110 protein-coding genes and 2 pseudogenes (1 of these 112 only partly in view) are annotated in these 112,290 nt (G+C 70.9%); 63 read left to right on the top strand and 49 right to left on the bottom strand.

Annotation, left to right across the window (positions count from 1 at the left end):
- The 10 genes from AB0C87_RS18470 to AB0C87_RS18425 all read left to right on the top strand — a co-directional run.
- Window positions 1-213, top strand: the 3' portion of a protein-coding gene (locus AB0C87_RS18470; protein ID WP_353834402.1) for a winged helix-turn-helix transcriptional regulator. 168 nt of this gene lie to the left of the window's left edge; only the last 213 of its 381 coding nucleotides appear in the window; its start codon lies off the left edge, out of view; the stop codon is at window positions 211-213.
- A gap of 99 nt (window positions 214-312) precedes the next feature.
- Window positions 313-1,530 carry a 1-deoxy-D-xylulose-5-phosphate reductoisomerase gene (gene dxr, locus AB0C87_RS18465; RefSeq protein ID WP_353834411.1) on the top strand — a complete coding sequence of 406 codons (1,218 nt, stop codon included), beginning with the start codon at window positions 313-315 and terminating at the stop codon, window positions 1,528-1,530.
- A 40-nt stretch (window positions 1,531-1,570) separates the two neighbouring features.
- On the top strand, window positions 1,571-2,767 hold the full coding sequence (locus tag AB0C87_RS18460; protein WP_345175101.1) for a site-2 protease family protein: 1,197 nt from the start codon (window positions 1,571-1,573) through the stop codon (window positions 2,765-2,767).
- Between the two features lie 117 nt (window positions 2,768-2,884).
- On the top strand, window positions 2,885-4,078 hold the full coding sequence (gene ispG, locus AB0C87_RS18455) for a flavodoxin-dependent (E)-4-hydroxy-3-methylbut-2-enyl-diphosphate synthase (protein WP_353834404.1): 1,194 nt from the start codon (window positions 2,885-2,887) through the stop codon (window positions 4,076-4,078).
- A gap of 282 nt (window positions 4,079-4,360) precedes the next feature.
- Window positions 4,361-6,022 carry an alpha/beta hydrolase gene (locus tag AB0C87_RS18450; protein ID WP_360578597.1) on the top strand — a complete coding sequence of 554 codons (1,662 nt, stop codon included), beginning with the start codon at window positions 4,361-4,363 and terminating at the stop codon, window positions 6,020-6,022.
- Window positions 6,023-6,202: 180 nt separating this feature from the next.
- A complete protein-coding gene (locus tag AB0C87_RS18445; RefSeq protein ID WP_345175106.1) occupies window positions 6,203-7,798 on the top strand; it encodes an alpha/beta hydrolase in 1,596 nt (531 codons plus the stop codon).
- Between the two features lie 213 nt (window positions 7,799-8,011).
- Window positions 8,012-9,604 (top strand): alpha/beta hydrolase, encoded by a 1,593-nt coding sequence (locus tag AB0C87_RS18440; RefSeq protein ID WP_345175107.1) that lies wholly within the window; start codon window positions 8,012-8,014, stop codon window positions 9,602-9,604.
- A gap of 115 nt (window positions 9,605-9,719) precedes the next feature.
- A complete protein-coding gene (locus tag AB0C87_RS18435) occupies window positions 9,720-10,562 on the top strand; it encodes a GNAT family N-acetyltransferase (RefSeq protein WP_360578758.1) in 843 nt (280 codons plus the stop codon).
- Window positions 10,563-10,628: 66 nt separating this feature from the next.
- Complete coding sequence (locus AB0C87_RS18430) at window positions 10,629-11,555, top strand: hypothetical protein (protein WP_345175108.1); 927 nt, start codon at window positions 10,629-10,631, stop codon at window positions 11,553-11,555.
- 371 nt (window positions 11,556-11,926) lie between these two features.
- Window positions 11,927-12,835, top strand: coding sequence for a hypothetical protein (locus AB0C87_RS18425; RefSeq protein WP_345175110.1), 909 nt, complete (start codon window positions 11,927-11,929; stop codon window positions 12,833-12,835).
- Window positions 12,836-12,854: 19 nt separating this feature from the next.
- Here AB0C87_RS18425 and AB0C87_RS18420 read toward each other — a convergent pair whose 3' ends face one another.
- Window positions 12,855-13,271 (bottom strand): DUF3037 domain-containing protein, encoded by a 417-nt coding sequence (locus tag AB0C87_RS18420; RefSeq protein ID WP_345175112.1) that lies wholly within the window; start codon window positions 13,269-13,271, stop codon window positions 12,855-12,857.
- Complete coding sequence (locus AB0C87_RS18415; protein WP_345175115.1) at window positions 13,268-14,095, bottom strand: HipA family kinase; 828 nt, start codon at window positions 14,093-14,095, stop codon at window positions 13,268-13,270. Before AB0C87_RS18415 ends, AB0C87_RS18420 begins: the two co-directional genes overlap by 4 nt.
- Before the next feature lie 45 nt (window positions 14,096-14,140).
- Between AB0C87_RS18415 and AB0C87_RS18410 the strand changes: the two genes are divergently transcribed.
- The 3 genes from AB0C87_RS18410 (at window position 14,141) to AB0C87_RS18400 (ending at window position 16,535) form a co-directional block, all read left to right on the top strand.
- A complete protein-coding gene (locus tag AB0C87_RS18410; protein ID WP_360578595.1) occupies window positions 14,141-14,824 on the top strand; it encodes a cyclase family protein in 684 nt (227 codons plus the stop codon).
- Between the two features lie 57 nt (window positions 14,825-14,881).
- Window positions 14,882-15,646 (top strand): hypothetical protein, encoded by a 765-nt coding sequence (locus tag AB0C87_RS18405; RefSeq protein WP_345175118.1) that lies wholly within the window; start codon window positions 14,882-14,884, stop codon window positions 15,644-15,646.
- 64 nt (window positions 15,647-15,710) lie between these two features.
- The gene (locus AB0C87_RS18400) at window positions 15,711-16,535 is read left to right on the top strand and encodes an LLM class F420-dependent oxidoreductase (RefSeq protein WP_345175119.1); all 825 of its coding nucleotides are present in this window, start codon (window positions 15,711-15,713) and stop codon (window positions 16,533-16,535) included.
- Window positions 16,536-16,554: 19 nt separating this feature from the next.
- On the opposite strand, the gene AB0C87_RS18395 is transcribed toward AB0C87_RS18400, so the two are convergent.
- The gene (locus tag AB0C87_RS18395) at window positions 16,555-17,160 is read right to left on the bottom strand and encodes a DUF4870 domain-containing protein (RefSeq protein ID WP_360578593.1); all 606 of its coding nucleotides are present in this window, start codon (window positions 17,158-17,160) and stop codon (window positions 16,555-16,557) included.
- A gap of 179 nt (window positions 17,161-17,339) precedes the next feature.
- Between AB0C87_RS18395 and AB0C87_RS18390 the strand changes: the two genes are divergently transcribed.
- Entirely contained in the window at window positions 17,340-17,972 is a 633-nt protein-coding gene (locus AB0C87_RS18390; RefSeq protein WP_345175122.1) for a PaaI family thioesterase, read from the top strand.
- Here the strand turns inward: AB0C87_RS18390 and AB0C87_RS18385 are convergent.
- Together AB0C87_RS18385 and AB0C87_RS18380 are read right to left on the bottom strand one after the other, a co-directional pair.
- Entirely contained in the window at window positions 17,956-19,287 is a 1,332-nt protein-coding gene (locus tag AB0C87_RS18385; protein ID WP_360578590.1) for an MFS transporter, read from the bottom strand. The two genes, AB0C87_RS18390 and AB0C87_RS18385, sit on opposite strands and share 17 nt — an antisense overlap.
- 122 nt (window positions 19,288-19,409) lie before the next feature.
- The gene (locus AB0C87_RS18380; protein ID WP_353832866.1) at window positions 19,410-19,934 is read right to left on the bottom strand and encodes a hypothetical protein; all 525 of its coding nucleotides are present in this window, start codon (window positions 19,932-19,934) and stop codon (window positions 19,410-19,412) included.
- Between the two features lie 27 nt (window positions 19,935-19,961).
- On the opposite strand from AB0C87_RS18380, the gene AB0C87_RS18375 reads away from it, so the two are divergent.
- Together AB0C87_RS18375 and AB0C87_RS18370 are read left to right on the top strand one after the other, a co-directional pair.
- Window positions 19,962-20,642 carry a response regulator transcription factor gene (locus tag AB0C87_RS18375; RefSeq protein WP_345175127.1) on the top strand — a complete coding sequence of 227 codons (681 nt, stop codon included), beginning with the start codon at window positions 19,962-19,964 and terminating at the stop codon, window positions 20,640-20,642.
- Window positions 20,639-21,994 (top strand): HAMP domain-containing sensor histidine kinase, encoded by a 1,356-nt coding sequence (locus AB0C87_RS18370; protein WP_345175128.1) that lies wholly within the window; start codon window positions 20,639-20,641, stop codon window positions 21,992-21,994. Before AB0C87_RS18375 ends, AB0C87_RS18370 begins: the two co-directional genes overlap by 4 nt.
- A 4-nt stretch (window positions 21,995-21,998) precedes the next feature.
- Here the strand turns inward: AB0C87_RS18370 and AB0C87_RS18365 are convergent, their stop codons facing one another.
- Both AB0C87_RS18365 and AB0C87_RS18360 read right to left on the bottom strand, forming a co-directional pair.
- Entirely contained in the window at window positions 21,999-22,502 is a 504-nt protein-coding gene (locus AB0C87_RS18365) for a DinB family protein (protein ID WP_345175129.1), read from the bottom strand.
- Window positions 22,503-22,569: 67 nt separating this feature from the next.
- Window positions 22,570-23,061 (bottom strand): SH3 domain-containing protein, encoded by a 492-nt coding sequence (locus tag AB0C87_RS18360; protein WP_345175131.1) that lies wholly within the window; start codon window positions 23,059-23,061, stop codon window positions 22,570-22,572.
- A 1,052-nt stretch (window positions 23,062-24,113) separates the two neighbouring features.
- Here AB0C87_RS18360 and AB0C87_RS18355 point away from each other — a divergent pair.
- The 4 genes and pseudogenes from AB0C87_RS18355 to AB0C87_RS18340 all read left to right on the top strand — a co-directional run.
- Entirely contained in the window at window positions 24,114-24,314 is a 201-nt protein-coding gene (locus tag AB0C87_RS18355; RefSeq protein ID WP_345175133.1) for a DUF5708 family protein, read from the top strand.
- 602 nt (window positions 24,315-24,916) lie between these two features.
- Window positions 24,917-25,531, top strand: a complete 615-nt coding sequence (locus AB0C87_RS18350) for a hypothetical protein (protein WP_360578587.1) — start codon at window positions 24,917-24,919, stop codon at window positions 25,529-25,531.
- 1 nt (window position 25,532) lies between these two features.
- On the top strand, window positions 25,533-26,831 hold the full coding sequence (locus tag AB0C87_RS18345) for a tetratricopeptide repeat protein (RefSeq protein WP_360578585.1): 1,299 nt from the start codon (window positions 25,533-25,535) through the stop codon (window positions 26,829-26,831).
- A gap of 31 nt (window positions 26,832-26,862) precedes the next feature.
- Window positions 26,863-27,021: pseudogene (locus tag AB0C87_RS18340) on the top strand (ClpX C4-type zinc finger protein); the annotation flags it as partial.
- Window positions 27,022-27,548: 527 nt separating this feature from the next.
- On the opposite strand, the gene AB0C87_RS18335 reads toward AB0C87_RS18340, so the two are convergent.
- The 6 genes and pseudogenes from AB0C87_RS18335 to AB0C87_RS18310 all read right to left on the bottom strand — a co-directional run bounded on the left by AB0C87_RS18335 (window position 27,549) and on the right by AB0C87_RS18310 (window position 31,885).
- The gene (locus AB0C87_RS18335) at window positions 27,549-28,691 is read right to left on the bottom strand and encodes a tyrosine-type recombinase/integrase (protein ID WP_360578583.1); all 1,143 of its coding nucleotides are present in this window, start codon (window positions 28,689-28,691) and stop codon (window positions 27,549-27,551) included.
- A gap of 120 nt (window positions 28,692-28,811) precedes the next feature.
- Window positions 28,812-28,979: pseudogene (locus AB0C87_RS18330) on the bottom strand (helix-turn-helix domain-containing protein); the annotation flags it as partial.
- A gap of 185 nt (window positions 28,980-29,164) precedes the next feature.
- Window positions 29,165-30,892, bottom strand: coding sequence for a cell division protein FtsK (locus AB0C87_RS18325; RefSeq protein WP_360578581.1), 1,728 nt, complete (start codon window positions 30,890-30,892; stop codon window positions 29,165-29,167).
- A 59-nt stretch (window positions 30,893-30,951) separates the two neighbouring features.
- A complete protein-coding gene (locus tag AB0C87_RS18320) occupies window positions 30,952-31,254 on the bottom strand; it encodes a hypothetical protein (RefSeq protein WP_360578579.1) in 303 nt (100 codons plus the stop codon).
- A 71-nt stretch (window positions 31,255-31,325) separates the two neighbouring features.
- The gene (locus tag AB0C87_RS18315; protein WP_185025836.1) at window positions 31,326-31,514 is read right to left on the bottom strand and encodes a hypothetical protein; all 189 of its coding nucleotides are present in this window, start codon (window positions 31,512-31,514) and stop codon (window positions 31,326-31,328) included.
- Window positions 31,515-31,675: 161 nt separating this feature from the next.
- Window positions 31,676-31,885, bottom strand: a complete 210-nt coding sequence (locus AB0C87_RS18310; RefSeq protein WP_179833436.1) for a hypothetical protein — start codon at window positions 31,883-31,885, stop codon at window positions 31,676-31,678.
- Between the two features lie 177 nt (window positions 31,886-32,062).
- On the opposite strand from AB0C87_RS18310, the gene AB0C87_RS18305 reads away from it, so the two are divergent.
- Both AB0C87_RS18305 and AB0C87_RS18300 read left to right on the top strand, forming a co-directional pair.
- The gene (locus AB0C87_RS18305; protein WP_360578577.1) at window positions 32,063-32,806 is read left to right on the top strand and encodes a helix-turn-helix transcriptional regulator; all 744 of its coding nucleotides are present in this window, start codon (window positions 32,063-32,065) and stop codon (window positions 32,804-32,806) included.
- Between the two features lies 1 nt (window position 32,807).
- A complete protein-coding gene (locus AB0C87_RS18300) occupies window positions 32,808-33,284 on the top strand; it encodes an NUDIX domain-containing protein (protein WP_360578575.1) in 477 nt (158 codons plus the stop codon).
- A 44-nt stretch (window positions 33,285-33,328) separates the two neighbouring features.
- Here AB0C87_RS18300 and AB0C87_RS18295 read toward each other — a convergent pair whose 3' ends face one another.
- The 6 genes from AB0C87_RS18295 to AB0C87_RS18270 all read right to left on the bottom strand — a co-directional run bounded on the left by AB0C87_RS18295 (window position 33,329) and on the right by AB0C87_RS18270 (window position 39,530).
- Window positions 33,329-34,576, bottom strand: coding sequence for a response regulator (locus tag AB0C87_RS18295; protein WP_360578573.1), 1,248 nt, complete (start codon window positions 34,574-34,576; stop codon window positions 33,329-33,331).
- Window positions 34,537-37,143 (bottom strand): sensor histidine kinase, encoded by a 2,607-nt coding sequence (locus tag AB0C87_RS18290; protein ID WP_360578571.1) that lies wholly within the window; start codon window positions 37,141-37,143, stop codon window positions 34,537-34,539. The genes AB0C87_RS18295 and AB0C87_RS18290 overlap by 40 nt, the downstream gene beginning before the upstream one ends.
- Before the next feature lie 553 nt (window positions 37,144-37,696).
- A complete protein-coding gene (locus AB0C87_RS18285) occupies window positions 37,697-38,302 on the bottom strand; it encodes an HD domain-containing protein (RefSeq protein WP_360578569.1) in 606 nt (201 codons plus the stop codon).
- Between the two features lie 49 nt (window positions 38,303-38,351).
- Entirely contained in the window at window positions 38,352-38,807 is a 456-nt protein-coding gene (locus AB0C87_RS18280) for a GntR family transcriptional regulator (protein WP_360578567.1), read from the bottom strand.
- Window position 38,808: 1 nt separating this feature from the next.
- Entirely contained in the window at window positions 38,809-39,252 is a 444-nt protein-coding gene (locus AB0C87_RS18275) for a hypothetical protein (protein WP_360578565.1), read from the bottom strand.
- Complete coding sequence (locus AB0C87_RS18270; protein ID WP_360578563.1) at window positions 39,252-39,530, bottom strand: hypothetical protein; 279 nt, start codon at window positions 39,528-39,530, stop codon at window positions 39,252-39,254. Before AB0C87_RS18270 ends, AB0C87_RS18275 begins: the two co-directional genes overlap by 1 nt.
- A 169-nt stretch (window positions 39,531-39,699) precedes the next feature.
- Between AB0C87_RS18270 and AB0C87_RS18265 the strand changes: the two genes are divergently transcribed.
- Window positions 39,700-40,431, top strand: coding sequence for an XRE family transcriptional regulator (locus AB0C87_RS18265; protein ID WP_360578561.1), 732 nt, complete (start codon window positions 39,700-39,702; stop codon window positions 40,429-40,431).
- Between the two features lie 377 nt (window positions 40,432-40,808).
- Here the strand turns inward: AB0C87_RS18265 and AB0C87_RS18260 are convergent, their stop codons facing one another.
- The 4 genes from AB0C87_RS18260 to AB0C87_RS18245 all read right to left on the bottom strand — a co-directional run bounded on the left by AB0C87_RS18260 (window position 40,809) and on the right by AB0C87_RS18245 (window position 44,135).
- Window positions 40,809-41,999 (bottom strand): Shedu anti-phage system protein SduA domain-containing protein, encoded by a 1,191-nt coding sequence (locus AB0C87_RS18260; protein ID WP_360578560.1) that lies wholly within the window; start codon window positions 41,997-41,999, stop codon window positions 40,809-40,811.
- Between the two features lie 353 nt (window positions 42,000-42,352).
- The gene (locus AB0C87_RS18255; RefSeq protein ID WP_360578559.1) at window positions 42,353-42,952 is read right to left on the bottom strand and encodes a DUF2637 domain-containing protein; all 600 of its coding nucleotides are present in this window, start codon (window positions 42,950-42,952) and stop codon (window positions 42,353-42,355) included.
- Window positions 42,945-43,139 carry a hypothetical protein gene (locus AB0C87_RS18250; protein WP_360578557.1) on the bottom strand — a complete coding sequence of 65 codons (195 nt, stop codon included), beginning with the start codon at window positions 43,137-43,139 and terminating at the stop codon, window positions 42,945-42,947. Before AB0C87_RS18250 ends, AB0C87_RS18255 begins: the two co-directional genes overlap by 8 nt.
- Window positions 43,140-43,574: 435 nt before the next feature.
- On the bottom strand, window positions 43,575-44,135 hold the full coding sequence (locus AB0C87_RS18245) for a TetR family transcriptional regulator (protein ID WP_353832845.1): 561 nt from the start codon (window positions 44,133-44,135) through the stop codon (window positions 43,575-43,577).
- Window positions 44,136-44,206: 71 nt separating this feature from the next.
- Between AB0C87_RS18245 and AB0C87_RS18240 the strand changes: the two genes are divergently transcribed.
- A complete protein-coding gene (locus AB0C87_RS18240) occupies window positions 44,207-45,583 on the top strand; it encodes an amidase (RefSeq protein WP_360578555.1) in 1,377 nt (458 codons plus the stop codon).
- Between the two features lie 56 nt (window positions 45,584-45,639).
- Here AB0C87_RS18240 and AB0C87_RS18235 read toward each other — a convergent pair whose 3' ends face one another.
- The 5 genes from AB0C87_RS18235 to AB0C87_RS18215 form a co-directional block, all read right to left on the bottom strand.
- On the bottom strand, window positions 45,640-46,401 hold the full coding sequence (locus tag AB0C87_RS18235; protein ID WP_345175142.1) for a glucose 1-dehydrogenase: 762 nt from the start codon (window positions 46,399-46,401) through the stop codon (window positions 45,640-45,642).
- Between the two features lie 69 nt (window positions 46,402-46,470).
- Window positions 46,471-47,040, bottom strand: coding sequence for a TetR/AcrR family transcriptional regulator (locus AB0C87_RS18230; protein ID WP_360578553.1), 570 nt, complete (start codon window positions 47,038-47,040; stop codon window positions 46,471-46,473).
- Between the two features lie 86 nt (window positions 47,041-47,126).
- Window positions 47,127-47,822, bottom strand: coding sequence for a deoxyribonuclease V (gene nfi / locus AB0C87_RS18225; protein ID WP_353832842.1), 696 nt, complete (start codon window positions 47,820-47,822; stop codon window positions 47,127-47,129).
- Window positions 47,823-47,863: 41 nt separating this feature from the next.
- A complete protein-coding gene (locus AB0C87_RS18220; RefSeq protein WP_345175147.1) occupies window positions 47,864-49,051 on the bottom strand; it encodes a serine hydrolase domain-containing protein in 1,188 nt (395 codons plus the stop codon).
- Window positions 49,052-49,119: 68 nt separating this feature from the next.
- Window positions 49,120-50,817, bottom strand: a complete 1,698-nt coding sequence (locus AB0C87_RS18215; protein WP_345175148.1) for a phosphatidylglycerol lysyltransferase domain-containing protein — start codon at window positions 50,815-50,817, stop codon at window positions 49,120-49,122.
- A 164-nt stretch (window positions 50,818-50,981) separates the two neighbouring features.
- Between AB0C87_RS18215 and AB0C87_RS18210 the strand changes: the two genes are divergently transcribed.
- Both AB0C87_RS18210 and AB0C87_RS18205 read left to right on the top strand, forming a co-directional pair.
- Window positions 50,982-51,437: an NAD(P)H-dependent oxidoreductase gene (locus AB0C87_RS18210; protein WP_360578550.1), complete on the top strand. Its 456-nt coding sequence runs from the start codon at window positions 50,982-50,984 to the stop codon at window positions 51,435-51,437.
- A gap of 29 nt (window positions 51,438-51,466) precedes the next feature.
- A complete protein-coding gene (locus AB0C87_RS18205; RefSeq protein ID WP_345175150.1) occupies window positions 51,467-51,766 on the top strand; it encodes a Dabb family protein in 300 nt (99 codons plus the stop codon).
- Window positions 51,767-52,021: 255 nt separating this feature from the next.
- Here AB0C87_RS18205 and AB0C87_RS18200 read toward each other — a convergent pair whose 3' ends face one another.
- The gene (locus AB0C87_RS18200) at window positions 52,022-52,246 is read right to left on the bottom strand and encodes a hypothetical protein (protein WP_353832839.1); all 225 of its coding nucleotides are present in this window, start codon (window positions 52,244-52,246) and stop codon (window positions 52,022-52,024) included.
- Between the two features lie 261 nt (window positions 52,247-52,507).
- Between AB0C87_RS18200 and AB0C87_RS18195 the strand changes: the two genes are divergently transcribed.
- The gene (locus AB0C87_RS18195) at window positions 52,508-54,655 is read left to right on the top strand and encodes an MMPL family transporter (RefSeq protein WP_345175155.1); all 2,148 of its coding nucleotides are present in this window, start codon (window positions 52,508-52,510) and stop codon (window positions 54,653-54,655) included.
- Here AB0C87_RS18195 and AB0C87_RS18190 read toward each other — a convergent pair.
- Window positions 54,642-55,310 carry a TetR/AcrR family transcriptional regulator gene (locus AB0C87_RS18190; RefSeq protein ID WP_345175157.1) on the bottom strand — a complete coding sequence of 223 codons (669 nt, stop codon included), beginning with the start codon at window positions 55,308-55,310 and terminating at the stop codon, window positions 54,642-54,644. The two genes, AB0C87_RS18195 and AB0C87_RS18190, sit on opposite strands and share 14 nt — an antisense overlap.
- Before the next feature lie 125 nt (window positions 55,311-55,435).
- Here AB0C87_RS18190 and AB0C87_RS18185 point away from each other — a divergent pair, with 125 nt between their 5' ends.
- Window positions 55,436-56,023, top strand: coding sequence for an HAD family phosphatase (locus tag AB0C87_RS18185; RefSeq protein ID WP_345175159.1), 588 nt, complete (start codon window positions 55,436-55,438; stop codon window positions 56,021-56,023).
- Here AB0C87_RS18185 and AB0C87_RS18180 read toward each other — a convergent pair whose 3' ends face one another.
- Entirely contained in the window at window positions 56,024-57,094 is a 1,071-nt protein-coding gene (locus AB0C87_RS18180) for a hypothetical protein (protein WP_360358470.1), read from the bottom strand.
- Window positions 57,095-57,194: 100 nt separating this feature from the next.
- Between AB0C87_RS18180 and AB0C87_RS18175 the strand changes: the two genes are divergently transcribed.
- The gene (locus AB0C87_RS18175; RefSeq protein WP_345175163.1) at window positions 57,195-57,869 is read left to right on the top strand and encodes a hypothetical protein; all 675 of its coding nucleotides are present in this window, start codon (window positions 57,195-57,197) and stop codon (window positions 57,867-57,869) included.
- Window positions 57,870-57,927: 58 nt separating this feature from the next.
- Here AB0C87_RS18175 and AB0C87_RS18170 read toward each other — a convergent pair whose 3' ends face one another.
- Window positions 57,928-60,450 carry a M14 family zinc carboxypeptidase gene (locus tag AB0C87_RS18170; protein WP_360578548.1) on the bottom strand — a complete coding sequence of 841 codons (2,523 nt, stop codon included), beginning with the start codon at window positions 60,448-60,450 and terminating at the stop codon, window positions 57,928-57,930.
- A 54-nt stretch (window positions 60,451-60,504) separates the two neighbouring features.
- Window positions 60,505-61,083, bottom strand: coding sequence for a hypothetical protein (locus AB0C87_RS18165; RefSeq protein ID WP_353832836.1), 579 nt, complete (start codon window positions 61,081-61,083; stop codon window positions 60,505-60,507).
- Window positions 61,084-61,282: 199 nt separating this feature from the next.
- Here AB0C87_RS18165 and AB0C87_RS18160 point away from each other — a divergent pair, with 199 nt between their 5' ends.
- The 6 genes from AB0C87_RS18160 (at window position 61,283) to AB0C87_RS18135 (ending at window position 67,716) form a co-directional block, all read left to right on the top strand.
- Complete coding sequence (locus AB0C87_RS18160; RefSeq protein WP_345175169.1) at window positions 61,283-61,576, top strand: hypothetical protein; 294 nt, start codon at window positions 61,283-61,285, stop codon at window positions 61,574-61,576.
- 682 nt (window positions 61,577-62,258) lie between these two features.
- A complete protein-coding gene (locus AB0C87_RS18155; RefSeq protein ID WP_345175172.1) occupies window positions 62,259-63,335 on the top strand; it encodes a substrate-binding domain-containing protein in 1,077 nt (358 codons plus the stop codon).
- A gap of 120 nt (window positions 63,336-63,455) precedes the next feature.
- Window positions 63,456-64,241 carry an ATP-binding cassette domain-containing protein gene (locus AB0C87_RS18150; RefSeq protein WP_345175174.1) on the top strand — a complete coding sequence of 262 codons (786 nt, stop codon included), beginning with the start codon at window positions 63,456-63,458 and terminating at the stop codon, window positions 64,239-64,241.
- 11 nt (window positions 64,242-64,252) lie between these two features.
- Window positions 64,253-65,536: an ABC transporter permease gene (locus AB0C87_RS18145; protein WP_360578546.1), complete on the top strand. Its 1,284-nt coding sequence runs from the start codon at window positions 64,253-64,255 to the stop codon at window positions 65,534-65,536.
- 201 nt (window positions 65,537-65,737) lie between these two features.
- Window positions 65,738-66,496 carry an ATP-binding cassette domain-containing protein gene (locus tag AB0C87_RS18140; protein ID WP_345175178.1) on the top strand — a complete coding sequence of 253 codons (759 nt, stop codon included), beginning with the start codon at window positions 65,738-65,740 and terminating at the stop codon, window positions 66,494-66,496.
- On the top strand, window positions 66,496-67,716 hold the full coding sequence (locus AB0C87_RS18135) for an ROK family transcriptional regulator (RefSeq protein ID WP_345175217.1): 1,221 nt from the start codon (window positions 66,496-66,498) through the stop codon (window positions 67,714-67,716). The genes AB0C87_RS18140 and AB0C87_RS18135 overlap by 1 nt, the downstream gene beginning before the upstream one ends.
- Here the strand turns inward: AB0C87_RS18135 and AB0C87_RS18130 are convergent.
- From AB0C87_RS18130 to AB0C87_RS18115, 4 genes are all read right to left on the bottom strand, one after another.
- On the bottom strand, window positions 67,694-68,239 hold the full coding sequence (locus tag AB0C87_RS18130; protein ID WP_360578544.1) for a flavin reductase family protein: 546 nt from the start codon (window positions 68,237-68,239) through the stop codon (window positions 67,694-67,696). The genes AB0C87_RS18135 and AB0C87_RS18130 overlap by 23 nt on opposite strands.
- Window positions 68,240-68,381: 142 nt before the next feature.
- Window positions 68,382-69,587, bottom strand: a complete 1,206-nt coding sequence (locus tag AB0C87_RS18125; protein WP_360578542.1) for a lysylphosphatidylglycerol synthase transmembrane domain-containing protein — start codon at window positions 69,585-69,587, stop codon at window positions 68,382-68,384.
- Window positions 69,588-69,937: 350 nt separating this feature from the next.
- Entirely contained in the window at window positions 69,938-70,207 is a 270-nt protein-coding gene (locus tag AB0C87_RS18120) for a hypothetical protein (RefSeq protein WP_185023171.1), read from the bottom strand.
- A 60-nt stretch (window positions 70,208-70,267) separates the two neighbouring features.
- The gene (locus AB0C87_RS18115) at window positions 70,268-71,812 is read right to left on the bottom strand and encodes a hypothetical protein (RefSeq protein ID WP_360578540.1); all 1,545 of its coding nucleotides are present in this window, start codon (window positions 71,810-71,812) and stop codon (window positions 70,268-70,270) included.
- Window positions 71,813-71,921: 109 nt separating this feature from the next.
- Between AB0C87_RS18115 and AB0C87_RS18110 the strand changes: the two genes are divergently transcribed.
- A complete protein-coding gene (locus AB0C87_RS18110; protein ID WP_345175189.1) occupies window positions 71,922-72,623 on the top strand; it encodes an HAD family hydrolase in 702 nt (233 codons plus the stop codon).
- On the opposite strand, the gene AB0C87_RS18105 is transcribed toward AB0C87_RS18110, so the two are convergent.
- The 3 genes from AB0C87_RS18105 to AB0C87_RS18095 form a co-directional block, all read right to left on the bottom strand.
- Window positions 72,615-73,679 carry an SAM-dependent methyltransferase gene (locus AB0C87_RS18105; protein WP_360578538.1) on the bottom strand — a complete coding sequence of 355 codons (1,065 nt, stop codon included), beginning with the start codon at window positions 73,677-73,679 and terminating at the stop codon, window positions 72,615-72,617. The genes AB0C87_RS18110 and AB0C87_RS18105 overlap by 9 nt on opposite strands.
- A 94-nt stretch (window positions 73,680-73,773) precedes the next feature.
- Window positions 73,774-74,136, bottom strand: coding sequence for a hypothetical protein (locus AB0C87_RS18100; RefSeq protein WP_345175193.1), 363 nt, complete (start codon window positions 74,134-74,136; stop codon window positions 73,774-73,776).
- Between the two features lie 79 nt (window positions 74,137-74,215).
- A complete protein-coding gene (locus tag AB0C87_RS18095; protein ID WP_345175195.1) occupies window positions 74,216-75,193 on the bottom strand; it encodes a ferritin-like domain-containing protein in 978 nt (325 codons plus the stop codon).
- A 267-nt stretch (window positions 75,194-75,460) separates the two neighbouring features.
- Here AB0C87_RS18095 and rimP point away from each other — a divergent pair, with 267 nt between their 5' ends.
- From rimP to AB0C87_RS18015, 16 genes are all read left to right on the top strand, one after another.
- Entirely contained in the window at window positions 75,461-76,138 is a 678-nt protein-coding gene (gene rimP, locus AB0C87_RS18090) for a ribosome maturation factor RimP (protein WP_360578536.1), read from the top strand.
- A 25-nt stretch (window positions 76,139-76,163) separates the two neighbouring features.
- The gene (gene nusA / locus AB0C87_RS18085) at window positions 76,164-77,213 is read left to right on the top strand and encodes a transcription termination factor NusA (RefSeq protein ID WP_345175199.1); all 1,050 of its coding nucleotides are present in this window, start codon (window positions 76,164-76,166) and stop codon (window positions 77,211-77,213) included.
- Window positions 77,179-77,520, top strand: coding sequence for a YlxR family protein (locus tag AB0C87_RS18080; RefSeq protein ID WP_360578534.1), 342 nt, complete (start codon window positions 77,179-77,181; stop codon window positions 77,518-77,520). The genes nusA and AB0C87_RS18080 overlap by 35 nt, the downstream gene beginning before the upstream one ends.
- A 108-nt stretch (window positions 77,521-77,628) precedes the next feature.
- On the top strand, window positions 77,629-80,715 hold the full coding sequence (gene infB, locus AB0C87_RS18075; protein ID WP_360578532.1) for a translation initiation factor IF-2: 3,087 nt from the start codon (window positions 77,629-77,631) through the stop codon (window positions 80,713-80,715).
- A 190-nt stretch (window positions 80,716-80,905) separates the two neighbouring features.
- Window positions 80,906-81,214, top strand: a complete 309-nt coding sequence (locus AB0C87_RS18070) for a DUF503 domain-containing protein (protein WP_345174204.1) — start codon at window positions 80,906-80,908, stop codon at window positions 81,212-81,214.
- 82 nt (window positions 81,215-81,296) lie between these two features.
- Window positions 81,297-81,821: a 30S ribosome-binding factor RbfA gene (gene rbfA / locus AB0C87_RS18065; RefSeq protein WP_345174206.1), complete on the top strand. Its 525-nt coding sequence runs from the start codon at window positions 81,297-81,299 to the stop codon at window positions 81,819-81,821.
- A gap of 167 nt (window positions 81,822-81,988) precedes the next feature.
- On the top strand, window positions 81,989-83,113 hold the full coding sequence (locus AB0C87_RS18060) for a bifunctional oligoribonuclease/PAP phosphatase NrnA (RefSeq protein ID WP_360578529.1): 1,125 nt from the start codon (window positions 81,989-81,991) through the stop codon (window positions 83,111-83,113).
- 100 nt (window positions 83,114-83,213) lie between these two features.
- A complete protein-coding gene (truB, locus tag AB0C87_RS18055; RefSeq protein ID WP_360578527.1) occupies window positions 83,214-84,083 on the top strand; it encodes a tRNA pseudouridine(55) synthase TruB in 870 nt (289 codons plus the stop codon).
- 110 nt (window positions 84,084-84,193) lie between these two features.
- Window positions 84,194-84,862 (top strand): hemolysin III family protein, encoded by a 669-nt coding sequence (locus AB0C87_RS18050; protein WP_345174210.1) that lies wholly within the window; start codon window positions 84,194-84,196, stop codon window positions 84,860-84,862.
- 136 nt (window positions 84,863-84,998) lie between these two features.
- Window positions 84,999-85,940, top strand: a complete 942-nt coding sequence (locus AB0C87_RS18045; protein WP_345174213.1) for a bifunctional riboflavin kinase/FAD synthetase — start codon at window positions 84,999-85,001, stop codon at window positions 85,938-85,940.
- 341 nt (window positions 85,941-86,281) lie between these two features.
- On the top strand, window positions 86,282-86,551 hold the full coding sequence (gene rpsO, locus AB0C87_RS18040; protein WP_067792110.1) for a 30S ribosomal protein S15: 270 nt from the start codon (window positions 86,282-86,284) through the stop codon (window positions 86,549-86,551).
- A 270-nt stretch (window positions 86,552-86,821) separates the two neighbouring features.
- A complete protein-coding gene (locus AB0C87_RS18035; RefSeq protein ID WP_360578756.1) occupies window positions 86,822-89,158 on the top strand; it encodes a polyribonucleotide nucleotidyltransferase in 2,337 nt (778 codons plus the stop codon).
- A 93-nt stretch (window positions 89,159-89,251) separates the two neighbouring features.
- On the top strand, window positions 89,252-90,568 hold the full coding sequence (locus AB0C87_RS18030; RefSeq protein ID WP_345174215.1) for a pitrilysin family protein: 1,317 nt from the start codon (window positions 89,252-89,254) through the stop codon (window positions 90,566-90,568).
- Between the two features lie 90 nt (window positions 90,569-90,658).
- Entirely contained in the window at window positions 90,659-91,282 is a 624-nt protein-coding gene (locus AB0C87_RS18025) for an NAD(P)H-dependent oxidoreductase (RefSeq protein ID WP_345174217.1), read from the top strand.
- A 36-nt stretch (window positions 91,283-91,318) separates the two neighbouring features.
- Window positions 91,319-92,056: a 4-hydroxy-tetrahydrodipicolinate reductase gene (gene dapB / locus AB0C87_RS18020; protein WP_353833916.1), complete on the top strand. Its 738-nt coding sequence runs from the start codon at window positions 91,319-91,321 to the stop codon at window positions 92,054-92,056.
- Window positions 92,056-92,595, top strand: a complete 540-nt coding sequence (locus tag AB0C87_RS18015; protein WP_345174219.1) for a transglutaminase family protein — start codon at window positions 92,056-92,058, stop codon at window positions 92,593-92,595. Before dapB ends, AB0C87_RS18015 begins: the two co-directional genes overlap by 1 nt.
- Here the strand turns inward: AB0C87_RS18015 and sigJ are convergent.
- Window positions 92,583-93,464 (bottom strand): RNA polymerase sigma factor SigJ, encoded by an 882-nt coding sequence (sigJ, locus tag AB0C87_RS18010; RefSeq protein WP_360578525.1) that lies wholly within the window; start codon window positions 93,462-93,464, stop codon window positions 92,583-92,585. The two genes, AB0C87_RS18015 and sigJ, sit on opposite strands and share 13 nt — an antisense overlap.
- A gap of 101 nt (window positions 93,465-93,565) precedes the next feature.
- Here sigJ and AB0C87_RS18005 point away from each other — a divergent pair, with 101 nt between their 5' ends.
- On the top strand, window positions 93,566-94,405 hold the full coding sequence (locus AB0C87_RS18005) for a hypothetical protein (RefSeq protein WP_345174223.1): 840 nt from the start codon (window positions 93,566-93,568) through the stop codon (window positions 94,403-94,405).
- A 37-nt stretch (window positions 94,406-94,442) separates the two neighbouring features.
- Here AB0C87_RS18005 and ftsH read toward each other — a convergent pair whose 3' ends face one another.
- Together ftsH and modA are read right to left on the bottom strand one after the other, a co-directional pair.
- Window positions 94,443-96,515, bottom strand: a complete 2,073-nt coding sequence (ftsH, locus tag AB0C87_RS18000; protein WP_345174225.1) for an ATP-dependent zinc metalloprotease FtsH — start codon at window positions 96,513-96,515, stop codon at window positions 94,443-94,445.
- 114 nt (window positions 96,516-96,629) lie between these two features.
- Complete coding sequence (gene modA, locus AB0C87_RS17995; RefSeq protein WP_360578523.1) at window positions 96,630-97,409, bottom strand: molybdate ABC transporter substrate-binding protein; 780 nt, start codon at window positions 97,407-97,409, stop codon at window positions 96,630-96,632.
- A gap of 112 nt (window positions 97,410-97,521) precedes the next feature.
- Here modA and AB0C87_RS17990 point away from each other — a divergent pair, with 112 nt between their 5' ends.
- Both AB0C87_RS17990 and AB0C87_RS17985 read left to right on the top strand, forming a co-directional pair.
- A complete protein-coding gene (locus tag AB0C87_RS17990) occupies window positions 97,522-98,196 on the top strand; it encodes a uracil-DNA glycosylase (RefSeq protein ID WP_345174230.1) in 675 nt (224 codons plus the stop codon).
- A gap of 207 nt (window positions 98,197-98,403) precedes the next feature.
- Entirely contained in the window at window positions 98,404-99,435 is a 1,032-nt protein-coding gene (locus tag AB0C87_RS17985; RefSeq protein WP_360578521.1) for a hypothetical protein, read from the top strand.
- Here the strand turns inward: AB0C87_RS17985 and AB0C87_RS17980 are convergent.
- Genes AB0C87_RS17980 through AB0C87_RS17965 form a run of 4 tightly spaced genes read right to left on the bottom strand, consistent with a single transcriptional unit; the run spans window position 99,399 to window position 103,235 of the window.
- Complete coding sequence (locus AB0C87_RS17980) at window positions 99,399-100,265, bottom strand: 1,4-dihydroxy-2-naphthoate polyprenyltransferase (protein WP_345174744.1); 867 nt, start codon at window positions 100,263-100,265, stop codon at window positions 99,399-99,401. The two genes, AB0C87_RS17985 and AB0C87_RS17980, sit on opposite strands and share 37 nt — an antisense overlap.
- Window positions 100,266-100,300: 35 nt before the next feature.
- On the bottom strand, window positions 100,301-101,950 hold the full coding sequence (locus tag AB0C87_RS17975) for an MFS transporter (protein WP_360578519.1): 1,650 nt from the start codon (window positions 101,948-101,950) through the stop codon (window positions 100,301-100,303).
- 48 nt (window positions 101,951-101,998) lie between these two features.
- On the bottom strand, window positions 101,999-102,589 hold the full coding sequence (locus AB0C87_RS17970) for a GNAT family N-acetyltransferase (protein WP_345174237.1): 591 nt from the start codon (window positions 102,587-102,589) through the stop codon (window positions 101,999-102,001).
- A 52-nt stretch (window positions 102,590-102,641) separates the two neighbouring features.
- On the bottom strand, window positions 102,642-103,235 hold the full coding sequence (locus tag AB0C87_RS17965; RefSeq protein ID WP_360578517.1) for a CGNR zinc finger domain-containing protein: 594 nt from the start codon (window positions 103,233-103,235) through the stop codon (window positions 102,642-102,644).
- Between the two features lie 105 nt (window positions 103,236-103,340).
- Between AB0C87_RS17965 and AB0C87_RS17960 the strand changes: the two genes are divergently transcribed.
- Window positions 103,341-103,595, top strand: a complete 255-nt coding sequence (locus tag AB0C87_RS17960) for a hypothetical protein (protein WP_345174240.1) — start codon at window positions 103,341-103,343, stop codon at window positions 103,593-103,595.
- Complete coding sequence (locus AB0C87_RS17955; protein ID WP_360578515.1) at window positions 103,592-103,945, top strand: VOC family protein; 354 nt, start codon at window positions 103,592-103,594, stop codon at window positions 103,943-103,945. Before AB0C87_RS17960 ends, AB0C87_RS17955 begins: the two co-directional genes overlap by 4 nt.
- 13 nt (window positions 103,946-103,958) lie before the next feature.
- Here the strand turns inward: AB0C87_RS17955 and AB0C87_RS17950 are convergent, their stop codons facing one another.
- On the bottom strand, window positions 103,959-105,350 hold the full coding sequence (locus AB0C87_RS17950; protein ID WP_353833910.1) for an aminotransferase class I/II-fold pyridoxal phosphate-dependent enzyme: 1,392 nt from the start codon (window positions 105,348-105,350) through the stop codon (window positions 103,959-103,961).
- Here AB0C87_RS17950 and AB0C87_RS17945 point away from each other — a divergent pair.
- Window positions 105,349-106,338 carry a DMT family transporter gene (locus AB0C87_RS17945; RefSeq protein ID WP_360578513.1) on the top strand — a complete coding sequence of 330 codons (990 nt, stop codon included), beginning with the start codon at window positions 105,349-105,351 and terminating at the stop codon, window positions 106,336-106,338. The genes AB0C87_RS17950 and AB0C87_RS17945 overlap by 2 nt on opposite strands.
- On the opposite strand, the gene AB0C87_RS17940 is transcribed toward AB0C87_RS17945, so the two are convergent.
- Window positions 106,328-106,504 carry a hypothetical protein gene (locus AB0C87_RS17940; RefSeq protein ID WP_345174248.1) on the bottom strand — a complete coding sequence of 59 codons (177 nt, stop codon included), beginning with the start codon at window positions 106,502-106,504 and terminating at the stop codon, window positions 106,328-106,330. The two genes, AB0C87_RS17945 and AB0C87_RS17940, sit on opposite strands and share 11 nt — an antisense overlap.
- A 239-nt stretch (window positions 106,505-106,743) precedes the next feature.
- On the opposite strand from AB0C87_RS17940, the gene AB0C87_RS17935 reads away from it, so the two are divergent.
- The 5 genes from AB0C87_RS17935 to AB0C87_RS17915 all read left to right on the top strand — a co-directional run.
- Complete coding sequence (locus AB0C87_RS17935) at window positions 106,744-107,778, top strand: hypothetical protein (protein ID WP_360578511.1); 1,035 nt, start codon at window positions 106,744-106,746, stop codon at window positions 107,776-107,778.
- 140 nt (window positions 107,779-107,918) lie between these two features.
- Entirely contained in the window at window positions 107,919-108,140 is a 222-nt protein-coding gene (locus tag AB0C87_RS17930; protein WP_185023197.1) for a hypothetical protein, read from the top strand.
- A 155-nt stretch (window positions 108,141-108,295) separates the two neighbouring features.
- Window positions 108,296-109,234, top strand: coding sequence for a 4-hydroxy-tetrahydrodipicolinate synthase (dapA, locus tag AB0C87_RS17925; protein ID WP_345174255.1), 939 nt, complete (start codon window positions 108,296-108,298; stop codon window positions 109,232-109,234).
- Window positions 109,231-110,916, top strand: coding sequence for a ribonuclease J (locus AB0C87_RS17920; protein WP_345174257.1), 1,686 nt, complete (start codon window positions 109,231-109,233; stop codon window positions 110,914-110,916). Before dapA ends, AB0C87_RS17920 begins: the two co-directional genes overlap by 4 nt.
- A gap of 100 nt (window positions 110,917-111,016) precedes the next feature.
- Window positions 111,017-112,290, top strand: a 1,274-nt coding sequence (locus tag AB0C87_RS17915; protein ID WP_360578509.1) for a DNA translocase FtsK 4TM domain-containing protein, incomplete at its 3' end; no start/stop codon positions are given.

The following is a 112,290-nucleotide window of genomic DNA, read 5'->3' as shown; positions in this document are numbered from 1 at the left end:
CCGAAGGTGCTGACCCAGCGCCTGCGGCAGATGGAGCGCGACGGGCTCGTCGTCCGCACCTACCACCCCGAGGTGCCGCCGCGCGTCGAGTACGAGATCAGCGAGCTGGGCCGCAGCCTCGCGCCGCTGTTCGCGGCGCTCGCGGAGTGGTCCGCCGAGAACCTGGAGAAGGTCGAGCGGGCGCGGAGCGCCTACGACGGCGGCGAGGGCTGAGACGGGACCGGCGCGGCGGCGGGGCGGCGGCGGGGCGGCGGCGGGGCGAACGGCGTCCGCGCGATCCCGGGGCGGCCGATGCCCGACAATGGACGCGTGATGTCTCCTTCAAGCCCCGACACGGCCGCCCGCGAGCTGGTCGTCCTCGGCTCCACCGGCTCCATCGGCACCCAGGCCCTGGACGTGATCCGACGCAACCCCGGCCGGTTCCGGGTGACGGGGCTGGCGGCCGGCGGCGGGCGGGTGGACCTGCTGGCCGAGCAGGCGCTGGAGTTCCGGCCCGAGGTCGTCGCGGTGGCCCGGGCCTCCGCCGCGCAGGAGCTCCAGCTCGCCTTCTACGCCGAGGCCAAGCGGCGCGGCTACGCCTCCGGCGACTACCCCATCCCCAAGATCGTGGCGGGTCCCGACGCGGTCGCCGAGGTCGCCGCCTGGCCGTGCGACGTGGTCCTCAACGGGGTGACCGGCGCCCTCGGCCTCGCCTCGACGCTGGCCGCGCTGGACGCGGGGCGCACCCTCGCCCTCGCCAACAAGGAGTCGCTCATCGTCGGCGGCCCCCTCGTCAAGGAGCGGGCGCGGCCGGGGCAGATCGTCCCCGTCGACTCCGAGCACTCGGCGCTCGCCCAGTGCCTGCGCGGCGGGCGGGCCGAGGAGGTGCGGCGGCTGGTGCTCACCGCGAGCGGCGGACCCTTCCGGGGGCGGGCCCGCGACGAGCTGACCGGCGTCACCCCGGAGCAGGCGATGAACCACCCCACCTGGGACATGGGCCCGGTCATCACGATCAACTCCGCGACCCTCGTCAACAAGGGCCTGGAGGTCATCGAGGCGCACCTGCTCTTCGACGTCCCGATGGACCGCATCGAGGTGATGGTGCACCCGCAGTCGGTCATCCACTCGATGGTCGAGTTCACCGACGGCTCCACGCTGGCGCAGGCGAGCCCGCCCGACATGCGGCTGCCGATCGCGCTCGGCATCGACTGGCCCGACCGGGTGCCGGACGCCGCGCCCGGCGTCGACTGGACCAGGGCGCACACCTGGGAGCTGTTCCCCCTGGACGACGAGGCCTTCCCCGCCGTCGCGCTGGCGCGCCGCGCCGGCGAGCTGGGCGGGACGGTCCCCGCCGTCTACAACGCCGCCAACGAGGAATGCGTGGAGGCCTTCCGCGCGGAACGGCTCCCGTTCCTCGGGATAGTCGACACCGTCGCGCGGGTAGTGGAGGAGCACGGTTCGGGCACCACCGGAGGCCTGACGCTCGACGACGTCCTCGCGGCGGACACCTGGGCGCGGACCAGGGCCAGGGAACTGACCGCGACCGTCTGACCCGGGGGCCCGCCTCGGGAGGAACCTCGGAGGGGACCCGATGGCCTTCTTCCTCGGCGCGGTGGCGTTCGTGGTGGCGCTGCTGGTCTCGGTGATGCTCCACGAGGGCGGGCACCTGCTCACCGCCAAGCGGTTCGGGATGAAGGCCACGCAGTACTTCGTGGGGTTCGGCCCGACCCTATGGTCCACCCGCCGGGGCGAGACGGAGTACGGCGTGAAGGCGGTCCCGCTGGGCGGCTTCGTCAAGATCGTCGGCTACACGCCGCTGGAGGAGATCCCCGCCGCGGACCGCCCGCGCGCGTTCTACCGGCAGCCCGCCGGGAGGCGCGCGGTCGTCATCGCGGCCGGCGTGGTCGCCAACCTGGTGTTCGCGTTCCTGCTGCTCATGGCGATGGCCATGACGATCGGCGTGCGGGAGCCCGGCACGGTGACCAGCACGGTCGAGGCGGTCACGACGTGCGTGCCCGCCTCGCTGTCCAGCGGCTGCGGCGGGAACCGGCCGACGTCCCCCGCCGTGCGGGCCGGGCTGCGCGCGGGCGACCGCGTCGTCTCGTTCGACGGCACTGCGATCTCCGACTGGAGCGGGCTCACCCGGGCGATCGACGCCGCCGAGCCGGGCCGGACCGTGACGGCCGTGGTCGTGCGGCCGGGCGCGCCGAGGCCGGTGACGCTCCGGATCACGCTCGCGGACGTGGACGGGCGGCCGTTCGTCGGGATGTCGGCGAAGGTCGTGGGCGCCGGGTACGAGCGGACCGGGCCGCTCAACGCGGCCGTGTTCGCCGGGGAGGGCATCGGCCGCACCGTGGCCGGGATCGGGCGGGCCGCGGCGGACCTGCCCTCCGCCGTCCCGAAGCTGTTCTCGCCCGAGCGGGGGAGCACGCCCGGCGGCCAGGTCGGCAGCGTGGTCGGCGCGACCGAGGTGTCCGGGCAGATCTTCTCCGCCCAGAGCTCCGCCCGCGACAAGGTCGCCCTCTACCTGTCGCTCGTCGTCTCGGTGAACATCTTCCTCGGCGTGCTCAACGTGCTGCCCCTGCTCCCGCTGGACGGCGGTCACCTGGCGGTGGTCGCCTACGAGCGGGCGCGGGCCGGCGTCAACCGGATCAGGGGGCGGCCGGATCCGGGCACCGTGGACATGACGCGGCTCATGCCCTTGACATACCTGGCCGTGCTGGTGCTGGTGGGATTCGGCGTGCTGCTGATTCTCGCCGACGTGCTGAACCCCCTTCGACTGCCGTAATGACGTGAAACGTTTACCGAGTGTGCTCAAATGGTCACACTGGCTGAAGCCGGGTGCCGTCAACTCAGCCGCGCGGGGCACCTAGGCTTTGTACGGGGCCGAAAATTGAGGAGAGGGATGAGCGTTTCACTGGGTATACCGAGCGTCCGCGGCGAGGGCGACGGGCAGGGGGCGCCGGGACCGATCGCGCCCCGCCGCAGATCCCGGCAGATCATGGTCGGCGACGTCCCGGTGGGCGGCGACGCCCCCGTGTCGGTGCAGTCGATGACCACGACCCTTACCGCCGACGTGAACGCCACGCTCCAGCAGATCGCGGAGCTGACCGCGTCCGGATGCCAGATCGTCCGCGTCGCCGTGCCGTCGCAGGACGACGCCGAGGCGCTGCCGGCGATCGCGCGCAAGTCGCCGATCCCCGTCATCGCCGACATCCACTTCCAGCCCAAGTACGTGTTCGCGGCGATCGACGCCGGCTGCGCGGCCGTCCGCGTCAACCCGGGCAACATCAAGAAGTTCGACGACCGGGTCGGCGAGATCGCGCGCGCCGCCAAGGACGCGGGCGTGCCGATCCGTATCGGCGTGAACGCCGGCTCCCTGGACAAGCGCCTGCTGGAGAAGCACGGCAGGGCCACTCCGGAGGCGCTGGTCGAGTCGGCGTTGTGGGAGTGCTCGCTGTTCGAGGAGCACGACTTCCGCGACATCAAGATCTCGGTCAAGCACAACGACCCCGTCGTGATGATCGAGGCGTACCGGAAGCTGGCGGCGGCCTGCGACTACCCGCTGCACCTCGGCGTCACCGAGGCGGGCCCAGCGTTCCAGGGCACGATCAAGTCGGCCGTCGCGTTCGGCGCGCTGCTGGCGGAGGGCATCGGCGACACGATCCGGGTGTCGCTGTCCGCGCCGCCGGTGGAGGAGGTGAAGGTCGGCACGGCGATCCTGGAGTCGCTCGGGCTGCGCAAGCGCGGCCTGGAGATCGTCTCCTGCCCGTCCTGCGGTCGCGCGCAGGTGGACGTGTACTCGCTGGCCGAGCAGGTCACCGCCGGGCTGAAGGACTTCCCGGTCCCGCTGCGCGTCGCCGTGATGGGCTGCGTGGTGAACGGGCCCGGCGAGGCCCGCGAGGCCGACCTCGGCGTCGCGTCGGGCAACGGCAAGGGCCAGATCTTCGTCAAGGGGCAGGTCGTCAAGACCGTCCCCGAGGCGCAGATCGTCGAGACCCTGATCGAGGAGGCGATGCGCATCGCCGACGAGATGGGCATCGAGATCGCCGAGGACGGCACGGTCTCCGGACCGGGCGCCGAGGTGGTGGTCGGCTGACTCGCTCGTCCGGGCCGGCGCCCGCTTTCCGGGCGGCGCCGTAACGGGACTTCAGGGCCCCGGGTCTTGTGATCCGGGGCCTTTTCGTATGCCCGGAACCCGCCCCGGAGCTGGGCATCCGCGACCGGAACGTTCGGAGTTATCACAGAGTTCCGCTGATCTTGTCACGATTCCGCATCCACTCTGATGGGCCCCTGTTGGGCGGTACGCCCGAACCGCCACAATCTTCACTCATTTACCCGTATGTCTGACTCAACCGGAGTCGGCACGATAGGGGGATATGTGAAGAGGACTGTTGTCGTGGCCGCGGTGGCCGGGCTCGGTCTCACCGGTCTCGGCGCCACAAGCGCACAGGCCGCGAGCCCCTCCGCCGGAACGGCCGGAGGATTCAACCCCTCGGCGGCCCAGTGGCACGCCTGCCCCGCGGACTTCGTCCAGACGGTGCACAACCTGTACGACGGGCTGTACCCCGTCTCCAAGATCGTCCAGTGCGCCGAGCTGTCGGTGCCGATGGACTACGCCAAGCCGCAGGGTAAGAAGATCACGATCCAGCTCACCCGGACGCCGCACACCGGCTCCGGTCCGGCCAAGGGCGACATCGTGGTCAACCCCGGCGGGCCGGGCGGCGGCGGCGCCCTCTTCGGGCCGCGGGTGTTCGCGCAGAACTCCGCCCCGATGCGCGAGGCGTACAACGTCATCGGCTTCGACCCGCGCGGCGTCGGCATGAGCGTCCCGGCCCTGAGCTGCGACCCGAACTACACCAACGCCCCGCGCCCGGACTACGGCACCGGTGACCGCACGTCGGTCGCCACGTGGCTGAAGCTGTCCAAGGGCTACGCCGAGGCGTGCGGCAAGGCCGACAAGACCGGGCTGCTCGACCACATCAAGACGATCGACTCGGTCAACGACGTGGAGTCGATCCGGCGGGCGCTCGGCAACAAGAAGCTCGACTACTACGGCGCCTCCTACGGCACCTACCTCGGCTCGACCTACGCCACCGTCTACCCCAAGAACGTCGGGAAGATGGTGCTGGACGGCAACGTCGGCCCGTCCGACGCCTGGTACGACGCCAACCTGAACCAGGACGTCCAGTTCGACATCAACATCGACTACTACTTCGGCTGGATCGCCAAGTACGACTCGGTGTACCACCTCGGCACCACGCAGAAGCAGGTCCGGAGCTTCTTCTACGACCTGCGGGCGCAGCTCAAGAACAAGCCCGTCTACTACACCGACCCGGACAGCGGGCAGACGCTCGCCGTCGGGCCGGACGAGCTGACCGACGTGATCCTGAACGCCGGGTACCGGCGCAGCCAGGCCATCTGGCACGGGTACGCGTCCGCCCTGGCGGCGTACAAGTCGGGCGACACCGCCACGTTCGCGGGGACGTTCGGCGCGCCGACGACCGGCGGCTCCGACGACAACGGCTACGCCGTCTACCTCGGCGTGCAGTGCACCGACGTCCAGTGGCCGCTGAGCTGGAACAAGTGGCAGCGCGACAACGAGCGGATCGACCGGAAGCACCCGTTCGAGACCTGGGCCAACGCCTGGTACAACGCCCCGTGCCTGTACTGGCCCGCCAAGGCCGGCAAGCCGGTGAACATCGGCCACACCCGCGACCTGCCGCGCAACATCCTCATGTTCCAGTCGACCGCGGACGCGGCCACGCCGTACGCGGGCGCGCTGGAGATGCACCGCAGGCTCAAGGGCTCGCGCCTCGTCGTCCAGGACGGCGACCGCACGCACTGCATCGTGCACCGCGGCTCCGCCCAGGTGGACGCCTACTTCGACGCCTACTTCCTGCGGGGAGAGCGTCCGGAGCAGAGCACCGTCCACGTCCCGCAGCTCGGTGACCCGAAGCCGCCGTCCACGGCGACCGCCAGGACGCTGAGCGGCACGGGCTCGCTGAAGGCCGCGCAGCTCAAGGCCGACGTCATCCGCTGACGCCGGGCGCGGCCCATGCGGTCCGGACCCCGGGGAGCGGTCCCCGGGGTCCGGCACCCGCCGGCCGCGCAGGTCGCGGCGAGCAGGTCGCGACACGCAGGTAGTACGCATCAGCCACGCATCGGCGACGCCCCCCTCCGGCATGGCGCCGGCCCGGAGTCGCCGATCTGAGGGGGTCAAGTGAAAAGGATCGTTCTCGTCGCGACCGCTGCGGTCGTGGCGGCGGGCGGCGCAGGGTTCGCCGTCTCCGCGAGCGCGGACACCGGGGGCCTCGGTGCTGCGGCGGTCAAGGGCATCGACTGGGGCAAGTGCGAGGTCAGCGGCCCTAGCGACCCGATGAACAAGGCCGAGTGCGCCCAGGTCGAGGTGCCGCTCGACTACGCCCGGCCCAACGGCCGCAAGATCTCCATCGCGGTGTCGCGCTTCCGGCACACCGACGAGAAGAACTACCAGGGGACCCTGTTCGTCAACCCCGGCGGCCCGGGCGGCAGCGGCCTGCAGTACGCGCCCGCCCTCGCCCGCTGGATCGGCGGCACCGGGCACGCCGACGTCGCCGCCAAGTACGACATCATCGGCTTCGACCCGCGCGGCGTCGGCTCCAGCAAGCCCGCGCTGAGCTGCGACCCGAACTTCTCCGACCCGATCCGGCCGGACTACGTGCCCTCCTCCGCCAAGGAGGAGAAGGCCTGGATCGCCAAGTCGAGGAAGTACGCGCAGGACTGCGCGAAGAAGTTCGGCTGGCTGCTGCCGCACATGCGCACCACCGACGCCGCGCGCGACGTCGACGCGATCCGCGCCGCGCTCGGCCAGGACAAGATCAGCTGGTACGGCTTCTCGTACGGCACCTACTTCGGCGCCACCTACGCCACGCTCTTCCCCAAGCGCGTGAAGCGGATGGTGCTGGACGGCAACGTCAACCCGAAGACGGTCTGGTACGACGCCCAGCTGGAGCAGGACAAGGCGTTCGAGCACAACATGAAGGCCTGGTGGGCCTGGATCGCGAAGTACGACTCGCTCTACCACCTCGGCAAGAGCGAGAAGGCCGTCGAGGCCAAGTACTACGCCGTCCGCGCCGCCGCGAAGAAGGCGCCGATCGGCGGCCAGATGGGCCCGGACGAGCTGGACGACACCGTGCTGTCCGCCGGCTACAACACCGGCTACTACATCCCGTTCGCGCAGGCGCTCTCGGCGTGGGTCAACGACAAGGACGCCTCCGGGCTCCTCGACTGGATGAACCCCGGCGGCGACGACAACGGCTTCGCCGTGTACAACGCCGTCCAGGCCGCCGACGCCCGCTGGCCGCGCAACTGGAGCAAGTGGCACCACGACGCCGCGAAGCTCTACCGGCAGGGCTACAGGTTCAACACCTGGAGCAACGTCTGGTTCAACGCCCCGATCGCCTTCTGGCCGTTCCAGGGCGGGCCGGAGTTCAAGCTGAAGGGCGCCAAGGGCCTGGCGGGCATGCTGCTCGTGCAGTCCACCCAGGACGCGGCGACCCCGGTCGCGGGCGGCGTGGAGATGCACAAGCTCTTCCCGTCCTCGCGCCTGGTGTTCGAGGTCGGCGGCAAGACCCACGCCAACACGCTCAACGGCAACGCGTGCCTGGACGACAAGGTCGCGGCGTACCTCGACACCGGGGCGCTGCCGCAGAGCCACCGCGGCCCGGACGCCTACTGCAAGGCCGTCCCGGCGCTGAACGACCCCGACCCAACGGCCATGACCGCGAAGGCCGCACGCGCCTCCGCGGGCAAGGACCTCCCGGTCGGGCGCCCGTAACGGTAAGCAGCACTGCGGTGGGCAGCGCAGCCATCGGATAGTGCGCAGGCGTGTTCCGCGGTGCGTCCGTCCCGTCCCTCAGCGAGGGCGGGGCGGGCGCACCGCGTCGCGCTTCACCGGCGCTTGGTTTTCGCGGGTGGTCCCGTTTGGGGCTGGAATCGCGCGATCCTCGGGGTGCGCGGTTCCCGGCCGCCCCGCCGGTAGAAAGCGAACGTGCTGAACGACGCTGGAAAGAGGGCCGCCGCCGGGACGGCGGCCGCCGCGGTCACCCTCGCCGTCGCCGGGGCCGCCGCCGCACTGGGGAGGCCCGCGGACGCCGCCCCCGCCCCCCGTCCCGAGCCGAGGCCCGCCGGTCTCGCGTGGAAGTCCTGCCCCGCCAAGGATCCGGTGGAGGGCACCCGGCTCAAGGGCCTGCAGTGCGCGTCCGTCCGGGTGCCGCTCGACTACGCGGACCCGGCCGGCAGGCAGATCACCCTGGAGATCAGCCGCGCCCGGCACACCGCGCCGAGGTCCAAGGGCGTGGTGCTGCTCAACCGGGGCGGCCCCGGCGCGCACGGGCGCGACCTGGCCCGGTTCTTCGCCGACTCGCTGCCGAAGGGGGTCGCCGCGTCCTACGACTGGATCGGCTTCGACCCGCGCGGCGTCGGCGCCAGCAGGCCCGAGCTGATCTGCGACCCCGGCTACCAGAGCCCCGGCCGCGCCCGCCCCGACACGGTCCCCGCGAGCGCGGCGGAGGAGGAGGCGTGGAAGGCGCGGGCACGGCACTACGCCGGCGACTGCGCCCGCCGGTACGGCGCGATCCTTCCGCACATGGGCACCGCCGACGGGGCGCGCGACATGGACGCCGTCCGCGCCGCCCTCGGCCAGCAGAAGATCAGCTACTTCGGGTACTCCTACGGGACGTACCTCGGCGCGGTGTACGCCACGATGTACCCGCAGCGGGTCCGCCGCATGGTGCTCGACAGCGTCGTCCGGCCGAGCGGGGTCTGGTACGGCGACAACCTCGACCAGAACGTCGCCTTCGAGAAGCGCATCCACGCGTACTTCGCCTGGATCGCCCGCCACCACACGACCTACCGGCTCGGCGACTCCGGACGGAAGGTCGCCGCCGCCTACGCCAGGGTGCGCGCGGCGCTCAAGGCCAAGCCGATCGGCGGGCGGATCGGGCCCTCCGAACTCGACGAGGCGTTCCTCGCCGACGGGTACGGCGACTACAACTGGGCCGGGCACGCGAGGGCGCTGTCGGCCTACGCCGTCCGGCACGACCCGGGGCCGCTGCGCAAGGTGTGGCAGCCGCCGTCACGGCTCGACCAGAACAACTACACGGTCTACAACGCCGTCCAGTGCCGGGACGCGGCCTGGCCGCGCGACTGGGGGCGCTGGCACGCCGACAGCGAGCGCCTCTACCGCCGCGGCTACCGTTTCGAGACCTGGAGCAACACCTGGTACAACGCGCCCTGCGCCTTCTGGGGGGTTCCGGGCGGGCCGCAGCCGCGGGTCGGGGGCGGCTCCGCGCTGCCGCCGATCCTGATGGTGCAGGCCACCGAGGACGCCGCGACCCCGTATCCGGGCGCGCTGGAGATGCACCGCCGGTTCCCGACGTCCAGGCTGCTCGTCCAGGTCGGCGGGCGCAACCACGGCGTCTCGCTCTCCGGCGACAGGTGCGTCGACGGGGCCGTCGCCGCCTACCTCGGCGGCGGGGCGCTGCCCGCGAACCGGCCGGGGCCGGACCGCAAGTGCGCGGCCGGGCCCGAACCCGTCGTGGCCAAGGCGGGCAGGGCGGAGCACGCGGCCGCGCACCGGTGACCACTTCCCGGACGAGGCCGTGACGGAGGCCGTGGAGGTGTGCGGCCCCCGGACGGCATAGGCTTGTCCACGTGGAGCTTTCAGTGGTGAGGGCCGGGGGCCGGTAGCCGTGCGGATGCTGGGCTCGATGCCGGTGCGCGTGCTGGACGACAGGTACCGCGCGGAGGCCCTCGCGATCCTGGACGCCGACCCGGTGTCCAACGTCTTCGTGAGCTCCCGCGTACACGCCGCGGGACTCGATCCGCGCCGCCTCGGCGCCCAGATGTGGGGCTACCTGCGGGACGGCAGGCTCGTCTCGCTGTGCTACTCGGGCGCCAACCTCATCCCGGTCGCGGCCGGGCCGGAGGCCGTCCGGGCGTTCGCCGAGCGGGCCCAGGCGCAGGGACGGCGCTGCTCGTCCATCGTCGGACCCGTCGGCGCGGTCGGAGAGCTGTGGGAGATCCTCGCGCCGTACTGGGGGCCGCCGCGGGCCGTCCGCGCCGCCCAGCCGGTGATGGCGACCTCCTCCGTTCCCGACGTGCCCGCCGACCCCGGCGTGCGCCGGGTCCGGATGGAGGAGTTCGACATCGTCTACCCGGCCTGCGTGGCGATGTTCACCGAAGAGGTCGGGGTGTCGCCCAACGCCGGTGACGGGGGCGTGCTCTACCGGGCCCGCGTCGCCGAGCTGATCCGCGACGGCCGCGCCTTCGCCCGCATCGAGGACGGCTGCGTCATGTTCAAGGCCGAGATCGGCGCCGTCACCCCGCGCGCCTGCCAGGTGCAGGGCGTGTGGGTGCCTCCCGACCTGCGGGGGCAGGGCCGGTCGGAGACGGGGATGTCCGCGGTGGTGCGGGAGGCGCTGCACGGCGTCGCGCCGACCGTCTCGCTGTACGTCAACGACTACAACACCCGCGCGCGGGCGGCGTACCGCCGGGTCGGATTCACCGAACTGGGCTCTTTTATGTCGGTTCTCTTCTGATTGTCATTGCGTGCCTGATATGACCCGGTACCTGAATCGATCTTCCGGGCCGGGTACCATCCCGCCGTGGAGTTCGCCGGGGCGTTGCGGCAGGCGATCCAGTCGAGCGGGCTGACCCTGGAGCGGATCCGTCACCGGCTCGGCCGGCGCGGGCTCACGGTCAGCGTGGCCACCCTGAGCTACTGGCAGCGGGGCCGCAGTCGGCCGCGCTCGCGCACCGTGGTCGTCGCGCTGGAGGAGATCCTGCAGGTGCCGTCCGGCGCCCTCATCGAGCTGCTGGAGGATCCCGCGCCGAGCGCCGCGCCCGTCCGGGGCACGTCCGCGCGCGGGGGCGCCCCCGGCGGGCCGAACGGGACGGAGCGGGGCCGCGGCGTCCGCGACCTGTGGCCGGACGCCGAGCGCTACGCCTGCCTCGTCGGGCAGCTCGACCGCTCCGGCGACCATCGGCTCGAACGGCTCAGCGTCCACGACGTGTACCGGCTGGACGAGGCGCGCCGGTCCTGGACGCTGTCGGTGCGCACCGTCCTGCGGGCGGCCGGCGACGACATCGACCGCGTGGTCTGCGTCCACCAGACAGGTGACGGCGACCTTCCCGGCGTGGTGGACGGCGACGCGGCCGGGCTCCTGGACGTGCGGTACTGCCGCCCCGGCCGGATCCGCGCCGAGGGCGGGCTGGTGGCGTTCGAGCTGGTCTTCGACAGGGTGCTGGCGACGGGGGACACCGCGGTCATCGAGTACGAGCTGGGCCCGATCGGGCTCCCCGCGCCCGACAGCTACGACCGGCGCTTCTCCCACCCCGTCCATGACTATCTGGCGCTCGTCCGGTTCGACGGCGACCGGCTGCCCGCCCGCTGCTACGGCTTCACGGCCGAGAGTTCCACGTCCCCGCGCCGGCGGCTCGGCGAGTTGTGGATCGGCACCTCGGGAAGCGCGAACCTCGCGGCCGGAACCGTCCGGCGCGGGATCGTGGGCATCGAGTGGGAATGGCATTGACATCGGGAAGGCAAGGTCGCCTACGGCGACGCGTCCTACAGCGCTGTCCGCGCCTGGCTCGTCTCCAACGCCGTCAGCGGCGTGATCCGCGGCAACCGGGCCGGGACGCCGAACCGCCTGCTCGACAAGCGCGGCCTCTGACCGGCTTCCGGGCCCGTCCCGCGCCGGCTGGCCCGGACCCGCCGCGCCGGGATCCGGTGCCGCGGCATGCCCGGATTGGTACCCGATTCGGCGGAGGACGGGCCCGATGGTTGTGACACTTTGCCTGTTGGCATCGGGGCCGGGGAGCCTTACAGTGAGCGCGGAAGTGGCAATTGCGGTAGTCAAGGCCGTTTTGCGGGGGCCGGCCGGAGCCGATCCGGAGGCCGAGCATGCAGAGTGTCGCAGAGGACGATCTTCTCCAGATCCTCCAGTACGGGCCGTTCAACGTCGCCCTGCACGCCGCCATCCAGGCGCGCGGCCTGAGCCTCGACTCCCTGCGGCGCCGCCTGGAGGAGCAGGGCATCGCGGTCAGCCTGTCCACGCTGAGCTACTGGCAGCGCGGCCGGACCCGTCCCGAGCGCGCCGACTCGCTGCGCGCGGTCCGCGGCCTGGAGACCATCCTCGAACTGCCGCGGCACTCCCTGCTGACGCTGCTCAGGCCGACCACCGACCGTCCCGCCGGACCCTGGCTGCCGGTCGAGGAGCTGTGCCCCGAGCCCGGCGTCCGCGACCTCCTGGACGAGATCGGCGACCGCGGCGAGCGGCAGCTCACCGGGCTCAGCCTGCACGACCAGTACCTCATCGGGCGGCGCCGCGAGCTGCGCGAGGTCCGCGTCCGCGCGGTGTTCCAGGCCCAGCAGCGCGGCGTGGACCGCTGGATCGCCGTGTACCACCACCCGCAGGGCGTGCTGCCCTCGTCCCGCACCGTGCGCGGCTGCCGGTTCGGCCGCGTCCGGATGGACGAGACGAGCGGCCTCATCGCCGCCGAGCTGCTGTTCGACCGGGCGCTCGGGCGCGGCGAGACCTACCTGCTGGAGTACGGCTTCGGGTTCGAGGAGACCGGTCCGCCCGTGACCGAGGAGGGGCGCGGCTTCCGCACCCCGCAGCACGAGTACCTCATCGAGGTCCGCTTCCATCCGGCGGCGCTGCCCGCCCGCTGCTACCGGACGTGGCGGCCCGACGGGCACACCGCGCTGAAGGACTCCGCCGACCTGCGGTTGTCCAGCTACCAGAGCGTCCACTTCATCGAGTTCGGAATGGCCGCCGGTTTCCACGGCATCCGCTGGGAGTGGACCTGAGCCGCGGCGGACCCGGCCGCTACCGCACGAGCAGGTCGAGAAGGCGGTCGAGCTCGGCCGCCGGATCGCCGGTGAGCCCCGCGTGCACCGGACCCGGCTGCACGATCGTGCTGCGCGGCGCGGTCAGCCACCGGAACCGCGCGCCCGGGGCCTCCCCGGCGGCCTGGCCCGCGCGCTCCCCGCCGCAGCACACCGCGTCGACCGCGGTGAGCGCGGACCGGACGCCCGCGAGGTCGAGCGAGGGGTCCAGGGCGAGCAGGCGCCGCTCGTCCAGGTGCGTGCGGCATCCGAGGTAGTCGAGGGCGCGGCAGTACACGACCACGCCGACGTTCATGGACTCGCCCCGCTCGACGCGCGGGACGACGCGCAGCGCTGCGTACTCGAACACCGTCGGCTCGGCCGCCGTCCTGATGTTGGTCGTCCTGCCGGCGGTCACGAGGCGCCCCCGAGCCAGCCGGGACGGTTCTGGCCGCGCCGCGCGGAGGTGTCCGGACGGTGGGAGCTGACGTCGAGGGCGGGCAGCCACTCGCGCGGCTTCCCGGCGCGCGGCAGCAGGATGTCGAGGTAGGCGTCGCGGAGGGCCCGCGGGCCGGCGAAGCCGGGCTCGCCCTCCAGCCAGTGGTCCGGGACGAGGCCGGCGACCTCGCGCAGCAGCCCCTCGGTGATCTTCGGGGCGAGTTCGGCCTCGGCCTCCTCCAGCCGGGTCGCGTACGGGGTCAGCACGTGGTCGTCCACGTCGTAGGGGCCGGAGAACAGCCGGGCCGCGTTCGGCCACGCGTGGTGGAAGATGAGGCTCGCGCCGTGGTCGATGAGCCACACGTCGCCGTGCCACACGAGCATGTTGGGGTTGCGCCAGCTGCGGTCGACGTTGCCGATGAACGCGTCGAACCACAGCACCCGGGACGCGAAGCCGGGGTCGGGGCTCCAGCCGAGCGGGTCGAAGCCGAGCGACCCGGGCAGGAAGTCGACGCCGAGGTTCCAGCCGGGGCTGGCCTTCAGCAGGTCCTGCACGTCGGGGTCGGGCTCGTGCCGCCCGATCGCCGGGTCCAGGTCGATGAGCACCTGCTCGGGCACCCGGAGGCCGAGCCGGCGCGCCAGCTCACCGGCGATCACCTCGGCGATCAGCGCCTTGCGGCCCTGCCCGGCCCCGTGGAACTTCATGACGTAGGTGCCGAGGTCGTCGGCCTCGACGACGCCCGGGAGCGATCCGCCCTCGCGGAGCGGCGTCACGTAGCGGATGGCGGTCACATGTGGCAACACGTCGCAACGCTATCGGCTGGGGCGGCGGCCGGGATAATCGATCGCATGGGCGTTGAGCTGGTCGACCTGTCGGTGCCGATCGTGACGGGCATGCCGGTCTATCCGGGCGATCCCGAGGTGGAGGCCGTCCCGGCCCTCACGGTCGCGGACGCCGGGGTGAACGTGCTGCGGCTGCACCTGGGGTCGCAGACCGGCACGCACGTCGACGCCCCGTTCCACATCGACGACGCGCTGCCGAGGCTGGACGAGCTTCCGCTGGAGCGCTTCACCGGTCCGGCCGTGGTGATGGACGTCCGGGGCCTGCCGCCTCGCGCGCCGATACCGCCCGGCGCCGTCCCGCCGGGGCTCGCGCCGGGTGACGTCCTGCTCATCGCGACCGGCTGGTCGCGGCACTGGGGGACCGGGGCCTACCTGGCCCACCCCTATCCGGCGCCCGAGACCGCGGAGGCCATCGTCGCCGCGGGCGTGAGGACGGTGGGCATCGACGCGCTCAGCGTGGACCGGACCCCGCCGCCCGGCTCGGACGAGTTCTCGCTCGCCGCCCACCGCGTCCTCTGCGGCGCCGGAGCTGTGATCGCCGAGAACCTGACCGGTCTCGGACGTCTCGCCGACGCCCAGGCGGCGGGCTGCGCGATCGAGGTCTTTCTCTTCCCGCTGGCCCTGGCGGGTGCGGACGGCGCCCCCGTCCGCGCGGTCGCGCGCGTCGACGACCGCGCCGTCCTCGTCTGAGGGCCGGGGCGCGGGCCGTCCGGCCATACTGGGCACCGCCGACGGGAGGACGTGGACATGCGGGTGGAAGTGGACATGCGGGTGGAATGGGCGACCGACCAGGGCAGCCCCGAGCGGCCCAACGAGGACTTCGTGGCGGCGGCCGCCGGGGCGGTCGTGGTGCTCGACGGGTGCGGGCTGCCGCTCGGCACCGACCTCGGCTGCGTGCACGGGACCGCCTGGTACTCCCGCTCGCTCGGAACCCGGCTGCTGGCCCGGATGTTGGACGGGCTCGGCCCGCAGGCCGGCCCGCCGGTGGGGCCGCCCGGGGGCGCGCACCGGCCGGGGGCCCGGCCGCTGGTCGCGCGGCTCGCCGGGGCGATCGCGGACGTGGCGGCCGCGCACCGGGCGACCTGCGACCTGCGGGTTCCGACGACGCCGGCGGCGACCGTGCTCGCCCTGCGGCTGCGGGGCGACCTGGTCGACTACCTGGTGCTGGCCGACTCGACCGTCCTGCTCGACGGCCGCGACGGCCTGCGGGAGATCACCGGCGGGCGGTACTACGCCGCCGCGGACCCGGCCGTGGCCGACGCCGCGATCACGGGCACGGTGCCGGCCGCCGACCTGCGGCGCGCGTTCCTGCTGACCGACGGCGCGACGCGGCTCGCCGACCTGTTCGGCGTCACCGACTGGGCCGGGCTGGCGGCGCTGGCCGTGGACCCGGGGCCCGCGGGGCTGATCGAGCGGACGCGGGAGGTCGAGCGCACCGACCCGGGAGCCGTCCGGTGGCCGCGCCACAAGGTCCACGACGACGCGACCGCGGCCGTCTGCGAGCTCGGTTGACCCGGCCGGAAGCAATCGCTTGGTCGTGTCGTAGGGTGCGGGGAGCCGTGGGAAAGGACGTGCCATGCGCCTCGGCATCACGATGTTCGCGACCGACCTGACCATGGCGCCGCACGAGCTGGCCCGGGAGGCGGAGGCGCGCGGGTTCGCCTCGCTCTACCTCCCCGAGCACACCCACATCCCCGTGTCCCGCGCCACCCCGGCGCCGACGGGCGCCGCGACCCTGCCCGAGGAGTACTCCCGCACGCTCGACCCGCTGGTGTCGCTCGCCGCGGCGGCCGTGACGACCGAGCGGATCGTCCTCGGCACCGGCGTCCTGCTGCCCGCCCAGCGCGAGCCGATCGTCACCGCCAAGGCCGTCGCCACCCTCGACCGGCTGGCGCCCGGCCGGATCGCGCTCGGCGTCGGCTATGGGTGGAACGCCGAGGAGGGCGCCGACCACGGCGTCCCATGGAAGCGGCGGCGCGCGGTGGCGCGCGAGCACGTCCTCGCCATGCGCGCCCTCTGGACGGACGAGGAGGCGTCCTTCGAGGGGGAGTTCGTCGGATTCGCGCCGAGCCGGGCGTGGCCGAAGCCGTCCCGCCGCGTCCCCGTGCTGCTCGGCGGCGCCCCCGGCCCGACGCTGTTCGCGCACATCGCCGAGTACGGGGACGGGTGGATGCCGATCGGCGGCGCGGGCGTCCGGGAGGCCCTGCCCGCCCTGCGCCGCGCCTGCGAGGACGCGGGGCGCGACCCGGTGCCCGTGATCCCCTTCGGGACGCTGCCCACCCCCGGCAAGCTCGACCACTACGCCTCGCTCGGGATCGAGGAGGTCGTGCTGCGCGTGCCCGCGGGCGACCGCGACGCCGTCCTGCCGGTGCTGGACGGCTACGCCCGCTCCCACCTGTGAGCCGGCGGACCGCCGTCCGTCAGCGGATCATGCGATAGCAGAAGAAGGTCGGGAACCGGTAGTACTGGCCCTTGCCGGCCTTCACCGCGCCGAGGATGAGGAAAACCCACCCGCCGATCAGCAGCTCCAGGTAGGGGAGGAGGAACAGGGCGAGGAACGCGGGCGCGTCCAGCAGGATGGCCGGCGGGACGCAGACCGCCGCCACGGCCACGAGGTGGATCAGCATGGTGAGCTGGTAGTTCATCGACTGCGCCGCGTGGAAGCGGGTGAACGGCGAGGTGTTCTTCTTCACCAGGTAGATGACCAGCGGCGGCAGGAAGCCGATCAGGATGTTCCCGACGTAGGCGAAGATCGCCCAGGTCGTCTCCTCGCCGGGGTTCTGCATGCCCGGGCCGTACGGGACGCCGGGAGGGCCGTAGCCGTAGCGCGGGTCGTACGGACCGGCCGACGGCGGGCCGTGGGGCGGGCCCGGCGGCTGCCCCGGCGGCTGGCCGTAGGCGCCGTGGTACGGCGGTGGCTGGCCGGGCGGTGGCTGGCCGGGCGGTGGCTGGCCGGGCGGTGGCTGGCCGGGCGGTGGCTGGCCGGGCGGCGGTTGGTCGGAAGGTGGCGGGGGCTGGTCCGTCACGTGTCGTCCTCTTGTCCTCTTCGGGCGTCCCTCGGGGGTACCGCAGGAATCTATAGGACCCGGGCTCCCCGGCGGGGCGACCGCTGAGCGGGACCTGCGTCCGGACCGCTCTCCGACATATTTTAGAATTTCGTTCGGCCAATGGGGCGATGGGGGGCATGCCCCGCGAGGAGGCTGGAGTGAGCGCGATCCCGATGGAGCGGCCGATGCTGGGGGACGACGAGGCCGCGGCGCTGACGGGCCTGGCCGCCCGCGTGCGCGAGCTGGCCGAGGCCACCGTCCTCACCGGCGCCGACGCGGCCGAGGCCGCCGCGGTGGCGGACGAGATCGCGGCGCTGACCGCCCGGCTCACCGCCGAGCGCCGCGGCGCCCCGCCGTTCGTCACGCCCGGCGAGCGCCGCATGGACCGCCAGATCGCCAACCCCGTCACCGGGCCGCTCAACCCCTTCGCGCCGCCCATCAGCCTGGAGGTGACCTCGGACGGCGTCGTCCGGGGCGAGTTCACGCTCGGCGCCGTCTACGAGGGCCCGCCCTCGTACGTGCACGGCGGCGTCTCCGCGATGGTCCTCGACCAGGCGCTCGGCATGGCGGCGGCCGCCACCGGCACGCCCGGCATGACCGCCACCCTGGAGACGCGCTACAGGCGCCCCACCCCGCTCGGCGTCCCGCTCCAGGTGGAGGCGAAGGCGAGCCGCGTGGAGGGGCGCAAGGTCCACGCGTCCGGGACGATCAGCGCACCGGACGGGCTGGTCACGGTCGAGGCGACCGGGATGTTCATCATGCCGCAGCGGTTCGTCACGTCGGAGTACTGACCGCCGCGCGCTCCTCCACAGGGGCGGGCAGCAGCGCGAGCGCGCCCAGCGTCAGCACCGAGGCCACGATCATGCTGATCGAGATCGCCTGCCAGCCGTAGTCGTGCAGCAGCCACGTCGCGAGCAGCGGCGCGGGGCCGCCCGCGAACACCGAGGCGAGCTGGTACCCGATGCCCGCCCCGCCGTAGCGCAGCCGCGTCGGGAACGTCGAGGCGATCAGCGACGCCTGCGGCCCGTACTGCACGGCGTGCGGGATCTGCGCCACCACCACCGCGACGACGACCAGCGCCGCGACCTCGGTGTTGAGGAGCGCGAAGTACGGGAACGCGAACAGCGCCACGCAGATCGAGCCGGCGGCGTACACCCGCCGCGGTCCGATGCGGTCGCCGAGGTGCCCGGCGGCCGGGATCGTGACGAGCTCCAGCGCGGCCGCCGCCGTCACCGCGCTCAGCGCGAGCCCCTGCGCCATGTCGAGGTGCTTGTGCACGTAGGTGAGCGCGAACGAGGTGAACAGGTAGAACGGCATCTGCTCCGAGCAGCGCAGCAGCGCGCTCAGGAGGATCTCCCGGGGGTGCCGCTTGACGACCTCGACGACCGGGACCCGGGCGACCTCGTCGCGCTTGACGACCTCGGCGAACAGCGGCGTCTCCATCACCCGGATCCGCACCCACAGCCCGATCCCGACGAGGACCAGGCTGAACAGGAACGGGACGCGCCACGCCCAGTTCCGGAACGCCTCGTCCGCCGACAGCGCGATGGCGGTCATCATGCCGGTGCCGAGGATGAGCCCGATCGGGACGCCGAGCTGCGGCAGGCTCGCCATCAGCCCCCGCCGCTTCTGGTCACCCCATTCCATCGACAGCAGCACCGAGCCGCTCCACTCGCCGCCGACCGCGACGCCCTGCAGGATCCGCAGCGCCACGAGCAGCACGGGCGCGGCCCAGCCGATCGTCTCGGTGCCCGGCAGCACCCCGATCAGCGCGCTCGACACGCCCATCAGCACCAGCGTGACGATCAGCGTCGCCTTCCGGCCGAGCCGGTCGCCCCAGTGCCCGAAGATCGCCGCGCCCACCGGGCGGGCCGCGAAGCCCACCGCGTACGTCGCGAACGCCGACAGCGTGCCCGCGTAGTCGCTCGACTCGGGGAAGAAGACGTCCTTGAAGACGATCGCCGCGGCGGTGTTGTAGAGGAAGAAGTCGTACCACTCGATGGAGGTGCCGATCACGCTCGCGGCGGCGGCCTTGCGGACCTGCGCGCGGCGCTCCTCGGCGTCCGCCGCGCCGGCGCGCCCGGCCTCTCCGGGATCCAGAACCATGGGAGCCGTTGACCTTTCCGACCGCCCCCGCCGGTCCCAGCGATTTGACCCACTGTTTCCCGCTGGGTTCGCCGCCGAAACCGTGGCGGCGCGAAACGGTCGACAATCGGGTGGTTGCCCGCTCAGTACTCGTAGACCTTGACCGTCGGGGCGTGCTCGTACCAGGACGCGATGACCGACGAGGTGCGCTTGTCGGAGAGGAAGTCGACCCGCAGCCAGCCCTCGGTCTGCGTCACGCGCGTCTCGTAGCCGGGGTTCGGCGTGGCCGACACCAGCCGCACCCGGTCCTTCTCGATCGACATCGCGGCGCTCCCGCCGCGCGTCGCGTAGCTGCGCACGTGGTCGGTCGGCTTGGCGGGCGAGCCGCCGCCGCTTGGCCTGACGGGCGGCGCCTTCGGGGTCCTGGACGGCGCGGGCCCCTCGTCCTGGCCGGTCGGCGGGCTCGACCGGGCGGTGGGCGACCCGGCGGCGGTCGGCCCCGGGGGCTGGGACGGGCTGGAATGGATCACCGGCCCGGCGATCGGCGGCGGCGCCGACCGGTCCGACACCGCGCTGCGCACGACGCCGCGCACGCCGAGCCAGGAGAGCGCCACCGCGAGCGCGGTCACCCCGGCCCACGGGGCAACATACGACATCGCGCGACGCATGGGCACATGGTGGCATACGGTTCCGCCATGGCGAGTGTGTTGGTGGTCGAGGACGACGCGAACGTCCGGACCGCCTTGATCAGGGAGCTGAGCGCCCGGTCGCACGTCGTGCGCAGCGTCGGGACCGCGATGGACGCGCTGCGCGAGGTCACGCAGTCCCCGCCCGACGTCGTGGTGCTCGACCTCGGGCTGCCCGACCTCGACGGTGCGGAGGTGCTGAAGATGCTGCGCGGCATCTCCGACGTGCCCGTCATCATCGCGACCGCGCGCGACGACGAGCCCGAGATCGTCCGGCTGCTGAACGCGGGCGCCGACGACTACCTCATCAAGCCGTTCTCCATCGAGCACCTCAGCGCCCGGCTCGCCGCGGTGCTGCGCAGGTCGGCGCGGTCCGGGCCCACGGCGGAGCTCAGCGTGGGCGGCCTGCACATCGACCTCGACCGCCGGGAGGCGCGGCTGGACGGCAAGCCGCTGGAGCTGACCCGCCGCGAGTTCGACCTGCTGGCCTACCTCGCCGCGCGCCCCGGCCGGGTCGTCGCGCGGCGCGAGCTGCTCGCCGAGGTGTGGCGGCAGGCCTACGGCGACGACCAGACCATCGACGTCCACCTGTCCTGGCTGCGCCGCAAGCTCGGCGAGACCGCCGCCGCCCCCCGCTACCTGCACACGGTCCGGGGCGTGGGGGTCCGCCTGGCCGACCCGCGCGCATGAGGCGGACGCTCGTCCTGGTGTCGCTCGCCGTCACCTCGATGGTCGCGCTGGCGTTCCTGATCCCGCTCGCCCTCACCGTCCGGGAGATCGCCCGCGACCGCGCGCTGACCACCGCGGAGCGGCAGGCCAGCGCGCTCGGCCCGGTCCTCGTCGTCACCGAGGACCCGGCCGCCCTCGAACGCGCCGTCGCGAGCACCCAGGCGGGCGCCGCCGGGCGAATGACCGTCCACATGCCGGACGGCGGTCTCGTCCCGAAGAACCCCCGCGAGGACGAGGGCGCCCGTCCCGAGCAGCTCACCGAGGCCGGGCGGCGCGGCCGCTCCTACACCGCCCGCGTGGACGGCGGGTACGCGCTCCTCCAGCCGGTGTCGCTGGACGCGGGCCGCACCGCCGTCGTCGAGGTGTTCCTGCCCGACGAGGACCTGTCGCGCGGCGTGTGGAAGGCGTGGCTCGTCATGACCACGGTCGCCGCCGCGCTCGTCGCCGGGTCCGTCGCCGTCGCCGACCGGCTGGGCGCCCGCATGATCCGCTCCACCCGCCGCCTGGCCGAGGCCGCGGGCGCGTTCGGCGACGGCGAGCTGTCGGTGCGGATCGAGCCGGACGGGCCGCCCGAGCTGGTCGAGGCGGGGCTGGCGTTCAACGCGATGGCCGACCACGTCGTCCAGCTGCTGTCGGCCGAGCGGGAGATGGCGGCCGACCTGTCGCACCGGCTCCGCACCCCCCTCGCCGCGCTCCGGCTCAACGTGGAGTCGCTCGGGAACGGGCACGTCGCCGAGCAGACCCGCGAGGCCGTCGACCGGCTCGAACGGGAGGTCGACCAGATCATCCGGACCGTCCGGCGGCCCACCGGCCGGGGCAGCTGCGACGCCTCCAAGGTCCTGCGCGACCGGGTCGCGTTCTGGTCCGTCCTCGCCGAGGACGAGGGGCGCTCCTGCGAACTGATCGGCGCCGAGGGCCCCGCGCCGCTGCCGGTCCCGGGCACCGAGCTGGCCGCCGCCGTGGACGCGCTGCTCGGCAACATCTTCCGGCACACGGCCGAGGGCACCGGCTTCGTCGTCACCCTCCACCAGGGGCAGGGCGTCACCGGCATCCTCGTCGCCGACGGCGGTCCCGGCATCGCCGACCCGGACGCGGCGCTGAAGCGGGGCAGCAGCGGCGGCGGCTCCACCGGCCTCGGCCTGGACATCGCCCGCCGCGCCGCCGAGGCGACCGGCGGCTACCTGCGCATCCACCGCAGCGTCCTCGGCGGGGCCCAGGTGCAGATGTGGTTCCGCACGAAGTGGCTGCCCCCGGCCCGCCGCTCCCGCCGCCTCGTCCGCCGCCGCCACTCCCGCACCAAACGCCCGGCCTAGCGGGCTAGTCGTCCTCGCGGACGTGGTCGCCGGTCGCGCCGTCGAGCATTTCGCGGACGATGTCCATGTGCCCGGCGTGCCGCGCCGTCTCCTCGACCATGTGGATCAGCACCCATCGCAGGGTCACGGTCGCGCCGTGCCACGCGGTGCCCCGGTCTTCGAGGGCCACCTCCTCGATGACCTTGTCGGACGCGGCGCGCGCCCGCCCGTAGAAGGCGACGACGCTCTCGATGGTCTCGCCGGGCTCGATCCTGAGGTCGGCCTCCGGGTCGTCGTCCCGGAACGGGAGCGGCTCGGTCTCCCGTCCGAACGTCTCGCAGAACCAGTTGTACTCGACGGCGCCCAGGTGCTTGGTAAGGCCGAGCAGGCTCGTCCCGGACGGCGTCATCGGACGCCGCGCCTGCTCCTCGTCCAGGCCGTTCAACTTCCACAGGACCACGTCTCGATGCCTGTCGAGAGCGGCCTTCAGGCTTTCCTTCTCACCACCGGTGTACGGCACTTCTTCCATGCGGGGACGCTACCAGCGCGACGGGACCGGGCCGGCGTCCGTGGACGCCGGCCCGGAAGGGGCGCGCTCAGCAGTTGGAGTACTTGACGTACCACTTGCCGCGGACGGCCCCGTCGTCGGCGCCGAGCATGTAGTCGGCGATCCACTGGGTGGAGTTGAGCCGGACCCACAGGTACCCGTCCCTGCGCTGGATGGAGTCCCAGTCGGTCCGCACCTTGGACCCCTTCGCCAGGACTCCGACCTTCGCGTAGCCGAGGCCCGGCCCGGTCCGGACGTTGAGCCCGTCCGCCGGGAGGACGACCCCGTCGCAGAGGCGAACGCGCTGCTCGTCCCGGACGAGGAGCCGGTGCATCGCCGCGGCGGCGCCCTCCGGCCCGACCTCGATGGCGCCCGGACCGTGCCCTTCCTCCTCCTGCGGAGGATCGGACTGGACCGCGGCCGACCCGTCCAGGCCCGGTGCCGGCGGCGGAGCGGCCCCGGCGACCGCCCCGGTGCCCAGTGCACCGCCGACGAGCGTCGTGGCGACCAGGACCACACCGAGCTTGGTACCTACGTGCATCTCTACCTCCCGAGTGAGGTGACGGACTTACAACCTCATGTTACTCATAGTCATCGTACGAGTGCAGAGAGTTGTGCAGACACTTCTTTGTGACGCGTAAAGGGTCGAGATCCGCATCCCTTTACTGCCGCCCCGAAGGGCACTCCCGACGAATCGGTGGCCGAGGGCGGCAGATGCGGCCGGTCACGACCCCGCCGGCTCGACCCCGCCGGCTCGACCCCGCCGGCTCGGCCGCGCGGGCTCGGCGTCGCAGGGCGCCCTCCACCCGCGTGACGCCGCCGAAGACTCGCAGCATGGTCGCGCGCCTGAGACAGGAGTCGGGCGGGGGTGCGCCACCGGCCGCGGCCGATAGGGACGCGCCCCCACGGCCGAGGCGACCAACGAGCAGCGCCAGAACGCTGCGGCTGATCCGAGCCGAGACCTCCCACGCCCGGTGGATCTCAAGATTGGTCGGCAGCAGGGGCGCCCACCGATCCGTCACCGAGCCGCCCAGCCGGAGACTTGCGCTTCCTCATGCGTCCGACACAGTAGTGTCCACGGGGAGTTTGGCTCCCCGATCAGAAAAACAAAAAAATAGCAAAGGACAAAAGAGATGAGTAAGACCAAGGACGATATGGCCGGAGACGACGCTGAGCAGCAGGGTCGCGAAGGCAAGGGCAACCGGGAAGGGGCCGAGGCCGGAGGAACCACCCAAGGTGGGTCCAACGGGAAAGGCCACTAGTTAGGTCGGTTGGGCCTGATGCGGTGAACCGCATCAGGCCCAACCGATCTTTGTTTCTGGGCCTTCGACGTTGGCGGTAGAGAGCAGGCCCAACATGGCCAGCACGATGAGCTGCCACCTGTGGTCGGAAACCTAGGGCCGGGCCGGTATGGCCGCGATCCAGCAGTGCAGGGGGCCGGCTGTTCGTTTAACAAGCTGGGGTGACGGGGGGTGGTGTCGGTCGAAGGATGTAGCTGGATCTCCTTAATCGGCAGGAGGTTCGGCGCGCCGGGCCTGACTAGCGTTTCTTGAGATTCGGAACGCTGTTCGCCCGCGGTCGGAAGGATTGCTCATGGCCCCTGCTCACAAGACGCTCCTCACTGGTTCGATCACATTCGTGGCAGGGCTGGCGCTTTGGCTGTCGGGCCTTGATGAGAAGATCGTCATCATCACGCCGTCCAAGGTCGGGGTAGTCCTGATGATCTTGGGTGGATTGGAGACCTTGTACGGGGTCTACATGAGTGTGCGCACCGACCGCGCAGCGCGCGGCTAAGAGCCTGCTCCAAAAGCCAATGCGGAGGTCGCGCGGCGGCTGGTGCCGGCGCAGGGCTGGCTCACCTACGGCGGCGAGTGGGTCGGGCTTCAGCCGGTCCATGTCCAGCGGCGCGGTCACAACATCAGGGCCGTATGCAGGCCCGTGGCGGTCGGCGGCTGCTGCCCGTCGGCGTGCGCGGAGCGGGTCGCGGTGCTCGCGTTGGCGACTGCGTCCACCGTCCGGCGGGGGCGAGCCCCCAGGGGCACCACCGAACTTCTAGGGCCCCGGTTCGACGAACTCGCCCGCAACTACCGGGCAGCGGTCGTAGTGGTCGCCGCTTTGTTCTGGCCCAACACGTGATCCACCGGACAGGCCCCCGTAGGGCTGGGCCGTCCGCGGGGTTGATCTTTCCGGCGGCGAGGATCACTGCCGGAGAAAAGATCATCTGCGGCCACTCCTCTCCTGAAGCCCGTATCCGGCGGGGGCGATTCGAAAGGCCAGTGTCTACGGAAGAGCGTGCGGCCGACCTACGGGCCGAGATCGCTACATCACTGGACGTGTTCATGACAGCCTCATAGGCTTGACCGCGACCTAGGACGTTCCGGAATCCGGACGGACGCATGCCGAACGAACCTGCGCGCCGCTCTACTGGAGCAGGGCCTGACAATCGCCGCGCTCGCCGGGTCCCTCGACGTGGACCCGAAATCGGTAGAACGGTGGATCATCAAGGACCGCACCCCCTCCTGGCGGCACCGCATCGCAGCGGCCTCCCGCTCGCGTGGACAGAACATACGTGTCCAGGAGCGCGCCACACCTATGCCGGGGGGCCGGGCCATGAGCCCCAAGATCGACTACTGCAACTCTTATGGAGGTTTCCGGTGGAGGCTCGACTTTCCTTGGAATCCGCCGACCCCATCCCGGACTTGGAGTCACTTGCGGATTGGCTCCGAGGTGAATCAGAGTTTCATGGAAGGGTAACGGTCCATTCAGGAGCCCCAGAGGACGGCCAACTGGGGACGGTGCCCCAGGCTCTGGTCGTGGCACTGGGCTCCGGAGGGGCCGTCTCGGTTCTGGTGGCCACTCTGAGAAGCTGGCTCTCGCTGCCGCGGCGCTCAAGTGTCAAGATCAAGGTGCTGGGCAAAGATGGGGCTGAGATCGAGGTGGACGCCAAGAACATTCGGGAAAAGCGAGTTGAGGCGCTGGTCGACGAAGTGCTCAATCGAGAGTCTGAATAGCATGCGCCTGCCGGACCCACAGCGCTCGCGCGTGATTCTGATGGGCACAAGCGAATACAATGACGAAGCGATTCCGGACCTGCTCGCGGCTGAGACCTCCTTGCGTGATCTCAGCATCCTACTGTCAGACCCCACATTCGGGATAGTCCCCGAGGAGAACTGCATCACCCTTCTCAATGAAGGGGATATCCGCCTGCTGGGCAGGAGGCTGCGGTCGGCGATATCAGAGGCAGAGGATCTGCTCTTGGTGTATTTCGCCGGCCATGGATTGATCGGCGGTAAGCGTCACGAGCTCTATCTTGGCCTGCCCGACAGTGAATGGAACGAGCCCGAATTCACTTCGCTGGAGTTCGAAAAACTGCGCAGTGCGGTACTCAACAGTCATGCGACGACCAAAGTAATCATACTCGACTGCTGTTTCTCGGGACGAGTCATCTCGGAGACGATGGCTGATCCGATCGCGTCCGTCGTCGGTCAACTCGATGTCGACGGCACGTATGTGCTCACGTCCGCTCAGCGCGATCAGGTCGCACTGGTCCTTCCCGGTGAAGAGCACACCGCTTTCACCGGGAGGCTGATGAAGCTACTGCGGGAGGGTGTTCCTGACGGCCCGCAACTTCTCTCCATAGAGGACATCTACCGCCATCTTCTGGTGGTCATGCAGGCTCAGGGGCTGCCGCAGCCGCAGAAGCGGGGCACGCGTACCGCTGATCTGATAGCCCTCGCCCGCAACCGTGCCGTCGTGAGCCGCACGGCGTCCTCCTTGCGGTCTCGCTATCTCATGGCGGTTGATCATGGTGAACGCGGGGATTGGCCTCGCGTAAGGGATCTCCTGGAAGATGTGTGCGCCGCACAGGAGGATCTTCTCGGGGAGAACCATCCGGACTTCTTGAGGAGTTGTCAACTTCTCGCACACAGCATAGGGGCCCTGGGCGACCCCCGACAGGCGGCCGTAGAACTCCACTATCTGCTCGCCAGGCAGATAACGATTCTTGGTGACGAACACGCAGATGTACTGCAGTCGCGTCAGTACCTTGCGCTCAACATCGGCGAAGCCGGTTATCGCGGTGACGCAGTCAAGATGTTGCGCGTCCTGCTGCCGATGCGCCGACGTATCTTGGGAGCTCATGACAGCGCGACATTGCGTACGTGTCACCTTCTGGCGCGGAACCTGGCGGCCATCGGAGAAGTAGAGGAAGCCGAGGCGCTGTTGCGAGAGGTCGTCGAACGGCGAGAACAGACACTGGGTGCCCACCATCCACATACTGAGAGGGCGAAGCGTGATCTGAGTCGACTCTAGAACTGGAGATGTCGGATCGCGCGAAACTGCCATGAGCACCGAGCAGGAACTCCAGGGCCAGGATGTTGCAGTTTTGAACTGCTCATTCTGCGGGAAAAGTCAAACGCAGGTCCGCAAACTCATCGCGGGCCCCGGTGTGTATATTTGCGATGAGTGCATCGAGCTCTGCAACGAGATAATAACCGAAGAGCATGAATTTGATCCTGAAAATTACCTTCCTCCTCCTTATGAGCCATGCGCGATGGGAGAAGAGGATGTGTACGTCTGGACGATGAGCTGAGTGCGGCTCCCCTACGCCGCGCTCGCGAGCCCATGCCGCGGTGCCCTTATAGGCGGACCCAAGTCCGCGGGCGTGTGGGGTCCATGTGGGGACGTCTCGCCCGACGAAGCGTCCAGGCGAGCGTGGTGGCGGTGATTTCTAGGGCCATGGGGCGGCCTCCTCCCTTCTGAGAGGGGAGACACAGGAGCCAGCGTCAGTCGGTTTGGTTCGACGGTGCTGGACGGGGCCGGACTGGCCCCGTGGGCTCCTTCCCTTGTTTTCGCAGGTGAGCGGCTCTCTGGCCGACTTCCCCGGACACCCTCGGACGGGCCCTGAATAAGCCTGACTCAGGGGTTCCCTAAGTGAGGCCCAAGGCTGAATTTTGTGTCGATTCAGTTGGGGGAATCGCGCTTTTGCGTCCGAAGTCTTGGGGAGCCAGGGCGGGAGCACGCTCGTCCCTACGCGGACTTGGTCTTGCGGGTGAAAATGTCGTTCATGTGCTCTGCGCCGTCGCGGATCTCGGGCTTGAGTTGGTGGCGGTAGACGGTTTCGGTGATCTTCGTGCTGGAGTGCCCCACGAGGATGCTGATCTTCTCTATGGGGACGTCGTGGTCGCTCATGAGGGACACGAACGTGTGCCGTAGCTCGCGAGGGCACCACTCGGCGGGGTTGAGCTTCGCCGCTGTGAGGACCTTGCGGAACCGGTGCCGGACGTGTTGCGCCGTGTAGGGACGTCCGTCCTCGTGGCAGAAGACGAGATCGTTGTCCTGGTACGCCTCGCCGGCCTTGAGCTTCTCGGCCGCCTGCCTCGTCTTGTGGCTCCGGAGCGCTTCCACGCCCATGTCTGCGATGCCGAGCCCGCGTCGGCTGAGCGCCGTCTTGGTCTCGCCCTTGTGGCGGTCGGCTCGCAGGACGTAGACGGTTGCCTTGTCGAGATCGACGTCACTCCACTTGAGGGTGCGGAGTTCCTCGGTGCGGAGCCCCGAGACGATCGCCAGGACGACGTATGCGCCAAACCGGTGCATTGGCTTGCTTGCCTCTTCGAGCAGCGTGCTCGCTTGCACCAGGCTGAGCGAGCGCGACTTTCGGGCGGGCTTGCCGTCCGGGGTGTCCACCAGTTCGGCGACGTTCCGGCCGATGCGGTCATGGCGCGCCGCCCTGCGGATCGAGCGCTTGAGGATGCTGTGGAGGATGCCGAGCGAGGACGAGGTGAGGTGTTCGGCTCTGCCGTTGAGCCACGTCTCGACGTCGTCGGCTGTGAGTTCCTTGAGGCGCGTCCGTCCGATGAACGGGATGAGCTGGTGAACGGCGAGTGACCGGTAGACCTCGTTGGTCTTCGGCGACTTGCCGGACTTGGCGAACGCGGCGAGGAACTCCTCTACCGCGTCCCGGACGTAGTAATTGCGGTCCGTCTTGACGCCCTTGTTCAGCTCTTCGACGGCCTCTTTGAGCTTGTCCTTGACCTCTGTCTTGGTGCGCCCCTTCCTCTTGAGCCGCTTGCGCTTGCCGTCCGGGCCGAACCCGAGCGAGAGCGCGCCGGTGTACCCGTCGCCCTCCTCGTAGATCGACCCCTCGTACTTGCCGACCAGGATCTTTGCCAACGGATCCCTCCTCGTATCGGTCGAGGTCACCACCGACCATAACTCAAGACGTCCCAAGACGTCCCTAGGTTGGGAGGCCCGTTCTGCAGGCGAGGTCCGGACGGGCCTCCCGTGCGGGTGTCAGCGCTGGGCCTCTTCGAGGGAGGGCTCTTCCAGGGAGGTGACGAACTCGGCGAGGTGCCGGTCAGTGATGCGGCGCAGCTTGCCGATTTTGATGCTGCGGAGTTGGCCGGTGCGGATCAGGAAATAGACCTTGTCCCGTCCAATGCTGAGGATCTCGGCCACTTGCTCGACGGTGTACGCCTGTAGGGGACACCACCTCCTCTCACCCGGGCTTCGTCCCGGGGCCGTGCGCGGATGTGGGTGGGGACCATCTCCTCGGTTGCGGTGTGTGCTCGTCTCTCGTCTCGTCTCACGGACGTCTCAGCCGCCCATACGTGCAGACGCGGGCGCGAGATGAGACGTTGAGACGATTACCGGGTGTGATCGGTCGCCTTGTAGCGACCTCGCCCGACTTGGACGGCCTCGCCGGCCTTCACCAGTTCGGCGAGGCGCCGGTAGAGGGTGGGACGGCTCAGCTCTGTGAGCATCAGCAGATGGGCGATCGGGAGGCCCTCCTCCGGCGCGCCGTCCAGGGCTTCTCTCAGTGCTGTCTCGGCGTGGTCTTCGCGGGACGGCGCTACGTGGGTGGACGGCTCGGATACAGGCGCCACGTACGCCTCGTCCAGCGCGCGTAGAGAGACCGCGTCCAGCGTCGGACGGATGGACGCGTGGCGCTCTGCTGTCTCGGCCACGGTGGCATCGGTGAGCAGGTAGGCGCGGCCTCGCCGAGGTGTGTCGTGTTCGGGCGCGGAGAGCAGGAACTTGCCGGGAGCGTTGAGCGTGTGCGCGTGCCATCCGGCGCTGAGCATCCCCTGCCCGAGAATGAGATCAACGTCCTTGCGCTCACGAACGCGGAAGCTCACGCGGACGTCCATCTGTGACCGGACGGCACCCTTGCCCATGGCCTTCTGCGTGGGCCGCTGCGTCGCCGCAATGAGCGTCACGGCGACGGCGCGCCCCCGCCGCGCGATCGAGTCCGTGTCACTTGCGGCATCCGGAGCATCATCGGCGAGTTCGGCGTACTCGTCCACCACGATGACAAGCGCGGGATGCTCCGGCGTCGGATCCCACACGCGCCTCCCGTTGGCCGTAAGCCATTCGGCACGAGCCTCCAGGACGGTGACGGCGTCGCGCAGCATGGCGCGGGCTTGCTCCGGTGTGGTGGCGAGCCGATCGATGCAGGACGCCCACGGCTGGAGCTCCATCCCACGCTTGAGGTCGACCGCCCAGATAACGACATCCCCGCACGCGCTGAGGTTGCCCATCAGGACGTTGATCCCGCCGCTCTTCCCGGAGCCGGCCACACCCCCAAAGAGCCCATGACGTCGCAGCAGCAGAACACGCGCGCCCGTCGCGTCCTCGAACGGGCCAAGGTCGATCGGTTCGGTAATGGACGAGACGGACGGTCCCGGCCACGGGATCGCATCGGCGTGCGGGTCCCTGTCGAGCACCCGCAACTCGAACCGGTTGGCCTTGCCGTCGCGCGTCGGAGCGACGCGCACAGCGCCCCGGAACGTCCCAAGCGCCGACTCGATAGCCGGAACCTTGGCGATGACGTCCTGGATCGTCTGGCCGCGTGCCAGGGCGAACCGTGCGCGCCACCCCCACACGTCCACTACCGCGGATTGCGCGCGTGATCCGGCGAGCCCGACGTCCTTCGCGATCTCCGGCCACGCGGCTATCTGTCGATCGACTCGCACTCTGGCGCGCCGCCTCCGATGGGCCCACCACGGCGCGGCGAGCGCGATTGCGCCCCCGGCGAGCATCACAGGAAGCGGCGGGACCGTGGGGCCGAGTGCAGTAGCCGCAGACAGCCACCCACCCGCGCCCATCACGACGGCAGCGGCATACAGCCGCTCGATTTGCGGGGAGAGGCCCAATCTCTCGCCGAACATGGCGAGAGCCCACGCAGCCAAGCCGGCAAGGGCCAACAGCCACGGCCACCACTCCGGATGCGCGAGATGCAGAACCGCGCCCCCGACGCCGAGCGCAGCCACCAGATACACCGGTCCCAGCTCGGACCGATATCGCCACAAGGCCCGCGCGAGGAGGACAGCGGCCACGTCCGGGAACTGGTCGTCACGGTCGATGATCACCATGGGTTGCAACCCACTGCGCCGCATCTTCTGCGCATGTCGTCGCATCTGCCGCGTCCGGCTCATGAGCGCCCCCAAGACTCCGGCGGAAGGTGGCCTTGCGCGCGTAGTTCATCGCGCAGGTAGTACAGCGGATCCGGTTCGCCGTCGCGGTCGGCTCGGAGAGTGGCTCGCCCCGCAGCCGCCAGATTCGCGCGTTCCCGCCGGACTTTCGCGAGCAGGGACGAGAGCCGGGATATCTCGGAGAGGAGTTGGGGAACATCGGCGAGCGCGGCGTAGAGCCGCGCCCACAGATCCTCGATAAACGGCATCGCGTCGGAAAGGCTGGAGAGGATCTCCCGCGCGGCGAGGCTTCGCGTTCGCACCTCTTGAACGTTGACTTGGACATGTGGCGGTGTATCAGGCACCAAGGCATCCCTCCCTTCGGTAGGGGACGTCAGTGCTGAGAAAGGGACCGGACGAGGACGGCCACCAGCCGGCGGATTTCCGGCGCGGCGCTGGTGGCAGCGAGAAAGAACCCGAACAGCAGGCACACCGCGATGTGCCAGCCGCGAAGTCCCATGTACCGCCACGCGACCCACACCACGGCGCCGAGGATCGCCACCAGGGGAACAGAGACGTTCACTGGCGTACCTCCTCACAGCCACGGAGCCGGGTAGTGCGGGCCGCGCCCGCGCCGGAGCCACCGGGCGCGAGCGCGGCACTTGCGGCACCTGCGGCTACCGGGCTCGACGCGTGCGCCGCAGGGGCACGTGTGACCGGTGATGACGCGAGGCATCCGCATGCTCACCGCCCCGCCGGTACGCGGGCCGGCGCGTCGTCGCACGTGCGGGTGCTGAGCACCCGCCTGGATGCGGTACCGACACGGGACGTCTCGGCGAGCCCTCGCGCAGTCCGGCGCTCTTCGGCGTGGATCCCGATGACGAGCATCGCGAAGATTCCGCAGGTGGAGCCAGCGAGGAAGACGGCGAGGATCGCTGCCAGAACGAGGATCATCTTTGACCACTCCTCTCGTAAGGCCCGTATCCGGCGGGGACGGTCCGGGCGGTCGGTGTCTACGAGAAAGAGAGTGCGCCTGACCTGCGGGACGAGATCACTACATGACTGGACGTGTTCATGACGTCCTCATAGGCTTGACCGCGTCCTAGGACGTCCCGGAATCCGGACGGGTGCATGCCGAACGAACGCCTACGCGCCGCTCTGCTAGAGCAGGGCCTGACTATTGCCACGCTCGCCGAGTCGCTCGACGTGGACCCGAAAACGGTAGAACGGTGGATCACCAAAGACCGCACCCCCTACCGGCGGCATCGCTACGCAGTAGCTTCGCGATTGGGAGTAGACGAGACATTCCTGTGGCCGGACGCCCTCTCCAATGAGCAGGTCACCGCAGCGTCCAGCAGCGAACTAGTGACGATCTACCCGCACCGGACATCCGTCCCGAGGGACGCATGGGGACGTCTCTTCGCCACTGCCAAGGAAGAGATCGGTGTCCTGGTCTACTCCGGCCTCTTCCTCTCCGAAGACTCCGGCATCCAGCGCACGTTCGCCGAGAAAGCCGAGGCCGGTGTCCGCGTCCGCATCCTCCTCGGCGACCCAGACAGCCCACAGGTAGCCGAACGAGGCGACGACGAGGGCGTAGGCGACGCCCAGGCCGCAAAGATCCGCAACGCCCTAGTCCTCTACAAGAATCTGCGCAAGCAAGACGGCGTCGAGTTCCGCTTTCACCGCACGGTCCTCTACAACTCGATCTACCGCGCCGATGACCAGCTCCTCGTCAACACCCACGTCTACGGCGTCACAGGCCCCCACGCCCCCGTCTGGCACCTACGCCGCATAGCCGGCGGAGACCTGGTCAACACCTACCTAGACAGCTTCGAACGCGTCTGGGAAGGCGCCACACCAATACCAGGGGACTGACATGGGCCGCAGGATCGACTACTACGATGACCCCCAAGCCCCTAGCGCCAACAGCCTCGTCCCCGCCGTCAACATCGTTGTAGAGAACGACCGGGGCGAGATCCTCATGATCCGCCGCACTGACAACGACAACTGGGCTCTTCCCGGCGGAGCTATCGACCTAGGTGAGTCCGTAACCCAGGCCGCCATCCGCGAAACCAAAGAAGAAACCGGAATAGACGTAGAGATCACCGGACTGCTTGGTATCTACAGCGACCCAAAACACGTCATCCACTACACCAGCAATGATGAAGTACGTCAAGAATTTTCTATTGTACTAAAGGCAGTTCCCGTCGGTGGCAAACTGCTACTTAGTGCCGAATCGGCAGAAGTGCTCTGGATCGACCCTAGTACTGCAAGTGGGCTTCGAATGCATAACTCCATGCGCGCCCGATTGCAGGATGCTTTTTCCGAAAAGAGCCCGCCTATCATCTCATAGTGACAGGAAATTTGGTCGAAGACAGTAAAAACAGCGGTGTCTTTTCATGGGAGTGTCCAATTAGAAATATCGCTCCAGGTTTGCACGATGCTGCCGGGAGGGGATTCGCGCTGTCCATTCCTGACGTTGGAATAAACTAGCTGTGCGTCTGCAGGTATGCTGTCCCGCTGCCGAGTCTTTATGCCATCATAAATGTAGCACTGCACCTCTCGCGGTTCTTGGCTGCTGCCCACAACAAGCCAAGGACTGAGGCTTTGAGGTGGATACTTTTGCCCGCTGATGGCCAGTTGCGCCGTTTTGAGGGGGCGCTGAACCTCTACGATCCCACGTTTAGATTGACCACTCCCAACAACACGCAGGACAGAATGAGAAAATCTCGTGCCATCATAAGTCATGGAGATCGGCAACACTATTTCGAAATGCCAGAGTGATATTAGTCTATGCGCAATGAGGCTTAGTGTTCTCTCAAGGCTCTGCCTGTCCATTCGGCTAGGAATATAGCCAGAATGCGAAATAGTATTTCGCATGTGAACTATCTTTTGGAAACGATCTCGCATAGTCTGATCAGGGATGAGGCATTGCATCAACGAAAAGAACGGACCTCCATTGTTGGTTCTTTTGGACAATTCGGTGCAAATTGCGAACCAAGTTCCGAAGCTCGGCTTCGTCAACTGTGAGGCGCGTGTGGCCCGTAGCGGTGAAGGTTCTAGAGTAGAAAAACCGACAATCCCTGCAAACTTGAGGAATCCTTCAATTATCCGCAAACCCTCCATGGTGGCACTCTCTGTGTCGTCTAGTTGAAGGTACCTCGTGTAGCGTACGGCCAAGGTAATGGGGAGAAAGTGGCCAGCGTTCTCAAGTGCTCTCGATAGACAGTCGTCTATTATGGAGCTGCATTGACGTAGAAGTTCTTCATCTGCCACGGATTTATCGACCCAGTCCACAGCCCCAAGCCGCATAGCTTCAATAGTCTGACGCTTTGTACCTTCGCCTGAGAGTACGAGCGTAGGTATGCATATCTTCTCCTCACGGAATCTTTCCAGAAGCCATAGGCCTCCCCATTCGCCTGGAGGCATCTTCATGTCAATGATCGCAAGGTCGAATGTTTCTGTTGTTATCTTACTTATAGCCTCCTCGCCGTTGTCGACGACAGTAAGCGAAGCGCCGTTAGCTCTGAGAACTGCGCAAAGAGTTTCGGCTACATCGGTTTGATCGTCAGCCACGAGAATGCGAGTGTCTTGTAGACTGGTCACTATTCGCCCTCTTCTGTAAGTGGTATGGTCAACAACCATACCGTCCCCTGCTGAGATCTTACATTATCTATTTCTCCGCCTGCACGTTGTAGTAGTGTCTTCACACCAACGAGCCCGATGCCATTACCCCGGGACTTTGTACTAGTGACCCTGGCACCGTTCCTGAGAGCGGCAGCCACGCTCTCAGGAAGGCCCGGTCCGCTATCAGCAATCTCTAGCAGTACTTCTGTTCCACTCGTCGTCCAGTCCAGACGAATCGATCCTCCATTAGGCATCGCTTCAATGGAGTTCTGTACCAAATTGTCCAGCACGGCCGTAAGTGATGCTTGATCAAGAGCAATCAGCACAGAATCATCAGCAACCGGCACGGAAAGAGATATTGTGGCCGGCAACCTGCGCAGCATTGCGGCAACATAGTCTCGCAAGACCGGTCCTAGACGAGTAGTTCCATTACCAGGCATGCTGACTAGCGAAGATGCAGCCCTCAGCCTGCGGCCGATCGTAATCGCCCTATCGAGGTGTCGGCTTGCAGTTAGTTGTTGCTCCAATTGAGCTGTGCGCCCTTGCACCGAAGCGGCTAGGGCATGTCGAGATGCTACGAGCTGGTTCTTCAGGTCGTGTAGCAAGTCCGCTACCGCAGCGCTATATGGAACCGGCAACGGTCGCGTCGCCATAGCTGCCGATCTCGTAATCGGATTCTGTAGATCCGCGGCCGTAATAGCTGTCAAAGAAACATTGATTTCATCAGCGTTCAGGCAAGCAGACAGAGTGCCACTAACTTTATTCCAGAGGTTGCACAAATCTTCCACTCGTTGGCCGTTAATGGGCGCATCAGAAGAAATGTAAAAGCGAATGGAGTCTTCTATTGAAATTGTCACGGTTGCCGTGCCGCCAGCTGCCAGTATCTCCCCAAGTAGAGCATCCATAGCCGCGCGGTCGCGCCCTGAGATGATTATGGAGGGCAGCTTGACAGCAAACTCCACTCTATCTCGATAGAGCAGGCGCCAGTCTTCCTGCAGAGATGCTAGTTCGTTATCAGACTCGTCCGATCCGAGAGCACGGTATACCGCGCAGAGATCTGCTAATGATGCGATTCGGCCATCAGAAATTTCTGTGGGCTCTTGAGTTTGGTCGAGCCAATCGAGAACCTTGGAAAGGTAGGGCAGTACGGTGTCGACGCCTTGAAGGGTTGCCACCCCGATCGAACGGAAGAACCGTTCTACATTCTCCGCTTTGAGAACACTAAGATTGTCATTCGTAAGAATATGATCAACCTGCTCAGCCCATTTCAAGAGCTGGAGGGGAGTGGTGGCTAGCTGCGCTCCGAAAAGGTTGCGATCTTTCCACTTCTTTATTCCAGTGGGTAGCGAGGGAACAATGAAGGCGAAATGCTTGAGGAGTAGTCGTGCCAGAGTAGCTTGCGGGTGGCTCGTATCAACGTAATCAGATAGTGAATCAGGATTGGACAGATCATCTATTGTATCTAGCACTATTCGCGATGCTTTATGTTTGGCTCGGGTCTTTCCTGCAACGAAATCTCCTTCTATGGCGAGTTGTTCGTTAAGGACTGTGCTTTGCAGGGTTACTGTGCATTGAAATTGGTTAGCATGCTGCGGACCCCTGACACTCCACGCATAGAACACCTCAAGCTTAGCGATGCTGCACACCACTTGGAGCTTAGTGGTGTCGTCCTGCTCTCGTGCCACGTCTGTGAAGATTGTGTTATAAATCGTATCCCATTGATCCGGCCAACGATCGGTGAGAGAAGTCGACTCTGTAAGGTCGAGATAAACGGCAGCCATAATTGCCTGGAAGGTATTTGCGGCCATTTCCTGAGTAAGGCCATACTTTTTTTGGCCTTCACCAAGGAGGACGCCATCAACTATTCCAGTCCGATAAAAGGCGGATTCGTATATTTCATTAGTTAGGGGTTGAAATTTTAGTTCTTTTGTTCTCTGTCTGATCGCGCGCGAGGAGACTGCGAATGTATGCTCGTACATGAGGACTGTCGCGCCCACTAGGCCTAGCACTTGGTTGTCGCGTTGACGATAATCTCCCATCAGGGCTCTGTTCTCGAAAGCCCAGGATGAATGAATCAGAGATTGTGTTAGAAGGGCACGCTGTGTTGGACGCAGAGAGAAGAGATTCTGTATCGCCTGTACGGTATAAAAATGCTTCTCGGATACAGAGGCAGGGAATGCGTGAGGGGGTGACGAGGCATTTCTCGCCTCTTGCGGTACTGCATAGGAAAGATATTCGTGAAGGAAATTGTTGGCTGCATTTGCGCGGGCCGCGCGCTTGTTCTGTCCCGTTCCGGTTGAGTTCCGCCCTTTCTGATCCGAGACTGTCGCTACGAAGCACGGTAGATGGTCGGGGCCTTCGCGAGTAAAGGTGCACTCCAAGGTTCTCCCGAGCTCCTTCTGTACCGTCTGCAACGGGTCAGCTACCAGGGCTCCAGACTTATTTTCCCCTTCCTCTAGCAATCCTTCAATAAGTCCGTAAGCTATTTTCTCATTTTGAGTTAGACACAGGACGCCGACGAGTTGCTGGAAAAGGTTTCCGGGAACTCGATCTGGCAACTGCTGTACGTTTAGGCTCTTGCCCAACGCCGCAGTTTCAAGAAGCCAGGGCAAATTCTGGGACCAGCGGCCAACGGACGAGAGAACCGTCGCAATGCGATCACTCAAAGGGCCCGGTCTGTCGAAGTTATGCCGAGAATAGCTCCTGGCGGCTGCCGCTCTCCGAAGAAATGCATTGCCTGTATTGCCGAGCGCCGCTAGTGTGCCTGGACTTACTTCGGCCATGTCTTGCTGATGCTCGTAAATATAGCTATCGTGCGATGTCGCGATCAACAGTGCGTTTCTTAGTCGCCCCCTCTGAGAAGAGGAAAGGCCGACCTCAATGAGAGCCTCATATAGAGGGCCTAGATCACGGACGGAAGATACGTGTGGAAAGTCTGCAATTGAAAGCATGGCATGCACGAATAATTATCCCGTGACGGTATTCGACTCGGTGTGGATAAAAAATGGATTGTTAGGACGGATAGTGCGATTAGTGGGATCTTACACGTCCGGTACCATCTGCGTTGGGGGTTTCCCTCACTGGGAAGAGGGTTGCGAGGGTTGTGTTCGGTGCTTGGGGGCCTCCTGTGCACCGAGATTACTCCCGGCGATTATTGCTTACGTTGAGTGATTCTGTTGTTTGTTGCTTATGAGCAATTTCCAGTTCCCGCTGCGTCTGACACACGGCTTTCAGAAGGCTCGGTTCAGCCAACCGGATGGACCTCGCGACTGGTCCCTTCTTTCCGTAGCGCTGCTTGATTTCAGATATGCGTGCGCGTGAATCGATAGGCGCCCCGTTGGGAGCGGTGGTCATATCGCAGTAGGCGAGGGCGTTGCTGAGGTCTGGTGCCTCTGGGCCGAAGTCATAGAGGAGGGCGTCTGCCAGGTTGCGCTGGCGCGCCTCGATTAGGGCGCAGGAATGGTGAGCCACGAGACGACATAGGTGGTCGTTGGCGTGGTGGGTGTCTCGGAGGTAGCGGGCGCCGTCTAGAGGGTGGAATCCCGTGGCTACAAGGTCGGGAGCGTAGCCGATGTCGTGGAGCCATGCGGCGGCCTCTAGGAGATTGGCCTCGTCTCCGAGGATGGGCGCGAGCGTGCGGGCTTGGCGGGCAACGCCCTCGGTGTGTGCCCAGCGGCGGGGGAGTGGGGTCTCTAGGTGCTTGCGTGCGAGGTCGCGGGCCCATGCTGCGGTGTTCTTCTTCATATGGTCGACGCTACGGCGAGGCGGATGGACATCCACGGGCGTGCGGGGCTCATGTTGGGACGTCTTGGCTGACGTAGCGTCCTTTGCCGTGGACGCAGGTTACGAGGCCGGCGGCTTCGAGGGTTTTGAGGGCCGCGCGGGCGGTGGAGCGGGAGACGTCGTGGCGTCGGGCGAGTTGCTTCTCACTGGGGAGCGCGTCGCCTGCTCGGAAGCGTCCGGTCTCGATCTGGTGGCGCAGGTTCGCGGCGATCTGCTCTGTACTCGTGCGCGGTTGGGTGTCGGGGTCTGGGACGAATCGGCCCACGCCAGCGCGGACGGTAATGAGGCCCTCGGCTTGCAGGGCTGAGAGGGCCCGCCGCACGGTGCTGCGGACGACGCCGAACTCGGCGCAGAGGGCGGCCTCGCTCGGTAGCCGGGCGCCAGGGGTGTAGGTGCCATCTGTGAGGCGGTGCCGTAGCACGCGGGTGATGTGCACGTAGGTGCCCCATGCCGTGCGGCGGGTCATGTCAGAGCTGCTCGTCTCTAAGGGGATCGAATGCCGCCGCCACCCACGGTTGGAGCAGGATGTTCAGCTTGTCCGCGGCGAGGCAGAGACGTTTGCACGGCGTGAGCCATAGGCCGGTGCTCGACAGGTACCACCAGGTGCCGTTGCCCCAGGCCACGGAGATGCTCTCGCCGATGGTGGGCGCGTCTTTGGAGTAGACGCGTAGGAGCGTGCGGGGAGTCTCGGTGCGGAGTTGGGTCGTCCAGCCGTCACAGCGCAGGACGAGGGCGAGACGCGTGAGGTGCCAGCGTGCGCGCCATGGACCGCTGTAGGTGGGCGGAGGGAGCGCGGTCGGTGCGTCCGGGGGAAGCAGCACCAACCGCGCCACCTCCTCCCCACCCCATGAGGCCGTGCTCCCCATCACGGCCTCCTCCGGTGACAGTTGCGGGGCTCGCTCCCGTGCCATCACCGGGTCCTTGGGCGCGCGTTCTTGGCGCGCTCGCCCTCGTGCACGAGGGCTTCACGCAACGCGGCGGGGTTCGATGCGATCACCGTCGGATCCACGCCAGCGTGCGGGTCGTGCAGGCTCGCCACCCAGTCTCCGAGGCGTCCGTCCCACCGGGTGGCGCGCCAGATGCGGTATCCGTTGAAGTCCCGGCGCAAGTCGGCGAGCGCCTTCTCTGCCGCTTCTGCTTCGGCTTTGAAGGGGCTGGGATTGGTCTGAGGGGGCTGTTCGGTGGCCATGGGGCGGGCTCCTCGTCTTGCGGGTTCGTTGGTACGAGGTGGCGTGTTCGCCTGTGTCCTGAGCCTTCCGTCCGGTGCGGGACCTCTCTATCGGCATCTAGGGACGTCTAGGGACGTCTTCTGTTAGCGTCGTTCATGCGTCGTTCTCACTTGCATCGCGGGAGGCCCGGTGAACGACTTGTTGCGACGTGCCCTTGCCGACGCGCACCTGACCGAAGCTGACGTTGCGGCGCGGTTGCGTGTGGACCCCAAGACCGTCCAGCGGTGGGTCGCGGGGCGCATGCCCTACCCACGCCACCGGACGCAGGTTGCCTCTCTGGTCGGACGAGACGAGGCCGACCTATGGCCACACCTCGCCATGACGAACGCCCGAGTAGATCCGCCGGCGATCGATGTCTTGGCGACTTACCCCCACCGATGGGCAGTGCCTCGTCCGGTGTGGCACCAGCTCTTCCGGGCCGCGCGCGACGAGATCGGCGTCCTGGCCTACGCGGGACTCTTCCTTGCCGAGGACATGGGCATTATGCGCGTGCTCGCAGAGCGAGCACGCGATGGCGTCGCCGTTCGCATCCTGCTCGGCGACCCGGACGGCACGTGCGTAGCCGAGCGCGGAAGCGACGAGGGCGTAGGCGAGTCCATGGCCGCGAAGATCCGGAACGCTCTGGTCCACTACCGCGCTTTGCGGGAAGTGGAAAGAGTAGAGATCCGGCTACATGACACCGTGCTCTACAACTCCGTCTATCGCGCCGATGACGATTTGTTGATCAACCCGCACGCCTACGGCATCGCTGCGTCCCATGCTCCCGTCCTTCACGTACGGCGGGTTGAAGACGGCGACATGGCGAGCACGTACCTGGAGAGTTTCGAGCGAGTGTGGTCCGGAGCCTCCCTGATGACCTAGGGCGGTCCCGTGTTCTAACGCTCGGAAGCCTGTGCGGAGTTTTCGTACGTCATCAGGGCGGCCCGATAACCGGGCCGCACGCGCCGACTCGGAGCCTGGCTCTCCTCTGCTGGGGTGCCGGCAACGGGACGCAGGTCGACGCAGGTCGGCAGGCGCGAAGGCCAGCAGGAGTCACGGGGCCGCTCGAAGACTGAGGGCAGTTACGGGGTTGAGCTGGCTACGTCCGTACCGCTGGCCGTTCCCGACTTGCGCGGGGCCTCACGGAGAGCCAATGCGGTCAGGCGGAAGCGCCAGCCCGTCCGCCAGTCCAGGCTACCGGCCCCGCTCCCACTCGATTCTGGGACCGCCAGTTCCTCTAGCTGGTAGTCACTTCAAGCCTAGAGGCTAAGATCCTCCACCCTAAGTGCTCGCTCAGCAGAGTCGAGCAACTCTTGATAGGTGATAACTTCAATCCGCGCAAGATGGCTATTGTAAGCACGAAATGCCGAAGAAACTTCCTCCTTGGAATATTTATCGGCCACAAAAATCGGATGGCCCACAACGATAGTGGCGAAAGATCGACGGCAGTCAATTTCAAAGTCGGCAAGGATTGTCGCTCTCTTTTCGTCCAACGACCTCAGGTAATTAACAACCTGTGTAACGGCTCGATGAACTTCGACCCCCACCGAAGGGTGAACTCTCGGCCGCTCTAGCAAGTTTGGTATATTTGCTTGTTTTAGCTCCACTATATGAAGGGCGCCATCGCCTCTCAATAGCGGAATATCGAGAGTGACATCAGTTGCGAGCCGTGGTCGAGTCAACTCTTCAATGTAGCGTCCCCCGAAAATCCATCCCTGCCCCTTCAGTTCGGCGTGAATTTCTAGCTCTGTGCTGGCTGGATTCTCCACTATCCGCCGAAGATTGCGCAGCCGCTCGCGTCGTCGCCGCAGCTCAACCACTTGTGCTAGTAGCTCAACGCCTTCCAGGTCATACAACTCGTCTATGAAGTCAGACGAAAAACCTCCCTTTTTCCCACTCGCTTCTGTCAGTCTAATGTTGATTCGGCGTAGCCACGTTAGATTGTCGGCCGCTCCACGTGGAAGGCTAACGCCACCCAGTCGGTCATCTCCTATTTCCAGACGACGCGCGTCTTGTTCCATTTGCACAAGCCACTGATATGCCTCTCTCCCTGTTGCGTCCTCATTCTGCTTTAGGAGAGCCTTCAGTATTTCGATCGAGCGACTCAGTCCAGCACTTATGACATGTCGCATGTAACGGCTGTCTCGTTCTCGAATTCCAGGAATATAGTTTGTTTCCAGCAAGGTAAGTGGTATGTCCCCTGCCGCATATTCGGCAAAATCTTCCAATCGCTCGGCTATCGCAATTTGTCCAACCCTTTCGGCGGCCCGAGCGCCAACTTGTAGAAAATCGACCAAGGGCTGCCCTCGGCGATACCGATGACCGCGAGAAGTAGGGCTATTCATGAAATCTATCGCTGCGTTAATGTTTCTCTTAATTTCAAAGTTATCGGTCATTTCGCGCGTCTCTTTCAACAGTTGCATCAGGGTGAACCCTGCTCGATAACCCATGCTCCTAATTCTTGTCCCTGCCCAGTCCTCACTCCACCAGAAGTAGCTAAGGTGACTGGCCACGACCGGCCAGTCCTGTGACCAGGAGCGGCCAGGATGCATGAAATGCCTTCCGTTAATTGCCTTCTACGATGAACGGGCCAGTATCACCGCATCAGCGTTGCCTACCGCTCCAGGCCGATGAGGCACTGTGCTGAGCCTTCAGAGGCGCCTTGACCAGGGCACATCCAAGGGACACGAGCACGCGATCATGCGAGAACATCTGCGCAGCTGTTTTGGGGGCGAAGGGGGTTGGTGACGCGTAGAAGCTCCAGTCACGGCCCGAGTCGGGACGCAACTGGAGCTTTCATGGATCACGCTGAGGCGGCTTGGTTCACGTTGGCGATGATCTGCTTCACCTTGCGGCGGTCGATGCCGTGCTTCTCAGCGAGGTAGCGCTGGGAGACCGGGCGGCCAGGGCCCTGCAGGCTTGCCCTGTACTCGTCCAACACTGCTTGTTCCGGGGTTTGCACCACTTCGGTGCGAGGCTGTTCCGGTGTGGTGCGCTCCTCGTCCTGGATGAGGCCGGCGCGAGCGGCGCAGCGGGTGAGGGTCATCAGGAGTTCGAAGGAGCCGACGAGGGCGAGGGTCGGCCAGGCGCTGACTATCGCGCCTATGAGGCCGTGGGTCGCGCCGTGCGCCACGTTGGCGCCTACTGTGGCCACGATGCCTACGGCGAGGCTCCACTTGGCCAAGGGTGGTGCGGGGTGCTGTCGGCGGCTGGCGTCGAGGAGCACCATGGACGCTGCCCAGATGAGGCCGTCCACCGTGAACGGGACAAGGCGTGCGGTTGGGCCGGACTCGCCGTGGGAGTGGACGAGTTCGTAGGCGTGGCGGTACAAGATGACGGCTGCCACGGCGGCTACCGCCACCACGGCGAGTGCGGTTGTGATGCGGATGAGGCGGTCAGTCACGGCCCAGCTCCCGTCGCCACTCCTGGGCGCATGGGTCGTCTTCGCCGTGGGTGATGAGGCGTTCGGCGAGCATCAGGGCCGTGATTGCGGTGTTGCGGTCGACGGGGCGTGGGCACGTGGTGACGTGCCATCCGCAGTCGGTTCGGGTGGCGGTGGCGATGACCTTGCTGTGTGCCGTGGCGGTCATCGTGGTTGTGGTGATTTCTAGGGCCATGGGTGTGGCCTCCTCCCTGCTGAGAGGGGGGAGCCACGGGAGCCAATCCGGGGAGCCAGCGTCAGTTGGTTTGGTTCGACGGTGCTGGACGGGCCCGGACTGGTCCCGTGGGCTCCTTCCCTTGTTTTCGCAGGTGAGCGGCTCCGTGGCCGACTTCCCCGGACGGCTCCGGACGGGCCCTGAATAAGCCTGACTCAGGGGTTCCCTAAGTGAGGCTTAAAGGTGTTCTGGTGGGGGGTTGGGCGGCTTAGCGTTTGGGGTGTCAGATCGGAGACACGGCGGAGGTGCACAGGCGGAGAGCAGAGCGATCGTCGGCTGAGGTTCCGACTGAGGTTCCTGATTGAGACAGACTTCTGGCCTGCACGGCCCCCTAACCCCGCTCTGGGGCCGTGCGGGCCAGAAGCCTTTTCAGGGGCGGGGGAGGGCGCCGAGCAGGAGCAGGCGGAAGGCGTCGGCGGTGCCGGTGGCGGTGGTGTCGCCGGTGGCGAGGCGGCGGATGGCCAGGCCGTAGAGCATCGCGACGATCGCGGGGGCGTGGTGTTCGGCGTCCGGGATGTCCAGGGCCTTCAGGATGGCGGTGGCCAGGCGGTCGTAGGCCTCGATGGAGCGCGTGGAAGTCTCGCGGAGGGCCGGGTCGCGGGCGGCGTGCAGGTGGAGTTCGAGGTTCGCGATCTGCTCGGGGCCGTGGGCGAACTCGACGACGGCCTTCTCGACCTGGTCGGCGGCCTGGACGGGCGCGATGCCGGACTCGGCGAGGGCTGTGACGTAGGCCGTGATGCGGGCGATCTCCTGCTCGACGAAGGCGTGCAGCGCCTCGCGCAGCAGGTCCTCCTGGCTGGGGAAGTGGTAGGTCAGGGAGCCGAGGGAGACGCCGGCCGCGCGGGCGACGGCGCGGTTGGTCACGGCGCCGATGCCCTGTTCGCCGATCAGGCGGAGGGTGGCGTGGAGGATCCGGTCACGGGCGTTCATCGGTGCTCAGTCTTCCCCACAACGGATGCGTTCAGTATCGTTCGTTCGAACGAACGATAGCGGGAGGCGGCGTGGAGCTGGGGCTGGCCGGGCAGGCGGAGGCGCTGGCGAGGGGAGAGATCTCCTCGAGTGAGCTGGTGGAGGAGAGCCTGGAGGCCATCGGCCGGGGCGAGGCGCTCGGCGCCTTCCGGGTGGTGCGGGCCGAGGCGGCCGCGCAGGAGGCGCTGGAGGCCGACAAGCGGCTGGCGGAGGGGGAGCGGCTGCCGCTGCTCGGGGTGCCCGTCGCCATCAAGGACGACACGGACATCGCGGGGGAGACCACGCCCTTCGCGGTGGCGGGGGACCACCGGCCGGTGGCGCGGGACGGGGAGGTCGTGCGCAAGCTGCGGGCGGCCGGGGCCGTCATCGTGGGGAAGACGACGACGTGCGAGCTCGGGTTGTGGCCGTTCAGCGAGTCGCGGGAGTACGGGATCGCGAGGAACCCGTGGAATCCCGACTACTCGCCGGGCGGGTCGTCGGGCGGGTCGGCGGCGGCCGTGGCGGCGGGCATGGTCGCGGCGGCGGTCGGGTCCGACGGGGCGGGGTCGATCCGCATCCCGGCGGCGTGGACGGGCCTGGTGGGCATCAAGCCCCAGCGCGGCCGGGTCTCCGGGCACCCGCACACCGATCCGTTCAACGGGATCACCGTGTGGGGGCCGCTCGCGCGCACCGTGGGGGACGCGGCCCTGCTGCTCGACGTGCTGACCGGCAGCCACGCCGAGGACGTGTACCGGCTCGACCCGCCGATCACCCCGTTCGCCGAGGCGGCGAGGCGGGAGCCGGGCAGGCTGCGGATCGCCGTCTCCTACCGGACGGCCCTCGGGGTCAGCGGGAGGCTCGACCCGCAGATCCGGGCGGCCGTCGAGCGGCTCGCGCGGAGGCTGACCGACCTCGGGCACAAGGTGTTCCCGGCCGACCCCGACTACGGGCCGACGGCGCTCGGGCTGGTGCCGCGCGGGACGGCCGGGGTCGCCGACTGGCTGGACTCCCTGCCGAACCCGCGGCCCGACCCGAGGACGGAGGCCGAGGCGCGGCTGGGGAGGGTCCTCGGGAGGAGGCTGCTGCCCCTGGCCAAGCGGCTGGACCCGTATCTGCGGAGGCGGGTCGGGCGCATCTTCCAGATCGCGGACGTGGTGATGACGCCCACGACGGCGCAGCCGCCGCTGCGGGTCGGGGCCTTCGACGGGGCCGGCTACCACCGGACGCAGTCGGGGGTCGCGGCCGCGTGCCCTTACGCGTGGACGTGGAACGTGCTGGGATGGCCCGGAGTGAACGTCCCCGCGGGGTTCACCAGGAACGGGCTGCCCATCGGCGCCCAGTTGCTCGGGCACGACTCCGACGAGGCGACGCTCATCTCGCTCGCGGCGCAGCTGGAGTCGGTCGAAGGGTGGGCCGGGCTGCGCCCCTAGACGCGTGACGGGCCGCCGGTGCGGGGGTCCAAGCCGGTACCGGCGGCCCGTCGCGTTCAGTAGCCGGCGCCGGTGAGCATGCCGCCGTCGACGAGGACCTCGCTGCCGGTGCAGTAGGTCGAGTCGTCCGAGGCGAGGAAGACGACCAGTCCGGTGATCTCCTGCGCCTTGCCCATGCGGCCGAGGGGGAGCGCCTTCATGAACGCGTCGGCGCTGGCGGCCGTGGCGGAGACGATGTCGTCCTGCATGGTCAGGGGCGTCAGCACCCCGCCGGGGTGGATGGAGTTCACGCGGATGCCGTACTGGCCGAGCTCGCGGGCGGCGGACTTGGTCAGCCCCCGGACGCCGAACTTGCTGGCGCTGTAGGCGGCGAGGCCGGCGGCGCCGATGAAGCCCTCGGTCGAGGACACGTTGACGATCGAGCCGCCGCCCGCCGCGCGCATCGGGGCGGTCACCGTCTTCACCCCGAGCCACTGGCCGACCAGGTTCACGTCCAGGATCTGGCGGAACTCCTCGACGGCCATGTTCTCGATGGTCTTGTGCCGGAGGATCCCGGCATTGTTGACCAGGACGTTCAGCGCCCCGAAGGTCTCGGTGGCGGTCTGGACGGCCCGCTGCCAGTCCTCCTCGCGGGACACGTCCATCCGGACGAAGCGGGCGCCGTCCCCGAGGTCGGCGGCCAGCTTGGCGCCCTCCTCCTCCAGGACGTCGCCGAAGACCACCCTGGCGCCCTCGTCCAGGAACCGCCGGACGTGCGCCTTGCCCATGCCGCGCGCGCCGCCCGTGATCAGCGCCACCTTGCCGTCAAGCTGCCCCATCAACGCTCCTCGTCGCCCGTTGCCTCCCGGTCAACCTAGCGAACGCTTGGTCAACTGAACAAGGCGGCCCTAGCCGGCGCGCAGCCCGCCGAACATCAGCGTGAGCATCCGGTCGGCGTACGCGCCGGGGTCGGGGGTGCGCTCGGACGCGACGCCGATCGCGTTCGCGAGCCGCAGCAGGTCGCCGGGATCGATCTCGGCGCGGACGGAGCCGGTCCGCTGCGCCCGCTCCAGCAGCCGGCCGAGCGCGGTGCGGATGGCGTCGGCCGCGGCGCCGAGCCCGGTGGCCGCCCACTCGGGCCCCATCGCCTCGATGATCACGGTGCAGGTGCCGCGCGGGGTCGAGGCGCCCGCGAGGTAGGTGCGCAGCCAGCGGGCGAGCGCCGCCTCCGGGTCCGGTTCGGCCAGCAGCGCGTCGGCGTGCCCGAGCAGGCCGTCGATCCGCTCGCGCAGGACGGCGTGCAGCAGCGCGTCCCGGGTGGGAAAGTGCCGGTAGAGCGTCCCCGACCCGACGCCCGCCCGCCTGGCGATCTCGTCGAGGGACGCGCCCGTGCCGTGCTCGGTGAAGGCGGTGCGAGCCGTCGTGACGAGTCGCTCGTAGTTGCGGCGGGCGTCGGCCCGCATCGGCCGGGTCTCCATGGGCACCGTCCAGCGGTCGCGGGCGGCCTGACGCGGCCCCCGGCCTGCTTCTTTCGACGAGCCTGCCATTGTCCAGGGCGGATGCGCTACCCGGAGCGCGCGGCGAGTGCGCCGCGGGACAGCCGGTCGGCCCTGCGCGTCGTCTCCGGCAGCCGGTACTCGGGCGTCAGGGCGAGGACGGTGCGGCACGCGGCGTCGAGGCCGGTGCGGTGGCCGACGGACACGAACACCGGCTTCACGCCGTCGCGGGTCCGCAGCACCCGCCCGACGGTCTCGCCGCCGTCCAGCAGCGGGCTCGCGTCGCCGCGCCGCGGGCCCGGCTGCTCGTACGTCCCGACGAACGCGGTCTTGCCGACGCCGACGGACGGCAGGCCGGTCAGCACGCCGAGGTGGCACGCGAGGCCGAAGCGGCGCGGGTGCGCGATCCCGAAGCCGTCGCAGAGGAGCAGGTCGGGCGTGGTCTCCAGGGCGCGGAGCGCGTCGAGCAGCGTGGGCAGCTCCCGGAACGCGAACAGGCCCGGGACGTAGGGGAAGGCCGCCGTTCCGACGGCGACCGACTCCTCGACGACCTCCAGCGTCGCGGCGTCCAGGACGACCACGGCGGCGGCCAACCGGTCGCCCGCGCCGCCGCCGTCGCCCGCGTAGGAGACGTCCAGGCCGGCGACGGTGCGCGGCGCGGCCGGGCCCGGGACGTCGAGTTCGAGCATCGGACGCAGCCGGTCCTGGATCGCCTCGGCCTCCCGCGGCGTGGACGGCCAGGGATGCAGATCGCGTACGTCCATGGCAGGACGCTACCGCTCTTGCGCGGCGGCGACCGCGGCCGTCACGACAGCGACGCGTACGCCGCCTGCGTCAGCCGGTAGGCGCGCAGGTCGCCGGACGCCTGGTCGCCCATCAGGTTCGGCAGGTAGGCGAGCGCGAGCCCGGCCTCGGGGTCGCCGAGCCCGACCGAGCCGCCCGCGCCGGTGTGGCCGAACGCCGACGCGCGCCCCGCCCTCGGGGTGAAGAAGGTCTGCGAGGGGCGCATGAATCCGAGGCCGAAGGTGCTCCGGACGAGCAGCGTGCGGTCGGGGCCGCTGACGCGCGGGCGGACGGCCTCGCGCAGCGTGTCCGGGCGCAGGACGCGGCCCGCCGTGAGGTCGCGGTAGAACCCGGCGAGCGCGGGCGCGGTCGTCGTCATCCCCGCGGCAGGCCACCCGGCGCGCAGCACGACCGGGTTGTTGTAGCCGCCCTTGCCCGGATGCGGGTTGTTCAGCGACCGGTTCATCATGGACCGCGGGTCGGTGTAGGCCTCGGCGAGCCGGGTCAGGACGTCCTGCCCGGTGGCGCCGAGCGCGTCGGTTCCGGGCGCGTCGGTCCCGCCGCCGGTACGCCGGCCCGCCGACAGTTTCGCGGCCCGCTCGATCACCTCGTCCGGGGCCCCGATCCACAGGTCCAGGTCGCGGGCGAACTCGTCCTTCACGAAGGCGCCGACCGTCCGCCCGCCGGAGTGGCGGCGGACGATCTCACCGGCCAGCCAGCCGTAGGTCAGCGCGTGGTAGCCGTGGGCCTCGCCGGGCGTCCACTCGGGCTCCTGCGCGGCCAGTTCCGCCGCGCGAGCCGGGGCGTCCGCGGCCTCCTCCGCGGAGACGGGACGCGCGAACGCGGGCAGGCCCACCTGGTGCGACAGCAGATGCGCGGCCGTCGCGCCGTCCTTGCCCGCGGCGCCGAACTCCGGCCACCAGTCCGTGACCGGGCCGTCGACGTCGTAGGCGCCGCGCTCGGCGAGCAGCAGCGCCGCCGCGGCCGTCACCGCCTTGGTGCAGGAGAACCCGAAGCAGGGGGTGTCGGCCTGCCACGCGCGTCCGGTGCGGCGGTCGGCGACACCGCCCCACAGGTCGACGACCTTGCGGTCGCCCGCGTAGACGGCGACGGCGGCGCCCAGCTCGCGTCCCTCGGCGAAGTGCTCCTCGAACACGTCGCGGACGCGGGCGAACGCCGGATCGCAGTGGCCCTGCACCGTGCTGCTCATGCGCGATCCTCTCAGGCGGGGACTCCATAGAATCACGTTCTAGGACGTTCCGCCGCGCCGGGATCGCCTCAGGATCGGCCCAGGTGGTGGACGGGTTCGGTGATCGGGCCGGCGGCGCGCTGGGCGGGGCGCGTCCGGCCGAACTCCAGCGTGAGCAGCGCCGCGGCCAGCCACGCGATGTCGAACCAGGACCGGAAGACCACGCTGCGCGGCTTGTAGGACGGCCTGAACTTCTTGTCGAACAGGTACAGCGACTCCACGGCGATCCACGGGTCGAGGAGGTGCAGCGCCCGGTAGCCGGCCTTCTCCAGCAGGCCGCGCTCGTCGGCGTCCAGCAGCTCGCGGAAGGCGGCGAAGTTCAGCGAGACGAGCCCGTGCCCGTGCTCCGCCGCGTACTCGACCATCTCGACGATGAGGCGCTCGTTGACGCCGTTCGGGCCGCCGGGGTCGCGGCGCATCGCGTCCAGGCTGACGCCCTCGCCCGCGGTGACGTAGCGCTGGAACGCGATGGGCTCCTTGTCCTCGTCGTAGGCGACGGCGACGATCGCGCCCGGGTGGTACCCGGTGAGCAGCTCGTCCAGGTTCATGGAGAAGCCGCGTTCGGCCGCGCCGCCGAGGGAGCGGGACGCGACGTCCAGCAGCTTCCCGCGCAGCGCGGGCGTGAGCTCCCGTTCCGGGAGGATCTCGGACGAGACGCCGAAGTTCTCGGTGCGCTTGACGGCCTGCCGGACGTTGCGCATCTTCCGCCCGGACAGGCTGAACTCGGCGGGGCGGATGACGACCTCGTCGCCGAAGCCGATCGAGCGGCACCGCCCCCAGGCCGGGAGCAGGGCGTCGCTCGCGCCGAGGACGGCCGGGCGCCAGCCGGTGGTCCGGCACATCGACAGGAACGCCCGCACGGCGTCGGTGTGCGAGGCCGGGTCGCCGACCGGGTCGCCGCCCGCCACCGCCATGCCGAACAGGACCCGGTAGCCGATCGCGGCGCGGCCGTCCGCGCTGAACACGTACGCCTTGTCGCGGCGCAGCGCGAACGGGGCGAGGGTGTCGGAGCCGGGGTGCAGGACGAGGCCCGCGACGCGGGCGCGCTCCGCCTCGTCGCCGGGCGGGGGCGCCGGGTCGGGCGCGAGGAGTGTGATCACCAGGACGAGCAGGCCGGCGGCGCCGGCGAGGCCGAGCACGCCCGGGAGCCAGGACGCCCCGTCCATGGGCGCGCCGGTGGCGCCGAGCCCGATGGCGACGTCGCCGACCGACCGGACCGACACCCCGCCGAGGACCAGCGAGAAGAGGGTCGCGGCGGCGAGCAGCAGGGCGCCGGTCTTCACGGCCGCGCGGACGCGTTCGGGGTGCGGGCGCACGGGGAACCGGCCGCGCTCCAGCCACAGCCCGCCGAGGGCGGCGGCGAGGAGCGGCAGCCGCCACAGCGGGTCGTCGCCGGACAGCGCGGCGAGCAGGCCGAGGAGCGCCAGCGTGACGAGCCCGTACCAGGCGGCGCGGCGGCGCAGCAGCACGCCGCGGGCGACCAGGGCGAGCGCGAGGGCCAGCGCGACGGCGTGCTCCGGCCTCAGCGGGCTGCCGGTGGCGAGCTCGGACAGCCGGCCGAGCCAGTGCGGGGCGTCCGCGAACGCGGGCACCGCGATCAGGGCGGCGACCAGGGCCGCCGTCAGCGCGAGCGGCCAGACGGGCCGCGCATGGGGCGCCGCGTCCGGTCCGCCCGCGGCCGGAGGGCGGGAAACGCCGGCCCTCCGCAAAGACTCGTCCGATAGCACGAAGCACACCTCCGCTGAGCCCCCAACCAAGATCTTCCGGAACTCATTCCCGGGTTCGGTCGTTGTTATGGGGCCTTGACCCAGCGTACGGCCGGACCGCCGGCCGGGCGCCGTCACCGGGGCATACCCGGCCGGGTGGCCGGGACACCGCTAGCCTCGTGGTGATGAAGAGGCTCCTGCTCGTCCACCACACGCCCTCGCCGTCCGTCCAGGCGATGGTCGAGGCGGTGCGCGCCGGCGCGTCGACCGACGAGGTCCAGGGGGTGGAGGTCGTGTCCCGCGCGGCGCTGTCCGCCACCGCCGTGGACGTCCTGGAGGCCGACGGCTACCTTCTGGGCTCCCCGGTGAACCTCGGCTACCTGTCCGGTGCGCTGAAGCACTTCTTCGACCAGATCTACTACCCCTGCCTGGAGGAGACGGTGCGCCGCCCGTTCGGCGCCTTCCTGCATGGCAACAACGACGCCACCGGCGCCGTGCGGGCCCTGGACGCCATCACCACAGGGCTGAGGTGGAAGGCCGTCCAGCCGCCCGTGGTGGTGATGGGCGAGCCCGGCAAAGCGGATCTCGAGGCGTGCTGGGAACTCGGCGCGATCACTGCGGCGGAGCTCGGAGACGTCTGAGGCGGGTGCGCCGCCTGTAGCGTGCCGTCATGAGTGGTTTCCGGCACATAGCGCTGTTCAGATGGACCGAAGGCACGACGACCGGCCAGCAGGACGAGGTCGCGGCGAAGCTGCGCGAGCTGCCCGGCGCGATCCCGGAGATCCGGGAGTACGGCGTGGGGGTGAACGCCGGCGTGAACCCCGGCGCTTACGACTTCGCGGTGGTCGCTGACTTCGCGGATCTGGACGCCTACCTCGTCTACCGCGACCATCCGGTCCACCGCGCGGCGGTCGAGGAGTACGTCACGCCCATCACGGCGGAGCGCGCGTCCATCCAGTACGAGCTGTAGGGGAACGGTCGAAAGGGGCGGCGCGGCGGCGCCGCCCCGAGGTGAAAACCGAGCAAGCGCTTGTGCCCGAAGACTTTTCGGGTTAGTTTCCTCAGAGACGCCCGCTGGGAACGGATCGCGCCCCGTTCCCGGCGGGCGGCGAAACAGGACGCGAGGCGCCGGGCGCCTGCGAAGGCGTCAATCGGACGCGCACCCTCACGAATCGCAGGGCTCACCGAGCGCATGCGACGGAGTGCGTACGACGGGCGGAGGGGCTCACCCCCGCGACCGCAAGCTCATGATCTCCTCGCGGAGCTGCTGCGAGGACGGCGCCTCCAGCAGCCGCGGGCCCTCGCGCAGCGGCACCATGGCCCACCACGAGCCCGTCGCCTGGCCGTACCAGACCCGCACGCCCGGGAACTGCTCCTGGAGGGCGCGCGCGGTGGCGGCGCGCAGGCCCGCGGGCATGGGCTCGCCGGCGGCCCCGTGCCGAGGCGTCATGCCGCCCTCCCCCGGTAGATCTCTCCCTTGACAGCGTCCCCACGGACCAAAGCGTCACTCCTACTCCGCAAATCGTGACTAAGCACACTATGGGCCTTCCGGCCCCCGGACCGTGGGATACCGCGCCGGATGTACTCCGGTGGATGTAGCCGGCTTCCCTGGGTGACACCGTCCGCCGGATGCCCTCGGCCACAACCGGAGAGGACGCTGAGCGCGCAAAGGACATCCCCTAGGCGCGGCGCGTCCGCGGAGGCGGTACCCATGAGACTCGCAAGGCTGGCCCGGTTCTGCTACCGGAGACGGCGCCTGACGCTGGCGAGCTGGATCGTCGGCACGATCGCCGTCATGACGATCGGCTTCGGCTTCGCCGCCGAGCCCCTGAACGACTTCTCCGGCGGCGACTCCGGCTCGGCGAAGGCGTCGGAACTGCTGGAGGAGCACTTCCCCCAGCGCAGCGGCGACTCCATCACGCTCGCGGTGCACGCCGACGGCGGCGTCCAAGACCCGAAGGTGAAGGCGAAGGTCGAGCGGGCGATCGACCGGCTCGCCAAGACCCCGCACGTCGCGTCGGTGTCGTCCCCGTACGAGACGCCCGGGCAGATCTCCGCGGACGGCAAGACCGCGTTCGCCACGGGCGGCCTCGACGTCTCGTCGGACGACATGCCGAAGACGGACGTGACCGCGCTCCTGGACGACGTGCGCACCGACTCGGGACCGGTCCAGATTCACCTCGGGGGGTCGGCGGTGGACGCCGCCGAGACGCCGGGCGGCGGCCCGTCCGAGGGCATCGGCCTGCTCGCCGCCGTCGTCATCCTGCTGGTCGCGTTCGGGTCGGTGCTGGCGATGGGGCTGCCCATCGTGACCGCGCTGTTCGGCATCGGCACCGGCCTCGCGCTGATCATGCTGCTCGGGCACCTGCTGCCCGCGCCCTCCTTCAGCCCCATCATCGCGGCGCTCATCGGGCTCGGCGTCGGCATCGACTACGCCCTGTTCATCGTCACCCGCCACCGGGAGGAGATGCACGCGGGCGCCGGCCCGGAGGAGGCGGCGGTCACCGCCGTCACCACCGCCGGACGGGCCGTGCTGTTCGCCGGCACCACCGTCGTGATCGCGCTCATGGGCCTGTTCATCATGCAGCAGAAGCTGCTGAACGGCGTGGCGGTCGCGGCCGGCGTCGCCGTGCTGATGACGATGCTCGCCGCCGTGACGCTGCTGCCCGCGCTGCTCGGCTTCGCCGGGCACGCCATCGACCGGCTGCGCGTCCCGGGACTCGGCCGGGCCCGCCGCCCGCTCGCCGAGCGCTGGGCGCGGGTCGTCCAGGCGCACCCGGTCGTCGCCGGGCTGTGCGCGGCCGCCGTCCTGCTGGTCCTCGCCGTGCCCGCGCTGTCGATGCGGCTGAGCCTGCCGGACTCCAGCACCCAGCCGCACGACCACAGCGGCTACCGGGCCAGCCGGATCATGGCGGAGGGCTTCGGCCCCGGCACCGCCGCGCCGCTGGTCATCGTCACCGAGGGCGGCGGACTCGCGGAGGCGGGACGGATCGCGGACGCCGTCCGCGCGACGCCGGGCGTCGCGGCCGTCCAGCCCCCGCGCCCCAGCCGGGACGGGAAGGCCGCCATCGTCATGGCGTTCCCGAAGACCGGCCCGCACGACGAGCGGACGCCGGGGCTGGTGCACACGCTGCGCGACGACGTCATCCCCGGGGCCGTCGCCGGCACGGGCGCCCGCGCCTACGTCGGCGGCCCGAACGCCGCCTCGATCGACTTCGCCGACAGCGTCTCCACCCGGCTGCCGCTGCTGATCGCCGTGGTCGTCGGCCTGTCGCTGCTGCTGCTCGTCGGGCTCGTCCGGTCGGTCACGGTGGCGGTGCAGGCCGCCCTGATGAACCTGCTGTCGATCGCGGCCGCGTACGGGGTGCTGACGGCCGTCGTCCAGTGGGGGTGGGCGGGGCGCGCGCTCGGCTTCCCGGCGGACATGCCCGTCACCACGTGGGTGCCGCTGATGATGTTCCCGATCCTGTTCGGGCTGTCCATGGACTACGAGGTGTTCCTCGTGTCCCGGATCCGCGAGACCTACGAGGAGGGCGTGGCCACCCGCGAGGCCGTCGCGCTCGGCCTGTCGCGCACCGCCCGCGTGATCAGCGCGGCGGCCGCCATCATGGTGATGGTGTTCCTGTCGGTTCTGCTCGGCGCGGACGTCGCCGTCAAGCAGATGGGTCTCGGCCTCGGCGTCGCGATCCTGATCGACGCGACCGTCGTGCGGCTGGTGCTCGTCCCGGCGCTGATGGAGCTGTTCGGCGAGGCGAACTGGTGGCTGCCCGGACCGCTGCGGCGGATCCTGCCCTCGCGTCCCGCGCCCGAGGCCGGGGACGGGGCCGATCGGGCGAGCCTGCGGGCTAGTGCAGGTTGATGCCGTCGAACATCACCTTGAGGTAGTGCTCGGCGAGCCCCTGGGCGTTCAGCCGGCCTCCGGGCCGGAACCAGCGGACGGCCACCCAGACGGTGTCGCGGATCATCCGGTAGGTCAGCTTCGGGTCGAGGTCGGGGCGGAACAGCCCTTCCGCCTGGCCCGCCTGGAGCGTGGTCACCCACATCTTCTCGACCTCGTCCTCGGACTTGGTCAGGTAGGCGAACCGGTCCATGCCCCGCAGGTAGTTCCAGTCGTTCTGCATGACCGTGATCGCGGCGCGGTGCGGCTCCAGGGTGCCGAACGCGACGCGGACGAGCCCGGCGATCGTGTCCCGCGGGTTCTCGTTCTCGTCGATCACCGCCTGGTAGGCGGCCATGACCTCGGTGAAGAACCCGGACAGGATCTCGTCGACGATCGACTCCTTGGAGTCGAAGTGGTGGTAGAGGCTGCCGGACAGGATGCCCGCCTCGTCGGCGATGTTGCGGACGGTGGTGGCCTGGAACCCCTTCTCGGCGAACAGTTCGGCCGCGAGCCTGACCAGGTGGGCGCGCCGTTCGGACGCCAGCGCGGGGGTTCCGCGGCCGCGGCGGCGGGGCGCGTCCTCGCCGGCACCGCGGGTTCTCGATCGTCCGGACTTGGCGCTCGTGGTCGTCACCCTCTCATTATGCCGTGTCGCCCAACCGCTTGCTCGATTCGGCGGCCGGACCAGCGTACGACGTGCAACAAGCGCTTGCTACAGAGGTTTCCCGGACCGCCGCCCGCGCCGATTAGGCTCGGGCCATGCCCGAAGTGATCGTGTTCGACCTGTACGGAGTGATCGCCCGCACCCAGACGCCCGAGGCGGTGCGGCGAATCGAGGAGATCGCCGGGACGCCCGGCCCCGCGTTCTGGGACGCCTACTGGGCCTGCCGCCCCGCCTACGACGCCGGCCAGGAGAGCGCGGCCTACTGGGCGGACGTCGCGGGCCTGCTCGGCGCCACGTTCCCCGACGTCCCCGCCCTGACCGAGGCCGACCTCGACAGCTGGACCGCCGTCGACGAGGAGATGGTCGCCCTGGTCGGCGAGCTGGCCGACCGGGGACGCACGCTCGGGCTGCTCTCCAACATCATCGGCGACCTGGTGCCCCGCTTCGAGGCGCGGCACGGCGCCTGGCTCTCCCGCTTCGACGAGCGCGTCTACTCCTGCCGCATCGGCGTCGCCAAGCCCGATCCCCGCGCCTACGAGATCTGCGCCGGCCGCCTGGGCGTCGAGCCCGCCGACGTCCTGTTCTTCGACGACAACGAGCGCAACGTCCTCGCCGCCCGCGAGACCGGCATGCGCGCCGAACTCTTCACCTCCCCGGCCCAGGTGCGCGCCCTCACCGCCTGACTAGGAAGGGGGCGGGAGCTCCCCGCCCGCCTCGGCCGCCTCGGCGAGGCGCTCGCGGAGGGTGCGCAGGAGCTCGTCGCCCTGCTCGGTCAGGCGTTCGATGGCGGGGAGCGCCAGATCGTCCCGGACGGTGTCGGCCAGCAGTTCGTCGTACTCGTGCGCCTTCTCCGCGATCGACTCCAGGCGGCGCTGGGCGCGCAGCACCTCGTCGGCCGACCGGGCACGCTCGGCGTAGCGCTCCAGGGCCTCGACGCGGCGCGTCACCGCCTCGACCGAGGTGTCGAGCTTGTCGCGCAGCGGCCGCAGCGCCGCCTCCACCTCCGGGAGCGTCTCGGCGCCGGCCATGTCGGCGTGGTCAGCGCGCAGCCGCGACTGCTTCGCCAGGACCTGCGCGATCTCCCATTCCTGGCGCGGCAGCGTGACGGCGTTGTCCACCGCGTCCAGCAGGCCCTCGCGGTTGACCTGCGAGTCGCGGACGGCGTCGACGGCCGCCTGGACGCGGGCCAGCAGCGCGCGGCCGTCGTCGTCGAAGTCCTCGGGGAGGAGGTAGCGGTCGCGGCGGCGCTCCAGTTCCCGGGCGCGCCGCAGGTCCAGCGAGACCGACGGGGTGCCGAGCGCGACCAGCACCGCGAGCATGCCGAGGCCGATCAGCCACAGCGAACCGAGGAGCGGGGAGCCGACCAGGCCGAGGGCGAGGACCGACAGCGGCGCCAGCCACACCAGCGGCTTGCGGCGCGCGACGATCGTGTCCAGCTCGGCGCGCAGCGCCGGGTCGGCGACCGGCCGCGGCTCGGCCGGGGCGCCGTCCTCGGGGGAGCGGGGCGGCGCGATGCGCCGCCAGGCCGTGGAGACGTGGGTCTCGAAGGCGAAGTCGGTCTGCGCGATCTCGATCTCGGTGGGGCCGGCGGGCAGCGGCCAGGAGCCCACGGGGTCGCCCCCGCCGGGGCCGGTGAAGCGCACCCACCACCCGCCCTTGCCGTCCTCGCAGCGGTAGCGGCCGGGGGCGACGTCGATACCGACGAAGAACGTCCCGATTCCCGGTATGGAATCACTCCATGCGCCACTGGTCACCGGCGACCTCCCGTACCTGAACGACGTCCGGGGGACGGCAAGAGTTGCAGTACCCACTACCGCTCCCGGGAAGCGGAACGGAGTTTGGAATACTCCACGGGTGCGACCCGACTATGACCCCCTTGACGACCCGCCGTGGGCGATGCAACTGGTGGTACGCGCCGAGAAGGCCGATCCGCCGGGTCACGACGCCGTCTGCGAGGCGGCGGCGACGGCGGTCGTCCGCCTGCTGACCGACCCGCGCGCCGCCGAGCCCGAGGGGGAGTGGCGGGAGGCCGTCCGGGAGTGGGAGTCGCGCCGGATCCGGAAGGTGACGCGGCGGGCCCGCGGCGTGCGCTGGCCGGAGGCGGAGGCGCTGCCCGGCGTCACGGTCCGGCACGCGGGCGCGCAGGTGCGGGCCTTCCCGCCGGGGCCGGTGTCGGAAGTCCCGCCTCAGCTGGCCAAGCTCCAGGTCGCGGGCCTCGACCTGGCGGAGGCGCCGGAGCCTTCCGCGCCGCCCGAGCCCCCGTACGCGGTGATCGCCCTCAACCCCGAGGTGACGATCACGACGGGGAAGGCCGCCGCCCAGTGCGGGCACGCCGCCCAGTTGCTGCTCCGCCAGGGACGCCGCCGGCACGTGGCGGAGTGGGTGGAGGCCGGCGCCCCTGTCCACCTGGCGCGGGACGTGCCGTGGGCCCGGTGCGTGAAGGAGGCGGCCGTCGCGGTCCGGGACGGCGGTTTCACCGAGGTCCCGCCCGGCACGATGACCGCGATCGCCTGGCTGGTCCGGAAATAGCGCGCGGGCGACCCGGGGCGCGGCGCGCCGGAACGGGCCGGCGCGCCGCGCGGGACGGTCAGGGGAGGACGACCGCGACCGGGGTGATCCCGGCCTTGCGGATCAGGGACGGCAGGCGCCCGGCGAACGGATGGTGGTCCGCCGGCAGGCCCCTCGGGTTGTCGATCACGAAGTGGGCGACGCCGTCCGCCCCGCGCCGCGTCCACGTCGCGCCGGCGGACCGCAGCAGGGCCTCGGTCCTCGCGGCGTCCGCGGCCTTGACCGAGACGCGGATCGGCGACTCGTAGGACGGCAGCAGCGCCGCCTCCTGGGCCGCCTTCGCCGTCGCGGACGCCTGCGGCGCCGCCGCCCTGGCCGGGTCGGGGCCGAGGATCGCGTTGTAGAGCAGCTTGGCCGTCCCGTCGCTGAACGCGCGGAAGTTGGGCTCGGCGGCGAACAGCACGGACCGTCCCTTCCCGAGGGGCTGGTCGACGACCGCCGCGGTGCCGCCCAGCTCGGACGCGCCCCGCTCGAACCCGGACACGAACCAGTCCGGCGAATCCGCCTGCGGGTACGAGGCGACGACGCCGCTGGACGCCTTCATGACCGGGTCGTAGGACGTGAAGTTCCACGCCGCCGCGCCGACCCCCTTCGCCAGCGGGCTCGCCCCGTCCACCTTCACGCGGAGCAGCGTGCCGGGGATGTCGGACGTCGGCTCCGCGAGCGTCGCGGTCGTCAGGCCGAGACGGGCCGCGAGCTGGGCGCCGCCCTGCCAGCCGATGTAGCGGCCGCCGTCGCGCGTCCACTGCTGGAGCGCGGCGCGTCCGGCGTCGCCGAGCGCCGTGTAGGCGGACGAGGCGGGGCCGTTCGGCGTGACCAGGACCTCGACGCCCTGGAGCCTGCCGGCCGCTACGTCCGCCGGGGAGAGCAGCGTGAACGGCAGCTTCCAGTCGCGGTCGAGGCGGTGCCTCAGCCACCCGGCCGACTGCCGCGCGGAGGAGGACGTCCCCGACAACTGGAGGACGCCCAGCCTGGGCGCCTTGCCCTCGTGCCCCGGACGCGCCTCCGGAAGCGTCCGCAGCGGCACGGACCGCGGGTGCAGGACGGCGCCGGACGACCCGCCGGACACGTTGCCCAGCAGGGGCAGGCTCCACGCCGTCACGTCGTAGAAGTACGGGAACGGCGTGTAGGAGTCCTCGTTCAGCATGGACTGGATCCAGTGCTTCTGGCCCTGCGCCATCGAGATCCAGTACGTGCCCGCGGGCAGCGTCGTCGCGGCCTCCGGGCGCCCGTACGCCTTGAAGTCCGGGACGGTCAGCGGCCGGGCGAGCCTCTCGACGCGCACGCCCATGCGCTGCAGCCGCCGCACGATGAGCGCGACCTCGGCGCGCTTGGCCGGGTCGTCGTCGCGCAGGAAGTAGTTCCGCACCTTCCGGTCCGGCACCTGGCGGTCGACCTTGTTCGGCGGGTTGTAGATCTGGTTGGGCTCCAGTTCGCCGGCCTTGCCCTGCGCGTAGGCGTCGACCGTCATCTGGCGCCACTCGGTGAGGATCCGGTGCCGGTTGCGCGCCGCCGCCGACAGCGACACCCACTGGGTGAGGTACTGCTCCTTCACCCGGTCCGGGTAGGGGCTCTCGTCGCCCTTCTCGTACGTCATCCCGGCGGCGTGGAAGGCGCTGGTCGGCACCGTGTCGCCGTAGCCCTGGTAGAAGAGGTCGTAGACGTCCCTGTTGAAGAAGTCGATGCCCTGCCGGGTGAACTCGGCCGCCATCGACGCGCCGTAGAGGTCGTTGATCCAGCCGATGGCCTGCTCGGGCGTCTCGTGGTAGATCGGGTCGGCGTTCGGCGGGAAGAAGAACGAGTCCCCGCCCATCTCGTGGGCGTCGATGTAGAGCGCGGGCGGGTACTGGTTCAGCATCGCGAGCTTGCCGTCGGTCTCCGGCTGCGTGCGCGCGAACCAGTCGCGGTTCATGTCGAACCCGTAGGCGTTCTGCCGCGTCTGCAGCGTGCGCCCGTCCGGGTTCTGCGTCGGCAGGACGATCACGAGCGTGTTCGCGAGGATCCCGGTCGCGGCGCAGTCGGCGCGGTCGCCGAGGTCGCGCAGGACCCGCAGCGCCGCGTCCGTGCCGCTCGGCTCGTCGCCGTGGACGTTGCCGCTGACCCACAGGATCGGGACGCCGCGATCGGTGATCCGCTTGGCGAGCGCGGCCGGCGTGCGCGGATCGCGCAGCAGGCCCGCCTCCCGCCGCACCCTGGCCAGCCCGGCCTTGGAGATCAGTTCGGGCCGTCCGGCGATCGCGTACTTCAGCGGACGGCCCTGCGCGGTGGTGGCCAGCGTTCCGGACACGACGCGCTCGCTCCTGGCGGCGACCGTCTCCAGGTAGGTGTCGGATTCGGCGGCGCTGACCGGGCGCTCACCGAGGTCGAAGCCGAGGACCTGTTCGGGGGAGGGGACCTTGCCCCGGTAGACCGGTGCGGTCCGGGTTGGGTCGCAGCCGGCCGCGGGCGCGGCGGGCAGCGCGGCGGCGGGCGCGGCGAGCGACGCCGGGACCGCCAGGGACGCGGCCATCACCACAGGCAGCGCCAGTTTTCGGGCTCTCATGAGGCACAACGTGGCACCCGCCGGGACCGCCACCAACGGCAACTTCTGCCAAGATCAGTCGCGCTTGGCCGGTCGCGTGCGCGGGCCGGTGAGGGCGGCGGCCCGGTTGATGGCCTGGAGCGCGAACTCCTGCGTCCAGGTCAGGCCGCCCGGACCGCGCGGGGACCCGTCCGGCGCGGGGCCCTTCGGCGCCCCCGCGAGCTGGGCCTTCGCGCTCAGCCCGTAGGAGAGGAAGAGCAGCACGACGAACGCCGCCAGGTAGGCCAGGTGCTCGACGAGGCCGCCCCACCTGCCGGTGAAGACGTCCAGGACGGCGAACATCGCGAACCCCGCCATCCACCCCGCCATCGGCGGGACCAGCAGCAGGTCGCGGCGCAGGACCAGGCCCGCCGCGGCGGCGAGCACGAGCAGGACCTCGACCGCCTTGGCGAACACCAGGATCCCCGTGGCCGGCCCGGACCCGAAGTAGCCCTCCACCTCGTCCACCCGGTCGCCCCACAGCGCCGCGGCGCTCGCGAGGGCCGTCACCCCGTAGGCGATGACGAACACGCCGACCGCGTAGTGGAACCGGTGCCACGTCCGCGCGCCACCGGCCGATCCGGCCCCTGGTCGGGCACCTGCGTCCACGGTCATCGTCAGCCCCCAACCGCCGGTTCTTCTACCAAGCGCAAGATATCCCGGATAGGGTCCCGTGGACCTCCGAAACGTGGTGCGCCTTCGCGGCCCGTCCCGCCCACCTCGCGGCCGACAGGCCGGGGTGCTTGCGCGGGGGCGGGTGAAGAGGGAGGCTGAAACGCACGTCGGGCCGCACGGAGTCCGTGAGGGAACAAGGATGACGCCTGACGATACGGGAACAGCCGCGCCGTCGAAGACGCGGATCGAATATCTGGAAGAACTCGGCGAGGAGCTGGTCAAGCGCGGCCTCCGGGTGCGCCTCACCCTGCCCCGCGGCCAGTCGCCCAGCCTGCACGTGATGAATCCCGACGCCGCCGCGCTGACGGAGAACATCCTGGCGGAGCAGGGCGCGGACGGCTGGTGGTACTGGTGGTCGTGGGCCGAGCGCATCGCGCCCGCCGCCGACGCGCCCGCCGCCGCCGACCGCGTGGCTCGCGTCCTTTCCGCCTGATCCGGCCCGGCCGAAACCCGGCGCGCCACCCGACCGCGGCACGCGCCTACTTCCGCCATCGCCTCGAACGGTCGCGGCCTCGAACCACCGTCTTCGGAGGCCGCCCCGGCCCGAGGCGCGCCTTGGCCTGCCTACCGCTCGGCTTGTGAGGGAACCCCGACCGGAGTACGACCCGCGTGAGGCGCGGGCTGGTTCTGGGACGCGGTGTTCGACGGGGGGCGAGTGCGGTGTGGAGCCGCTTGTTGCGTGAGGGCTTGACATGCGGTGATGTCCGCTTCCCTGCCGCTGACCTGGGGATGCGCTGTCGAGGAAGGTGCGCGGAGGCGTCGTTCCGCCTGCGGTCGAGCCGCCGGGGGTGAGCCCTGGCTTGACGGCGGGTCGCGGTGAATGTTGACCCACGAAACATTTGGCCCGGCGCGGGTCCGCCGGAGCATGCCCGCGCGGTGACCGGCTTCCTCCTGCTGTTGCCGCGGTACCCCTTGTGTTCCACCCGTGTTGATCTCGTGTTACATGATTGTTACCGCCAACAACAAATGAACTTCGCTCGAAGTCTGGCGTGACGGACATGCGCGACGTAAGTTGCGGGACACAACATTCCCGTCGGTAGCGGGTGATCTCGCTCACCGGCATCGGCTACCACCCCCCGGCCGCACGGCGGCCACCCCCAGAAAGGACCCGGGCAATGCGCAAGGGGATCCTCAGCTTCTTGGCCGTCACGACGGCGGCGGCGCTCAGCCTCACCGCTTGCGGGGACGGCGACTCCAACGACTCGGGCGGCTCCGGCTCGAAGGGCAAGGTCGGCGTGATCCTGCCCGACACGACCTCCTCCGTCCGGTACGAGAGCTTCGACCGGCCGTACCTGGAGCAGGCCTTCAAGGCCGCCGGAGTGGCCTACGACATCCAGAACGCCGAGGGTTCGACCCAGCGCTTCCAGACGATCGCCGACCAGATGCTCACCAGCGGCGTCACGGTCCTGGTCCTGGACGGCATCGACTCGAACTCCGCGGCCGCCGTGCAGCGCAAGGCGCAGGCCCAGGGCGTCAAGACGATCGACTACGACCGGCTCTCCCTCGGCGGCGTCTCCGACTACTACGTCTCCTTCGACAACGTGAAGGTCGGCGAGGAGCTCGGCAAGGGCCTGCAGAAGTGCCTCGGTGACAAGGCGGCCAACATCGCCTACCTCAACGGCGCTCCGACCGACAACAACGCGACGCTGTTCGCCAAGGGCGCGCACAACGTGCTCGACAAGGCGACCAACTACAAGAAGGTCGCCGAGCAGGCCGTCCCGGACTGGAAGGCCGAGCAGGCCGCCACGATCTTCGAGCAGATGCTGACCGAGAAGGGCGGCAAGATCGACGGTGTGCTCGCCGCCAACGACGGCATCGGCGGCGCGGTCATCTCGATCCTCAAGAAGAACAAGGAGGCCGGCAAGGTCGCCGTCACCGGCCAGGACGCCACGCTCGAGGGGCTGCAGAACATCCTCGACGGCAACCAGTGCATGACGGTCTACAAGCCGGTCAAGCAGGAGGCCGACGCGGCCGCCAAGCTCGCCGTCTCCCTCATCAAGGGTGAGAAGGGCGAGACGAACGGCACCACGAACGACCCGGAGGGCAAGCGCGACGTGCCGTCGGTGCTGCTGACCCCGATCGGCGTCTTCAAGGAGAACATCAAGCAGGTCACGGACGACGGGTTCGTCAAGAAGGAAGACCTGTGCAAGGGCGCGTACGCGGCCAAGTGCAAGGACGCGGGCATCCAGTAGGAGCCCGACGCTGACTCCGTGGCGGGCCCCACCCCGCTGAGGGCGTCCCGGCCTCCCGGAAAATCGGGACGCCAAGGGGCCCGCCACGGGCTAGACGCCCGAACCTCTGGAAGGAAACTCGTGGCTGAAAAAGGAGACCCCGTCCTCCGCCTGACCGGGCTCAACAAGAGCTTCGGCCCCGTCCATGTGCTGCACGACGTGGACTTCTCCGTGCGCCTGGGCGAGGTGATGGCCCTCGTCGGCGACAACGGAGCCGGCAAGTCGACCCTGATCAAGTGCATCGCCGGGATCCACCCCATCGACTCGGGACAGATCGAGTTCGAGGGCAAGCCCGTCTCGATCGACGGACCGCGCACCGCCTCCGCGCTCGGCATCGAGGTCGTCTACCAGGACCTCGCCCTCGCCGACAACCTCGACATCGTGCAGAACATGTTCCTCGGCCGCGAGCGGCGCAAGGGCATCGTGCTGGACGAGCCGTCCATGGAGGAGGCGGCCCGAGAGACCCTCGCCCGGCTCTCGGTCCGCACCGTCAAGTCCGTCCGCCAGCAGGTGGCGAGCCTGTCCGGCGGGCAGCGGCAGACCGTCGCCATCGCCAAGGCGGCGCTGTGGGAGTCCAAGGTCGTGATCCTGGACGAGCCCACGGCCGCGCTCGGCGTCGCCCAGACCCGGCAGGTCCTCGACCTCGTCCGGCGTCTCGCGGACACCGGTCACGCCGTCGTGCTCATCTCGCACAACATGAACGACGTGTTCGAGGTGGCCGACCGCATCTCGGCACTCTACCTCGGCCGGGTCGCCGCGGACGTCGCCACCTCCGAGGTGACCCACGGACAGGTCGTGGAGCTCATCACCGCCGGCCGTTCCGGTGATCTCGGCCTCGCGCCGCAGACCGCCGCCGAGAGCATCTGAAAGGGGAACAGATGTCCACTGACGCCCCCCAAAGCAAGGAGGCCGCCGTGAAGCTGGCGGACTCGGACTTCTCGAACGACCGGCGCAAGCATGACATGAACTCCGCGCTGCTGGACTACTGGCACAAGATCAAGGCCGGTGAGCTGGGCGCCCTCCCCGCCATCCTCGGCCTGATCGCGCTGGTGGTGCTGTTCACGGCGCTGAAGCCCGACACCTTCCTCAGCAAGGGCAACATCGCGAACCTGGCCACCCAGGCGCTGCCCATCACGATCCTCGCCATGGGACTGGTCTTCGTCCTGCTGCTGGGCGAGATCGACCTGTCGGCCGGTGTGGCCAGCGGCGTCTGCGCGGCCGTGATGGCCAAGCTGATGGTCGACTCGGGACAGTCCTGGTACGTCGCGGTGCTCGCCGCCGTGGCGATCGGCATCGTCATCGGCACGGTGATCGGCTGGCTGGTCGCGTTCCTGCGAATCCCATCGTTCGTGGTCACGCTGGCGTTCTTCCTGGGCCTGCAGGGCATCACCCTGTGGCTCATCGGCGACGGCGGCACGGTGCCCGTCCGCGACGACTTCGTCGTGGCGCTCGCCAACAAGAACATGCCGATCTGGCTCGGCTGGGTGCTCGCCGTCACCTGCGTGGTCGGCTACTCCGCGACGCTGCTGCTGCGCTGGCGCCGCCAGAACGTCCGCAACCTCCACTCCAAGCCGCTCGGCTTCGTGGTCGCCCAGTGCGCCGTCGTCGCGGCCGCGCTGCTGATCAGCACCTACGTGCTGAGCCTGGACCGCGCCCCCAGCCCGCTGATCACCCTCGGCGGGATCCCGTGGGGTGTGCTGCTCGTCGGCGCGCTGCTCGTGATCTGTACGTTCGTGCTCGGCCGCACCGGCTACGGGCGGCACATCTACGCGGTCGGCGGCAACGCCGAGGCCGCCCGCAGGGCCGGCATCAACGTCACCCGGATCAAGATCTCCGTGTTCATGATCGCCTCCGGTCTGGCGGCGGTCAGCGGCATCGTCGCCGCGTCCCGCCTCAGCTCCGTGGCCACCAACTCCGGCGGCGGCAACACGCTGCTGTACGCGGTGGGCGCCGCGGTCATCGGCGGGACGAGCCTGTTCGGCGGGCGCGGCAAGGCCCGCGACGCCGTGCTCGGCGGTCTGGTCATCGCCCTGATCGAGAACGGGCTGGGGCTGCTCGGCACCAAGGCCTACCTCAGCTACCTCATCACCGGGGTCGTGCTGCTGTTCGCCGCGAGCATCGACGCCCTGGCGAGGCGCCGCCGGTCCGCAGCGGGCAGATGACCCCGTGAGCACGGTGACCCCGTGAGCGCGGCCGGAAACGCCCGGGAGTCGGTGGCCCGCCCCACCGGCTCCCGGGCCTGGCCGCGGGGCCGTTCGGACGGGCCTTCCGACGGTGCCCGGCCGAAGGATCCGACTGCTACGCTCACTCACCACGACCGCCAGGCGCGCGGCGGCGGTGCGGCACGGTGGGAGCCCCTCGGCATGTCAGTGACGCCTGTTCTGGACCTGCGCGGCATCGACAAGAGCTTCGGCTCGGTGAAGGTGCTGCAGGACGTCGCCTTCTCCGCCTATCCGGGCGAGGTCACCGCCCTCGTCGGCGACAACGGCGCCGGCAAGACCACCCTGGTCAGGTGCATCGGCGGAATCCACTCCTTCGACAAGGGCGAGTACCGCTTCGAGGGCAGGCCGGTCAAGGTCGGCTCCCCCCGCGACGCCAGCCGCCTCGGCATCGAGATCGTCCACCAGGACCTCGCCCTCTGCGAGAACCTCGACATCGTCCAGAACCTGTTCCTCGGCCGCGAGGAGCGCCGCGGCCTCGCCCTGGACGAGACCTTCATGGAGGAGCTGGCGCGCACCACGCTGTCCGGCCTCGCCGTGCGAACGATGGGCTCGGTCCGGCAGCGGGTCTCGAACCTGTCGGGCGGGCAGCGCCAGACCGTCGCGATCGCCCGCGCCGTGCTGTGGGACAGCAAGCTCGTGGTGCTGGACGAGCCCGCCGCCGCGCTCGGCGTCGCGCAGACCCAGCAGGTCCTGGAGATGGTCCGGCGGCTCGCCGACAAGGGCCTCGCCGTCGTGCTGATCTCGCACAACATGAACGACGTGTTCGCGGTCTCCGACCGGATCGCCGCGCTCTACCTCGGCCGGATGGTCGCGCAGGTCCGCACCGCCGACGTCACCCACCGGCAGGTCGTGGAGCTGATCACCTCGGGCGCCAGCGGAGAGCTGGGGCTGCGCCCATGATGAAGGCGGGCCCGTCACAGGAGGACATCCGGCGCCACAATCTCGGGACGCTGCTGCGCTTCGTGCACCTGCGCGGCCCCGCCTCCCGGGCCGTCCTCGCCGAGTCCCTCGGCCTCAACCGCAGCACGATCATGGCGCTGACGTCCGACCTCACCTCCGCCGGGCTGGTCCGCGAGGAGCTGCCGCGCGGTCCGGGGCGCCGCGCCGGTCGGCCGTCGCTCGTGGTGCGGCCCGAGTCCACCCGCGTCTACGTGCTGGCGTTCGAGGTCGGCGTCGACCGGCTCGTCGTCGCGCGCGTCGGCCTCGGCGGCGTCGTGCTGGACCGGCGCGAGGGCGTCCGGGCCCGCGGCTCCGATCCCGCCGACCTGCTCGGCGTGCTCGTAGCGGGTGCCCGCTCCCTGGTCCGCAAGGCCGAGCGCGACGCCGTCTGCGTCGGCGCCGCCCTCGGGTTCCCCGGCACCGTCCGCCGCTCCGACGACTCGATCATGTTCGGGCCGAACCTGGACGTGGGCGGGCTGCGCCTCGGCGACGCCCTGTCCCGCCGCCTCGGCCTCGGCATCCCCGTCTCGGTGTGCAACGACGCCAACCTCGGCGCGGTCGCCGAGCACGAGCGCGGCGCGGGGGTGAACTGCGACAACCTCATCTACCTGCACGGCGACGTGGGCGTCGGCGGCGGCATCATCGCGCACGGCCGGCTGCTCGGCGGCGACGAGGGGTTCGGCGGCGAGATCGGGCACATGGTGATCAACCCCGGCGGCCGGCCCTGCGCCTGCGGCTCGAAGGGCTGCCTGGAGGCCGAGGTGGGGGAGCGCACGCTGCTCGACCTCGCCGGCCGCGAGGAGGTCCCCGGCCAGCCGGGACGCGACGCGGTCCGCGCCATCGTCGCCGCCGCCGACGCCGGCGACATCAAGGCCCGGGAGGCGCTGCACCGCGTCGGCAACTGGCTCGGCCTCGGGGTCGCCAACCTCGTGAACCTCTTCAACCCCGGCCTGGTCATCTTCGGCGGCACGCTCCGCGACATCTTCCTGGGCGCCGCCGCGCAGATCCGCAGCGTCCTGGCGACCAGCGCCCTCGCCGCCCCCCGCGAGAAGGTCAAGCTCCGCACCGCCACCCTGGGCGACGACACGACCCTGGTCGGTGCCGCCGAGTTCGCGTTCGCCGAGGTCCTGGCCGACCCCGTCCAGGTCCTGACCCGGCTCAGAGCCCCTGAGACGGTGTGAAGCGCGTGAAGGCGCCGTAGCGGCCCCCGTAGAAGACCAGGGGGCCTTCGTCCCGGTGCTCCGCCAGGTCGTGGGCGCGGGCGACGACGATCAGATGGTCGCCGGCGAGGTGCTCCTGCTCGACCGAGCACTCGATCCACGCCACCGCGCCGTCGATCAACGGGGCGCCGCCGGGCCCGTGCGTCCAGGAGACGCCGGCGAACTTCTCCGGACCGCTCCCGAAGGCGAGCCGCTCGGAGACGTCCTGCTGCGACTCGGCCAGGATGTTGACGCACAGGCGCGCGGCGGTCCGCATGACCGGCCATGTCGTGCTGGTGTGCGCCACGCAGAACGCCACGAGGGGCGGGTCGAGGGAGACGGACGTGAACGAGTTCACGGCCAGGCCCGCCGGGCGGCCCGACGCGGGATCGAGGGCGGTGACGGCGACCACGCCGGTCGGGAACCTGCCGAGCACCGACCGGAACGCGGCCGGGTCGAGGCCGGTCGCCGAAGGGCCGGATGGGCGGTCGGGCGATCCGTGCATTGGGGTCCGTTCCGTGGGCGGGGGTGCGTCGATGTCCACTGATCGATGTCCACTAAAGCCCTCGCCGCGGCGCGCTGATTCCCCTGGGCGGCGATCTCGGTCGAAGGTCCCGTCCGGCCTAGGTCCTCGGACGGAGGGGGATCTACGGCCGCGGAGCCTCGGCCGGGGCCTTCGCCGGGACGGCGGCGTAGGGGGTGAGGAGCGCCGCCGCGGACATGCCGTCCATGATCAGGCGGCCGGCGCCGGCCAGGTGCGCCCTGGCGCGGGCCGGGACGCGCGGACCCTCGTGCAGCCCGAACCAGGCCATCCAGCCGACCGCGACGACCGCCCAGTACGACACGAGCCGGTACAGGCCGACGGCCGCGGCGGCGGGTGACAGCGTCGCGCCGAACGCGACCAGGGACGCGGCCATGCTGCCCTCGATGGCGCCGAGGCCGCCGGGCAGCAGCGGGAGCAGGCTGCCCGCCGCCTGGGCCGCGAAGTAGGTGAGGGCGACGCCGTTCGGGGCGACGTCGATGCCGACCGCGTGCGAGGCCGACAGCAGCGCCAGGATGTCGAAGACCCAGTTCAGCAGGGCCAGCGCGGCGAGCGCGGCCCAGTCGCGCAGGGACGGGCGCAGGAGGTCGCGGGCGGCGGGCAGCCGCTCCGCGTACGGAGCGATCGTCGGATGGGCGAGCGCGGCCCGGTAGGCGCGTCGCAGCGGCGCCGTCAGCAGGGCGCGCAGCGGGCGCCACCGCAGCGCGGGGACGAGCAGCGCGGCCAGGGCCAGCGGGACGGAGAGGGCGAGCAGCGCGAAGCCGCGCGCGTCGGGGTCGGCCACCAGCGCCAGGAGGGCGATCAGGGAGTAGGCCGTGGTGGTGATCACTCCGCCGGCCAGGATCACCGCGGTGGCGAGCTGCGCCGAGGCGCCCGCGCGGCGGAACTGCCGGAACGTGTAGACCACGCTCACGGCCGGGCCCGCCGGCAGTGTCGTGGACAGGGCGTTGCCCGCGTAGGTGATCGCGAACGCGCGGCGCAGCCGCATCCGCAGCCCGCCGACGCGCAGCAGCCGGCGCTGGAGCCGGGCGAACGCGCCCATCGAGCCCGCCACGGCGAGGACGACCATGGTCAGCCATCCCGGGTCGGCGTGCGAGGCCGCCCGCCAGACGGCGCCGAGATCGGGGAGTTCGTCGCGGTAGAGGGGGAGGGCGGCGAGGGCGCCGAGAAGCAGCGCCCACTGGACGATCAGGCCGGCCCTGCGCCGCCACCACGGGCGCGCCGGAGCCTCCTCGTCGGGGCGGTTCGGGAGGGGGGACGGCGGGTCGGCTACGGCCGGGGGATGGACCGGTGCCGTGACTGTGTCGTACATGTCCCGGTCACCTCGCAAGCTCGCCCGCCATGCGCAACCTACGGTCCGGGTAGGACATTCCCCGGGGAGCCGAAACAAATCGCAAAGTGACTTGCGCCACGTCCGTCGCGAGGTCGTGGTCAGCGGGCGGTTCGAAGACCTGTCGCAGTGCTCTGCCGGATGATCGTTTGATGTCCCGGCATTTCTGTTCTGCCCTGATTGATGCCCGCTCTTACGGAAAGGGGGCCATCGCGAGCGGCAAAGGCCCGGCACGCTCCGGGGCGCACCCCGCGCCGGGACGACTGCGGCGCCCGCGCCGGGACGACGGCGGCGCCCGCGCCGGGTGACCGGTGCGGGCGCCGCCGTCGTGGTCACGGCCTGCGGGTGGGATTGACCGCGTCCTCCTCGGCCGGCGTGATCGGCGTCGGGCGCTCCTCGTCGCCCTCCCTCGCGGCCTGCCGCTCGTACTCGGTGACGCCGAGGCCGTCGCGGCTCTCCTCGGGCTCCTCGATCCTCAGCTCCTCGGGCGGGTCGTTCACGTACTCCTCGGTCAGGGCGATCTGCTCGTCCTGGGTGTTGTCTCCCATGTCATCGATGTCCTCGCGGAAGTCGCGGGACTCACCGGGCTCGCGTGCCCTCATGACTCCTCCCGGTCCGGTTCGGGTTCGCTGATCGGACCGGTATCCCCGATGCCCGGCGCCCTACTCCCGGTCGCGGACGGCGACGAGGCCGCCGACGACGCCCACGTACGCGGTCCCGTCCGGGCCGAGGGTGACCGGCGCCCAGCTGTTGTCGATCCACTTGCCCGTGCCGGTGAGCACCTTGTAGGCCGTCCGGCCCGTGTGGACGTCCACCGCGGTCAGGTACCAGGCGTCGATGAGGTCCCGGCGCGGCTCCTTCGTGTAGAGGTAGAGCAGCCCCGCGGGCACGGAGACCTTGGAGACGGTGGACGGTGAGCGCTCCGCGCTCGTCCAGACCGTCTCGCAGCCCGTCCCGTCCGGTTTCACGTCCACGCGGCTGACCCCGCCCACCGACGACCCGCCCGGCGGCAGGTCGAAGAAGTTGCGGTAGCCGTAGTTGTTCTCGACGAACAGGCTGCGGCCGTAGCCGATGAGCGAGTTGTCCGTCGCGCTGGCCCCGCTTCCGAACACCGGGACCTGGCAGACGAGCCCGCCGTCCTCCGCTCGGCGGACGATCACGTGCATGCGGTCGTCGGCGTTGTCGGTGACGGCCACGTAGCCGTCGCCGAAGAACGTGGGGGTCGTCCCGGACCCCTGGTCGATCTGCCCGGGCTTGCGCCCGCTGCCCCGGTCGTACGGCTGCCGCCAGACGATCTCCGGGGTCCCGTCCGCGCCGGCCCGCATCCGGTAGAGCGCGTGGTCGGACACGACCGAGACGCCGTTCTCCGCGGCCGCGAACGAGTTCTGGACGCCCTCGCCCGCCAGCCGCGTCATCCGGACGGCCCCCGACCCCGGGTCCACTGTGCCGACGCGGCCGCCCCTCGTGATCCACCAGATCAGGCCGTTCCAGTCGGGCCCGACCGCGGTGACGGGGTCGCATTCCCCCTTCGGCCACGGGTTCGTCCAGGTGGCGCAGTCGTGGGGGAGGTGGCCGCGCAGGTCCCAGTCGTCGGTGACCGTGAAGCGCCAGGCGCCGTCCGGACCCTTCTCGTGCGCGAACCGGCGCAGATGGAAGGACGAGTCCGCCAGCACCGCGCGGTCCTGCTGGTCCAGGTAGTAGTACGCCCCGCCCGAGGTGTCGGTGAACACCGTGTCGAGGTTCAGCGAGAACACCGCCTGGACGGTGGACGGCCTGGGCGGCAGCTCGTAGGTCGCGAGATCCTTCAGCGTCCTCGGGTCGATCAGCCGCAGCGTGAGGTTCTGCCCGCGGGTGCACTGCGCGACGATCAGGCCCGTCCGGCGGGCGAACGTCACCGTCGAGCACAGCCCCGGCAGCCCGCCGCCCTTGGCCTCGGCGAGCACCTGCGGATCGCGGCCGAGCGGCCCCAGGAACGGATAGGTGTCGGAGGCGTAACTGTCGGCGTGCATGGACGACGTCCCCACCGGACCCTGGTGCGGGTTGGCCGGGACGGGCCGCCCCGCCAGAGGGGCCGGAGTGGCGGGCGCTCCGACGTAGGCCGGGACGAGCCCTCTGCCGGGGCCGTCGGGGATCGGATCGGCCGCCGCCGGGACCGCCGTGCCCACGAGGGCGGCGGACAACAGGGCGGCGAGCAGGGGTCTGCGCATGGAGGGCTCCCTTTGACCGGACATCGGGTGGCCCCGGTCGCGCCCTCCGGACGACCACCGCGTCGAAAAGGTGATCGTCCGTCGCGCCCCGATGGTTACGATCCGGGGCATGGGCGTACAAGCTGTGATCTTCGACTGGGGCGGCACGCTGACCCCCTGGCACGACCTCGAACTCGCCGACATCTGGCGCACCGTCTGCGCCGCCCACCTCCCGCCGGACGCCGTCGAGAAGACCGTCGCGGCCCTCGTCGCCGCCGAGGACGAGCTGTGGCGCCGCGGCACCGAGGAGCACCGCAGCGCCACCCTCGCCGAGGCGTTCGCGATGGCCGGGGTGGAGCCGACCGAGGCCCTCCTGGACACCCACTTCGAGACGTGGACCCCGCACACCCACACCGACCCCGCCGTCCCCGGCCTGTTCACCGCCCTCCGCGAGCGCGGCATCAGGATCGGCGTGCTGTCCAACACCATCTGGACCCGCGAGTGGCACGAGCGCGTCTTCGCCCGCGACGACGTCCTCGGCATGCTCGACGGCGCCGTCTACTCCAGCGAGATCCCCTGGACGAAGCCGCACGCCGAGGCGTTCCGCGCCGCCATGGACGCCGTCGGCGCCACCGACCCGGGCTCCTGCGTCTTCGTCGGCGACCGCCCGTTCGACGACATCCACGGAGCCAAGGCGGCCGGCCTGCGGGCCGTCCTGATCCGGCACCAGACCACCCACGCCTTCGAGCGCCCGGGCCTCACGCCGGCCGACGCCGTCATCCACGAGCTGGAGGAACTGCTCCCGCACGTGGAGCGGTGGCACTCAGCCTGACGGCTTGGCGGCCACGATGAGGTCGCGGGAGATGGCCTGGTCGACGCGATGGCGGAAGCCGCGGTAGGCGTCGGAGTCCCGGACGTCCAGGCCGCTGGCCGCGAGGATCTCGGCGAGTTGCTCGCGGCGGCCGACGAAGGTGTTCCAGGAGATGCCGACGGCGCCGCCCGGACGCAGCAGCCGCGTCCACTCGGGCACGGCGGACGTCAGCAGCTCCACGGGGCTGCGCGACAGCTGGGGCCCGCCCCTGCGGCCGGGCTGCGCCCCCTTCGGCCGGCTGCCGTGCTGGACGCCGTAGGGGGCGTCGGTCACGATCAGGTCGAACGACGCCGGGCGGAAGAACCTGCCCGCGCCCAGCGAGTCGGCGTTCACGACGGTGATCTCCATCGTCTCGCCGCTCTTGTAGCGCTCCTTGGACGCGCCGAGCGTCACGTGCAGGCGGCGCCCGAGGACGGCCTTCTCGCGGCGCACGTTGGTGATCTCGGCCTGGTGCTTGACCCGGTTGTTCTTCAGCCAGGTCTTGATGAAGGCCGCGTAGGCGTCGAAGTCCTTGCCGTCGATGTCCATCCCGGCGGCGTCCAGCCCGTACATCATCGCCTGGTTGAGGGTCGTCCCCCGCCCGCACATCGGGTCGAAGACGCGGGGACGCCCGGTCACCAGGTCCAGGGGCGAGTCGGTCGCCATCGCCGTGACGTTCAGCAGCAGCTTGGTGAAGTACTCGTTGGTCTTGCCCGAGTACTTCTGGATGGTGAGCAGGTCGCTGCCGAACAGGTCCAGCGGCTGGAGCGCGACCGGGCGGAGCAGGTCGCCCTCGATCTGGAAGAGCGCGTAGAGCGACGACAGGTTCGACAGGAGGCGCACGTCCTGCTCCGTCAGCCCGTCGGCGGAGAACGTCACATAGGGGACGCCGCCGATCGCGGTCTCCTCGATGTCGCGGACGCGCCCGCCGAGAGCCCGTTCGCTGAACACCGCCAGTTCCGCCTTGACCAGGTCGGCGGCGGCCTGGGCATAGACCCGGTTGTGCGAGGGGGAGACGAGAAGGCCGTACGCGGTCATTTGGTGGACCCTACTGGACCCCGGGGGCGAAGACCGCCGTGACGGACGCGTCAGGCGGCCTCCGCGCGGTCCCCGGACGGGCGTTCCAGCCCGGTCAGGCCGCTCGCGCCGCGCGGTCCGCGGGCGTCTCGCCGCTCTCGGCCGGAGGCTCCGGATCGGGATCGGCCGGAGCGGCGGGCAGGGCCCGCGCCTCCTGGGCGGCGGGCAGCTCCGGCGCGTCCGGACCCTCCACCGGAGGAAGATCCGGAAGGTGCCGCGCGGCGGCGTTCAGCAGCTCCCCGACGCGGCTCTTGAGGCTGGCGAGATCGGCCCGCGCGACGTCCGCCTGCGCCTGCGCCCTGCGCGCCTGGCGCCGCGCGGCGTCGCGCTCGGCCGCCAGCCGCGTCAGCTGCTCGTGGTAGGCGGCCCGCAGCTCGTCGAGGGCGCTCGTCCTGCCCGCCTGCGGATTCGTGGTCACGTGGGCTCCCTCCCCCGAAGTCATCCCGCGATGGGATCAACGTCGCTGATCGGGCCGTTCGTTCCCGTCGTGCCGAAGATCACTCACCCGGTTCGGGGCGAGGGGACAGCGCCGCGGACGGCAGCCCGGGGAACGCCTCCGGCGGCGCCGCGGAACCCGACCTGGACCGCCAGCGCGCCGCCCACGCCGAGGCCCGCTGCGCGCTGTCGGCCGCGAACGCGCGCAGGTCGGGGGAGGAGGCGCCCGCGAGACCGACGTAGGCCGGCACGAGGGCGCTCTCCAGGGCCGCCGCGAGCTGCGCGGCCGCGCGGGCGGAGGTGACCTGGACCGGCAGCCTGTAGGCGGACGCCGCGGCGACCGGCGCGACCGACAGGACCGAGACCAGCTGGTCGCGGCGGGCGCGGTGCACGTTCCACAGGTCCTTCGCGGTCTGCTGGAGCGTGCCCCGCAGGCGGGCCCCGAGCACCCCGTACCCGTAGACGGCCGCGTGCTCGGCGGCCAGCGCGGTCTGCAGGGCCTCGGCGTCCGACCTCGACCGGACGGGCGGCGCACCGCCCTTGACGGTCATGGCGTGGCCGGCCTCGCAGGCCCCGATGCTGGCCAGCAGCTGCGCGAGCGCCGGACCGGCCTTGGCGGCGTCGGCCATGCGCCCCCGCGCGGCGCGGTCCTCCATGTCGCGGAGGGCCGCGAGGCCCGCGGCGCCCGCGGGGACCGACGCCGCGACGGGGGAGGGGACGGCGCCGCCCTCGCCCGCCCGGTTCCCCGAGCCCGCGACGTAGTGCCGCCTCAGGACGGCCAGATGCCTGCGGTGATGGGCGAGGACGGGATCGAGCCGCGTGGCCTGGGAAGCGTTCGACGACCGCGCCGCCTCGTACGAGGCGATCAGGTTCTGCTCGGCGGCGATCGCGCCCACCAGCACCGGCACGTCCTCGGGCGCGGGGGCGGCCTCCGCCGTGCAGGACGCGATCCACGGCAGTACCGGCAGCGCACCGCCGCCCAGCAGCGCGGCCCGGCCCAGCAGCGCACGGCGTGACAGCGCCTGCGTCGAGCGTGACATCGCCTGCCCCGGCGGCGGTGCGGCCTCTGGCAAAGGGAGTCTCCTCACCCGGTTGCGGAGGTGGCGGCGGCCCGCTGCGGCGGCGGTCTCAGGACGCGCCCATCAGGCCAGCTCAAGCATTCCATATCCGCCGCGCCGGAGAGGCGCCGGAAAGACCGCTGCGGTCCCCGGCTGTCGATAGTCTTGAGGTGTCGGCGGACGAGCGGCGGCCCCGCCGCCGCCAGGCGCACGACAGACATCGCAGGCGCACAACAGGAGGAGGACCCCATGAGCGTCGAGTCCCGTGGCGGCCGCGCTCAGGGGAGGCGCGGCCGGCAGGAGGAGGCGGCCCCGCCGCGCGACGCCGCCCGGCCGAGCCGCGACGCGGCCGCCGCCGCCCTCAGCAGGCTGCTCGCGCCCGCGATCGCCGAGGCGGGCTACGACCTGGAGGAGGTCGACGTGCGGCCCGCGGGCCGCCGCCGGCTCGTCCGGGTCGTCGTCGACGCCGACGGCGGGATCGGCCTCGACGCCATCGCCCGCCTGAGCGAGACGACGTCCGAGCTGCTCGACGGGTCCGACGTCATGGGCTCCTCGCCCTACGTGCTGGAGGTGACCTCGCCGGGCGTCGACCGCCCCCTCACCGAACCGCGGCACTGGCGCCGCGCCGTCGGCCGGCTGGTCGTCGCCCCCCTGACCGAGGGAGGCCAGATCGAGGGCCGCGTGGTGGCGGCCGACGACGAGGCCGTGGAGATCGACGTCGTCCAGAAGCGCCGGGGCAAGGGAGCCGGCGGCGGGAAGGCCGCCGGTGGGGCCGGGAAGCCGTCCTCCCCGAAGGGGAAGACCGCCGGGCCGGAGACCGTGCGGCGCCGGTTCGGCCTCGGCGAGCTGGGGCGCGGCCGCGTGCAGGTGGAGTTCGCGCCTTCGTCGCCGGCCGAGGAATCGCGTTCTCCGGCGCAGCCGGACTAGAGGGGGGAACCTCGTGGACATCGACATGACCGCCCTTCGGGGCCTGGAGAGCGAGAAGGACATCTCGCTCGACGTGGCCGTCAAGGCCATCGAAGACGCCCTTTTGATCGCCTACCACCGGACGGAGGGCGCGGCGCCGAAGGCGCGCGTCGAGCTCGACCGGCAGAGCGGCCACGTGACCGTGTGGGCGACCGAGACCGACGACGAGGGCAACGCCGTCGGCGAGTACGACGACACCCCGACGGGGTTCGGCCGCATCGCCGCGACCACCGCCAAGCAGGTGATCCTCCAGCGCCTGCGCGACGCCGAGGACGAGCTGACCTTCGGCGAGTACGCGGGCCGCGAGGGCGACATCGTCAGCGGCATCATCCAGCAGGGCAAGGACCCGCGCAGCGTGCTGGTCGACCTCGGCAAGATCGAGGCGGTCCTGCCGCCGCAGGAGCAGGTGCCCGGCGAGCGCTACGAGCACGGCGAGCGGCTGCGCGCCTACGTGGTGCAGGTCCGCAAGGGCCACCGCGGCCCGTCGGTGCAGCTGTCGCGCACCCACCCGAACCTCGTCCGCAAGCTGTTCGCGCTGGAGGTCCCGGAGATCGCCGACGGCACCGTGGAGATCGCGGCGATCGCCCGGGAGGCCGGCCACCGCACCAAGATCGCGGTTCGCTCGCGCAAGTCCGGGGTGAACGCCAAGGGAGCGTGCATCGGCCCGCTCGGCAGCCGCGTGCGCAACGTGATGGGCGAGCTGCACGGCGAGAAGATCGACATCGTGGACTGGTCGGAGGACCCGGCGGAGTTCGTCGGGAATGCCCTGTCCCCGGCACGTGTTTCGAGTGTCGAGGTGGTCGACGCCGACGCCCGGGTCGCCCGGGTGGTGGTGCCCGACTACCAGCTGTCCCTCGCGATCGGCAAGGAAGGGCAGAACGCCCGGCTCGCCGCCCGGCTCACCGGCTGGCGGATCGACATCCGGTCCGACACCGAGCCCGTACAGACGCCCCCGAACAGCGCCGGAACCGGCGAATCCGGATCTTCCGCGTCAGGAGAACATGCGACAGGCCCCGCCGACGCCTCGGCGCGGTAGACTCATGGGACGTGGCCCGGCGGCCGCTGTTCGCACGTGCGTGGGTTGCCGGGTTCGCACGGTCAAGTCCGACTTGCTGCGCCTGGTGGTGGTCGAGGGCGTCATCGTCCCCGATCCTCGCGGGCGGCTGCCGGGACGGGGTGCGCATCTGCATCCCGATCCGGAGTGTCTCGCACTCGCAGAGCGGCGCCGGGCGTTCCCGCGGGCGTTCCGCCTGCAGGGCCCGCTCGACGCCGGTCCGCTGCGGGAGCGACTTGCGGCCCCTGCCGCGCAGCAGCAGGATGGCCGAATGGTAAGCGACGTCTAGTCGGAAGCAGGTCGAGATTGCTATGAGCGCTCGATGAGCACGCCGCGATGAGTACGGCAAGTTAGCGACGGTCCGGAGGCCGCACCCCCGGACCGAGTAGGGAGTGCAGTGGCGAAGGTCCGGGTTTATGAACTCGCCAAGGAGTTCGGAGTAGAGAGCAAGGTCGTCATGGCCAAGCTCCAGGAAATGGGCGAGTTCGTACGGTCGGCGTCCTCCACGATTGAGGCGCCGGTCGTTCGCAGGCTGACAGAAGCCTTCTCAAATTCTTCATCCGCCCCCAAGCAGGGCGACCGACGGAGCGCGCCCAAGAAGCCGGGTCCGCGCCCGTCCGCACCGCCGCGTCCGGGTTCGTCCGGCGGCGGTTCCGATTCTCAGGGTGCCCGCCCCGGGCCCCGTCCGGGTCCGCGGCCCGCTGGGCCCCGTCCGGGTCCCGGTGGCCAGGGCGGTCCCGGTGGCCAGGGTGGCACCGGTGGCCAGGGTGGCCCCGGCGTTCCGGGCGGTCCCGGCGGCCAGGGCGGCCAGGGCGGTGCGCCCAGGCCCGGCCCGCAGCCGGCGCCGCGCCCGCCCGTTCCGCCGGCGCCGAGCACGCCGGTGAGCGCGCCCGCGGCGCAGGGCCCGAGCGCCCCGCCCGCTCCCGCGCCCGCTCCCAGTGCCGGAGCCGGTGCCGGAGCCGGTGCCGGAAACCGCGCGCCCGGAGGCCCGAAGCCGGGTCCCCGCACGCCGAAGCCCGGCCCGCGCCCCGCTCCGCGCCAGGGTGGCGGCGGTGGTGGCGGCGGTCGCGGTCCCGGTGGGCCGCGTCCGGGCAACAACCCGTTCAGCTCGACCAACACCGGCATGGGCCAGGCGCCCAAGCCGGGGCCGCGTCCCGGCCCCCGTCCCGGCGGTGACCGCCCGGGCGGCGGTGGCGGCGCCGCGGGCGGTCCGCGTCCCGGCCCGCGGCCGGGCGGCGCTCCCGGCGCCGGCGGCCCGCGCCCGAATCCGGGCGGCATGCCGCCCCGTCCGGGCGGCCCGCGTCCGAGCCCGATGAACATGCCGTCCTCGCGGCCCGCGGGCGCCCCCGGGCGCGGCGGTCCGGGTGGTGGCGGCGGTGGCCGCGGTCCGGGCGGCGGCGGTCGTCCCGGTGGCGGCGGCGGCGGTCGCGGTCCCGGTGGCGGCGGTCGTCCCGGTGGTGGCGGCGGCTTCGGCGCGCCCCGCGCGGGTGCCGGCGGTCGTCCCGGTGGCGGCGGCTTCGGCCCCCGTCCCGGTGGCGGTGGTCGCGGTCGCGGCGGCACGCAGGGCGCCTTCGGGCGGCCCGGCGGGCGCCCGGCGCGCGGACGCAAGTCGAAGCGGGCGCGTCGTCAAGAGTTCGAGAACATGCAGGCGCCCGCCGTCGGCGGCGTCTCGGCTCCGCGCGGCAACGGCAAGACGATCCGGCTGCCGCAGGGCGCGTCCCTGACCGACTTCGCCGAGAAGATCGGCGCCAACCCGGCGTCGCTCGTCGCGATCATGATGCACCTCGGCAAGATGGTCACGGCGACCCAGTCGGTCGACCCCAACGACCTGATGGAGCTCGGGCTCGAGCTGGACTTCGACGTCCAGGTCGTCAGCCCCGAGGACGAGGACCGCGCGCTGCTCGAGTCCTTCGACATCGAGTACGGCGAGGACGAGGGCGGCGAGGAGAACCTCCAGTCGCGTCCGCCGGTCGTCACCGTCATGGGTCACGTCGACCACGGTAAGACCAAGCTGCTGGACGCCGTCCGGCACGCCAACGTGCAGGCGGGCGAGGCCGGCGGCATCACCCAGCACATCGGCGCCTACCAGGTCGAGACCGTCGTCGACGGCGAGGACCGCAAGATCACCTTCATCGACACCCCGGGTCACGAGGCGTTCACCGCCATGCGTGCCCGCGGTGCCGACACCACCGACCTGGTGGTGCTGGTGGTCGCGGCCGACGACGGCGTCAAGCCGCAGACCACCGAGGCGATCGACCACGCCACCGCGGCCGGGGTCCCGATCGTCGTCGCGGTCAACAAGATCGACGTCGAGGGCGCGGACCCGAACCGGGTCCGGGCGCAGCTCACCGAGTACGGCCTGGTCGCCGAGGAGTTCGGCGGCGACACGCAGTTCATCGACGTGTCCGCCAAGCAGGGGACCAACATCGACGGGCTGCTGGAGGCGATCGTCCTGACCGCCGACGCCACGCTCGATCTGAAGGCCAACCCCGACATGCCCGCCCAGGGCTCGGCCATCGAGGCCCACCTGGACAAGGGCCGGGGCGCCGTGGCGACCGTGCTGGTCCAGCGCGGCACGCTGCGGGTCGGCGACTCGATCGTCTGCGGCGTGGCCAACGGCCGCGTCCGGGCGATGCTCGACGAGAACGGCAACAGCGTCGAGGAGGCGGGCCCGTCCCGTCCGGTGATGGTGCTCGGCCTCGCGGCCGTGCCCGGCGCGGGCGACAACTTCCTGGTCGTCGAGGACGACCGCGTCGCCCGGCAGATCGCCGACAAGCGGGTCGCGCGCAAGCGCAACGCCGAACTGCTCAAGAGCCGCAAGAGCAGCTCGCTGGAAGAGCTGTTCAAGGACCTGGAGCGGGGCGAGCGGCAGGAGCTGCTGCTCATCCTCAAGGGCGACGTGTCCGGTTCCGTCGAGGCGCTGGAGGACTCCCTCCTCAAGATCGACGTGGGCGACGAGGTCAACCTGCGGATCATCCGCCGCGGCGTCGGCGCGATCACGCAGGACGACGTCAACCTGTCGCTGGCGTCCGAGGGCGCGGTCATCATCGGCTTCAACGTGCGGCCGGAGCGCAACGCGCAGGAGCTGGCCGACCGCGAGGGCGTCGACATCCGGTACTACTCGATCATCTACCAGGCGATCGAGGAGATCGAGGCGGCCCTCAAGGGCATGCTCAAGCCGGAGTTCGAGGAGGCCCAGCTCGGCACCGCCGAGGTCCGCGAGATCTTCAAGGTGCCGCGGATCGGCAACGTCGCCGGCTCGATGGTCACCTCGGGGATCATCCAGCGCAACGCCAAGGCCCGCCTCGTCCGCGACGGCGTCGTGGTCGCCGACAACCTCACGGTGTCGTCGCTGCGCCGCTTCAAGGAGGACGCGACCGAGGTCCGCGAGGGCTTCGAGTGCGGCATCGGTGTCGGGTACAACGACATCAAGCTCGGTGACGTCATCGAGTGCTTCGAGATGCGGGAGAAGCCCCGCGACTGAGGCGGACGGCAGGTCCGCGCGGCCCCTCGGGGGGCCGCGCGGGCGGCCGGCCCGGCGGCCCCTCCGGGCACGCCGACGATGTGATCGTTAAATGGGTGACCAAGCGCCAGGCGGATCTTCTAGCCTGGCGTCTGTCATGTCCGGGAACACGGTGGATGACCTCCGTCGTTCCATCTCTGATGACTTCGAGGTGATCGACCAGGTGTACGTGGGTGCGCTGACTCTCGACCTGCTGCTGGGGGACGTCCGCTCGCTGAAGCAGAAGCGGTCCGTCCTGCGTCCCGTCATCGCCGAGGTGCACAAGCACTTCCCGGCGGTGGCCGTCGCCGAGACCGGCGACAACGACCTCCACCGCAGGGCGGAGATCGGAGTGGCGGTGGTGTCGGGCACGGCGGCCAACTGCACCGAGGTCCTCGACCAGTGCGAGCGGCTCGTGGCCGGACGGCCGGAGATCGAGCTGCTGTCCGCCCGGCAGCGCCTGTACAGCAGCGAGGACTGACGGGCACGCGGGCGGGTCCCGCCCCACAATGAAGGAGCGGGAACCGACCTTCCCGCTCAGACCATAGAAAGGGAGTGCGATCATGGTGGACGCAGCTCGCGCGCGCAAGCTCGCCGACCGCATCCAGCAGATCGTCGCCGAGATGCTGGAGAGGCGGATCAAGGATCCGCGGCTCGGCTTCGTGACCGTGACGGACACCCGCATCACCAACGACCTCCGCGACGCCACCGTGTACTACACGGTGTACGGGTCGGACGGCGAGCGCGCCGAGACGGCCGCCGCTCTGGAGAGCGCCAAGGGCGTCATCCGGTCGGAGGTGGGCAGGAAGACGGGCGTCCGCCACACGCCCAGCATCACCTTCGTGATGGACTCCCTGATGGAGAACGCGGCGCACATCGACGACCTGCTGGCCCAGGCGCGCGCCAAGGACGCCGAGGTCGCGCGGGCCGCGCAGGGCGCGTCCCCCGCGGGGGACGCCAATCCCTACCGCGAGCCCGACTCCGACGAGGACGAGGACGACGACCTCGACGAGGACGAAGGCGGCTTCGACGAGCAAGACGCCGCGCGGGACGGTGAGGACGGCCGCTCCGGACGCCCGTCATCGTGAACGGCCCGGCCGAGACCGCGGCACGCGCCGTGCCCGGCGCATTCTGCAACCAGAGTGCCCGGTCCGGACAGGGCTCGCCCCCCGGCCAGGGTTCGCGCTCTGGGCCGGGTTCGCGCTCTGGGGCGGGCGTGGCGTCCAGATCCGATGGCCATGCCGAGGCCGGTGCGATGTCCGCGCCCGGCGTGCCGCCGGAGCCCGAGCCCGCGCCCGGCGTGCCGCCTGAAGCCGCGCCCGGCGGTCCGTCGGAGATGGGCGTTGCGGACGGGCGCGGCGCGCCGTCCAGGTCCGCCCTTCCGGTCGGGTCCGGCGGGGCGCCCGCCGCGCTCGACTGGGACCGCGCGGTCGAGCTGATCCGCGAGGCCGACGAGATCTGCCTCGCCTGCCACGTGGTCCCCGACGGCGACGCGCTCGGCTCGATGCTGGCGCTCGCCCAGGCGCTGCGCTCGTGCGGCAAACGCTGCCTGGCCTCGTTCGGGGAGCCGTTCGGCGTCCCGGCGATCCTGCGGTTCCTGCCGGGCCAGGAGATGCTGGTCGACCCGGCCCGGATGCCGCGCGCCCCGAAGCTGATGATCTCGCTGGACGCGGCGGGCCGGGCCCGGCTCGGCTCGCTCGCGGGCGCCGCCGACCGGGCCGGCGCTCTGATCGTCATCGACCACCACGCGTCCAACACCGGGTTCGGCGGCGTGCGGCTGGTCGACCCGGACGCCGCCGCCACGGCGGTGCTGGTCGAGGAGCTGATCCGCCGGCTCGGCGTGCCGCTCGACCGCGACATCGCCCAGGGCCTGTACGCGGGGCTCGCCAGCGACACCGGCTCGTTCAAGTACCCCTCCACGACACCCGAGGTCCACGACCTGGCAGGACGGCTGCTGACGGCGGGCGTCCGGCCGGAGACGGTCAGCCGGGAGCTGTGGGACCGGGCCCCGTTCGACTACCTGCAGGTCCTCGCGGGCGCGCTGGCGCGGGCCCGGCTGGAACGCGACGCCGCGGGCGGCCGCGGCCTGGTCTGGACGGCGATCGCCCGCACGGACCGGCGCGGCCTGCCGTACGAGCAGCTCGAAGGCGTCATCGACCAGCTGCGCCGGACCGACGAGGCCGAGGTCGCCGTCGTGTGCAAGGAGACCGACGACGGCCGCTGGTACTTCTCCGCCCGATCCAAGGGCCACGTCGACCTGAGCAAGGTGTGCGCGGCGCTCGACGGCGGCGGTCACCGCGAGATGGCGGGGTTCGTCTGGGGAGGGCCGGTCGACGAGGCGCTCGACCGGTTGCGCGCCCTGCTGCCCTCCGACCATTGACCGGGGCGAAGCCGTGCCCTGGCGAGAACCTGCCAGGGCGTGGGGACGGCTAGAATCGCCGTCCTCCGTCCGCCCGCCGTCTTCGAGGTGAAGCAAGAGCATGGATTCGGGACTCGTCATCGTGGACAAGCCCGCCGGCTGGACGTCGCACGACGTCGTGGGAAAGATGCGGCGGCTGGCCAAGACCCGGCGGGTCGGGCACGCGGGCACGCTGGACCCGATGGCGACGGGAGTGCTCGTCCTCGGGATCGGGAAGGCCACCCGCCTGCTCGGGCATCTCGCGCTGACCCGCAAGGGCTACGACGCCACGATCCGGCTGGGCGAGTCGACCAACACCGACGACGCGGAGGGTGAGACCATCGCGACCGCGTCCGCCGAGGCCGTCACCGAGGAGGCGCTGCGGGCCAGCGTCGCGGAGCTGACCGGGACGATCCAGCAGGTCCCGCCGCAGGTCAGCGCGATCAAGGTGAACGGTGAGCGGGCCTACAAGATGGCCCGCAAGGGCGAGGACGTGGAGCTCGCCGCGCGCCCGGTGACCGTGGACGAGTTCACGGTGCTGGACGTCCGGCGGCACGGCGGCCTGATCGACGTGGACGCCTCGGTGGCGTGCTCGTCGGGGACCTACATCCGGGCGCTGGCCCGCGACCTCGGCGCCTCGCTCGGCTGCGGCGGCCATCTGACCGCGCTGCGCCGCACCCGCGTCGGGCCCTACGACCTGTCGATGGCGCGCACGCTCGACCGGCTCGCCGAGGAGCTGGAGATCCTGCCGATGGCCGAGGCCGTCGCGGCGGTGTTCCCGCGGCGGGACGTCTCCGACGACGACGCCCGCAAGGTCGCGCACGGCGGGCGGCTGCCGGCCGTCGGCCTCGGGCCCGGCCCGGTGGGCGTCTTCGCGCCGGACGGGACGCTGCTCGCGCTCGTCGAGGAGCGGGGCCCCGTCGCCAAGTCCCTCGCGGTGTTCGTCTCCTGACCCGGGGAGAGCGCGGTGCCGTCCCGTGGCGAGCATCACCGGAGGAACGGATGCGCCACCAACCTACGGTCGCGTAACCTACTTAGGCGTAGGTTCGTGAGGAGGTGTCCGTGACCACGGTGAAAGACGACCCCCCGGTGGCGTCCCCCACCCGGCCGCGACTGCGCGGCTGGCTGCACCTCGGCGCGTTCCCCGCGGTGCTCGTCGCGGGGCTCGTGCTGGTGGCGCTCGGCCCGAGTACGGAGGCGCGGCTGGCGTCGGCGCTGTACGTGGCGACGTCGGGAATGCTGTTCGGGATCTCGGGGACGTACCACCGGCAGCAGTCGCACCGGCTGATCGAGGTGCTCCGCCGCTTCGACCACGCCAACATCTATCTGATCATCGCGGGGACGTACACGCCGTTCGCCGTGCTGGCGCTGGACGGCGCCGTGCGCGTGGCCGTCCTCGCCATCGTGTGGACCGGGGCCATCGCCGGGGTCGTGTTCCGGACGACCTGGATCGGCGCTCCCCGCGCCCTCTACGTCGCCCTCTACATCGCGCTCGGCTGGGTGGCGGTGCTGTTCCTGCCGCAGTTCCTGTCCGGGGCGGGCCTGGCCGCCTGCCTCCTGGTCGCGGCAGGGGGGATCTGCTACAGCGTCGGGGGAGTGGTGTACGGGCTGCGCCGCCCCAACCCGTCCCCGAGCTGGTTCGGGTTCCACGAGGTGTTCCACGCCTGCACGCTGGCGGCCTACGTCCTGCAGTACATCGCGGTGTCGCTGGTCGTCTACCAGTCCGGCTGACGCCGTCCGCTGGATGCGCCAGGGGGCGGGTGCCGCACACCACGCCCCCTGGGTGCGACCAACCCCGCCCCCGCATGGCACTCTTGAGGACGGCAAAGAAGTACCTGACAGGAACGTCCTACGCAGGGAGAGCATGGTGCGGCGCTGGAATGGCCTCGACGAGGTTCCCGCAGACTGGGGCCGTTCGGTGATCACCATCGGGGTGTTCGACGGCGTGCACCGCGGCCACCAGCGGATCGTGGGCGCCGCCGCCGAGGAGGCGCGCCGCCGCGGGCTCCGCTCGGTGGTCATCACGTTCGACCCGCATCCGGACGAGGTCGTCCGGCCCGGCACGCACCCCCCGCTGCTCGCCTCGACCAGGCGCCGCATCGAGCTGCTGGAGGGACTCGGCACCGACGCGGTCGTGGTCGTGCCCTTCACGCTGGAGCTGTCGAAGGTGCCGCCGGACGAGTTCGTCCAGTCGGTGCTGGTCGACCGGCTGCACGCCGCCCACGTGATCGTCGGCGAGGACTTCCGGTTCGGGCACAAGGCCAAGGGGGACGTGGCGCTGCTGCGGGAGCTCGGCGAGAAGTACGACTTCACGGCCGAGGGCATGCCGCTGGTGGCCGACGGCGACACGATCTCGTCCACCTACATCAGGGGACGGCTCGACGCGGGCGACGTCGAGGCGGCGGCGCACGCGCTCGGCCGCCCGCACCGCGTCGAGGGCGTCGTCGTGCGCGGTCACCAGCGGGGCCGCGCGCTCGGGTTCCCCACCGCCAACCTGGAGACGCTGCCGCACACGGAGATCCCGGCGGACGGCGTCTACGGGGGCTGGCTGGTCTGCGACTCCGACCGCTACCCCGCCTTCCGCTGGCCGGCGGCGATCTCCATCGGGACGAACCCGACCTTCGAGGGCGCGGGCGAGCGGACCGTGGAGGCCTACGCCCTCGACCGCGACGACCTCGACCTGTACGGCGAGCACATGGCCGTCGACTTCACCGCCCGCATCCGCGACACGTTGAAGTTCGACTCCGTCGAAGCGCTGATCGAGGAGATGCACCGCGACGTGGCCCGAGCCCGCGAGATCACCTCCTGAGCCCGTCTCACGCCTCGCCGCGCTGACGCAGACCGCCTCGACCGTCGCGCGAGCGCGCGACCTGGCCGGTGGGGGCGAAGCCGAAGGCGAGCCCCCACCGGGAAGCTCGCGAAGCGAGGTCGCGCTCGCCCGAGAACGGTCGAGGTGCGAGCCGCCGGGCGAGCCCCTCGGGCCGGTCTCGCAGTAAACACGCCGTGGTACGGTGAATAGTCGCCGGGAAGGGCCCCGGCGCGGCTGGCTGCACCCTCATGCGGCCCGCCACCCTCTTCAACACGCACCATGCGGACCCGTGCGCCCACCGGGCCTGGATCTGCGGGTGACGAATCCATCGAAGGAGCCACGTGTCGCTCGACACCGCCACCAAGAACCAGATCATCGCCGAGTACGCGACCACTGAGGGTGACACCGGATCCCCGGAGGTCCAGGTCGCGCTGCTGACGCGCCGTATCAACGATCTGACCGAGCACCTCAAGGAGCACAAGCACGACCACCACAGCCGCCGCGGCCTCCTGCTGCTGGTCGGCCGTCGTCGCCGGCTCCTGAAGTACCTCGCGAACAAGGACATCAACCGCTACCGGCAGCTGATCGAGCGACTCGGGCTGCGGCGCTAGCAGGGTGAGGGAGTGGCCCGCCGGGCCACTCCCTTCCTTTTACGGTCGGCGGGCCCACCGGGCCCCGACCCCAATTTCAGACAAGCCTCGCGGACACCGCTGGTGCGGGCCGGTCCTCGGTAGTGGCTTCCGGATCCGTTCCGCCGCGTCGGCGGCGCTCTCGATCCGGGTGCTTCGATCGAAGACCGGCAGCGTGACAGCCAACGGGAAACGGCCGCGAGGACCGAAAAGGAACCCATGAGGAGGTTTCCCGTGACAGAAGCCGTGCGCATCGACGGTGCGCAGACCACCGAAGCCGTGATCGACAACGGCACGTTCGGCACCCGCACCATCCGCTTCGAGACCGGCCGGCTGGCCCGGCAGGCGGCCGGCTCCGCCGTCGCCTACCTCGACGACGAGACGATGGTGCTGTCGGCGACCACCGCGTCCAAGAAGCCCAAGGACAACCTGGACTTCTTCCCGCTGACCGTGGACGTCGAGGAGCGGATGTACGCCGCAGGGCGCATCCCGGGCTCGTTCTTCCGCCGCGAGGGGCGTCCGTCCGAGGACGCCATCCTGACCTGCCGGCTGATCGACCGGCCGCTGCGCCCGTCGTTCGCCAAGGGCCTGCGCAACGAGATCCAGGTCGTCGAGACGATCATGGCGCTGCACCCCGACCACCTGTACGACGTCGTGGCGATCAACGCCGCCTCGATGTCCACGCAGCTGGCGGGCCTGCCCTTCTCGGGCCCGATCGGCGGCGTGCGCGTCGCGCTGATCGACGGTCAGTGGATCGGCTTCCCGACCCACCCCGAGCTGGAGCGCGCGACCTTCGACATGGTCGTGGCCGGCCGCGTGCTGGCCGACGGCGATGTCGCGATCATGATGGTGGAGGCGGAGTCCACCCGCGACACCATCAAGCTCGTCGGCGAGGGCGCGACCGCGCCCACCGAGGAGACCGTCGCCGAGGGCCTCGAGGCGGCCAAGCCGTTCATCAAGGCGCTGTGCAAGGCGCAGAGCGACCTCGCGGAGGTCGCCGCCAAGGAGACCGCCGAGTACCCGATCTTCCTGGACTACCAGGACGACGTGCTCGCCGCCGTCACCGACGCGGTCAGCGGGGACCTGGCGCAGGCGCTGACCATCGCCGGCAAGCAGGAGCGCGAGTCCCGGCTCGACGAGATCAAGGCGGCCGCCACCGAGAAGCTCGCCGAGCAGTTCGAGGGGCGCGAGAAGGAGATCTCTGCCGCCTACCGCGCCCTCACCAAGAAGCTGGTCCGCGAGCGCGTGATCCGCGACGGGCTGCGCATCGACGGCCGCGGCCTGAAGGACATCCGCCAGCTGACCGCCGAGGCGCACGTCATCCCGCGGGTGCACGGCTCGGCGCTGTTCGAGCGCGGCGAGACGCAGATCCTCGGCGTGACGACGCTCAACATGCTCCGCATGGAGCAGACGATCGACACGCTGAACCCCGAGCGCACCAAGCGCTACATGCACAACTACAACTTCCCGCCGTACTCCACCGGCGAGACCGGCCGGGTCGGCTCCCCGAAGCGCCGCGAGATCGGTCACGGCGCCCTCGCCGAGCGCGCCCTGATCCCGGTGCTGCCCTCGCGCGAGGAGTTCCCGTACGCGATCCGGCAGGTGTCGGAGGCGCTCGGCTCCAACGGCTCCACCTCGATGGGCTCGGTGTGCGCGTCCACCATGTCGCTGCTGGACGCGGGCGTCCCGCTCCGGCAGATGGTGGCGGGCATCGCCATGGGCCTGATCAACGAGGGCGACGAGTACGTCACCCTGACCGACATCCTCGGCGCCGAGGACGCGTTCGGCGACATGGACTTCAAGGTCGCCGGCACCCGTGACCTCATCACGGCGCTGCAGCTGGACACCAAGCTCGACGGCATCCCGGCCTCGGTGCTGGCCGCCGCGCTGAAGCAGGCCAAGGGCGCCCGCCTGGCGATCCTGGACGTGATGCAGGAGGCCATCGAGGCGCCCGCCGAGATGAGTCCGAACGCGCCGCGGATCATCACGATCAAGGTCCCGGTCGACAAGATCGGCGAGGTCATCGGCCCCAAGGGCAAGATGATCAACTCGATCCAGGACGACACCGGCGCCGACATCACGATCGAGGACGACGGCACGATCTACGTCGGCGCCACCGACGGGCCGTCCGCCGAGGCCGCGCGGCAGGCGATCAACTCGATCGCCAACCCGCACATGCCGGAGGTCGGCGAGCGGTTCCTCGGGACCGTCGTCAAGACCACCACGTTCGGCGCGTTCGTGTCGCTGCTGCCCGGCAAGGACGGCCTGCTGCACGTCTCGCAGATCCGCAAGCTGCACGGCGGCGCCCGGATCGAGAACGTCGAGGACGTGATGGGCGTCGGCGAGAAGATCCAGGTCGAGGTCACCGAGATCGACCAGCGCGGCAAGCTGTCGCTGGTGCCGGTCGAGGTGGTCGAGCGCGAGGCCGCCGGGAAGGCCGAGACGGACGGCGGCGACGAGCCCGCCTCCGCCCCGGCGTCCGGTGACGGCGGCTCCGGCGAGCGCCGCGACGACGGCGACCGGCGCGGTCCGCGGCGCCGCCGCACCCGCCGCGGGTCCGACGACGACGCCGGCCAGCGCAACTCCTGATCAGAACCCATGACCGGCCGGCCGGATCCGCAGCGCGATGAGGCTGCGGACCGGCCGGCCGGCCGCTTTCCCCCGACGGAATGTGAGCCACACGTGACCCTGCCGGCGCGGGCGCAGGAGCCCGGCACCACCACCACGATCCACTCCGACGGCGCCGGCGCGGTCCGCCGCACCGTCCTGCCCGGCGGGCTGCGGATCATCACCGAGACGATGCCGACCGTGCGTTCCGCGGCGTTCGGCGTCTGGGCGGCGGTCGGCTCCCGCGACGAGGCCCCCGCCGACGCCGGGGCCAGCCACTACCTCGAGCACGTGCTGTTCAAGGGCACCAGGCGGCGGTCGGCGCTGGAGATCTCCGCGGCGATCGACGCGGTCGGCGGCGACCTCAACGCGTTCACCGCCAAGGAGTACACCTGCTACTACGCGCGGGTCCTGGACTCCGACCTGCCCCTCGCGGTGGACGTGGTCTCCGACATGGTGGCGGCGTCGCTGAACCGGCCCGAGGACGTCGAGGCCGAGCGCGGCGTGATCCTCGAAGAGATCCACATGCGCGACGACGACCCGGGCGACCTGATCCACGACGAGTTCTCCACGGCGCTGTACGGCGACACCCCGCTCGGGCGTCCCATCCTCGGCACCGAGGAGTCGATCAACGCGCTGTCCCGGGACCGGATCCACGGCTACTACCGGCAGCACTACGTCCCGTCGAACCTGGTGGTGTCGGTGGCGGGCAACATCGACCACGACGAGACGGTCCGGCTGGTGTCGGCGGCGTTCGCCGAGCACCTGCACGGCGACGCCGCGCCCGCCGCGCCGCGGCTGAACGGCGCGCCCGTCCCGCTGGACCCGCGCAGCGTGGTGATCGACAAGGACACCGAGCAGGCGCACATCATCATCGGCGGCGCCGGCACGTCCCGCACCGACGAGCGGCGGTTCGCGCTCGGCGTGCTGAACGCGGCGCTCGGCGGGGGCATGTCGTCCCGGCTCTTCCAGGAGATCCGCGAGAAGCGCGGGCTGGCGTACTCCGTCTACAGCTACACGGCCCAGTACGCCGACTCCGGCGTGTTCGGCGTCTACGCGGGCTGCCAGCCGGCCAAGGCCGAGGAGGTCCTGTCGATCTGCCGGGACGAGCTGGCCAAGGCCGCCGACGGTCTGGACGACGAGGAGCTGGAGCGCGGCAAGGGCCAGTTGCGCGGCGCCATGGTGCTCGGCCTGGAGGACACCGGCTCCCGGATGAGCCGCATCGGCAAGAGCGAGCTGGTCTACGAGTCGCTGCTGCCGGTGGACGAGGTCCTGGCGCGCATCGAGGCGGTCACGCCCGACGACGTCCGCGCCATCGCCCGCGACGTGCTGGCAGGCCCGCAGGCCCTGACCGTGATCGGCCCGGTGGGGGACCGCGAGTTCGGAGCCTGACGCACCGCTCACTTGTTAAACGGACCAGGGTCCGCTAATCTCCGAGGAGTAAGCGGACCTTGGTCCGTATTTTCTGGTGAGAGGACCCTCATGTCCCGTCTGCTGCACATCTCCGCGTCCCCGCGGGGCGCCGCGTCCGAGTCGCTGGCGCTGGCCGATGCGTTCCTCGACGCCTACCGCGAGACCCACGGCGACGCCGTCGACCACCTCGACCTGTGGGAGGCCGGCCTGCCCGCGTTCGGCCCCGCCGGAGCCGGCGCCAAGATGACCGTGCTCGCGGGGAACGAGCCGTCCGGCGCGGAGGCCGCCACGTGGCGGGCCGCCCGGGAGGTCTTCGAGCGCTACGACTCCTACGACCGCTACCTGTTCAGCGTCCCGATGTGGAACTCCAGCGTCCCGTACATCCTCAAGCAGTTCATCGACGTGGTCTCGCAGCCCGGCTGGGTGTTCCGCTTCGATCCCGAGAAGGGCTACAGCGGCCTGCTGAAGGGCAAGAAGGCCGCCGTCGTCTACACCAGCGCCGTCTACGGGGAGGGCCGCGGGCCCGCGTTCGGCCGCGACCACCAGGCCCCGTTCCTGGAGGGCTGGCTCCGCTGGACGGGGATCACCGACATCGGCACCGCCGAGTTCCGCCCGAACCTCGCCACCGCCGACGCCGAGACCGGGCGCCAGACCGCGCACGCCGAGGCGCGCGAGCTGGGCAAGCGCTTCTGACGATAGGCTCGGGGCGACGCCAACCGGGAGGAACACGTGACAAAGGTCGGGGTGCTGGGCGCGCAGGGCCGGATGGGCGCCGAGGTGTGCCGCGCCGTCGAGGGGGCCGACGACATGGAGCTCGTCGCCGCCGTCGACCAGGGCGAGGCGCTCGACGCGCTGGCGGCCGCCGAGGTCGTCGTCGACTTCACCCACCCCGGCGTGGTCATGGACAACCTCCGGTGGTGCGTCGAGCGCGGCCTGCACGCCGTCGTCGGCACCACCGGCTTCGACCCGTCCCGGCTCGACACGGTCCGCTCCTGGCTGACCGAGGAGTCGTCCGGGAACGTGCTCATCGCCCCGAACTTCGGGATCGGCGCGGTGCTGATGATGCACTTCGCCCAGAAGGCGGCCCCGTTCTTCGAGTCCGTCGAGATCGTCGAGACGCACCACCCGAACAAGGCCGACGCCCCGTCCGGCACCGCCTACCGCACCGCCGAGCTGGTCGCCGCCGCCCGCGCCGAGGCGGGCGTCGCCCCGTCCCCGGACGCCACCACCTCCGGGGTCGAGGGCGCCCGCGGCGCCGACGTGGACGGCGTCCGCGTGCACGCCGTCCGCATGTCCGGCGCCGTCGCGCACCAGGAGGTCGTCCTCGGCGGCCACGGCGAGCTGTTCACCATCCGGCACGACTCGATGAACCGCGAGTCGTTCATGCCCGGGGTGCTGCTCGCCGTCCGCAAGGTCCCCGAGCTCGAACGCCTCACGGTCGGCATCGAGGCGCTCCTCGGCCTGTGATGGACTTCGACGCCGAGCCCTGGGACTACCTCGCCGCGTCCGAGGCGATCGACTTCGAGCACCCGCTCGTCCAGTCGATCGCCGCGGAACTGCGCACCGGCGACGACATCGCCTACGCGCGCGCGGCCTTCGACTATGTCCGCGACCGGATCCCGCACTCCATGGACACCGGTGACACCCGCGTCCCGTGGCGGGCCTCCGACGTCCTCGAACAGCGCACGGGCCTGTGCTTCGCCCAGTCCCACGCCTACGTCGCCCTCCTGCGCGCGGGCGGCGTCCAGGCCGGACTGTGCTACCAGCAGCGCCCCGGCTTCGTCCACGGCCTGGCCGCCGCCCTCGTCGACGACCTGTGGGTCCGCCTCGACCCCCGCGACCCGGGCGTGCGCTTCTCCGCCTCCGCCGACGCCCTGGCCTACCCGGACGACCCGATCCTCCCGACCGTCCACGCGGCCCCGCACCCCACCGTCCTCGCCGCCCTGAAGGGCATGACGACCCTCACCGTCTCGGCCCTCCCCGCTACCCTGGATCAGCCGGAGTAGACGAGGTCGAGGGCTGCGAGGCGGTCGGGGTCGGCCAGGATGTCGATCGCGGTGACCCGGTCTTCCACGACCGTGAAGGCCAGGACGGACTGCGGGCGCCCCTCCTCGAACCAGACGATCCCGGCGGTCCCGTTGACCAGGGCGTCCATGACCTGCCCGGGGGTCGTCCTGCGGAACCTGATGGCCTGCCCGGCGACGTTCTCGGCGCCGACGACCTGCGTCCAGCCGCCGGGGATGGCGCCGACGTCCGCGCGGAGCACCACGTCCGGGGCGAGGACCGCGACGAGCGCCTCGAAGTCGCCCCCGTTGGCGGCCGCGTTGAAGGCGTCGACGACGGCGCGCTGGCGGGCCGGGTCGCGTTCGGGATCGGGGGCCGTGCCGCGCACCCGGCGGCGGGCGCGGCTGGCCAGCTGGCGGGCGGCGGCGGGTGAGCGTCCCACGATGTGCGCGATCTCCTCGAAAGGCACGCCGAACGTGTCGTGCAGGACGAACGCCAGCCGCTCGGCAGGGGTGAGGGACTGCAGGACCACCAGGAGCGCGAGACCGACCGAGTCGGCCACAAGCGCCTCGTACTCGGGGTCGGGGGAGGTGGCGGCGCTGACGACCGGGTCGGGCAGGCGTTCCTCCAGCGGGTCCTCGCGACGGGACGTGCGCGAGCGCAGCATGTCCAGGCACACCCGTCCCACGACGGTCGTGAGCCAGCCGCCCAGGTTCTCGATGTCGTCCGAGTCGGACCGGCTGAGCTTCAGCCAGGCCTCCTGGACGGCGTCGTCGGCCTCCGCGAGCGAGCCCAGCATCCGGTAGGCGACGGCCTTCAGATGCGTGCGGTGCCCCTCGAACCGCTCGGCCAAAAACTCGCGCTCGTCCATCACGTCCCCCTCTATGCCACTAGGTCATCACACTGACGGACCCCGCGGCCCGGATGTGACCGGGCTTGTGCGCAGACCGGAGCGCGCCTAGCGTTCGCCAGGTGGATGCGACTTTCGCGCGGAAGATGTGGAAGGCCATAGAGCCGCTGCACGCGGTGACGTACTTCGCCGAGGAATGCCGGACGGCCAACAAGGACGTCGGCCTCAAGGGCTTCTGGATGGGCTACTTCGGGAGCCGCGGAGCACCACTCGGCCGGGTCTCCGCAGGGACGATCGAGGCGACCTTCTTCGGCTTCCACCCGTCCCGCGTACGGCGAGCCGTCCCCGACGCGTGGAGTTTCGCGTCCCCTGAGAGCATCCTCCAAGCGCGAAGCGACGCCGCGGCGCGTGCCCTTCGCAGGGCCTTCCCCGGCATCGAGGACGTTGCGTTGAAGGCCGCGCCGCTCCTGCAAGAAGTCGTGATGGCGGCGGACGGCTCCGGCCGCCCTCTGTTCGCGGCCAACCGTGACCTGCCCGTCCCAGAGGACCCGGTAGAGGCGCTCTGGCAGGCGACCACGTCCTTGCGCGAGCACCGAGGTGACGGACACGTGGCCCTTCTCACCGCCGAGGGCCTGAGCGGCCTGGAAGCGAACGTCCTGGCGTCCGCCCTGGGCGTGGTGCCTGCCGAGCGATTCCATGAAAGCCGCGGCTGGTCGCCCGAGGAGTGGGCGGAGGCGACCGAAGCACTCACCCAACGCGGCCTCGTGGCCGAGACAGAGGCGACAGAAGCCGGACGCGCCCTGAAAGCACGAATCGAGCGGCGCACCGACGAATTGGCAGCAACCCCCTACGCCGTCCTGAGCGACCCCAGCACCCTGTACGAGTGGCTCCAGCCAGCCTCCAAGGCCCTGGCGAACGAGATGCCGTTCCCCAACCCCATAGGCCTCCCCCGACCCGCTTAGAGCGTCCTCAGAGCCAAGACCTGGCCGTGCGTCGACCTCAGCGGTGGGATTTGGAGAGGTCTACCTCGCGGATGGTGCGGTCGATGCCGGCGGCGGCGTAGGCGGCGGACTCGTCGAGGGTCTCGTTCTCGAGGAGGGCGGCGGCCAGGGAGTCCAGCTTGTCGCGGTGGGCGCGGAGGGTCTCCAACGCCTCGGCGTAGCACTCGTCGACGATCCGGCGGGCCTCCAGGTCGACGGCGTCGAGGGTGCCCTGGGCGGCGTACTGGCCCATCGGGTCCGCCCCGTCCGCGGGGAGGATCGACAGGGGGCCGATCTTCTGGGACATGCCCCAGCGGCCCACCATCCCGCGGGCGATCTTGGTGACCTGCTCCAGGTCGCTCTCCGAGCCGGTGGTGATCACGCCGAACACCAGCTCCTCGGCGGCCATGCCGCCGAGCGCGCCGATGATGCGGCCGCGCAGGTAGCGCTCGTCGTAGGCGTAGCGGTCGTCGTCGGGGGTGGAGACGGTGACGCCGAGCGCGCGGCCGTGCGGCACGATCGTGATCTTGCGGACGGGATCGGCGCCCGGCTGCAGCATGCCGAGCAGGCCGTGCCCGGACTCGTGGTAGGACGTGCGGCGGCGCTCCTCGAACGGCATGACCAGCGAGCGCCGGGTGCCGAGCTGCACCTTCTCCAGGGCGCTCTGGAAGTCGTCCATGTCCACGGCGTCCTTCTCGCGCTTGACGGCGAGCAGGGCGGCCTCGTTGACCAGGTTGGCCAGCTCGGCGCCGGTCATCCCGGGGGTCATCCTGGCGATCGAGAGGATGTCGGCGTCGGCGGCGAGCGGGACCTCGCGGGTGTGCACGCCGAGGATCGCGACGCGGCCCTCCAGGTCGGGCGGGGACACCGCGACCTGCCGGTCGAACCGGCCGGGGCGCATGAGGGCCGGGTCCAGGATGTCGGGACGGTTCGTCGCGGCGATCACGACGACGCCCTCGGAACCGGAGAAGCCGTCCATCTCGGTGAGGATCTGGTTGAGGGTCTGCTCGCGCTCGTCGTGGCCGCCCATGCTGGCGCCGCCGCCGCGCGCCCGTCCGATGGTGTCGATCTCGTCGATGAAGATGATCGAGGGGGCGGTCTTGCGGGCCTCGGTGAACAGCTCGCGGACGCGGGCGGCGCCGACGCCGACGACCATCTCGATGAACTCCGACGCGGCCGCGGAGTAGAACGGGACGTCGGCCTCGCCGGCGACGGCGCGGGCGAGCAGGGTCTTGCCGGTGCCGGGCGCGCCGGTCAGCAGCACGCCGCGGGGGGCGCGGGCGCCCATCCGGCGGTACTTGCCGGGGTCCTTGAGGAAGTCGACGATCTCGCTGAGCTCCGCCTCGACCTCGTCGATGCCGGCGACGTCGGCGAACGTGGCGCGCTTGGCGTCCGCGGCCACGGGCTTGGGGGAGCGGTTGAAGCCGCCCATGAGGCCGCCCCCGCCGCCGGTCATGCGGCGCTGCAGCCACACCATCACGCCGATCCACAGGCCGACGAACAGCAGGGTCGGCAGCAGCGACAGCAGCAGGTTGGCGAGCAGGCCGCGGTCCTCGTTGACCGGCTTGGCCTCGACCTCGACCCCCTTGGCCACCATCTCCGTGTAGATCTTGTCGTCGGCGAACGCGGGGCGCAGCGTCTGGAACGAGGAGTAGGTCTTCTCCGCGTGCCCCGGGACCGGCCGCTTGCTCTTCAGCTGGCCCTGGATCTGGTAGCCCTTGGTGTAGACGTCCTTCACGTTCCCGGCGGCGACCTGCTGGGTGAACGCCGTGTAGGGGACCGTCACCCGCTCCTTCTGGCCGGTGAGGTGCATCGAGACGTAGCTCAGCCCGAAGACGGCCAGCAGCAGCGCCCAGAAGACCGCGTTGTTGCGGTTCGGCTTCCACCCGCCCCCGCGCAGGCCGCGGGCCCGCCCTTCCCTCCGGTCGGGGACGCCTTCGGCGCGCCAGGGCTGGTCGGGGTCGCTGCGGGGCGGCACCGACTGGCGTCTGCCGGGCTCGGCCGTGCCGGAGCGCTGCGCGCCGGCGTTCGGCGGCGTCCCGTTCGGTCGCGGTGTCCCGTTGGGCTGTGGCGCGGGTCGCTCGTCCGGCACGTGTCGCATCTCCCCGTACAACGCGCCCCGGGGGCCGGGGCGATCAGGTGTTCCCGAGCCCTGGAGGGCTCCGGGGAGGTAAACGGAAGTCGGCTCGCATCCGTTCCCCGCGGGTCACTGCTGAGCGGCCGGTGCGACGAAGCCGTACTTGGTGAACAGCCGCTGCGCGTCGGGGGTGACCAGCCACGCCACGAACGCCCTCGCGGCGTCCTCGTGGCCGCCGTCGCGGACGACCGCGGCGGGGAAGGACGCGGTGACGTTCTGGGCCGCCGGGATGGGCACGCTGCTCGCCGCGATCCCGGCCGAGTTCAGGTCGGTGACGAAGACCACCCCCGCGTCGGCCTCGCCGGCGCGGACCCGGTCCAGGACGGCCCGCGCGCTGATCTCCTCGCTGCTCCACCGGACGGTCACGCCCGCCTTGGCGAGGACCTGCCGGGTGTAGCGGCCGACGGGGACCGTCCCGGCGCCGACGACCACCCGCAGACCCGGCCGCGCCAGGTCCCGCAGGTCCCGGATCCGGTGGGGGTTGCCGGGCCCGACCGCGATCGTGAGCCCGTCGCGGGCGATGACGCGGCGGCGCCCGGCCAGGTACTCGTCGGCCTCGTCCATGCTCGCCCCGTCGGCCGTCACCAGGACGTCGGCGGGCTCGTGCTCGGCGAGGCGGTCGGCGATCTCCGGCATCCCGCCGAACGCGAACCGCAGCCTGACGTCCGGGTTCTGCTGCTGGTAGGCCACGCCGACCTCGCCGAGCACCTCCGTCATCGAGTTGGTCGCGAGGACGGTGAGGGTCGCCGGTCCGGAGGGGCCGCCGCAGCCCGCGCCGAGGGCGGGCAGGACGAGCACCGCGAGCAGCACGGACGCGCGAAGGCGCCGCCGATGGGGGGAATCGGGCATTTGTCTCATCCTAGGGTCGGGGGGTTCGGAGTCCCTGGATTCGGCCTGGCGTGTCAGAGGCCGGCACTAGTGTTCCGGGCAACTGGAGATCACGTTTCTCGGAGGCCCGACGATGTCCCTCGACCTGATGGAACTGCTGCCCGGCGACTGGCGCGAGCGGCTCGATCCGCTGCTCGACCCGATCGGCACCGCCGCGCTGGGCGCGTTCGTCGCGGGAGAGTACGCCGGGCAGACCGTCTACCCGCCGCGCGAGGACCTGTTCAACGCGTTCCGGCACTGCCCGTTCGACGGCGCCCGCGTCCTGATCCTCGGGCAGGACCCCTACCACGGCCCCGGCCAGGCGCACGGGCTGAGCTTCAGCGTGCGCGAGGGCGTGCGGCTTCCCCCGTCCCTGCGCAACATCTACAAGGAGCTGGCGGCCGACCTCGACGTCCCCGCGCCGGTGTCCGGCGACCTGACCCGCTGGGCCGACCAGGGGGTCCTGCTGCTGAACGCGGTGCTGACCGTCCGGGCCGGGGAGGCGGGCTCGCACGCGGGCAAGGGCTGGGAGGACTTCACCGACGCCGCGATCCGCGCGCTGAACGACAAGACCGAGCGCGTCGTGTTCGTCCTCTGGGGCGCCTACGCCCGCAAGAAGGCGCGCCTGATCACCGGTCCCCAGCACACCGTGATCGAGTCGGCGCACCCGAGCCCGCTCAGCGCGAAGAAGTTCTTCGGGACGCGTCCGTTCAGCGCCGTCAACAAGGCCCTCGTCGACGCCGGCCGCACCGAGATCGACTGGGCCTGAGGCTCGTCTCGAAGCGGCCTCGGCCATGCCGCGCGAACGCGATGCCGCGTTCGCCTAAGCCCGGTCACGTAGCGAGCCGCCAGGCGAGCGAAGTGGGCCGGGACTCTGAAACACAGCCGGTCGTCTCACCTCTGCGGGGGAGCGGGGCGCGCGTTCTCCCTCCGCGGCGGGAGGCACGGGGCGGGCGGCCCGGTGGATCGTCGGTCCATGACCGTTCCAGTTCACCGGCCCGCCGGCATGACGCGCGCCGCGCACGGCGGCCCCGGGCGGGCCCGCTTGGCCGTCTGCGCGGCGACCGCCGCCGCGTGCGTCCCCTACCTCACCATCAAGATCGCGTGGCTGTCGGGCAGCACGACCGGCTGGAACGACCCCGCCGCGGCCGACGACTCCGCGCTCTACGTGGGCAACGCGATCACCCTCGGCATGGACGCGGCCGCCGTGCTGGTGGCGGCGGCGTTCACCTTCCGCTGGGGCCGCCGGATCCCGGCGTGGCTGGTGCTGGCGCCGATCTGGATCGCGGTGGGCCTGCTCGCGCCGATCGTCCTCGCCGTCCCGCTCGGGACGCTCCTGCAGACGGTCTTCTCATCCGAGCCGCTCATGGGCGATGAGAACGCGCTCCAGGGCTGGGTGTACGGCGTCGTCTACACGGGCTTCACCGTGCAGGGCGTCGGGTTGCTGACGGCGTTCGTCCTGTACGCGCGCGACCGGTGGCCGCGGACGTTCGAGATCCGCACCAGGAACCTGCCTACGGGGCCGACGCACTCGCTGCAGGTGCTTCTGGCCCGCGTGGCCGTCGCTCCGGCCGCTGTCTTCGCGGCCATGGAGCTCTACTGGGCGTTCGGAGGGACGGCGGGGCTCCACGGGCGCGAGGCCGCCGACCGGAACCTGGCCCAGCAGCTGGCCGACGGTGCGGAGGGCCTGCTCGCGGCCGCCGCCGCCGTCGCGCTGCTGCTGATCGTCCGGCGTGCGGCCCGCCCGGGCCGGTTCGTCGTGCCGCTCGCCGCCGCCTGGGCCGGCTCCGGCACCATGTTCGCGGCCTCCCTCTACGGGCTGCTCGTGGTGCTCGGCCGGCCGGGCTTCCTGGCCACGGACTCCGCGTCCGCCACGGGCCTGGTCGCCCTCGCCGGGGTGCTCGCCGGGCTCGTCACCGGCCTGACCGGCGCCTTCCTGCTGGCCGAGAACCAGGGCGCCCTGACCGCGGGTCAGAGCGCCAGGCCGACCGCCAGCAGCACTCCGTAGGCGATCTGGAGCCGGCCGGTCTCGCCGAGCACCGGGATCAGGGCGGGGCCGGTCGCGCCGTTCAGCACCTTCTGCGTCGGCGGCAGCGACAGCGGCGCCGCGAGCAGGGCGAGCAGCGCCCACGGGTGCGGCGCCGCCAGGGCCAGGACGAACATGAACGGCAGCGCGGTGCACGCCGCGTACAGGATCCGGGTCCAGCGGTCGCCCAGCACGACCGCGAGGGTCCGCTTGCCCGACTCCCGGTCGGTGGGGATGTCGCGCAGGTTGTTGGCGACGAGCATCCCGCACGCCAGCAGCCCGATCGGGACCGCCGCCGCCCACGCCTCCCACGGCAGCTCCTCGATCTGGACGTAGGTCGTGCCGACGACGGCGACGAGGCCGAAGAAGACGAAGACCGAGACCTCGCCCAGGGCGCGGTACCCGTAGGGCGTCTTGCCGCCCGTGTAGAACCAGGCGGCGAGGATCGCGAACGCGCCGACGAGCAGCAGCCACCACGTCGTCACGGCGGCCAGGACGAGCCCGGCGACGGCGGCGACGAGGAAGCAGCCGAGCGCGGCGGCCAGCACCTGCCTGGGCTTGGCGACCTTCGAGCCGACGAGCCGCAGCGGCCCGACGCGGTCCTCGTCGGTGCCGCGGATGCCGTCGCTGTAGTCGTTGGAGTAGTTCACCCCGATCTGCAGCACGAGGGCGACGACGGCGGCGAGGACGCCGCGCCACCAGACGGGGTCGCCCTCGCCGACGGCGACGCCGGTGCCGACGACGACCGGGACGAGGGACGCGGGCAGGGTGCGGGGCCGGGATCCGGCGACCCATTGGGAGAGCGTGGCCACAGTCACCGCTTGTTCTCGTGGGACGACAGGGGGGTCTAGCGTTTCGATTCTTCCCGATGAAGATCAGTGCTCGGGCGCAGCCGCAGCGCGGGCCCGAGCCCGAGGGCGAGGATCGCCGCCGTGGTCAGGGCCGCGTTCCTGGTCGCGACGGCGAGGCTGGCGTCCGCGGCGTGCGCCTCGGCCGCCAGCCCGGGCGTGTCGTGAAGATCACGTCCGGAGGTCCCGGCGCTGTGGCGCAGGTCGTGCGCGAGGGCCGCCCGCCGCTCCGGGCTCAGCGACGAGCCCGCCAGCCGGTCGGCCATCGTGTGCCCGAGGCTCGTCGCGAACACCGTCCCGATCGCGGCGATGCCGAGCGCCGCGCCGACCTGCCGGGCCGTCGACTGGGTCCCGGACGCCTGGCCCGACTGCGCCGGCGGGACGTCCGCGAGCGAGACGTTCGCCAGCTGCGCCGACGTCAGCCCGAGGCCCAGCCCGTACAGCAGCATCCACGGCGCGAGCCCGAGCCCGCCGGTCGTCGCGGAGACCGTGAGGGCCAGCCCGAGGACCGCGGCGACCTCCAGGACCATCCCGATCTGCACGACCCGGTGGGCGCCGCGCCGGTCGGCGAGCCTGCCCGCGCCCCCGCCGGACACGAACGCGCCCACGGCCAGCGGCAGGATCGCCAGGCTGATCTGCAGCGGGTTCGTGCCGTGCACGCCCAGCAGGAACAGCGGCAGGACGAACAGCAGCCCGAGCTCGCCGACGTTGATCAGCGCCGAGGTCAAGTTGCCGCGCCGGAAGTTGGGGATGCGGAACAGCGCCAGGTCGAGCATCACCGGCCGCCCCGCCGCCGCCCGGGACCGCTCGACCACGACCAGCGCCGCGAGCAGCACCGCGCCGAACGCCAGGACCACGGGGACGGGGGAGAGGGCGGTCTCCGGCCAGCGGAGCGGGCCGGCCGTGAACGGGCGCGTCGCGGTCCACCAGCCGTACGTCTGCCCCTCGATGATCCCCCAGACCAGCGCGCCGAGGCCGAGGGCGGCCAGCGCGCCGCCCGCCCAGTCGATCTCGCGCCGCACGCCGCCCGGGGCGGGCGAGCGCGTCTCGGGCATGAACCGCAGCGCCCCCGCGATCAGGACGGCGCCGAGCGGCAGGTTGACCCCGAACGCCCACCGCCAGCCGCCGCCGGTGGCCAGGGCGCCGCCCGCGAGGGGCCCGAGCGCCGCCATGCCGCTGATCATGGCGCCCCAGACGCCGAACGCGACGGCCCGGTCCCGCCCGGTGAACACCGCGTTCACCGTGGACAGCGTCGCCGGCATGAGCATGGAGGCGCCGACGCCCTGCAGGGCCCGCGCGCCGATCAGGGCCGCGCCGACGGGGGCCAGCGCGGCGGCGACGCTCGCCGCCGCGAACACCGCCACCCCGAGCACGAACATCCGGCGCCGCCCGGCCAGGTCGCCCGCCCGCCCGAACGGGATGAGCAGCGCGGCGAACACCAGCGAGTACACCGAGGTCGCCCATTCCGCGCCCGAGGTCGACAGCCCCAGGTCGGAGACGATCCGGGGCATCAGGACGCCCACGATCGTGGCGTCGACCACGACCAGCGAGACGCCGAGGCTCATCACGACCAGGCCGAGCCGGCGATGCCGGCCGGAGGGCGCCGGTGCGGAGGCACGGGGCGGCGTCAGGGAAGCGGACTCGGGCACGACCTCCAAGATATGGCCGGATCGCCCGTGCGCCTCACCGACCCCTGGCTAGGAGCCCGTTCCGCCGGGCGGAGCCCCGATGTCGGTGTCGCTGATGTCGGTGTCGCTGATGTCGGTGTGCAGCCGGATCTGCCGGACGGGCTCGCCCATGTCGAGCGTCCGGGCCGTCCCGTCGGGCGCCCACCCGGCCGAGCCGAGGAACGTCCGCGTCACCTCGTCGCCTTCGAACACCCAGGAGACCAGAGTGGTGAAGCCGTCGTCGCGGAGCAGGTCCGCGGTGGCGGCGAGCAGCCGGCTGCCGTGCCCGGCCCGCGTGTGCAGGGGGTCGACCAGCAGGGTGATCAGCTCGGCGGCGGCGGCCGGGTCGAGGTCGGCGTCCTCGGCCGGGGCGTGCGCGGCGAAGCCCACGACGATGTCGGACGCCACCGCGACCAGCAGCCGGTGCCGCGGGCTCGGCGGCGCCGTCGCCGCCTCCGCCCACCTGTCGCGCCACTGCTCCACCGCGGCGTCGCTGGTCACCTGGCTCAGGACGTCCGCCGGCAGCAGCTCGCGGTACCCGTGCCGCCATGCCCGCACCTGGATGCCGGCGACGGCGGCCGCGTCCGCGCGCCGCGCGGGCCGCACCCCCACATCGGCCATGCCGTGCTCACGTCCTCTCGCCGGGATCTCGGCCCACCCTAGCGAGCGGCGGCTACGCGGGAGCGCGCCGCCGTGCCCGGTAGGCGCGGGTCTTGGCGCGGTTGCCGCAGACCTTCATCGAGCACCAGGAGCGGGAGCGGTTCTTGGAGGTGTCCAGGAACGCCCAGCGGCAGGTGTCGATCTGGCAGGTCTTCAGGCGCGGCCAGGTGCCGGCGGCGACCGAGTCCATGACGGCGGCGGCGATCCGGGCCAGGCCGCCCGCAGCGGCGCCGGGCGGGTCGAGCGGGACGAGCGCGGGGCGCGGCCCGGCCAGGCTGACGCGCAGCGGCAGGGCGGCCAGCACGTCCTCCAGGTCGTCGGGGATGTCGGCCTCGTCCGGGCGGTGGTGGGCCTCCATGGCCTCGCGGAGCCCCTCGCGCAACGCGACGGCGGTGCGGACGTCGGCGTCGGAGGCTCCGGCGCCCTCGGGCATGAGCCCGCGCCCGGCGAGCCATCCGGCGAGCCCGCCAGGCGTCGTGATCTCGTCGGTCGCGGACTCGACGTCGAGGGTGTTGACGAAGTCCGCCAGCAGCAGCGCCGGGTCCGCAGGCGGCGGCGCGGGGTTCCCGCCCGTCTCGGTGCCGCCCATCGCGTCCTCCTCGTCCATGGGAACTCTACCAAGCGCCGACACCGCCATAAAGCGTTCGATGGTTGCGCGAACCACGACACCGGCATTACGTTTTAGATGGTGTCATCGAACGGGAGGACGACCATGAACGAGCTGCCGTACTTCGCGGTGCTCGCGCAGCGCCATGCCTGGGCCGAACGCGAGTACGCCCGACTGCACGCCGACATCGTCGAGTCGAGGCTCATCGCCCGCGAGCGGGCGCAGGAGCGGGCCGCCCGGAAGCGGGCCTGGGTCCGCGACCGGATCGGCGGGCTGCACCTGCCGCGGCGCACGCCTCCCGCTCCCTACTGCGCCCGCGCCGCGGCGCGGTCCGTTCGCGCGGCGGGAGTCGTGCGATGAACCCCAAGGTGGGCAACCTCGTCATCGACTGCACCGACCTCGGCGCCATGGCGGCCTTCTGGGGCGGTCTCCTCGGGATGAAGACGACGACGCGGAGCGACGACTGGCTCGACCTGGAACCCCTCGGGACGGGCGGGCCGGTCCTGTCGTTCCAGCTCGTCCCCGAGGGCAGGAAGATCAAGAACCGGCTGCACCTGGACCTGGACGTCGCGGACATCCGCTCGGCCGGCGAGCGGGCGGCGAGCCTCGGCGCGACCCCGGCCGCCGGGCCCATGGGGAACCCGGGGCGCCCGTTCCAGGTCTGGCGTGACCCCGAGGGCAACGAGTTCTGCTTCTGCACCGCCTCATGACCGCGGAACGGCCCTAGGATCGCAGAACCGAGGCGAGGCGGCGCACGCCCTCGGCCAGCTCCGCCTCGGATGCCGCCGTCCCGTAGCTGAGCCGCAGGTGGGGGGCGGGCGCCTCGGCGGGGAAGAACGGCCGCCCCGCGTTGACCAGGACGCCGGCGCGCAGCGCGGCCTCGGCGAGCGCGGTGTCGTCGACGCCGTCCGGCAGCCGGGCCCAGAGGTGCAGCCCGCCCGCCGGGCGGCTCACCCGCAGCTCCGGCAGGTCGCGGGCGAGGGCGGTGAGGAGCGCGTCGCGGCGCGAGCGCAGGGCGGTCCGGACGGCTCGCAGGTGGCGCGGCCACCCGGGCGAGCTGACCAGTTCCAGCAGCGTCTCCTGCAGGGGCCTGGCGGGGAAGAACTCCTCGACGAGCTGCGTCGCGCGGATCCGCTCGGCGACCGGCCCCCGGGCGGCCACCGCGGCCACCCGCAGGCTGGGCGCGGTCGCCTTGGTGAGGGACGCGACGTGCACGACGCGGCCGTCGGCGTCCTGCGCGATCAGCGGCGGAGGGGGAGCGTCGATGCCGAGGTGCCGGGCGAAGTCGTCCTCCACCACGAACGCGCCCGCCGCGCGCGCCGCGTCCAGCACCCGCTCGCGCCGCTCGGCGGCCAGCACCGCGCCGGTCGGGTTGTGGAAGGCGGGCTGGGTGTAGAAGACGCGCGCCCCGCTCATCGCGAACGCCTCGGCCAGCAGGTCGGGACGGACGCCGTCCGCGTCCACCGGGACGGGGACCGGATGCAGCCCGCTCGCCCGCGCCACCGCCAGGACGCCCAGGTACGTCGGCGACTCGACCAGCACCGGGGCGCCCGGCGGGAGCAGCGCGCGCAGCACGGTCGTCAGCGACTGCTGGCCCCCGCTCGTGATCAGCACGTCGGCGGGGGAGACGGCGCCGCCGACCGTGCGGGCGAACCAGGCGCGCAGCTCCGGCGATCCGCCGAGCCGCGGCATCTCCCAGGCGTCCGGGCGCCGGGCCGCCCGCGCGGCCGCCGTCGCGAGCGCCCGCACCGGCTGGAGCGTCGGGTGCAGGTAGCCGCCGCTGAGCGCGACCACGCCGTCCGGCGGCGGGGTGAGCAGCCACGACACCCCGGCCGGGTCGACGGACCGGTCGCCGAGCGTCACCGCCTGCCAGCCGAAGTCGGCCGGCTCCGCGGCGCTCCCGGCCCGCGGCGCGGCGAAGGCCCCGCTGCCCGGGCGCGTCACCACCAGCCCCTCGGCGGCCAGCAGCCCGAGCGCCCGCGACACCGTGACCGGGCTGACCCGGTGCCGCTCGACCAGCGCGCGGCTCGACGGGAGGCGCTCGCCGGGGCTCATCCGGCGGACCTCCGCGCGCAGCCGATCGGCCAGCGTCGCCACACTGCTATCGTCTTTCATGAGGCTTCAAGATAGCGCTACTGCGCCCCGACCGATAGCGGCCAGCACCTCCAGTGCGGGCCTCGGGCTCGCGGCACTCGGCGTCCTGACCTTCTCCCTCACCATTCCGACCACGGTCTTCGGCCTCGAAGGGCTCGACCCCTACGTGATCGGCATCGGCCGGTCCGCCGCCGCGAGCGTCCTCGCCGCCCTCGCACTGCTATCGGTCCGGGCGCGTCCGCCCCGCCGCGACCAGTGGGCGAGCTTCGCGGTCGTCGCGGCCGGAGTGATCTTCGGCTTCCCGCTGTTCTCCACGCTCGCGCTCGACCACGGCGCCTCCTCCGCCCATTCGGCCGTCGTCGTCGGGCTGCTGCCCGCCGCCACCGCCGTGCTCGGGGTCCTGCGCGCGGGGGAGCGCCCCTCCCGCGCCTTCTGGTTCGCGAGCGCGGCCGGGGCGGCCTGCGTCACCGGCTTCGCCCTGGTCCGCGGGGCGGGCCGCGTCACGCCCGCCGACCTGCTGCTGTTCACCGCGCTCCTCACCTGCGCCGCCGGCTACGCCGAGGGCGCGCGCCTGGCCCGCAACATGCCGGGCTGGCGCGTCATCTCCTGGGCGCTCGTCCTGGCGGCCCCCGTCACCGTCCCGGTCGCCGGGGTGCTGCTCGCCACGACCCGCCCCGCCTGGACGGCCCACGCCGTCATCGGCTTCGGCTACGTGTCCGTCTTCTCCGCCTACCTCGGCTTCTTCGCCTGGTACGAGGGCCTGGCGCGGGCCGGGATCGCGCGCGCCAGCCAGATCCAGCTGACCCAGCCCATGCTCACCCTGTTCTGGTCGGCCGTCCTGCTCGGAGAACGCGTCGACGCCACGACTGCGCTGGCGGCCGTGGCCGTGCTGGTCTGCGTGGCCCTCACCCAGCGCGCCCGCGTCCGGCGCACCCTGCCCGACGTCGCGCACGCCCGCGCGGCCGAGGCCTCGCCGGGCGTGCGCGGCGCGGGTGGGGTCAGTCCTTGACGATCTGGGCGAGAAGCGTGATGACCGCGACGCCCACCCCGATCGGGATCGCCAGATCCGGGGCGGCGGCGGTGAGGGCGGCGGCGCCGATCGCCACAAGGACGATCACGAGGGCCCGCGTGCTGATCAGGGGGCGGGGCTCACCCTGCCTCGGTGGGACTCGCATGCCGGTTGACCTCCATCCGTGCTGGACGGTAAGGACCGAGCGGCTCCCCATCGAGACCAACGGGCCGACACCACGAGCCGCCTCGTGAATACAAGGTTCCCCCGTTGTCAACCGCCGCCGCGCGCGGCGCGCGATCACGCCCCAACCATGATCGTTTTATGGCCGGATCGTGGGACGCGGCTGGGTCGCCGCTGGGACGGCGGGCGCTCGGCGCCCGGCTTCTCCGACATGATTGCGTGATGCGCGTCATCGGGCGGATCGGTCGGATTCTGGGATGGGCGGCGGCCTACGTGCTCGGCCTCGCCGCCCTGGTGCTCGCCGGGGCCTGGGTGTGGTGGCAGCCCGAGCCGGAGGCGCGCGGCACCGAGGCCAACGCGCTCTGGGCGCGGCACCAGTGGGTGGGGGAGTCTCACAGTGATGCCGAGTACCGGGCCCTCGGGCAGCTGCTGAAAGAGAACCGCATCACCGACGTCTTCTTCCACGCGGGACCCTTCGAGGCGGACGGCACCGTGCCCGAGGCCAAGTACCGCTACGCGCGGCAGCTCCTCGCCGCCATGCGCCGGTACGCGCCGGGCGTCCGCGCGCAGGCGTACCTGGGGCAGATTCGGATGGTGAACGGCAAGGGCGTCATCGACCTGGACGACCCCGCCGTGCGGACCCGGGTGCTCGGGACGGACGCGGCCCTCCTCGACCTGGGGTTCGACGGCATCCACTACGACTTCGAGCCGATCTACCCCGACGACCGCGCGTTCCTCACGCTCATGGACGCCACCCGCGAGCTGACGCGGTCGAAGGGGAGGCTGCTGTCGGTGGCGCTGGAGCAGCAGACCCTCATGGACGCGGCCCAGCCGGTCTACAAGGCGCTGATCCCGCGCACGGGGAAGATCCACTATCCGCCGCGCCCCACGCGGGACTTCCTGCGCGCCGTCGCCGACCGCGCCGACCAGGTCGCGATCATGACCTACGACGTGTCGCTGCCCACGCGCTCCCTCGCCGGGTGGCACTTCGCCCGGCACACCCGCACGACGCTGGAGCTCATCGGCGACCGCACGACGGTCTTCATGGGCGTCCCCACCTACCGGCCCCTCATGGAGTGGGCCGAGGACCTCACGGTCGCCCTGCGCGGCGTCCGGCGCGGAGTCGACGATCTGGAGCGGCCGCCCAGGCGCCCGTACGGCGTCGGCGTGTACGCGGACTGGACGACCAGCCCGGCCGAATGGTCACGTTACCGCGCCACCTGGCTACCCCGAGCGACAGGAAGTTTTGGCGGCTGAGAAACCCCCGCCGCGACGTTCCGAAACTCGCGTATCCCCAGGTAAAAAGGGGTGGATACCCGCACAATCCTGGGGGTAGTGGAGGGTGCGGAAGGTCAAGCCTCGACAGGCGGATGGCAAAGGGAAGTGGGGACGGGCCGATGGGCACTCAGCAGTCCGCGCGGCACGACGCCGACCGTATCGGCGAACTGGCGGCCGAGTTCGCCGGGTGGCGGATCGGCCGCGGCGGGTCCGGGCAATGGTGGGCCGTCCGGGGGAACGATCTCGTGCGCACGCACGACGTCGAGGAGCTCCGCGTCCGCCTGCATGAGATGACCGCTGGGTCACGTTATCCAACCGAGTCCGGGACGTGGCCGGACTGACCCCGTAACGCGGCATTTGCGTGCCACGATGTCGGTTGTGGGAGCCGCCGCCACGCGTACCCCCGAGCGTGTGGCGGCGGCTTCCTCCTGTTTTATCCCGTTCCGCTTCGACCTGCGGGTCCAAGTGGAACGGCCGGAACGGTACCGTTCGTTGCATGGCACCCAGCACATCCACTGACGCTCCGTTCGGACGGATGCTGACCGCCATGGTCACCCCGTTCCTGCCGGACGGCGGCGTCGACTACGACGGCGCCGCGCGCCTCGCGACCCACCTGGTCGACGAGCGGCGCCATGACGGTCTCGTCGTCAACGGGACGACAGGCGAGTCGCCCACGACGAGCGACGAAGAGAAGAGCACGCTTCTGCGCGCGGTCATCGAGGCGGTCGGCGACCGCGCCGTGATCGTCGCCGGTGCCGGGACCAACCACACCGAGCACAGCCTGAAACTCGCCCGGCAGGCCGAGGCCGCGGGCGCGCACGGCCTGCTCGTGGTCACGCCGTACTACAACAAGCCCCCGCAGGAGGGCCTCGTCCGCCACTTCACCGCGGTGGCCGACGCGACGGCGCTGCCCACCATGCTGTACGACATCCCGGGGCGCGCCGGGGTGCCGATCCAGAACGACACGCTCGTGCAGCTCGCCGAGCACCCGCGGATCGTCGCCGTCAAGGACGCCAAGGGCGACCTGTTCGGCGCGTCCAGGGTGATGGCCGAGACCGACCTCGTCTGGTACTCCGGTGACGACAACCTCAACCTGCCGTGGCTGTCGGTGGGGGCGGCGGGGTTCGTCAGCGTGATCGGCCATGTCGTGGGCACCGAGCTCCATGAGATGATCGACGCATACCGCGCCGGCGAGCACGGGCGGGCGCTGGAGATCCACCGGCGCCTGCTGCCCGTGGTCGCCGCCATCATGACCCGTACGCAGGGCGCCATCGCCGTCAAGGCAGCGCTGAACCTGCTCGGCCTCCCCGGAGGCGGCCCGCTCCGCGCGCCGCTGGTGGAGGCCCCGCCGGAGTTCGCGGCGCGCCTGCGCGAAGACCTCACGATAGGGGGAGTCAAAGTGCCTGAGGTCGTCATCCCGGAGGTCGCCCGGTGAGCCATCCTCACCCGGAGCTCTCGGAACCGCCCGCCCCGCCCAAGGACGGTCTGCGGATCGTCGCGCTCGGCGGGCTGGGGGAGATCGGCCGCAACATGACGGTGTTCGAGTACGGCGGACGCCTGCTCATCGTCGACTGCGGCGTGCTCTTCCCCGAGACCGAGCAGCCCGGCGTCGACCTGATACTGCCCGACTTCGAGTACATCAGGGACCGGCTGGACGACATCGAGGCCGTCATCGTCACGCACGGCCACGAGGACCACATCGGCGCCGTCCCGTACCTCCTGCGCGAGCGCCGCGACATCCCGCTGGTCGGCTCGCGGCTGTCGCTGGCGCTGCTGGAGGCCAAGCTCACCGAGCACCGCATCAAACCGGTGACCCACGTGGTCGCGGAGGGCGAGCGCCGCTCGTTCGGGCCGTTCGACTGCGAGTTCCTCGCCGTCAACCACTCCATCCCGGACGCGCTCGCCGTCGCCGTCCGCACGGCCGCCGGGCTCGTCCTGCACACCGGCGACTTCAAGATGGACCAGCTCCCGCTGGACGGCCGGCTCACCGACCTGCCCGGGTTCGCCCGGCTCGGCGCCGAGGGCATCGACCTGCTGATGTCGGACTCGACGAACGCCGAGGTGCCCGGCTTCGTCACCAGCGAGCGCAACATCGGGCCGGTCGTCGACGAGGTGTTCCGCACCGCGCAGGGGCGGCTCATCGTCGCCTGCTTCGCCTCGCACATCCACCGCGTCCAGCAGGTCCTGGACGCCGCCGTCGCCAACGGCCGCAAGGTCTGCTTCGTCGGGCGGTCCATGGTCCGCAACATGGGCGTCGCGCGCGAACTCGGGTACCTGAACGTCCCCGACGACATCATGGTCGAGCAGAAGGTGATCGACGACATCCCCGGCGACCGGCTCGTGCTGGTGTGCACCGGTTCGCAGGGCGAGCCGATGTCGGCGCTGTCGCGGATGGCCAACCGCGACCACTCGATCCGCATCACCGAGCGCGACACCGTGATGCTCGCGTCGTCGCTGATCCCGGGCAACGAGAACGCGGTCAACCGCGTCATCAACGGCCTCACCCGGTGGGGCGCCCGCATCGTCCACAAGGGCAACGCGCTCGTGCACGTGTCCGGGCACGCCTCGGCCGGCGAGCTGCTGTACGTGCTCAACGTGACCAAGCCGGCGAACTTCATGCCCATCCACGGCGAGTGGCGGCACCTGCGGGCGCACGCCAAGCTCGCCGCGCTCACCGGCGTGCCGGAGGACGGCATCGTCATCGCCGAGGACGGCGTCGTCGTCGACCTCGTGGACGGCCAGGCCAAGATCGTCGGCGCGGTGCCCGCCGGGTACGTGTACGTGGACGGCCTGTCGGTCGGCGAGGTCACCGAGACCTCCCTGAAGGACCGGCGCATCCTCGGCGAGGAGGGGTTCGTCTCCATCGTCATCGGCCTCGACTCCACCTCCGGCAAGCTCGTCGCCGGTCCCGAGGTGCACGCCCGCGGCGCCGGCATCGTCAACGAGGACTTCAACGAGGTCATCGCGCGGATCGAGGACGTGCTGCGGAACGCCGCCGGCGACGGCGTGAACGACGTGCACCAGATCAGCCAGCTGATCCGGCGCACCGTCGGCAAGTGGGTCAGCGAGAACTACCGCCGCCGCCCGATGATCATTCCGGTGGTCGTGGAGGTCTAGCGGCGGCTCGGACGGACGGGGGGCCCGCGGCCCTCCGTCCGTCCGACACGCCCGCCCTCCCTCCCCGGAACCGCGAGGGTCCTTGGTTACTCTCATAACCATGGCCACACGTGCGTCTGGAGGCGCGAAAGCCTCCTCGCGTGCGGGGGGCACGGCGGCTCGCAAGCCCGCAGGTACGGCCCCCCGGAAGCGACCGAGCGGCAACTCCAAGGGGGGCCGCGGCTCGGGCCGTGGGCGCCCCCCGCAGAAGCCCGACCCGATCCCCCAGGCGGTCCTCGGGTTCTTCAAGCTCCTGTTCAAGCTGTACCTGCTGGCGGCGGTCGCGGTCGGGTCGGTGTTCCGCGCCTACGGGAACGGGGCCCGCGGCCTCGACCCCGAGCACCGCCGCGACGGGCTGGGGCTGGCGCTGCTCGGCTCGTCCATCGTGCTGGCCTCCGTCACCTGGTTCCGGCCCGACGGCGTCGTCACCATCGCGCTGGAAAAGGTGGTGCGCGGCGGTCTCGGCATCATGGCGATGGTCCTCCCCGTGCTGCTGGCGCTGCTGGCGTGGCGGACGCTGCGCCACCCCGAGCACCACGAGGACACCGGCCGCATCGTCATCGGTATCACCGCGCTCGCCGCGGGCGTCCTCGGCATCCTGCACATCGCCGCCGGCGTCCCCTCCCCGGCCAAGGACATGGAGGGCGTCCGCGAGGCCGGCGGCGTGGTCGGCTGGCTCGTGTCGGCCCCGCTGGACGCGGCGCTGAGCGGGTGGGTGGCCGTCCCGCTGCTGCTGCTCCTGTCCGGGTTCGGGCTGCTGGTCGTCACCGCGACGCCGATCGCGAAGGTCCCCGAGCGGGTCGCCGACCTGTGGGCGATGGCCACGCTGCAGAGCCGCCCCGAACGCCCGTCCGCGGGCGAGGCCGGGGAGGAGGGCGCGCCGAAGAAGCGGCGCCGCAAGAGCAAGGGCGAGGACGGCGACGAGCTGGAGGTCGGCGAGCACTCCAAGCCGTACGACACTCCGCTGCTGGAGGACCAGCCGAAGAAGGCCGACCGGCCCCGCCGCGACCTCGCCGACGAACTGTTCGAGCCCGACCCGTTCGGCGCGCACGTCCCGCCCCCGGCCCCGCCCGCCGACGATCCGATGGACGAGCACGTCGCCGGCGAGTCCATGGCCCCCGATCCGGCGGCCGACCCCCTGGCCGGGGAGGAGCGCGAGGCCGAGCACCACGAGGTGCGCGACCCGACGCCGGCCCCGCGCCGCACCGAGCAGCTCCCGCTGTCGTCGTCCGGCGAGATCTACGTGCTGCCCGATCCGGCGGCGTTGCGGCCCGGGAGTGTGTCCAAGCCGCGGACGAAGGCCAATGACACGGTGGTGAACGCGCTGACGGGGGT

Origin of the sequence: Actinomadura sp. NPDC048021 (assembly GCF_040653135.1) — a bacterium.
Classification (GTDB): domain Bacteria; phylum Actinomycetota; class Actinomycetes; order Streptosporangiales; family Streptosporangiaceae; genus Spirillospora; species Spirillospora verrucosospora.
This window is presented reverse-complemented; position numbering and strand designations above follow the sequence as displayed.

Coding starts and splice junctions, on each gene's coding strand:
- dxr (WP_353834411.1), top strand. CDS start 313: ATGTCTCCTTCAAGCCCCGACACGGCCGCCCGCGAGCTGGTCGTCCTC.
- AB0C87_RS18460 (WP_345175101.1), top strand. CDS start 1,571: ATGGCCTTCTTCCTCGGCGCGGTGGCGTTCGTGGTGGCGCTGCTGGTC.
- ispG (WP_353834404.1), top strand. CDS start 2,885: ATGAGCGTTTCACTGGGTATACCGAGCGTCCGCGGCGAGGGCGACGGG.
- AB0C87_RS18435 (WP_360578758.1), top strand. CDS start 9,720: ATGCTGGGCTCGATGCCGGTGCGCGTGCTGGACGACAGGTACCGCGCG.
- AB0C87_RS18425 (WP_345175110.1), top strand. CDS start 11,927: ATGCAGAGTGTCGCAGAGGACGATCTTCTCCAGATCCTCCAGTACGGG.
- AB0C87_RS18410 (WP_360578595.1), top strand. CDS start 14,141: ATGGGCGTTGAGCTGGTCGACCTGTCGGTGCCGATCGTGACGGGCATG.
- AB0C87_RS18405 (WP_345175118.1), top strand. CDS start 14,882: ATGCGGGTGGAAGTGGACATGCGGGTGGAATGGGCGACCGACCAGGGC.
- AB0C87_RS18400 (WP_345175119.1), top strand. CDS start 15,711: ATGCGCCTCGGCATCACGATGTTCGCGACCGACCTGACCATGGCGCCG.
- AB0C87_RS18385 (WP_360578590.1), bottom strand. CDS start 19,287: ATGGTTCTGGATCCCGGAGAGGCCGGGCGCGCCGGCGCGGCGGACGCC.
- AB0C87_RS18380 (WP_353832866.1), bottom strand. CDS start 19,934: ATGCGTCGCGCGATGTCGTATGTTGCCCCGTGGGCCGGGGTGACCGCG.
- AB0C87_RS18375 (WP_345175127.1), top strand. CDS start 19,962: ATGGCGAGTGTGTTGGTGGTCGAGGACGACGCGAACGTCCGGACCGCC.
- AB0C87_RS18370 (WP_345175128.1), top strand. CDS start 20,639: ATGAGGCGGACGCTCGTCCTGGTGTCGCTCGCCGTCACCTCGATGGTC.
- AB0C87_RS18365 (WP_345175129.1), bottom strand. CDS start 22,502: ATGGAAGAAGTGCCGTACACCGGTGGTGAGAAGGAAAGCCTGAAGGCC.
- AB0C87_RS18360 (WP_345175131.1), bottom strand. CDS start 23,061: ATGCACGTAGGTACCAAGCTCGGTGTGGTCCTGGTCGCCACGACGCTC.
- AB0C87_RS18355 (WP_345175133.1), top strand. CDS start 24,114: ATGGCCCCTGCTCACAAGACGCTCCTCACTGGTTCGATCACATTCGTG.
- AB0C87_RS18350 (WP_360578587.1), top strand. CDS start 24,917: ATGCCGAACGAACCTGCGCGCCGCTCTACTGGAGCAGGGCCTGACAAT.
- AB0C87_RS18345 (WP_360578585.1), top strand. CDS start 25,533: ATGCGCCTGCCGGACCCACAGCGCTCGCGCGTGATTCTGATGGGCACA.
- AB0C87_RS18325 (WP_360578581.1), bottom strand. CDS start 30,892: ATGGTGATCATCGACCGTGACGACCAGTTCCCGGACGTGGCCGCTGTC.
- AB0C87_RS18310 (WP_179833436.1), bottom strand. CDS start 31,885: ATGATCCTCGTTCTGGCAGCGATCCTCGCCGTCTTCCTCGCTGGCTCC.
- AB0C87_RS18305 (WP_360578577.1), top strand. CDS start 32,063: ATGCCGAACGAACGCCTACGCGCCGCTCTGCTAGAGCAGGGCCTGACT.
- AB0C87_RS18300 (WP_360578575.1), top strand. CDS start 32,808: ATGGGCCGCAGGATCGACTACTACGATGACCCCCAAGCCCCTAGCGCC.
- AB0C87_RS18295 (WP_360578573.1), bottom strand. CDS start 34,576: ATGGTTGTTGACCATACCACTTACAGAAGAGGGCGAATAGTGACCAGT.
- AB0C87_RS18285 (WP_360578569.1), bottom strand. CDS start 38,302: ATGAAGAAGAACACCGCAGCATGGGCCCGCGACCTCGCACGCAAGCAC.
- AB0C87_RS18280 (WP_360578567.1), bottom strand. CDS start 38,807: ATGACCCGCCGCACGGCATGGGGCACCTACGTGCACATCACCCGCGTG.
- AB0C87_RS18275 (WP_360578565.1), bottom strand. CDS start 39,252: ATGGCACGGGAGCGAGCCCCGCAACTGTCACCGGAGGAGGCCGTGATG.
- AB0C87_RS18270 (WP_360578563.1), bottom strand. CDS start 39,530: ATGGCCACCGAACAGCCCCCTCAGACCAATCCCAGCCCCTTCAAAGCC.
- AB0C87_RS18260 (WP_360578560.1), bottom strand. CDS start 41,999: ATGGGTTATCGAGCAGGGTTCACCCTGATGCAACTGTTGAAAGAGACG.
- AB0C87_RS18250 (WP_360578557.1), bottom strand. CDS start 43,139: ATGACCGCCACGGCACACAGCAAGGTCATCGCCACCGCCACCCGAACC.
- AB0C87_RS18245 (WP_353832845.1), bottom strand. CDS start 44,135: ATGAACGCCCGTGACCGGATCCTCCACGCCACCCTCCGCCTGATCGGC.
- AB0C87_RS18235 (WP_345175142.1), bottom strand. CDS start 46,401: ATGGGGCAGCTTGACGGCAAGGTGGCGCTGATCACGGGCGGCGCGCGC.
- AB0C87_RS18230 (WP_360578553.1), bottom strand. CDS start 47,040: ATGGAGACCCGGCCGATGCGGGCCGACGCCCGCCGCAACTACGAGCGA.
- nfi (WP_353832842.1), bottom strand. CDS start 47,822: ATGGACGTACGCGATCTGCATCCCTGGCCGTCCACGCCGCGGGAGGCC.
- AB0C87_RS18220 (WP_345175147.1), bottom strand. CDS start 49,051: ATGAGCAGCACGGTGCAGGGCCACTGCGATCCGGCGTTCGCCCGCGTC.
- AB0C87_RS18210 (WP_360578550.1), top strand. CDS start 50,982: ATGAAGAGGCTCCTGCTCGTCCACCACACGCCCTCGCCGTCCGTCCAG.
- AB0C87_RS18205 (WP_345175150.1), top strand. CDS start 51,467: ATGAGTGGTTTCCGGCACATAGCGCTGTTCAGATGGACCGAAGGCACG.
- AB0C87_RS18200 (WP_353832839.1), bottom strand. CDS start 52,246: ATGACGCCTCGGCACGGGGCCGCCGGCGAGCCCATGCCCGCGGGCCTG.
- AB0C87_RS18195 (WP_345175155.1), top strand. CDS start 52,508: ATGAGACTCGCAAGGCTGGCCCGGTTCTGCTACCGGAGACGGCGCCTG.
- AB0C87_RS18185 (WP_345175159.1), top strand. CDS start 55,436: ATGCCCGAAGTGATCGTGTTCGACCTGTACGGAGTGATCGCCCGCACC.
- AB0C87_RS18170 (WP_360578548.1), bottom strand. CDS start 60,450: ATGAGAGCCCGAAAACTGGCGCTGCCTGTGGTGATGGCCGCGTCCCTG.
- AB0C87_RS18165 (WP_353832836.1), bottom strand. CDS start 61,083: ATGACCGTGGACGCAGGTGCCCGACCAGGGGCCGGATCGGCCGGTGGC.
- AB0C87_RS18160 (WP_345175169.1), top strand. CDS start 61,283: ATGACGCCTGACGATACGGGAACAGCCGCGCCGTCGAAGACGCGGATC.
- AB0C87_RS18155 (WP_345175172.1), top strand. CDS start 62,259: ATGCGCAAGGGGATCCTCAGCTTCTTGGCCGTCACGACGGCGGCGGCG.
- AB0C87_RS18145 (WP_360578546.1), top strand. CDS start 64,253: ATGTCCACTGACGCCCCCCAAAGCAAGGAGGCCGCCGTGAAGCTGGCG.
- AB0C87_RS18140 (WP_345175178.1), top strand. CDS start 65,738: ATGTCAGTGACGCCTGTTCTGGACCTGCGCGGCATCGACAAGAGCTTC.
- AB0C87_RS18135 (WP_345175217.1), top strand. CDS start 66,496: ATGAAGGCGGGCCCGTCACAGGAGGACATCCGGCGCCACAATCTCGGG.
- AB0C87_RS18130 (WP_360578544.1), bottom strand. CDS start 68,239: ATGCACGGATCGCCCGACCGCCCATCCGGCCCTTCGGCGACCGGCCTC.
- AB0C87_RS18125 (WP_360578542.1), bottom strand. CDS start 69,587: ATGTACGACACAGTCACGGCACCGGTCCATCCCCCGGCCGTAGCCGAC.
- AB0C87_RS18120 (WP_185023171.1), bottom strand. CDS start 70,207: ATGAGGGCACGCGAGCCCGGTGAGTCCCGCGACTTCCGCGAGGACATC.
- AB0C87_RS18115 (WP_360578540.1), bottom strand. CDS start 71,812: ATGCGCAGACCCCTGCTCGCCGCCCTGTTGTCCGCCGCCCTCGTGGGC.
- AB0C87_RS18110 (WP_345175189.1), top strand. CDS start 71,922: ATGGGCGTACAAGCTGTGATCTTCGACTGGGGCGGCACGCTGACCCCC.
- AB0C87_RS18105 (WP_360578538.1), bottom strand. CDS start 73,679: ATGACCGCGTACGGCCTTCTCGTCTCCCCCTCGCACAACCGGGTCTAT.
- AB0C87_RS18095 (WP_345175195.1), bottom strand. CDS start 75,193: ATGTCACGCTCGACGCAGGCGCTGTCACGCCGTGCGCTGCTGGGCCGG.
- rimP (WP_360578536.1), top strand. CDS start 75,461: ATGAGCGTCGAGTCCCGTGGCGGCCGCGCTCAGGGGAGGCGCGGCCGG.
- nusA (WP_345175199.1), top strand. CDS start 76,164: ATGACCGCCCTTCGGGGCCTGGAGAGCGAGAAGGACATCTCGCTCGAC.
- AB0C87_RS18080 (WP_360578534.1), top strand. CDS start 77,179: ATGCGACAGGCCCCGCCGACGCCTCGGCGCGGTAGACTCATGGGACGT.
- rbfA (WP_345174206.1), top strand. CDS start 81,297: ATGGTGGACGCAGCTCGCGCGCGCAAGCTCGCCGACCGCATCCAGCAG.
- AB0C87_RS18060 (WP_360578529.1), top strand. CDS start 81,989: ATGTCCGCGCCCGGCGTGCCGCCGGAGCCCGAGCCCGCGCCCGGCGTG.
- truB (WP_360578527.1), top strand. CDS start 83,214: ATGGATTCGGGACTCGTCATCGTGGACAAGCCCGCCGGCTGGACGTCG.
- AB0C87_RS18025 (WP_345174217.1), top strand. CDS start 90,659: ATGTCCCGTCTGCTGCACATCTCCGCGTCCCCGCGGGGCGCCGCGTCC.
- AB0C87_RS18015 (WP_345174219.1), top strand. CDS start 92,056: ATGGACTTCGACGCCGAGCCCTGGGACTACCTCGCCGCGTCCGAGGCG.
- sigJ (WP_360578525.1), bottom strand. CDS start 93,464: ATGGACGAGCGCGAGTTTTTGGCCGAGCGGTTCGAGGGGCACCGCACG.
- modA (WP_360578523.1), bottom strand. CDS start 97,409: ATGCCCGATTCCCCCCATCGGCGGCGCCTTCGCGCGTCCGTGCTGCTC.
- AB0C87_RS17990 (WP_345174230.1), top strand. CDS start 97,522: ATGTCCCTCGACCTGATGGAACTGCTGCCCGGCGACTGGCGCGAGCGG.
- AB0C87_RS17985 (WP_360578521.1), top strand. CDS start 98,404: ATGACCGTTCCAGTTCACCGGCCCGCCGGCATGACGCGCGCCGCGCAC.
- AB0C87_RS17970 (WP_345174237.1), bottom strand. CDS start 102,589: ATGGCCGATGTGGGGGTGCGGCCCGCGCGGCGCGCGGACGCGGCCGCC.
- AB0C87_RS17965 (WP_360578517.1), bottom strand. CDS start 103,235: ATGGACGAGGAGGACGCGATGGGCGGCACCGAGACGGGCGGGAACCCC.
- AB0C87_RS17960 (WP_345174240.1), top strand. CDS start 103,341: ATGAACGAGCTGCCGTACTTCGCGGTGCTCGCGCAGCGCCATGCCTGG.
- AB0C87_RS17955 (WP_360578515.1), top strand. CDS start 103,592: ATGAACCCCAAGGTGGGCAACCTCGTCATCGACTGCACCGACCTCGGC.
- AB0C87_RS17945 (WP_360578513.1), top strand. CDS start 105,349: ATGAGGCTTCAAGATAGCGCTACTGCGCCCCGACCGATAGCGGCCAGC.
- AB0C87_RS17950 (WP_353833910.1), bottom strand. CDS start 105,350: ATGAAAGACGATAGCAGTGTGGCGACGCTGGCCGATCGGCTGCGCGCG.
- AB0C87_RS17940 (WP_345174248.1), bottom strand. CDS start 106,504: ATGCGAGTCCCACCGAGGCAGGGTGAGCCCCGCCCCCTGATCAGCACG.
- AB0C87_RS17935 (WP_360578511.1), top strand. CDS start 106,744: ATGCGCGTCATCGGGCGGATCGGTCGGATTCTGGGATGGGCGGCGGCC.
- AB0C87_RS17930 (WP_185023197.1), top strand. CDS start 107,919: ATGGGCACTCAGCAGTCCGCGCGGCACGACGCCGACCGTATCGGCGAA.
- dapA (WP_345174255.1), top strand. CDS start 108,296: ATGGCACCCAGCACATCCACTGACGCTCCGTTCGGACGGATGCTGACC.